Genomic DNA, 111,156 nt, shown 5'->3' with positions numbered 1-111,156 from the left:
GCCAACAAGGCCGACATCGATGCGTTGAAGAAATCGCTCGCCAAATATCAGGACTACACCGCCGCCGTCCGCGATCTCTACCTGTCGACAGTCGGCTGCGTCTATTACAGCGGAGAAAAGATACCCGGCTCCATGGATTATCCGAAGGGCGCCATGGGCATCCATTTCGTCAACGTTCCAAGTGTCGGCCAGAAACTAGATCCGATGCATCCCAATGTATTGATCTACGAACCAACGAAAAAAGGCCTGCATTTGGTTGGGGTGGAGTGGCTGGTGCCGCTGACCCCGGACGTCAAGGAGCCACCAAAGCTGTTTGGTCAAACCTTCATGGGCCCGATGGAGGGGCACTATCCGCTGATCCCGAAGGAGTTCGTCCACTACGATCTTCACGCCTGGCTCGATGACAATCCGAACGGCATGTTCAGTCCGACGAATCCGAAGGTGAAATGCGACAAGGCCGAGTTTCCGATGCTGGAGAAACCGACCAAGATGATGCCCGGGCCGATGTAACCTGGAGCGGACCAGCGTCCAATAGAATTGCTGAACCGCCCCAATGCTTCGTTTCCACGCAATTCCGGACGGAAAAGCGCTAGGCGGCTTTTCCTTGAATTGCTCTTGGCGGCAGGGCAAAAAAGGAGGCAAGCCGGGCAGCCGGCTTGCTGGCTGGAATCAGACCTTGGCGACGATGCGCATGAAGGCCGGCATGTCGTCGCCGAAGCCGACTGTGGTGTCGTTGTCTTCCTGATGGTGGCGGGCAGGGCGGTTGTTGCTGCGCTGCGGCCTGGTGTCACCACGCTCAGGTGCGCGCGGCTCATTGCGGTCGGATGATTTGCGTTCGGTGTTTTCCGAACGGATTGCATCCTTGCGCGCGCGCCGTTCGACAATATCGGCCGTCTCGGCCACATCGGGCTGCGGTTGAGCAATCGCGGTCGCGGCATCTTCCTCGCTGTGTCTGCCGCGACGCTCGCCGCCCTTCTTGCGTCCGCTCCTGTCGCTGCGGTCCTCGTCCTTGCGGCCGGCGCGGCGCGGCGCGCCTTTGCCGCGGCGCGGAGCATCATCCTCGCCTTCGCTGGCGACCACCGTCGACAGGTCGCCGTCATGCCATTCGATCTTGGTGCCGATCAGCCGTTCGATGGCGTCGATATATTTGGTATCGGACTTGGTCGCGATGGTGAAGGACTTGCCCGAGCGCCCGGCGCGGCCTGTGCGGCCGATGCGGTGGACATAGTCCTCGGCATGGATCGGCACGTCATAGTTGAAGACATGGCTGACATCGGGAATGTCGAGGCCGCGCGCGGCGACATCCGAGGCGACGAGATAGCGCAGCTTGCCGTCGCGGAAATTGGCCAGCATCTGCATGCGCGCGCGCTGGTCCATGTCGCCATGCAGCGCACCGGCGTCGAAATCATATTTCAGCAGCGAGCGGAACAGCTCCGAAACCTCGATCTTGCGATTGCAGAAGATGATCGCGTTCTTCAGCTCCGCGTCCTCGGCCTTGATCAGGTTGCGCAGTGTTTCGCGCTTGTCCCAAGGCTTCGAGCCCGATTTGACCAGCCGCTGGGTGATGTTGGTGGCCGCCGACGCGGCCTTGGAGACCTCGACGCGCACCGGCGCATGCAGGAATTTTTCCGTCAGCTTGGTGATCTCTGGCGGCATGGTCGCCGAGAAGAACAGCGTCTGCCGGGTGAACGGGATCATCTCGCAGATACGCTCGATGTCGGGAATGAAACCCATGTCGAGCATGCGGTCGGCCTCGTCTATGACCAGGATCTCGACTCCGTTGAGCAGCAGCTTGCCGCGCTCGCGGTGGTCGAGCAGACGGCCTGGCGTAGCGATCAGCACGTCGGCGCCGCGCTCCAGCTTCTTGTCCTGCTCGTCGAACGACACGCCGCCGATCAGCAGCGCGATGTTGAGCTTGTGGTTCTTGCCGTATTTGACGAAGTTCTCTTCGACCTGCGCGGCAAGCTCACGCGTCGGCTCCAGGATCAGCGTGCGCGGCATGCGGGCGCGGGCGCGGCCCTTTTCGAGCCGCGTCAGCATCGGCAGCACGAAGGAGGCGGTCTTGCCGGTGCCGGTCTGGGCAATGCCCAGCACGTCCTTGCCGAGCAATGCGTGCGGGATCGCGCCAGCCTGGATCGGGGTCGGCTGGGTGTAGCCGGCATCGGTGACTGCGGAAAGCACCTTCGGCGATAGGCCGAGGTCTGAAAAGGTCAACGCTTCTTGAGCGATCGTCGTGTCTGAGGACAAGTGTTGCTGTCTTTGGCTGGTTCGGGGAAGCGCAACGTCATTCGTCGCGGCAAGCGCCACGCGCCTGCAAGATTGGTATTGCGATTAGGCGCAAGCCCACGATTTGTCAACAGAAACGGGCAGGATTGGCGCGATTGTGAAGTTGTAACCTTAATCGCGATGCTTAATCCGGCCGCTTGTCTCTGTGCCGGCTCAGTAACGGAACTGTTCGGCCAGGATGCGTTCGTTCCAGGAGTGGTTGGGATCGAATAGCAAAGTCGCGGTGGCAGTCGGCGATTCCCGTACCGTGACCGAGGTCACCGCCTTGACCTCCGTGTGGTCGGCGGCTGCGTTCACCGGCCGCTTTTCCGACTCCAGAATGTCGAAGCGCACGGTCGCCTTGTTGGAAAGCAATGCGCCGCGCCAGCGTCGCGGACGAAACGGGCTGACCGGCGTGAGAGCCAGAAGTGGCGCGTCGAGCGGAAGGATAGGGCCGTGCGCGGAAAGATTATATGCGGTCGATCCGGCCGGCGTCGCGATCATGACGCCGTCGCAGTTTAGTTCCTCGAGCCGTATCTGGTCATCGACGCTGATGCGGATCTTGGCCGTCTGATAGGATTGACGCCACAGCGCAACTTCGTTGATCGCCAGCGCCGTGACTTGTTCGCCATCCGAGGTGGTTGCCAGCATCTCCAGCGGGCGGATCGTTTCGGCGACCGCGGCCGCGATGCGCTCGGTGAGTCCTCCGGACCGGTACTCGTTCATCAGGAAGCCGATTGTGCCACGGTTCATGCCGTAGACTTTTTTTCCCGTACCCATCGTGTCGCGCAAGGTCTGCAACAGGAAGCCGTCGCCACCCAGCGCCACCACGACAGTCGCCTCGGCGACCGAACATTGGCCATAGCGCGCCGACAGGCTCTCCAGCGCCGCCTTGGCGTCTGTTGTCTCGGACGAGACGAAAGCGATGCTGTTGGCGGCTGTGCTCATGGCTTCCCGATCGCGACCGATTGGCGCCGGCAGGTTCCGGCCGCGCCAGCGCCGGGGTAGCATGAGGCGGGCGGGTCTGCAAAGAGAGCCTCTGCCGGTTCATCAAGCGACGCGCGGCGGTGCCGCTGCACAAGGCGGTCGCGGTTGATGTCGTGGCGCGACCGAATGTGATGGTTAAGGCCAAGCTTAAGGTCTCGTAAAGCCGGACCGATCATGTTAGCCGGCATGGGTGGCGTGGGGCGCCCGCAGCATCTACCTTATCCTTCGGGACGCAAGGACGCTGCGGCACGTTAGATTTGTGCGCGTGATCCCGCGGATCCTGATGCCATGGGACATGCGCCAGCCAGACGAGGCCGACATATTGCCGGTAGCACGCCTGATCATCGTCTTTGTCATGTTGGGAAGTTTCGCGCTTGTCTTCGCCGAACTGGTGCGCCAGTCGGAACAAATGAGCGCCAGACCGGTCCCCACGGCCTCACGCTGCGGTGATGCCGCCGGAATGCCTTGCCCGCAAAGAGCGCTGTAGGCCGCCAAAATAGGCTCATCGATCCGCACCAACCAAGTCTCGCCGACGCCCGGCGGCGCTTGCCGCTCATCCGACGGCGTGAGGCAGGACAAGGTCGATCGTTGCAGCCGCGGCGTCGACAAAAGCACCGATGGAAAGGCTTCGGATCTGAAATGGATCTCGTTTCCCTTGCCCGGGAAACGAGCGCTGCGCCGCATTGACCGGCAGAGTTCTGGGTTGAGGGGGGGCGGCCGATCGCCTGGTGCACATCGAGTTTGTCTTCCTGCCGACAGAACGGCTGAAGGCTCCCGCCCGCGTTCTTCGCTTTTCACGCGAGCCGAAAGTGCCAGGGGAAGGGCAGTCCGCTAGCCGTTTCTCAGGGTGTTTCCCCGGATGGCAGCCGGCCGCTTCCGGGACAGAACAGGATATTGGTGGTGGCGACCGGGGTGTGAGGGAGCAGGCAGGAGAAATCGTCGCTTCGGTATCGTTGTCTACGAAAAATTCAGCTCTTGAGTTGAATTTGAAATCTGATACAACTTAAAAGGGTATAAAAAAGGAGAGGGGTAAATGGGGACGTTTTCCATCTGGCATTGGGCGATCGTGCTGCTGCTGATCGGCGTGCCTGTTTTCTTTGCTGTTCGATCAGCCGCGAAGCCGTCACAGAATCCTGAGGCTCTTGTGGGCTTCGGTGGTTGGCTGATGCTGCTGGCGATCGGTCAGACATTGTCACCGCTGCGCACGTTCGCCCACTTCGCCAATTCGGCCGACGGCTACCGGCAACTCATGACTCTCCCAAATGGGCCGCTGGCGGTGTATGGGGAGGTTGCCCTTAATCTCGCATTTCTGGCGCTTCAACTGGTTGTGCTGGTTTCGATGCTGCGGCGAAGCCGCCGGTTCCCGCAATTGTTTCTGCTTCAGTGCCTTGCGATCCCTGTCGTTTTTGTCCTGGATACGATCTGGACTTCGTCAATTCTGGGGGTTCCGGTGAACCAGGTGCTCGCAGGTGATGCGCTGGTGGCACCTCTGGCGTCTTTCGTGGGGGTCGGCATCTGGGCTGCTTATGTCTACAAGTCTGTGAGGGTGAGGAATACGTTCACCAGGACGAACGTGTCGGCCCAAATCGCTAGCGCCTCATAGAGAGTGGCGGCGCTCGTAGTCGCTCCACACCGGGGTTTCGGAGGACCTGCGTCTAAGGGCTTGGGTGGCCCCCGCCACCCGGAGCTCGAAGAGCGAAGGGTGGTGCCCCCGGACGGAATCGAACCGCCGACCTTCGGTTTACAAAACCGCTGCTCTACCAGCTGAGCTACAAGGGCACGGCGCTCCGGTTAGCATATTTGCTGCGCCAGTAAAGACAAAACTCTGTTTTTGGGCGTCAGCCGTGGTGGATGATGCCATGGCCCGTGCTGAAATCCGCAAACGCGCTTCCTACATGAGGATGAGGATGCAATCGCTCGGGCGAGGCTCGCATGGTCAGATTTGTCATCATTCTCCCCATCATCTTCGTCAGTTGGATGCTGCTGGTGAAGATCATCAACGATGTGAAGAAGGCCAATGTCGACTGGACGGGCGTCACCACGATCATCGGTTTCATCGCGCTTGCCTTCTGGCTGCGACACATCACCGGCATGGGCTGGTGAGAGAGTGAGTAGTCGGTAGTCGGTAGTCGGTAGTGAGCCGTCCGGCGTGGTTTCATTTCACTACTCACCACTCACTACTCACCCACCATCCACCCCCCTAAAAATCTCCGGACCTGTCGAACCTTTTGCCGGCCCGCGCCGACTGAGGTTCAGGGGCGAATGGTCGCCTCGATCAAAGGATCCAGGAGATCACTATGCTTAAGCGCAGTTTCGTTTCCGGCCTCGTCGCCATCGTCGTTGCAACCGGCGCGCTCGCCGGCACCGTCCAGTCTTCGTCGGCTCATGGCATGCATCACCACCATCATCATTTCGACGACTACCTCTACTACCAGGATTACCCGGACTACCCGGATTACTGGTGGGTCTATGGCCATCATCATCACCGTCATCACCACCACCGCATCATCATCTACTGAGCGCAGCCTGACGGCGTGATTGAAAAAACCAGTCCAGGAAAGGGCGGCTTCGGCCGCCCTTTTTGCATCGATCTGTCGCCGTCACCGCCGATGACGCGATTGGGCGCAAGGTGCCTGAAGCGCCGGAATCTGGATGATCAACGCCGGCGGGGCCGCCGCGCCTCCTGGCAGCGGATCCCAGCTTCCTCGAAAAAAATCGAACCCCGTCGAACCTTTTTCAATGCCGCGGCGACAGATGATCAAGAGGCGGATGGATCGCCTCGGTCAACGAAGCAAGGAGATCATCATGTTCAAGCGTACATTCGTTTCCGGCCTCATCGCCACCACCGTCGCCGCCACCGCTTTGGTCGGCACCGTCCAGCCATCGGCGGCTCACTCGCATCACCACGACCTCGGCATCGGCATCGCCGCCGGCGTTGGCGGTTTCGTCCTCGGCAGCCTGCTTGCCCAGCAGCAACCGCGCACGGTCTACGTCGACGAAGATGGCGGTTCCTGGCACGTCCGCCGCTGCTTCGCGCGTTACGCGAGCTACGACCCGGATTCCGACACCTATATCGGCCATGATGGCTACAGCCACTACTGCCGGCTTTAACAGGAAAGTGGAACCAACGACAGGAAAGAGGGGTTGCGAGGCAGCCCCTCTTCGTCGTTTGAAGATCGCCTTCCTAGAGGCGCGTCTTCGGGTCGAGGATCGGCAAACCGGCCGCGCGGCAGGAGCCGCCAATTTGAAGCCGGGCAGCATCCGTATCGTCGCCCATCGCGACCAGTTCAAAGCTGCTTGCGGCCTGCGGATAGACTTTGGCGATGAATGGCTTGTCGCCGCCATGGACGCCAGGCGAGGTCTCGGCGTTGACGGTACCACAGACCACGATCTCCTGGCGGCCGTCCAGCGTTCGCTCGCCGGCGAGCATGGTCCCGAATCTGGCGGAGGCCGAATCCAGCAGGCGCTGGCGGATACCGGTCGTGATGATCTCTTCCAGCGCGAGTGAGATCGGGATGGGATTGACCCGCTGGCCGCCGGTATCGGGTCGTGGCGTCGTCGCCACGCATCCGCAAAGCGAAGCGGCAAGCAGAAGCTGAACCATTGTCCTCATTCGCGCCCTGTCGCATGCATTCGGGCGCCACGGCAAGACGGCCAATTTTATTCAGCGTACGCCATGTCGGACGTGCGGCTCCCAACACTTGCCATGCGCTCGGTGATCAACTGACCGCCACGCCGCCTATCATCCTGGTCACCTCGGCCGCCGCTTCGCGCACAAGCGGGCCGATCTCGGCCAGTCGGTCGGGCGTGACCCGTACCGTCGGTCCGGAAACGGAAACGCCGCCGATCGGTTCGCCATACTCGTTGAAGATGGCGGCGGCGACACAACGCATGCCGGGGTGGCGCTCCTCGTCGTCGACCGACCACCCGCGATGCTTGGTGGCCGCCAGATCATGGGCGAGGGCGGAGATGTCGGAAAGGGTCTTGTGCGTATAGCGCTGCAGGCCCGCCTTGCGCAGGATGGCTCCGACGCGCTCCGGTTCGAGATGCGCCAGCACCGCCTTGCCGATGCCCGAGGCATGGAAGGGACTGCGCGTGCCCGGCCGGAAGAAGGCGCGGATCGCCTGGTGCGTTTCGACCTGGCTGACGAAGACCACGCAGTCGTCCTCGGCGACGCCGAGATTGGCGGTCTCGCCGGTCTTCTCCATCAGTTCCTGCATGACGATGCGGGCACGATCCACAAGCTTGCGGCGGCGCAGGAACGCCGCGCCCATGCGGTAGGTCTCGACACCGATCGACCAGAGCTGGTCTGATGTATCGAACTCGACCATGCCGTGGTTTTCGAGCGTCGTCAGCATGCGATAGGCGGTGGAGGCGGCGAGCCCGCTTTGCGCCGATATCTCGCTCAGCGACAGGCCGCTGCCGTCCGCGACAATGGCCAGAATGCGCAAGGCACGGTCGAGCGACTGCACCGAGGCAGCTTCGGCCGGACCATTGAAGGAGCGCGGGCGCCCGCGCTGACGTTTTTCGTTCGTTTCCATGGTCGGCATTCTCGGCCGTTTCTTCCAAGATGCAATGAAAAAGTTTTTCAGGAGTTGCCGAGCGCAAATCCATGGAAAAGAGAAAAGTGAATGAAATCAGTTAATAGTCGCCGTTTTCTCGAAATGAAAAAATATTCTGAAAAAATTGAAAAATCACCCGCCCGGTGACATCCTTAGCATCCAACAATCATCTCGTGGAGGCTGGAAATGGCCAGGATGCGCGCTGTCGATGCCGCTGTTCTCGTTCTCGAAAAGGAAGGCATTTCCTGTGCCTTCGGCGTGCCGGGCGCGGCGATCAACCCGCTGTACTCGGCGATGAAGGCGAGGGGCACCATTCGCCATGTCCTTGCCCGCCACGTCGAAGGCGCCTCGCATATGGCCGAAGGCTATACCCGCGCCAAGGCAGGCAATGTCGGCCTCTGCATCGGCACTTCGGGGCCGGCCGGCACCGACATGATCACCGGGCTCTATTCGGCCGCGGCCGATTCCATTCCGATCCTGTGCATCACAGGACAGGCGCCGCGCGCGCGGCTGAACAAGGAGGATTTCCAGGCTGTCGACATCGCCGCCATCGCCGCGCCCGTCGCCAAATGGGCGGTGACGGTCATGGAGCCCTATCTGGTGCCGATGGCGCTGCAGAAGGCGTTCCATCTGATGCGGTCGTCGCGGCCGGGTCCGGTGCTGATCGACCTGCCGGCCGACGTCCAATTGGCCGAGATCGAGTTCGACATCGATGCCTATGAGCCGCTGGCGCCATTCAAGCCGGCGATGACACGCGCCCAGGCCGAAAAGGCGCTGGCGATGCTCAACGCGGCCGAGAAGCCGCTGATCGTCGCCGGCGGCGGCATCATCAATGCCGACGCCTCCGACCTGCTGATCGAATTTGCCGAGATCACGGGCGTTCCGGTGATCCCGACGCTGATGGGCTGGGGCGCGATCCCCGACGACCACCGGCTGATGGCCGGTATGTGCGGTCTGCAGACCTCGCACCGCTACGGCAATGCGACGATGCTGGAGGCCGATTTCGTCTTCGGCATCGGCAACCGCTGGGCCAACCGCCACACCGGCTCGGTCGATGTTTATACAAAGGGAAAAAAGTTCATCCATGTCGACATCGAGCCCACTCAAATAGGCCGTGTCTTCGCGCCTGATCTCGGCGTCGTCTCCGATGCGGGCGCGGCGCTGAAGATGCTGCTCGACGTCGCCACCGAGTGGAAGACGGCGGGCAGGCTGCGCGACTGGTCAGGCTGGGCGAAGGAATGCCAGGACCGCAAGAAGACGATGAAGCGCAAGACGCATTTCGACCAGGTGCCGCTGAAGCCGCAGCGTGTCTACGAGGAGATGAACAGGGCGTTCGGCCGTGACGTCACCTATGTCACCACCATCGGCCTGTCGCAGATTGCCGGGGCGCAGTTCCTGCATGTCTACAAACCGCGCAACTGGATCAATTGCGGCCAGGCCGGTCCGCTCGGCTGGACGCTGCCGGCAGCACTTGGCGTGCGCGCCGCCGATCCAGACCGCACCATCGTGGCGCTGTCGGGCGACTATGATTTCCAGTTCATGATCGAGGAACTGGCGGTCGGCGCGCAGCACAAGCTGCCCTACATCCACGTCGTCGTGAACAATGCTTATCTCGGCCTGATCCGCCAGGCCCAGCGCGGCTTCTCGATGGATTATGAGGTCAGCCTCGCCTTCGAGAACATCAACCGTACAGGCGATCCCGAGGCCGGCTACGGCGTCGACCATGTCGCCGTCGCCGAGGCGATGGGCTGCAAGGCGGTCAGGGTGCGCAAGCCGGAGGAATTCGCCGGCGCTTTCAAGCAAGCGGAGCGATTGATGAAGGAGCACCAGGTTCCGGTCGTGCTCGAATTCATTCTCGAACGGGTCACCAACATCTCGATGGGCACCGAGATCGACAAGATCACCGAATTCGAGGACCTTGCCGAACGTCAGGAAGACACGCCGACCGCGATCGTGATGCTCGACTAATTTTGTTTGAACATCGGATTATCCCAAAACCGGTTTCCACTTTTGGGTCCGATGCTCCAGGGAGAAAAAGAATGCCGCGGTTTTCAGCCAATCTGTCGATGCTCTTTGGCGAGCATGATTTCCTCGACCGTTTCGATGCCGCCGCCCGCGCCGGCTTCAAGGGTGTCGAATATATCGGCCCTTATGATCACGCGCCCGATGTGGTGGCCGCACGACTGAAGAAGAACGACCTGACGCAAGTGCTGTTCAACCTGCCGGCGGGCGACTGGGCCAAGGGCGAGCGCGGCATCGCCGTGCTGCCGGATCGTGTGCCGGAATTCCGCCAGGGCATCGCCAAGGCGATCACTTATGCGCAGGCGCTTGGCTGCGGGCAGGTCAACTGCCTCGCCGGCATCGCGCCGCAGGGCATTGCACGCGATACGCTTGGAAATGTCTTTGCCGAAAATCTCGCCTTCGCGGCGGAGAAGCTGGAGCAGGCCGGCATCAAGCTGCTGATCGAACCAATCAATACGCGCGATATTCCCGGCTTCTTCCTGAACTATTCCGACCAGGCGCTGGCCCTGATCGACCGCGTCGGCTCGAAGAACCTGTACCTGCAATACGACATCTATCACATGCAGATCATGGAGGGGGATCTCGCCCGTAAAATCGAGGCAAACCTCGGCCGCATCGCGCATATCCAGCTTGCGGACAATCCCGGCCGTCACGAGCCGGGGACGGGCGAGATCAATTATCCTTTCCTCTACGACCATATCGATCGGATTGGTTATTCCGGCTGGGTGGGAGCGGAATACAAGCCGAAGGCGGGGACGGAAGCCGGACTAGGGTGGTTCAGGGAACTGACCGGGCGGGAAGCGCGACGGCGTAGCGGGAATTTCGCGCCACGCACGCTGCCCTGACAGAGACGGAGAGAAACAATGGAAATCATCGGCTTCATAGGCCTCGGCATCATGGGCGCGCCTATGGCGGGGCATCTGCTCGACGCCGGCTACAGCGTCATCGCCAGCGACCACCGCTCCAAGCCGCCGGCCGATCTTATTGCCAAGGGCCTGAAGACGGTTACCGGCCATGCCGCCGTGGCCAAGGCCGCCGAGATCATCATCACCATGGTGCCGGATACCCCACAGGTGGCCGAGGTGCTGTTCGGTCAGAACGGCGTCGCGTCCGGCCTGGCCAAGGGCAAACTCGTCATCGACATGAGTTCGATCTCGCCGATCGAGACAAAGGAATTCGCAAAAAGGATCAACGATCTCGGTTGCGCCTATCTCGATGCGCCGGTTTCGGGCGGTGAGGTCGGCGCCAAGGCGGCATCCCTCACCATCATGGTCGGCGGCGACGAAAAGATCTTCGAGCGGGCGAAACCGGTTTTCGAAAAGATGGGCAAGAACATCACGCTGGTCGGGCCGAACGGTGTCGGCCAGACCACCAAGGTCGCCAACCAGATCGTCGTCGCGCTAACCATTGAAGCCGTCGCCGAAGCACTTGTTTTTGCATCGAAAGCCGGCGCCGATCCGGCCAAAGTCAGGCAGGCGCTGATGGGCGGGCTGGCAGCGTCACGCATCCTCGAAGTGCATGGCGAGCGCATGGTCAAGCGCACCTTCGCTCCGGGTTTCCGCATCGAACTGCACCAGAAGGATCTCAACCTGGCACTGGAGGGTGCGAAGACGCTCGGTGTGTCACTGCCCAACACCTCGACCACCCAGCAGCTGTTCAATTCCTGTGCGGCCAATGGCGGCGCGAAGGAAGATCATTCCGCGCTGGTGAGGGCGCTGGAGCGGATGGCGAATTTCGAGGTCGGTGGCGAGCCAGCCGAAGTGAAAGGCAAAGCGGCATAGGTCGGGAGAGGGCGGCATAACGTTCCCAAGCCGTCACCTTTTGTCCTAACCCAGGAACGGGTTCCGGCAAGCGTCGCCGGGACCCGTTTTGATTCCTGGCGAGAGACTTGCCGCTCCCAGTCAGCCGCGCTTCAGAAATGCCCGCGCCGCATAAAGGCTGACCGCCGCTGCGTTCGACACGTTGAGCGAGCGGATAGCGCCGGGCATGTCGAGGCGGGCCAACGTCGTCACCGTCTCGCGCGTCTTCTGGCGCAGGCCCTTGCCTTCGGCGCCGAGCACCAGCGCTATCCGGTCTCCGGCAAAGCTGATTTCGAGTTCCGCCGGCCCGTCCGAATCAAGCCCGATGGTCTGGAAGCCGGACTCGTGCAACTGGCCCAGCGCATCGGCGAGGTTCTTGACCTCGATCTGATCGATATGCTCCAGCGCGCCGGAGGCGGATTTTGCCAGCACGCCGGATTCCTGCGGACTATGGCGGGCCGTGGTGATCAACGCGCCGGCGCCGAAAGCCACCGCCGAACGCAGGATGGCGCCGACATTGTGCGGATCGGTGACCTGGTCGAGCACCAGCACCAGCCTGGTGTCGCCGAGTGCGTCGAGGCGCTTGGGCTTCAGCGGCTCCGCCTCGATCAGTACGCCCTGATGCACGGCGTCCGAGCCGGTAATCTTGTCGATGTCCCTGGGTTCGACCAGTTCCGCCCTGAAGGGCAAGGCGGCGAGATCGGCTATCTCAAGGCGCTCGGCCGCATTGCGCGTCACCAGCATTTTCTTGATCCGGCGGCGCGGATTGTCGAGTGCCGCACGCACCGTATGCAGGCCGTAGAGCCGCACCAGCCCGTCGGCCGCATTTTCGCCTGGTGGCACGGGTTGCCGGGGCTTGAACGCCGGCGCGCCGCCGCTTTTCTCGTCGCGAAAGGCGCGGCGCAGCTTGGCGTAGTGGGTGTCTTTCGGGGTATTGGAATTGTTGCTCATGGCCGGCTTCTATAGCCGTCTCCTCCCGCCAAGGATATGCCCTGTCGCCGCAGCCGGCGAACAACATCGAAAAACCCTTCCTGCGCGGTTGACACCCACTGGCCTTGCCGCCATAAGGCGCTTCGCTGGTTTCGGAGAAGACACAACTCGGGTCCGAAATTGGCGCGAATGCCTCGTTGCATGGCTCCGGCGGCAAATTGGAGAGGTGCCCGAGTGGTTAAAGGGGACGGACTGTAAATCCGTTAGCTTAGCTTACGTTGGTTCGAATCCAACCCTCTCCACCACTGCCGGCCCGGAAGCCCTGAACGCGAAAAACATCGGACCGACGTCAGCTTGCCGTCTGAGCCGCTCGCACGGAACCTGCCATCGCTTGATCCTCATCTTGGACCGGATCAAAACGAAGCAGAGGATGATCGCAGGCACCGCTCCGTACGAAATCGACAATTGGCTCCTGTGTGAAAAATGCGCGATCATTGGAAAATGGCACGCAAATTGGACGACAAACTCGATTGCAAGGCTTGTGGGACGATCCAGATGGACATTCCTGACAACGCCACGGAGTCGACGCCAATTTATTGCAGCAATTGCGGTGCTTTTCTCGGCGAATGGGGTGAATTGCAGGACGATTTCTACCGCCAGGCTCGCGACGCCGAAGCATTCGACCTGCGCGACGGCAACATTATCAAGAAGTAGGATGCGATGAACGCAACCTCCGGATTGCCGCGGGGGGTGCTAGATCGCTATCGGACCGCTCGTCTGTCGGCGAGGCGCACCTGTTTGGCCAGGGGCTCAGTCCCGATTAGCTGACGTCGATGATGACCATCAACCCGCCGCCGCCCTTTTCCTCGACATTGTTGTTCGTCGTGTGATGCGGAATGTGGCAGTGGATCAGCCATTTGCCGCGCTGTCGCGCCTTCCAGACGACGTCATAGCGCTGCCCTGGCCCAAGGTTGATCGTATCGGCCAGGAAGCGCGCCGGCGGGGCAAGTGTTTCGCCATCGCGGGCAACAACCTCGAAGGGGCCGCCATGGATATGCATTGGATGGATAAAGCCATTATTGGTGCCGATGAAACGCACTTTCAGCGTCTCGCCGAGCTTCATGTGGATCGTATCGGTTGAGGGATAGGCCCTGCCGTTGATGGTGAAAAAATTCGGCATGCCGCCTTCCATCGGCATCGAGGGATAGGTCAGCCCATCGCGCACCAGCCATTCCTGTAGTTCGATCACGTAGTCATGGTCGGCCTGAACCTCATCGGCGGGATTGGCGGGGTCGATGATCAGCGCGCCATAGAGGCCGAGCGCCTGGGTGCGGTCGGGCTTGGCGTGCGGATGATAGAAATAGGTCCCATGCTGGGTGGCGGTGAATTCATAGGAATAGGATTGCCCGGGCTCGATCGGCGCCTGGGTAATCTCGGCGGGGCCGTCCATCTGGTTCGGCAGGATCATGCCGTGCCAATGCACCGTCGTTTCCTCCGGTAGGTCATTGGTGACATTGATGCGGACCCTGTCGGCCTGTCTGATGTGGATGCGCGGCCCGGGAATCTGTCCGTTATAGGCATAGGCATCGACCGCGACGTCGGGCAGTATCTGCCAACGGATGACCGACGGCCTGAGTTCGAACACCTTGATGCCGTTCTCCAGGCGAAACGGCAGTTCCTGGTCGCCTCTGGCAGCGAGATCGTAGGACGCTGTCACCCGACGCGGATCGGTTGCCGCCATGTCACGCATGGCCTCGGCCGGCGTATCGCGATCCATGATCATGCCTTGCGGCATGATCACCCCACCGACGTCACGCGCCGACAGCGTCAAATTCAGCCAGTTCGCCGGCGCGGCCATGCCGACCGCCAGCGTGATCAAGGATACCAGGCCGAGGGCCGCGATCTGCGTGGTCGTAGCGTCCGAATTCATCTGGTGGCCACTGCTTTTGCCCCGTGGGAGGTTTTGTCGTGGTGTCGCCCTTGCCGTTGGTGCGCGGACGGTTCTCGACTGCTCGTTCCGCTGGTCTGCGGGCGCAGCGTCATCAGCCCATGCTTCAATCCGCGTGCCACCAGCCAGACATTGGCGGGATAGGCGAGCGTGAAGCCGGCGATAACGCCGATCGACATCACGCCCCAGAACAGAAGTTCCGTCGGCTCCATCGCGCGCATGTCACGTCCCATCATCAAGAAGCCCATGACAGGTGCCATTCCTGCCATCATGAAATTCATCGAGATGAACTCGGGCAGGAAGCTCTTGCGCACATTCCGCCAATAGGTGCCGCCCATCATCGACTTCATGAACAGCGACTGGAAGATGAACAGGCCGAAGGCGAAGCCGGAGACATATTCGACGATGAGATCGAGCCACATCGGCAAGCCGAGCGTCGCCGTGATGACGGCGGCCAGAATGATGCCTGTCGCATCCCCGGCAACGCAGTGAATGGTCGAGCCGACGCCCTGCTTCCACAGCGGCCGTGTAAAGACCTCGTGCTCGCCCGGTCGTGGTTCCTTGTCGGCCAACACATAGAGCAGCAGGCCGATTGGGCCCATATAAAGCGTCACCAGGATGAAGCCCCACTTCATCACCACCGGTTCGGGATTGTTGCGGTACTGGTCGAAGCCGACATGGAGAGTGGAGGCAGCGGCAACAGAGAACCAGATGGCAAGGAAATAGTCGATCGGCTGGATGAGCATGGATGCATCCTGATCTTGGATCAGTGGCTTATGGAAAGGCCCTCCATTCGGTGAACGCTGTCAGTGCGTTTATGATCCGGCCAGCCGCATTTTGGTGGGGGCCGAATTCTCCGGTTTTGCGCCCTTGTCGAAGCACCGCCGCGCGATAATTCCCTTGAAGGCGTGGGCACTTCTCCCTCCACGACAGGAGCTGACCATGAAACACCAGACACTCGATCAACTGCAGGCCGTCGCCAGGATTGAACCCTCGGCGCCACATACGGAAATGACGCGAGATGAGCGCATCGCGCGCTGGGCTGAACTTCTCGATCAGAATCCCGAGCGATGCCTTGGCGCGTTTACAGGTACCGAACACATGCATCCGGAGGCACGCGCCATGGCACGCGGCGAAGGGTCGGCAATAACTGTTGCCTTCGAAGACCCGATGCTGCGCGCGTCGGGTCTAAGGGATGACACTTATGGCGAGGCCAAGCGCTTCTTCGAACTGAACGACTGGCAACTGCATGACATCGTTTGCGATTGTCACGTAGGCGCTACCATGAAAGCGCGGTGGGCTGCGGCTCGGGTCCGCGCGACAATTGGCGGCAACAGGTTTCTTACCTGGCTGAGGCAAAGGATCATGTTCTGACGCGCCGGGCGGCTTAGGTGAGGATCGTCTCCTGTTCGCAACCGCGTGCGGTGCGACCCCACCTGACCCGTCTTGTCGATCAGTCCCTGTGCTCGTGGCATTGCTGAACGGCTGCACGATCACTTCTCTGCGTTCTGCCGGCTACGGCGGCGGCAACCGCCACCCCATGCCGGTTGCGAAAGGGCACGGTTAAAGAATAAGAGCATGCGCGTCTTGATGGTTTTCACGCTCCTGCTGGTTGCAATCGCAACAGCGCTCTCGCTTGCGCATGCGTTGGAGCTACCGGGCAAAATGCGCCTGAAAGAAGCGACCTACAAAGCAGTGCAGACGATCTACTATCCCGGCTTCACGATCGGCGGTTTTGCCGAAATCGGAGGCATCCTCGCGCTCGCCATCCTGCTCTATTTGACGCCTTCTGCAAGTGCTCGTTTCTGGTGGACGCTCGCGTCGCTATTCTTCCTGGCGGCGCAACACGCGACGTATTGGTTGCTCACACACCCCGTCAATAATTTTTGGGTGCAGGACGTCGCCATGCCGAGATCGGGCGTGGCGTTTTTCTCCATGTTCGCTCGAAAGCAAGATGGTGATTGGAGAGATTTCCGGAATATGTGGGAGATGTCGCACGTCATCAGAGCCTTCCTTGCAATGACGAGCCTGACCTCAATCGCCGTGGCGGCAACGCTTTTTGCGGATGGCTGATCGGCGGGCGCCCGAGCGGCAAACCGGGCAACCAAATTCGCGGAGCCTCGTTGTCGAACATCAGCCAGAGGAGGTTTCGATGAAGAAATCCTTGTCGCTTCTGGTGTTGGCTGCTGCCCTCGCGCTCGGCGCCTGTGATGACAGCACCGAACCGACGAAAGCCAACACCGACGCCATCAACAAGAATCCGCAGGTTGACCAGGATGCCAGACCCAAGTCGACGACTGGCGGCGACCAGCCGGTAACAGCGCCGGAGAGCAAATGAACCCTGTCTCATTTTGCGATACGCCACTGTTGCGCATCGCCTATCTCGATGGTGGCCCGCAAGACGGTCCGCCGGTCGTCCTGCTGCATGGCTGGCCGGACGACGCGACCACTTACGCGCGCATTTCGCCGGTCCTTCACGAGGGCGGCTTTCGGACGTTTTCGCCGTGGCTGCGAGGTTTTGGACAGACGTCGTTCCTGTCGAAAGAAACCATGCGATCCGGCGAAATTGCCGCAATGGCGCAGGACGTGCTGGACTTTGCCGATGCGCTTGGCCTCAGCCGCTTTGCGATCGTCGGTCACGACTGGGGAGCACGGATCGCCTACCTCCTGGCCTCGATCTTTCCCGATCGCATCAGTTGCTGCGCTGCGCTATCGCTTGGCTGGCAACCCGGCAAACCGGCAACGCCGGCGCCTGAACAGGCGAAAGCGTTTTGGTATCAATGGTTCATGGCAACAGCGCGCGGCGCCGAGTTCGTGCGAAAGAACCGCAAGGAATTTGCCAGATTCCAATGGGACAGCTGGAGCCCGTTGGGCTGGTTCGACGACACAATTTTCGATGAAGTGGCTGCATCCTTCGACAACCCGGATTGGCCGGACGTGACGTTGCATTCCTATCGGGTTCGCTGGGGTGAGGCGGAGCCCGATCCGTGCTACGCGGAGCTGGCCCGCCGGCAAACATCGGTCAAGATCATCACGGTGCCGACCTTGACGCTTCATGGTGGCGACGACCGTGTTGTACTGACCCCATCGTCGGAAGGACTGGAGGAGCATTTCACGGCGCCCTACAAACGAGTGGTCCTGGACGCGGTCGGGCACTTCCCGACACGTGAGGCTCCACACGAGGTTTCGCGGCTGTTGGCGAGCTTTCTCGACAGTTTCGGTAGCCGATAATCGCTTGGCTCGGCGGTCCATTTGGCTTCACCGCACAAGCTGGAACCTGACGCATCGCCGCGCATTTCGTTTTCATTGATGGATCGAAACGCAGTCTGACGATCAAACGATAGCCAGGGAGAATTCGGATGCAAACTTCAGTCGCAATGTCAGAACACGACTTTCGTCCACTGACCATAGAGCCGTTTGCCGGAACGGTGACCGTGCGATTTTCCGATGCTGTGGTCGCAGCCACGGAGCGCGCGAAGCTAGTCAGGGAAGAGGGACAGGAGCCGACGTTCTTTATCCCTTTCGAGGACATCTATTTCGAGCTTTTCGAAAAGACCAACACCACAAGCAGCTCACCGCTCAAGGGAACCGCGAGCTATTGGCGGGTCCATGCTGTCGGTAGCTCGGCCGACGACTTCATGTGGGCATACGAGACGCCCGATACGGCAGCGCGGGCCATCGCAGGTCATGGCACCTTCGATCCGCAAAAGGCGCGCATCGATGTCGACCCTTTGGAGGACAAACGGCACACCCCGCATGTCATGGAATAGGACTATCTTCGATGTCGATGCCGGGCTTGGCATATGGTCCGTTGGGGCATCGGTGCATGCATGTCTGTGTCGATATGCAAAAGCTGTTTGCCGAGCCGTCGCAGTGGGCGACCCCCTGGATCACCCGTGTCCTTCCTCATATCGAAAGGTTGGTCGAAAGACGAGCGCCACAGACCGTCTTCACGCGCTTCCTGCCCGCGCAAAAGCCGGGGCAGGGCGTTGGTACATGGAAGCGCTATTATGAGCGCTGGGCCTCGATGGCGATCGAAAATATTGATCCCGAAATGGTCGGCCTGTTGCCGGCATTAGCCGCTTACTGCCCGCCAGCGGCCATCATCGACAAGCACATATACTCGCCTTGGTTCGAAGGTCACCTCCGGGCTTTTCTGAACGAACGCGACATCGATACGCTGGTCATCACCGGCGGCGAAACCGACGTGTGCGTTCTGGCTACGGTGCTCGGAGCGATCGATTTCGGCTATCGCGTGGTTCTCGTTACGGATGCGCTGTGCAGTTCTTCCGACGCAACGCATGACGCGCTGCTGACCGTTTATCACCAACGGTTCGCGCAGCAGGTGGAGACCGTCGAGATGGAGACGGTTCTCTCGAACTGGATCTGACGTTGCCGGTCATTCGCCACATTCAATGCCGGCGACTTGCAATAAGTGCCGAGAAAACGCAGGCGGCGGAAGTTCTGGAAGAGGTCGGCGGGGCGCGGTTATTTCGGCTGGCGCTTGTCGGGTTTTGGAGACCGCAGCAGCAAGGCGAGGGGAACAAACAGTGCCGTCGCAATGGCGCAGTAGCGAAAAACGTCGATGTAGGCGAGCAGCGAGGCCTGGCGCGCGATCAACTGCCCGAGCCAGCCGACGGCTTGCTGCTTGGCCTCAAGCATGTTCGAGCCCTGGGCGACAAAGTGATCCGTCACCTGACGCAGCAACTGCTGATAGGCCGACGACGATTGCGCGGTATGGCTGACAAGGTTCGATTGATGCAGCTGCGCGTTTTGCGCGATCACGGTGTTCGACAATGACACGCCGATGCTCCCGCCGATGTTGCGGGCGACGTTGATCAGCGCCGACGCCTGGTTGGTCTTCTGCGGAGCGAGGCCGACATAGGCCGCTGTCGAAATGGGAATGAACAGGAACGGCAGGCCGATCATCAGGAAGATGCGCGCGAAGGCAAAGAAGCGGAAGCTGGCATCCGGAGTGAGCGACGTCATGTGCCACAAGGCGACCACGACAACGGACATGCCCATCACAATCAGATATTTGGGCTGCACCAATCCGGCGGCAAATCCGGAAATCGGCATCAGGATCAGCATGGCGATGCCGCCGGGCATCATGGAAAGGCCCGACAGAGTGGCCGTATAGTCGAAGGCGGTCTGTTGCAGCTGCGGCATCAACTGCGTGGTGCTGAACAACACGGCGCCGACCGCCATCATCACCAGGAACGACGTACCGAACTGGCGGCTGAAGAGCAGGCGTATATCGACGATCGGATCGCGGTGACTAAACTCCCATGGGATGAGCAGCAGGAACGAGATCGCCGAAATCACGGCAAAAGTCGTGATGAAACCCGATGCGAACCAGTCGTTGCGCTGACCCTCATCGAGGAAGATTTCCAGGCAGCCAAGAGCGGTGGCGACCAGGATGAACCCGACCCAATCTATTCTGAGGCCGCCCTTCAGCCGCTCCTGACGTTCGCGCTCGATCACGTCCGGCTCGACAAGCAGCCACTGCACCAAGGCAAGCGACATGATGCCGAACGGCACGTTGATGAAGAATATCCAGTGCCAGGAGAAATGGTCGGTCAGCCAGCCGCCGAGGGTCGGCCCGACTGTCGGTGCGACGATGACGGCGACGCCATAAAGGGCAAAAGCCTGGGAACGCTTCTCGGGCGGAAAGGTATCGGCAAGGATGGACTGTTCGCTCGGCGCCATGCCGCCGCCGCCGAGGCCCTGCAGTATCCTGAAGAAAATGAGCATTTCCAGATTGGGTGCGAGGCCGCACAACAGCGATGCAATAGTGAACGTTGCCACGCAAAGCATGTAGTAGCGCTTCCGCCCGATCACGCTGGCCAACCAGCCGCTGACCGGGATGATTACGGAATTCGCGACCAGATAGGTAGTGATCACCCAGGTGCTCTCGTCCATCCCGGCAGCCAGGCTGCCGGCGATGTTGCGCAGCGCCACGTTGGCGATCGAGGTATCCAGCACCAGCATGAAGGTGGCGATGGAGACGACGATGGCGATCAGCCACGGGTTGCGCCCGCCGGCGGCGGACCGGCTTTCGCTTTGGTCGCCGGAGATTTCGCCAGTCATCGCACCTTGACCGTCGGCACCACCGACAGGCCCGGCCCCAGCAGCACGCCGGGCGCTTTGTCGAAGACGATCTTCACCGGCACGCGCTGCACCACCTTGACGAAGTTGCCGGTGGCGTTTTCGGCTGGCAGCAGGCTGAAGGCGGTGCCACTACCCGCCTGGATGCTGTCGACGCGGCCATGAAAAGATCTTTCCGGATAGGCGTCGATGTCGATGTCGACCGGCTGTCCCGGCCGCATCAGATCAAGCTGTGTCTCCTTGAAGTTGGCCTTCACCCAGACTTCGTCGGGAACAAACATCATCAGAACCTGGCCTGGCTGGGCATAGGTGCCGTTGGCGACCGAAATGCTGGTTGCCCGCCCGGCGACCGGTGCGGTGATGGTTGTGCGGGACAGCATCGTACTCGCCTGGTTCTGGCTGGCCTTGGCCTGATCGAGCTTGGCTTCGGCGCTCTTGGTCTGCGCCTGCAAAACAGCGACCTGGCTCTTGGCGGCATCCACATTGGCTTGGGCGCTGTCGAGAGCAGCCTGGTCCTGGCGCAGCGTGGAAGCGGCCTGCTGCGCCTGCTGTTGGGTAGCCGTGCCCTTGGCAAGAAGTTCACGGTTCCGCTGGTCCTCGGCTTTGGCAAAATCGAGGGCGGCCTGCGCTTGCGCCATCTGCTTCTGCGCTTCATCGATCTTTGCGTTTTGAGCTGCGATCTGAGCCCCTACGTCGACAATGTCGGCCTGCGCCGAGGCCACCCCGGCATCGGCCTGCTTGAGGCTGGCCTGATAGTCGCTGTCATCGATGCGCAACAGGACGTCGCCCGCCTTGACCGGCTGGTTGTCGGTCACCGCAAGGTCAGTGATCCGTCCTGATATCTCGGCGCTGACCGTTATCGTGCGGGCGTCGATAAAAGCGTCGTCGGTCGATTCATACTGGCGGGCATTCAGCCACCACATGGCCAGCCCTACCGCGGCCAGCAGCAGCACGATCAGGATTGCAATGGACGCGTATGGATGCCGCCGGGGAAAACCTAGGAGGCTGGGCTTTTGTTCATCCGCCTCCTTGCCCCGTGTTTCGCGCTCCGGAGCGATGGGCTGCGCCACATCGCCCATGCGCTTTGGCGACGCATCTGGTCCGGCCTTGCTCGAAGCGCCGCGCGCATTCCTGATTTTGTCTGGTTCTTCAGTCTCGGTTTTTGCGTCCACGGGGAGAACTTTCAAGGATGGCGCCGACCGCTTTAACGACCGACTAAACGACAGCTCTTCACAAAAGTTCCTGACGAACAGGCTGGGCGGCATTGGTCGGGAATCAGCTCCAAAGCCACTCAACGGACGGCAAATCTGATCACGGCGATGAGGATCACGATGCCGACCAGTCCTGCGATGAAGATGATCCGGCGTGTGCGGGTGCGCAGGATGATCTCACCTTGCATCGCCTGTTCAGCCGAAAAGACAGGGCCTTCGTCACCATTCCGATCGCTCCGGTCGTTGCTCATGATCACCTCCTTTCTTGACCTGTCGAGGACAACCACGGCCTCGCGGGTGAAGTTCCGCACGGCCGTCCTGGCCGTCCTGCAAAAGAAACGATCACAGCGGTGTGAGGGAGGGAACTTTGCCTCCCGCGAGCAGTTTGGTCCGCTTGAGACTCCAGCCAGCCGGAAAGCCAGCCATGTCCAATTCCACAAATCCCAGCGGCCTGAGCAGACGCACCTTCATGACGGGTTCTGTTACGGCGGCAGCCGCAGTGCCTCTCATGGCCACCTCGACAAGAGCCGCCGAGCCATCGCCCGCCAGAGCGGTCGAACCGCGCGACCTGTCGACGATCTCGCTTCGGATCAACAAGCAGGCCTACACCCTGGCACTCGACAATCGCACGAGCCTGCTTGACGCCCTGCGTGATCATGTTGGCCTGACCGGTACCAAGAAGGGTTGCGACCACGGCCAGTGCGGCGCCTGCACCGTTCTTGTCGATGGGAAGCGGGTGCTATCCTGCCTGAGCTTCGCCGTCATGAACCAGGGACGCGAGGTCACGACTGTCGAAGGCCTGACTTCGGCCGACGGCGAACTGCACCCGGTACAGCAGGCGTTCGTCGACCATGATGCCTTTCAATGTGGCTACTGCACGCCGGGCCAGATCATGTCCGCCATCGGTTGCATCGATGAAGGCCATGCCGGTTCGGAGGATGACATCCGCGAATATATGAGCGGCAATCTGTGCCGGTGCGCGGCCTATCCGAACATCGTTGCGGCGATCATCCAGGCACGCGACGAGATCAGGAGAGCCTAGGATGCGTCCCTTCCTCTATGAAAGACCAACGAGCGTCTCGGCGGCGATCGCCATGGCGTCTCATCTTGAGGCCAGGCATGTTGCGCCAACACAGGCCAACACCCAGTTCATCGCCGGCGGCACCAATCTGGCCGACTACATGAAGCTGGGTGTCGCGCAGCCGGAGCGGTTGCTCGACCTTAACGAGCTTGCCGAGCCTGCTTTGCGTCAGATCAAAACCGACGACGACACCATCCGTTTCGGTGCGCTGGTTCGCATGGGTGAGGCAGCCGATAACAATGAAGTCAGGCGCCGCTGCCCGCTTCTTGCCGACAGTCTGAAATTCGCCGCCAGCGGCCAGCTTCGCAATATGGCCAGCCTCGCCGGCAATATCCTGCAGCGAACGCGTTGCGAGTATTTTCGCGAAACCTCCTGGCCGTGCAACAAGCGGGAGCCCGGCTCCGGCTGTGCGGCGATGGAAGGGGTAAACCGCCAGCATGCCGTGCTCGGCGTCAGCGATGCCTGCATCGCTACCTATCACGGTGATTTCGCGCAGGCGCTGATCGCGCTCGACGCGGTCGTTGAAGTGGAAGGGCGGCGTGGCCAGCGCAAGATCCCGATCGCCGGGCTGCACCGGCTTCCCGGCGACACGCCCAACATCGAGACGGATCTGGCCGCCGATGAAGTCATCGTCGCCATCGATGTTCCGCTTGGCGCATGGAGCCGTCGCTCGCGCTACCTGAAGATACGCGACCGCGAATCCTACGCATTCGCGCTAGCTTCGGCGGCGGTTGCGCTGGAGATGGATGGAAACACGGTCGGGCAAGCGCGCATCGCGCTCGGCGGCGTCGCGACGGTGCCGTGGCGCGCGAGGGCGGCGGAGGATGCGCTGCGCGGCAATGCCCTCGACGACAAGACCGCGGCAGCTGCGGCCGAAGCCGCATTCGCCGATGCCAGGCCACGAGAACACAACGCATTCAAGATACCGCTGGGAAAGCGCACGCTGGTGCGAGCGCTGCTCGAAACCCGTGACATGAAGGTCTGAGCCATGAATCAAGCCGCGCCAGTTCCAAAAGAAAACCAAGGCCAACCGGTTGTCCGCATCGACGGCAGGCTGAAGGTTACCGGACAAGCCAGCTATCCGGCCGACATCGCCACGGCCAATGTCGCTTATGGCGCTCTTGCCACCAGCAGCATCGCTCGGGGCAAGGTTTCCAAACTCCATACCGATGACGCCAGGGCCGTGCCCGGAGTGCTGGACATCATCACCTATGGCGACATGGATCAGACGGACACTCCGAAATTTGGCAACACCGGTGCGAGCTCTATCGCACCCCTGCATGACAAGACGATTTTCCACGACGGCCAGATCATCGCTCTGGTCGTTGCCGAGACATTCGAGGCGGCGGAGGAAGCGTCGATGTTGATCCGCGCCGACTACGAAGACGAACCGCCCAGCGCCAGCTTCGATTCCAAAGGCGTGAAAGTGGAACCGGCGGCCGGCAAAAGCCCGATGTTGCAGGAGGATGTCAAAGCAGGCGACTTCGACGCTGCCTATGCATCCGCTGCCGTCAAGATCGACCAAAAATACTCCACGCCGACCCAGCATCACAATCCGATCGAACTGTTCTCGACCACGGCGATGTGGCAAGGCGATCAACTCACCGTCCATGAGCCAAGCCAGAATGTCACCGGCTGGAAAATCGAACTTGCCCGGCAGTTGAAGGTCGACCCTGGCAATGTGCGGATTGTCAGCCCTTATGTCGGGGGCGCCTTTGGTTCCAAGGGGCCGATGACGGCTCGCACGGCAATTGTCGCGATTGCTGCACGTCGTGTTGGGCGGCCGGTACGCTGCGTCGTCAGCCGCATGCAGGCCTTCAACACCCAGACCTATCGCGCCGAGACCAGGCATCGAATTCGCATAGGCGCCAGCAAGGACGGCCGCATCACGGCGTTCGGACATGAGGGCTGGGAGGTGACGTCACGCCCTGACCCTTATGTCGTCGGCGGCACGTCCGCCACCGGCCGCATGTACAATTACGGTTCGGTGCTCACTCATGTTTCGGTCGTCCATGCCGACCGCAACACACCGGGCTACATGCGCTCGCCGCCGGAGACGCCGTACGTCTACGCGCTCGAGAATGCCATGGACGAAATGGCTGTGGCGCTCGGCATGGATCCCGTCGAGTTTCGGCGCATCAACGAGCCTGAAAAAGAGCCTATCGGCGGCAAGCCATTCTCCAGCCGGTCACTGGTCAAATGCTACGACCAGGCTGCGGAGGCCTTCGGCTGGTCGAAGCGTGATGCCGCGGTCGGGTCGATGCGCGATGGCGACTGGCTGGTCGGCATGGGTTGCGCGACCGCAATCTATCCCACGGCAAGCGCGCCATGCGCGGCCCGTGTTCGCCTGACCGCCGATGGCCAAGTTCGCGTTCAGTGCGGCTCGCATGAGATCGGCACTGGTGTGCGCACCATCGCCGGGCAGATGGCCGCCGAACGTCTGGGGATAGGGATGGACAAGATCAGCGTCGAGATGGGCGACAGCGCCCTGCCGCCGGCGCCGGTCTCGGGCGGCTCGATTTCGACAGCGAGCGTCTGCTCGGCGGTTCTGAAGGCCTGTGACGCGGTGCGCGCCAAACTTTTCGCGGCAGCCGTCGCTGGAGACGGGCCGCTGGCCGGTTCCGGCAATGCCAAGCTGGAGATGGAGCAGGAGAAGATCGTGGCAAGCGGCGGCAAATCCGCCAAGCTGTCGGATGTCTTCAAGGCGATGCAGATCGGCGCGATAGAGGAATACGCCGAGTTTGCGCCAAAGGGTTCGACGCCGGAAGCACTGAAGAAGCTCTATGCCGGACAAGCGGAGTTCCACGGCGGCGATCAGGACAAGGACTCCGTGAAATATGCCTTTGGCGCTGAATTCGTCGAAGTGCGCGTCAACAGCTACACACGCGAAATCCGGGTGCCGCGCGTGGTCGGTGCCTTTGCGGCGGGACGCATCATGAACACGCGCACCGCGCGCAGCCAACTGATGGGCGGTATGATCTGGGGTATCGGCCAAGCCCTTCACGAGGCGACGGAAATCGACCGGCGCAACGCCCGTTACGTCAATCGTGATTTGCAGGACTATCTGGTGCCGGTCAACGCCGACATCAAACAGGTCGACGTCATCCTTGTTCCCGAGGTCGACCTGGACGTCAATCCGGCCGGCGTCAAAGGCTTGGGGGAGCTTGGCAATGTCGGGACCGCGGCGGCCGTGGCGAGCGCCGTGTACCATGCCACGGGCAAACGCATTCGAGACTTGCCGATCAGGATAGACGATTTGATAAGCTGACGACCAAGGCGCGACAGGGGGGTGGCTGACGCGCTATCGCATCCGCAAAGATCATGCGGCTGTTCAGGGTGACCCTCGTCGCGCGCATGCCTGCCGATCACAGGTATCGCGGCCTCTTGCGCGAGCATCAGAGGGTTTTGCGCAGGAAGATGCGGGCAGTGCCCTGAAGGCCGAACTCAACTCTGCCAAATTCCTCGTAGCCGTGACGAACATAGAAGCCGGGTGCCTGGAAGCTGCTGGTCTCGACCACCGCACGTTGGCAGCCGCGCTTCCTCGCTTCCGCTTCCACGGCAGCAAGCAGGCGGCTGCCATGTGATCTGCCTCGAATGCTTTCAGGCACGAAGAACATGTCGAGGAACAGCAAACCGAGTTCGGTCCTGCCCCACAGGCCGCCAAGGATGTTTCCCGAGCTGTCGCGCAATACGGCGCCGATCGGCACGCGGTCGTCAACGCCGGTTTTGGCCACATTGTAGCGATAGAGGGCGGCGCCCGCCTCCGCCTTGGCGCGCCCATTCCCCCTGACCAGATGAACGTGGACGTCTGGCATTTGGTGTTCCGTGGCCGCAGCCTCGATACCGGTGTCGGATCGGGTCCTGTTCTCTATTGAAAAATCTGGACTATTTACCGGCTCCGGTATCCGTTGCTGCTGCCAAAGCCTGGTGCCTGGCCTGCAATTTCGGCTGGGTCGCGAGAGGCTCCTTGACCTTCGGAACCTTGTCGAATAGCTAGGGCATGCGTGCGCGGGTATGGTGAAATGGTATCACATGAGCCTTCCAAGCTCTTGGTGCGGGTTCGATTCCCGCTACCCGCTCCAGGTTTCCAGCGACACCGTCGGCAAGCCGAAACACTGCGCGGCAAGCGCGCAGCGCTTCAGGCATCGGTGTGCGCCGCGCTAGCTGTTGAACGCTGACGCGACCTGGTGCTGTTGCGGCATCTGGCCGTTCGGCGTCAGCTTGTCGACGATGCCGGGCAGGGCCGCGGATAGTTGCTTGAGCAGTTCCTGCTCGTCGAGCCCTGTCCGTTGGGCGATCTCGCGAATGACCTGCGGTCCGATCGCGTTGCCCAGCTCATTGGCGTTGATCGACTGGTTCTGCCCTGTGCCGACCCAGGAGTCGGCGACATTGCCATGGCCGGCGTTCTTGAGCTTGTCGAGCAGGCCGCCCAGTCCGCCGAGCAGGCCGCCGTCACCGGACGCGGTTCCGACGGGTGTGGGATCGGCCGGCGCGGGAGCTTGAGGCTGCTCCGGCTGTTCGGCACTTCTGCCGCTCAGCATCTTTCCGACCAGCAGGGCACCGAGCGCGATCATCAGCGGTTTGGTGATGTTGCCGCCGGGAACGGCGTTGTCAAAAAGTCCCATAGTGGATCCTCCATCTGGCCAAGCCCGGCCCATCTTCAACCCGGCCCATCTTCAACAATGACGCAATCGGGCGGAATTTCAACCTGGCTTGTGGTTTTGACATTCATATGAAAATGTCCGGTTGGCGGAGGAATGGAGAGGAAAAAATGGGTATCATCAGCTGGATCATTCTCGGCGTCATCGCCGGCTTCATCGGCAGCAAGATCGTCAACAAGACCGGTCAGGGCATGATCATGGATATCGTGCTCGGCATTGTCGGTGCCATCGTCGGGGGGCTGATCTTCAGTGCCTTCGGTGCTTCGGGCGTCACCGGCCTCAACATCTACAGCCTGATCGTCGCGGTCGTGGGCGCCGTCGTGGTGTTGTGGGCCTACCATCAGTTCGCGGGCAAACGAACCATTTAGACGTAATCGGCAGATTGCCAGCTCTGCCGAATCCTGAATTGCGATAGTTCGCCGTCGGTGCTGTCTGCACTCACGGTGTTGGAACCTACAATGCCGGTGCGCCGCCGCGGATCAGGCGACCACGGCTAGCCTACGCTTGCGCTGGTCCAGCGACACGATGGTCAACCCACTGCAGACGACCAGCAGGATGCCGCAGACCGCCAGTGCATTGGGGAATTGCCCGAACACCAGCAGGCCCGAAATGACGGCCCAGACCGTGAAGCAGTAGTAGAAAGGCGCTACCGCTCCGGTCGGCCCGACGCGATAGGCCATGAAGATGAAGAAGTGGCCGAAGATCAGGAAGAAACCGGCTCCCGCCATCAGCAGCAGGTGGTGCGCCTCCGGCGCTACCCAGCGCTCGGACACCAGATGCGCGGCGCCGGCGCCGATCAGGACCACGACGACCGCCGAGATCGCCACGATCATTCCTGGCACTTCGGCGGTGATCTTGCGGCCGGCCAGATCGCGGGCGGCGGCGAATGTCGCGTTGCCGAGGGCCAGCAAGGCGTAGACCGAAATGCCTTGCATGGTCGGTTGCGCCACCATCAGCGCGCCGATGAAGCCCAGCCCGATCAGCGCCATGCGCTGGCCGCCGATGCGCTCGCCAAACAGGATCGAGGATCCGACCAGCATCAGCAGCGGCGTGATCTGCCCCAGCGCGGTGGAATCGGCGATCTGCATGTTGGCGAGCGCGACGACGTAACAGAGGATCGCCGCCAGTTCGAGCAGGTTCCTGCGCAGCACGCGCTTGTCGAAGATCAGGGGGATCTGCTTGCCGTAGCCGAGCGCAAACAGCAGCGGAAGGCCCCACAGCGTTGCCGCGGCACCACGCAGGAACAGCACTTCGTAGGACGGCAAGCCCGTAGTGGCGAGCTTCATCATCGTGTCGTTGACCAGATATGACCCGGTCGAGACGATCATGAACAGCGGGCCGCGAATGGCAGTCGGGATGAAATGCATCGGCGCAGGAAATCAGACCCGGATCGCCGCCGCAATGGGCCATGGGCCGCCGGCAGATCCGACAGCGACAGATACGCAGGCCTGCGGAATCCTCCGATTGTTCCGTCCGACCTTCGCCCATTCCCTTTTCAACGGCGGGACCCTATATCAGCGCCATATCCCGCAATCGGATCATGGGTTCTGGCCGAGTGAGATGGCGCCCGGGCAAAAGACGCTTGTGTTTTTTGGCCTTTCTCGCTAATCGCCCCGCATTCGACTGAACTGAAGGTCCAGGCCGTCCAAGGAAAGAGACTATGGCAAAAGGTAAATTCGAGCGCACTAAGCCTCATGTGAACATCGGCACGATTGGTCACGTCGACCATGGCAAGACGTCGCTGACGGCTGCGATCACCAAGTATTTTGGCGAATACAAGCGCTATGACCAGATCGACGCGGCGCCGGAAGAGAAGGCGCGCGGCATCACGATCTCGACGGCTCACGTCGAATACGAGACGGCCAACCGCCACTACGCGCATGTCGACTGCCCCGGCCACGCCGACTATGTGAAGAACATGATCACCGGTGCCGCGCAGATGGACGGCGCGATCCTGGTCGTGTCGGCCGCCGACGGCCCGATGCCGCAGACCCGCGAGCACATCCTGCTTGCCCGTCAGGTCGGCGTGCCGTCGATCGTGGTGTTCCTGAACAAGGTCGACCAGGTCGACGACGCCGAGCTGCTCGAACTGGTCGAGCTCGAGGTTCGCGAGCTTTTGTCGAAGAACGAATTCCCCGGCGACGACATTCCGATCGTCAAGGGTTCGGCGCTGGCAGCGCTTGAGGATTCGAACAAGACGATCGGCGAGGACGCGATCCGCGAGCTGATGGCTCAGGTCGACGCCTACATCCCGACGCCGGTTCGTCCGCTCGACAAGCCGTTCCTGATGCCGATCGAGGACGTGTTCTCGATCTCGGGCCGTGGCACGGTGGTGACCGGCCGCGTCGAGCGCGGCGTGGTCAAGGTCGGCGAGGAGCTGGAAATCATCGGCATCCGTCCGACGACCAAGACGACCTGCACAGGCGTCGAGATGTTCCGCAAGCTGCTCGATCAGGGCCAGGCCGGCGACAACATCGGCGCGCTGCTGCGCGGCGTCGACCGTGAAGGTGTCGAGCGCGGCCAGGTTCTGGCCAAGCCCGGCACGGTGAAGCCGCACAAGAAGTTCGTGGCCGAAGCCTACATCCTGACCAAGGACGAAGGTGGCCGTCACACGCCGTTCTTCACCAACTACCGTCCGCAGTTCTACTTCCGCACGACCGACGTGACCGGCATCGTGTCGCTGCCGGAAGGCACCGAGATGGTGATGCCCGGCGACAACATCACGGTCGATGTCGAGCTGATCGTGCCGATCGCCATGGAAGAAAAGCTGCGCTTCGCCATCCGTGAAGGCGGCCGCACCGTCGGTGCCGGCATCGTCGTCACCATCAAGGAATAATCGAGACCGGCTCTGCCGGATCGACAAGAAAAGGGCGGTCTTCGGGCCGCCCTTTTTCGTTTACTTGCGCTTGGCAGCGCAAGTATTGCCAGGGTTGGTTCAAACCTGTTGCAAGCGCCATGGCTGCAACTAGTATAGGTTGCACTGAGGGAGCTTTGCCAACAGTGGTTCCAAGGCGCTGTTTTGATGGGAAGGCATGGCGGTTGTGGGCACTGGTTTGCCTCGTCGTCGTTATGCTGCTGCCTGTTCTGACAGCGCGAGCGGAGGATGGGCCTCCCGACATCCCGTCCATGCGCTTCGTCGTCGTGCGCAGCAACGCTCCGGGATGCGAACCCAACTGTCCTGAGTGGATATCGGCGGACGGCACCATCGCCGCCGGCACGCCGGCGCTCCTCAAGCGCACGCTCAAGGCGCTCAAGGGAAGGCAATTGCCGGTGGTCGTCAATTCGCCCGGCGGTAATGTCGATGCGGCGCTGGCACTTGGCCGGATGATCCGCAAGAACAAGCTCGATGTCGCCGTCGGCGTGACGGTTTTTTCCGGTTGCCAGCCCGAAATTGAGAACTGCAAGGACAACAAGGGCAAGAGCGCCGACTATTTCGGGATAGTCCATGACGACGGAGCCATGTGCAATTCGGCCTGTCCGCTGATGTTTTCCGGCGGTGTCCGCCGCGTGATCGGAGATTTCGGCTATCTCGGCGTCCACCAGATCACCACCACATATCACCGGGAGAAACTGCTCTACCGGACCACGTACCGGATCGTGAACGGCGAGAAGAAGATCATCAGCACCAAGGTGGTCAGCCGTAAAAACGCAGGCAGCTACAAAACCTACGAGATGAGCAGGGCCGTCGAGAAGACGCTTTCGGCGTACCTGAGGGAAATGGGGATAGGCGACGGCGTGCTGGAAATCATGAAGGCTACGCCGGCCAGCGAGATTCGTCAGATTCCGCTCGACGCCATGTTGACGATGAAGCTGGTCACCAGCCGGGACGCAGTGGATCTGTTGACCACGGCAAGCCTCTGCGGGCTTGGCCAGCCGGCCACGAACTGCCGGGAAATAGCTGGACCTGCAAACAAGACGACGCCATCGGCCGCCCTCAAGCCCATGACTGCCGTACCGGTTCAACCGGACGCCGCGAAGGCCGGCGGGGACATGCGCTTTGTCGTGGTTCGCGGCAGCAATCCGCTGTGCAACCCCGATTGTCCGGAATGGATATCGGCGGAAGGTCCGATCACCGGCCAGACGCCTCAGAAGCTGCGGCAGTTGCTGGCCACGCTTGGCAATTGGCGGCTGCCTATCGTCATCAGTTCACGCGGAGGCGATCTGTCCAGCGCTCTCGCAATGGGACGACTTATCCATGAAAGAAAGCTCGACATAGCCGTTGCCCGGACAGATTTCGTCGACTGCGACCCCGGCGTGTGGAATTGCCTTGCCACCGAAGGAGCCTATGCCGGATTGAGCATCGATGCGGGGGCGGAGTGCGATTCTGCCTGTGCGCTCGTGGTTGCCGGCGGCGCCAGACGGCTTGTCGGCCCCCGGGCGCGGCTCAGCCTCTATCCGATGGGACAGAAGCTGGTGATCAAGGCGTATTTCGACGAGATGGCGATCGGTCCCGCTCTGTTCGCCGCGGTCGTGCGACGCTCGGCCGAGGAGCAACTTGACCCGGACATGATGCGCAGGGTTGGACTGACAACGGGACCGCAATCGGTCGACGCGTTGACCGGCTCCACGATTTGCAAGACCGTTGCCAAGCCCGACAATTGCCGGGGCCTGCCAGCCGCCAACGCACAGGCCGACGCACCTGCCAGGCTGTAGAGCACGGCGACGTCGAAACTGCCCATCGAGGCAGGTTGAGCCATATCCGATTTCCGCTATCGTCGCGGCCGCGGGGCCGGCGAAGGATCAAGAATGAGCCAGGACGTTCCGACACTCTACGAATGGGCCGGCGGCGCCGAGGCGCTGAACCGGCTGACGCAAACCTTCTATGACAAGGTGGCACAAGACCCGGTCGTTGGCCCGGTGTTCAAACATATGTCGCCGGATCACCCCGCCCATGTCGCCGCCTTCATCGGCGAGGTCTTCGGCGGACCGAAAGCCTACAGCCAAAACTTTGGCGGCCATCGGGAAATGGTCATGCATCATCTGGGCAAGCATTTGACCGAGGAGCAGCGCCGCCGCTGGATCAATCTTCTCGCCGACGCAGCGGATGAGGTTGGTTTGCCGGACGATCCCGAATTCCGTTCTGCCTTCATGGGCTACATCGAATGGGGATCGCGGCTGGCCAAGATGAATTCCAATCTCGGCGAGACCTGCGATCCCGAGACCGAACCGATGCCGGCCTGGGGCTGGGGCGTGCCCGGCGGGCCGTACCGGGTGCCGGACGAAAAATAGCTTCCGGTTGCCGGGGAGGTGGATGACCGGTGCCGCAGATGCTAAGGTCGTGCGCCGGCCCGAGTGGGATGGACCGGGCTTCGAACATCTTGTGCCGCGGGGGTAGGCGGGGCGGTTTCTGGCTGAGTTGCCGACTATCCCGATTTCTGGCGCAGGGTTAGGCATGTTTGCTTGCAAACCGCTCTTTACAGAGCGTGCGGAAGCTTTTAGGAAGCGCCTGCGCCGAGGCGCACGTGTACGGGCATAGCTCAGTTGGTAGAGCGGCGGTCTCCAAAACCGCAGGTCGTAGGTTCGAGCCCTGCTGCCCGTGCCATTTCTAGAGATGGCATCACAACGATTTTTGGGGGCGGCCTTTGAAAATCGGTGACCCGCTTGCCATATTAGGCTCATTGGGGCATAAAGGTGCCATAGCCGGAACGGAACGACTGGATGGTTCCGAGGCGGCGTTTGGTCATAAAGCGGACACTTGCCACTTGCGTGGATCAAGAATCGGTTTTATGTAGACGAAACAGACACGCGACGCGTGAAGCTGGGAAGCCGGCTTTACGCGTCTGATTTGCATGGGCGAAATGATTGCGCTGATTCGGCGCGAGATTGGGCTCAGGCGGCACGTCCCGGCCAGCGGGATCATCCAGGGGACCCGGCCAACGGGTCTTGAAGACAGGCGGCATATGGCTTCGAAAACCACAAATCCTTTCGTCTTTCTCCAGCAGGTGCGCGCGGAGACAGCCAAGGTGACTTGGCCGTCGCGCCGCGAGACGATGATCTCGACGATCATGGTCCTGGCCTTCGCTGTGATCGCGATGATCTTCTTCTTCACCGCCGATCAGCTCATGGGCCTCGCGGTCGAGCAGATTCTGGGCATTGGACGCTAAGTCCGGCGATTAGGAGAAGTCGTAAAAATGGCTACGCGCTGGTACATCGTCCACGCCTATTCGAACTTCGAGAAGAAGGTCGCCGAGGACATCGAGAACAAGGCCAAGCAGAAGGGTCTGTCCGCCGATATCGAGCAGATCGTGGTGCCGACCGAGAAGGTCGTCGAGGTTCGTCGCGGCCGTAAGGTCGACGCCGAGCGCAAGTTCTTCCCGGGCTACGTGCTCTTGAAGGCTAATTTGACCGACGCCGTATTCTCGCTGGTCAAGAACACGCCGAAGGTCACCGGTTTCCTCGGCGACTCCAAGCCGGTGCCGATCACCGAGGCGGAAGCGCAGCGCATCCTGAACCAGGTGCAGGAAGGCGTCGAGCGGCCGAAGCCCTCGGTCACCTTCGAGATCGGCGAGGCGATCCGCGTTTCGGATGGTCCCTTCGCGTCGTTCAACGGTTTCGTCCAGGAAGTGGACGAGGAGCGGGCGCGGCTCAAGGTGGAAGTTTCGATCTTCGGGCGCGCCGTGCCTGTCGATCTGGAATTCGGGCAGGTCGAAAAGGGCTGATCCGAAATCCCTGATGCCGGTCTGGCGATCAGGGGAGGCGGTGCGGCAACGCGCGGCCTTGAGAACGGTGGGAGGCGAAGGCGGCTTTAGCCGGCCGCAAGAACCGCACCACCAGACTGCAACCGCCGGTGTTTCCCAGATCGTGGGGCCGGCATAGACAAAGGCAGGAAAAGAGATGGCTAAGAAAATTGCAGGCCAGCTCAAGCTCCAGGTCTCCGCGGGATCGGCTACGCCGTCGCCCCCGATCGGCCCGGCGCTTGGTCAGCGCGGCATCAACATCATGGAGTTCTGCAAGGCGTTCAACGCGCAGACCCAGGAAATGGAAAAGGGATCGCCGGTTCCGGTCGTCATCACCTATTACCAGGACAAGTCGTTCACCTTCGTCATGAAGACGCCGCCGGTGAGCTACTTCCTGAAGAAGGCCGCGAACCTGAAGTCAGGCTCGAAGGAGCCGGGCAAGGTCAAGGCTGGCACCGTTTCGCGCGACAAGGTTCGCGAAATCGCGACCGCCAAGATGAAGGATCTGAACGCGAACGACGTCGAAGCGGCCATGCGTATGGTCGAGGGCTCGGCCCGCTCGATGGGTCTGGAAGTGGTGGGCTAAGATCATGGCAAAGATTGCAAAGCGTGTATCGAAGACCCGTGAAGGCATCGATCCCAACAAGGCTTACGCGCTCGGTGATGCGCTGAAGTTGCTCAAGGATCGCTCCTCGGTCAAGTTCGACGAGACCGTCGAAGTCGCCATGAACCTCGGCGTCGACCCGCGTCACGCGGACCAGATGGTCCGCGGCGTGGTCAACCTGCCGAACGGCACCGGCCGCTCGGTCCGTGTTGCCGTGTTCGCCCGTGGCGACAAGGCTGAAGAGGCCAAGGCCGCCGGTGCTGACATCGTCGGTGCCGAGGATCTGGTCGACATCGTCCAGAAGGGCACGATCGATTTCGATCGCTGCATCGCCACGCCGGACATGATGCCGCTCGTCGGCCGTCTCGGTAAGGTGCTCGGCCCGCGCGGCATGATGCCGAACCCGAAGGTCGGCACCGTCACCACCGACGTCGCCGCGGCCGTCAAGGCATCGAAGGGCGGCGCTGTCGAGTTCCGCGTCGAAAAGGCCGGCATCGTTCATGCCGGCGTCGGCAAGGTCTCGTTCGACGTCAAGGCGCTGGAAGAGAACATCCGTGCCTTCGCCGATGCGGTGACCAAGGCAAAGCCGACAGGCGCCAAGGGCAACTACGTCAAGAAGGTGTCTGTCACCTCGACGATGGGCCCGGGCCTCAAGCTCGACGTCTCGACGCTCGCCGCGTCCTGATTGGACCATTTGGATCGGCCTCTCGAAGGCCGGTCCGTGACTGAATTCCGGGCCTTGGATTGATCCTGGGCCCGGTACCGGAAGCCGGAAGGCTTCCGGACATCCTGTCCGAGATTGCGGGCGGCCCGAACCTTGATTCAAGAGGAGGGCCTTAATTCATGTGGGCCTGCATGAGACGGGTGAAAACCGGACAACGGAGCAACAAGCTCCAATGGAAGGTTCGAACCGTGTTTGCCTTTTGTCTGCGCATCGCCGGCTTGGCCGTCGATGTGGCGAAAGGGGGCAGGATCCTCGAGCGTCGTTCGGGAGATCCGTTACTGGATGGCCCGGCCGGCAAAAGGCAACCCGACGCCTGTCCTCGAAAATGGGAATGTTCCCATTAACGGGACTGGGGTCAACTGGAGATAGGCAGTGGACAGAGCGGAAAAACGCGAACTCGTCACGGGCCTGAATGATGCGTTTTCGGGCGCAGGTTCAGTCGTCGTGGCCCACTATGCCGGTATCACCGTCGCGCAAATGAACGACCTTCGGTCGAAAATGCGCGCCGCCGGTGGCACCGTTAAAGTCGCGAAGAACCGTCTCGCCAAAATCGCTCTTCAGGGCACGGACTCCGCATCGATCATCGACCTGTTCAAGGGACAGACGCTGATCGCCTATTCGGAGGATCCGATTGCGGCGCCGAAGGTCGCGTCCGATTTCGCCAAGGGGAATGACAAGCTCGTCATTCTCGGCGGCGCAATGGGCACCACCTCGCTCAACGCCGACGGTGTGAAGGCACTCGCCACACTTCCGTCGCTCGATGAGCTGCGCGCCAGGCTGGTTGGCATGATCGCCACGCCGGCAACCCGGATCGCCCAGATCGTCAATGCGCCAGCGGCCTCGGTCGCGCGCGTCATCGGCGCTTACGCCCGGAAGGACGAGGCGGCATGAGGCCGTTCCTCGCTATCAAAAACACACGTTCGAACCTAACGAAGGAATACAACAATGGCTGATCTCGCAAAGATCGTAGACGACCTTTCGAAGCTGACCGTCCTCGAGGCGGCTGAGCTGTCGAAGCTTCTGGAAGAAAAGTGGGGTGTTTCGGCTGCTGCTCCGGTCGCGGTTGCCGCTGCCGGCGGTGCTGCCGCTGCCGCTGCTCCCGTCGAGGAAAAGACGGAATTCGACGTCGTCCTCACCGACGCCGGCGCTCAGAAGATCAACGTCATCAAGGAAGTCCGCGCCATCACCGGTCTTGGCCTCAAGGAAGCCAAGGACCTGGTCGAAGCGGCTCCGAAGCCGGTCAAGGAAGCCGTTTCCAAGGCCGACGCCGACAAGTTCAAGGCCCAGCTGGAAGCAGCCGGCGCCAAGGTCGAGCTGAAGTAAGCGTATCAAGCGGCGGGCGGCCTCGCGCCGTCCGCCACTCCCTTGGGTGACCAGGGGAGGCTGCGTGACGCGAGATGTACGAAAACCTCTTTCCTGAGGGCCGAAACCGGCCTTCAGGAAACGGGTTTTCTCCCGTTTTAGCCGGTAGCCGCCAAGCAATTGGAAAGGCGGCCGGAGAACAGACAGAGAGCCGCCGGCCAGGTGGCTCAGTATGCAAGACGAACCGCGGCGAGGTTCGTCCCGAGTTTAGAGCTAAGGAGCGACGATGGCCCAGACCCAGACTTTCAATGGCCGCAGACGCGTACGCAAATTCTTCGGAAAGATCCCGGAAGTTGCGGAGATGCCGAACCTCATCGAGGTTCAGAAGGCGTCCTATGACCAGTTCCTGATGGTGGACGAGCCCAAGGGCGGACGTCCCGACGAAGGGCTGCAGGCTGTTTTCAAGTCGGTCTTCCCGATCTCTGATTTTTCCGGCTCCTCCATGCTGGAGTTCGTGAAGTACGAGTTCGAAGGACCGAAATTCGACGTTGACGAATGCCGTCAGCGCGATCTGACCTATGCCGCGCCGCTGAAGGTGACGCTGCGCCTGATCGTGTTCGATATCGACGAGGATACCGGTGCCAAGTCGATCAAGGACATCAAGGAGCAGGATGTCTACATGGGCGACATGCCGCTCATGACGCTCAACGGCACCTTCATCGTCAACGGCACCGAGCGCGTCATCGTCTCGCAGATGCACCGCTCGCCGGGCGTCTTCTTCGACCATGACAAGGGCAAGTCGCACTCGTCGGGCAAGCTACTGTTTGCCGCCCGCGTCATCCCCTACCGTGGCTCGTGGCTCGACATCGAGTTCGATTCCAAGGACGTCGTGCACGCCCGCATCGACCGCCGCCGCAAGATCCCCGTGACGTCGCTGCTGATGGCGCTCGGCATGGACGGCGAGGAGATCCTGTCGACGTTCTATAACAAGATCACCTATAAGCGCGCCGGCGACCATTGGCGCATTCCGTTCAACGTCGAGCGTTTCCGCGGCCTCAAGGCCGTCGGCGACCTGGTCGACGCCGACACCGGCGAGATCGTCGTCGAGGCGGGCAAGAAGATCACCGCCCGCCAGGCACGTCAGCTCGGCGAGAAGGGTCTCAAGGCGATCAAGGCGACCGACGAGGATCTGCTCGGCAACTACCTTGCCGAGGACATCGTCAACTACGCCACCGGCGAGATTTTCCTCGAGGCCGGCGACGAGATCGACGACAAGACGCTCAAGGTGCTGCTCGGCACCGGAGAGCAGGAGATCCAGGTCCTCGACATCGACCATGTCAATGTCGGCGCCTATATCCGCAACACGCTCGCCGTCGACAAGAACGAGAGCCGCCAGGACGCACTGTTCGACATCTACCGTGTCATGCGCCCGGGCGAGCCGCCGACGCTCGAGACCGCCGAAGCCATGTTCAACTCGCTGTTCTTCGACAGCGAGCGCTACGACCTGTCTGCCGTCGGCCGTGTCAAGATGAACATGCGTCTCGAGCTCAAGGCCGAGGACACTGTGCGCGTGCTGCGCAAGGACGACATCCTGGCCGTGGTCAGGACGCTGGTCGAACTGCGTGACGGCAAGGGCGAGATCGACGACATCGACAATCTCGGCAACCGCCGCGTGCGTTCGGTCGGCGAGCTGATGGAGAACCAGTACCGCGTCGGCCTGCTTCGCATGGAGCGCGCGATCAAGGAACGCATGTCCTCGATCGAGATCGACACGGTCATGCCGCAGGACCTGATCAACGCCAAGCCGGCGGCGGCGGCCGTGCGCGAGTTCTTCGGTTCCTCGCAGCTGTCGCAGTTCATGGACCAGACCAATCCGCTGTCGGAGATCACCCACAAGCGCCGCCTGTCGGCGCTTGGACCGGGCGGCCTGACCCGCGAGCGCGCCGGCTTCGAAGTGCGCGACGTGCACCCGACGCATTACGGCCGCATCTGCCCGATCGAGACGCCGGAAGGCCCGAATATCGGTCTGATCAACTCGCTGGCGACCTTCGCGCGCGTCAACAAGTACGGCTTCATCGAAAGCCCGTACCGCAAGATCGTCGACGGCAAGCTGACCAATGACGTCGTCTATCTCTCGGCGATGGAAGAGGCCAAGCACCATGTCGCGCAGGCCAACGCCGAGCTCGACAAGAACGGCGGCTTCGTCGACGAGTTCGTCATTTGCCGCAGCGCCGGCGAAGTGATGATGGCGCCGCGCGAAAACGTCGACCTGATGGACGTGTCGCCCAAGCAGATGGTGTCCGTTGCCGCGGCGCTCATCCCGTTCCTCGAGAACGACGACGCCAACCGCGCTCTGATGGGCTCGAACATGCAGCGTCAGGCCGTGCCGCTGGTGCGCGCCGAGGCGCCGTTCGTCGGCACCGGCATGGAGCCGATCGTCGCCCGTGACTCAGGTGCCGCCATCGGCGCCCGTCGTGGCGGCATCGTCGACCAGGTGGACGCGACGCGTATCGTTATCCGCGCCACCGAGGATCTCGACCCGGGCAAGTCCGGCGTCGACATCTACCGGCTGATGAAGTTCCAGCGTTCGAACCAGAACACCTGCATCAACCAGCGTCCGCTGGTGCGTATGGGCGACCGGGTCAACAAGGGCGACATCATCGCCGACGGTCCGTCGACCGAGCTCGGTGATCTGGCGCTCGGCCGCAACGTGCTGGTCGCGTTCATGCCGTGGAACGGCTACAACTACGAGGACTCGATCCTGCTCTCCGAGCGTATCGTGGCCGACGACGTCTTCACCTCGATCCACATCGAGGAGTTCGAGGTCATGGCCCGCGACACCAAGCTCGGTCCGGAGGAAATCACGCGCGATATTCCCAACGTCTCGGAAGAAGCGCTGAAGAACCTCGACGAAGCCGGCATCGTCTACATCGGTGCGGAAGTTCAGCCTGGCGATATCCTGGTCGGCAAGATCACGCCGAAGGGTGAAAGCCCGATGACACCGGAAGAGAAGCTTCTGCGCGCCATCTTCGGTGAAAAGGCTTCCGACGTGCGCGACACTTCGATGCGCATGCCTCCGGGCACTTTCGGCACCGTCGTCGAGGTGCGCGTGTTCAACCGCCACGGCGTGGAGAAGGACGAGCGCGCCATGGCGATCGAGCGCGAGGAGATCGAACGCCTCGCCAAGGACCGTGACGACGAGCAGGCGATCCTGGATCGCAACGTCTATGCGCGTCTTTCCGACGTTCTCGTCGGCAAGGAAGCGATCGCTGGACCGAAGGGCTTCAAGAAGGGCTCTACGCTGTCCAAGGACACGCTCGACGAGTATCCGCGTTCGCAGTGGTGGCAGTTCGCGGTGGAGAACGAAAAGCTCCAGAGCGAACTGGAAGCCCTGCGTGGCCAGTACGACGATTCCAAGAAGGCGCTTGAGCAGCGCTTCATGGACAAGGTCGAGAAGGTGCAGCGCGGCGACGAAATGCCTCCAGGCGTCATGAAGATGGTCAAGGTCTTCGTGGCGGTGAAGCGCAAGATGCAGCCCGGCGACAAGATGGCCGGCCGTCACGGCAACAAGGGTGTCGTGTCGCGCATCGTTCCGGTCGAGGACATGCCTTTCCTCGAGGACGGCACGCATGCCGATATCGTGCTCAACCCGCTGGGTGTGCCGAGCCGCATGAATGTCGGCCAGATCCTGGAAACGCATCTGGGCTGGGCTTGTGCCGGCATGGGCAGGAAGATCGGCGAGCTGATCGACACGTATAAGGCTGCCGGCGATATCAAGCCGCTGCGCAAGACGTTGGAAAGCTTCATGCCGGCCAATGACCGCAACGAGCCGGTCCGCGAGTATGACGACGAGAGCATCGTTCGCCTCAGCGAGCAAATGCGCCGCGGCGTCTCCATCGCGACCCCGGTGTTCGACGGCGCGCATGAGGCTGACATCAACATCATGCTGGAGCAGGCGGGCCTGCACACCAGCGGTCAGTCGCAGCTCTATGACGGCCGCACCGGCGAGCCGTTCGATCGCAAGGTGACGATGGGCTATATCTACATGCTCAAGCTTCACCACCTGGTGGACGACAAGATCCACGCGCGTTCGATCGGCCCGTACTCGCTCGTCACCCAGCAGCCGCTGGGCGGCAAGGCGCAGTTCGGTGGCCAGCGCTTCGGCGAAATGGAGGTCTGGGCGCTGGAGGCCTACGGCGCCGCCTACACTCTGCAGGAAATGCTGACGGTGAAGTCGGACGACGTCGCCGGCCGCACCAAGGTCTACGAGGCGATCGTGCGTGGCGACGACACGTTCGAGGCAGGCATTCCCGAGAGCTTCAACGTGCTCGTCAAGGAAATGCGGTCGCTTGGCCTCAATGTCGAGCTGGAGAACACCAAGCTCGACGAAGCTCCGGTTCGACTGCCGGACGCAGCCGAGTAACGGCTATGGCGCGTCGCGGAATGCCGCGGCGCGTCCACGAAATTCGACGGCCGGTGGGCCGACCACTCAGCGGGCATTCGGCCCGCGTTAGATGCAAGGGGTTTTCGAGGACCCCGAAAAGGAGAACGGCATGAACCAAGAGGTCATGAATCTCTTCAATCCGCAGGCGCCTGCGCAGGTGTTCGATTCCATCCGGATTTCGCTTGCCAGCCCTGAGAAGATTCTGTCCTGGTCGTTCGGCGAGATCAAGAAGCCGGAGACCATCAACTACCGCACCTTCAAGCCGGAGCGTGACGGTCTGTTCTGCGCGCGCATTTTTGGCCCGATCAAGGACTACGAATGCCTGTGCGGCAAGTACAAGCGCATGAAGTACAAGGGCGTCATCTGCGAGAAGTGCGGCGTCGAAGTCACGCTGTCGCGCGTTCGCCGCGAGCGCATGGGCCATATCGAGCTGGCGGCACCCGTCGCCCATATCTGGTTCCTGAAGTCGCTGCCCTCGCGCATCGGCACGCTGCTCGACATGACGCTGAAGGACATCGAGCGCGTCCTCTACTTCGAGAACTACATCGTCACCGAGCCTGGCCTCACCGCGCTGAAGGAGCACCAGCTGCTCAGCGAGGAAGAGTACATGATCGCCGTCGACGAGTATGGCGAGGATTCGTTCACCGCCATGATCGGCGCCGAGGCCATTCATGATCTTCTGGCCGGCATGGATCTGGAGAAGATCGCCGGCGACCTGCGTTCGGAATTGGCTTCGACCACGTCCGAGCTGAAGCAGAAGAAGTATCTGAAGCGGCTCAAGGTCGTCGAGAACTTCATGGAATCCGGCAACCGTCCGGAATGGATGATCATGAAGGTCGTTCCGGTGATCCCGCCGGACCTGCGCCCGCTGGTTCCCCTGGATGGTGGACGCTTCGCGACCTCCGACCTGAACGATCTCTATCGCCGCGTCATCAACCGCAACAACCGCCTGAAGCGGCTGATCGAGCTGCGGGCGCCGGGCATCATCGTGCGCAATGAAAAGCGCATGCTGCAGGAAGCCGTCGATGCGCTGTTCGACAACGGCCGTCGCGGCCGCGTCATCACCGGCGCCAACAAGCGTCCGCTGAAGTCGCTGTCCGACATGCTCAAGGGCAAGCAGGGCCGGTTCCGTCAGAACCTGCTCGGCAAGCGCGTCGACTATTCCGGCCGTTCGGTCATCGTCACCGGTCCGGAGCTCAAGCTGCATCAGTGCGGCCTCCCGAAGAAGATGGCGCTCGAACTGTTCAAGCCGTTCATCTACGCCCGTCTCGACGCCAAGGGTTACTCTTCGACCGTCAAGCAGGCGAAGAAGCTGGTCGAGAAGGAGCGTCCGGAAGTCTGGGATATCCTCGACGAGGTCATCCGCGAGCATCCGGTTCTCTTGAACCGCGCGCCGACGCTGCACCGCCTCGGCATCCAGGCGTTCGAGCCGATCCTGATCGAAGGCAAGGCGATCCAGCTTCACCCGCTGGTCTGCACGGCCTTCAACGCCGACTTCGACGGCGACCAGATGGCCGTTCACGTGCCGCTGTCGCTTGAAGCGCAGTTGGAAGCCCGCGTGCTGATGATGTCGACCAACAACATCCTGCACCCGGCCTCCGGCGCGCCGATCATCGTGCCGTCGCAGGACATGGTTCTGGGTCTCTACTACCTCTCGATCGTCAACCAGAACGAGCCGGGCGAGGGCATGGTGTTTGCCGATATGGGCGAACTCCAGCACGCGCTCGAGACCAAGGCCGTGACCTTGCACGCCAAGATCAAGGGCCGCTTCCGCACGGTCGACGCAGAAGGCAAGGTCGTGTCGAAGATCCATGACACCACGCCTGGCCGCATGATCATCGGCGAGCTTTTGCCGAAGAACGTCAATGTGCCTTACGAGACCGCCAACCAGGAGATGACCAAGAAGAACATCTCCAAGATGATCGACACCGTCTACCGCCATTGCGGTCAGAAGGAGACGGTCATTTTCTGCGATCGCATCATGGCGCTCGGCTTTGCTCATGCGTGCCGTGCCGGCATCTCGTTCGGCAAGGACGACATGCTGATCCCGGACACCAAGATCAAGCTGGTGTCGGACACCGAGGCCTTGGCCAAGGAGTACGAGCAGCAGTACAATGACGGCCTGATCACGCAGGGCGAAAAGTACAACAAGGTCGTCGACGCCTGGGCCAAGTGCTCGGAAAAGGTCGCCGACGAAATGATGGCCCGCATCAAGGCGGTCGAGTTCGAAGACAATGGCCGTCAGAAGCCGATGAACTCGATCTACATGATGTCGCACTCCGGGGCGCGTGGCTCGCCCACCCAGATGCGCCAGCTTGCCGGCATGCGCGGCCTGATGGCCAAGCCGTCGGGTGAAATCATCGAGACGCCGATCATCTCGAACTTCAAGGAAGGCCTGACCGTGCTCGAGTACTTCAACTCGACCCACGGCGCCCGCAAGGGTCTGGCCGACACCGCCTTGAAGACGGCGAACTCGGGTTACCTCACCCGTCGTCTGGTCGACGTGGCGCAGGACTGCATCGTCAACTCCGTGGATTGCGGCACCGACAAGGGCCTCACCATGCAGCCGATCGTCGATGCCGGTCAGGTTGTCGCTTCGGTCGGCCAGCGCGTGCTGGGCCGTACATCGCTCGACGATATCACCCATCCGGTGTCGGGCGAGGTTCTGGTCAAGGCCGGAACGCTCATGGACGAGCGTGACGTCGAGCAGATCGAAAAGGCCGGCGTGCAGTCGGTCCGCATCCGCTCGGCCCTGACCTGTGAAGTCAGGATCGGCGTCTGCGCGGTCTGCTACGGACGCGATCTGGCCCGCGGCACCCCGGTCAACCAGGGCGAAGCCGTCGGCGTCATCGCGGCGCAGTCGATCGGCGAGCCGGGCACGCAGCTCACCATGCGCACCTTCCACATGGGCGGTACCGCGCAGGTGGTGGACAGCTCGTTCCTTGAAGCCTCCTATGAGGGCAAGGTCGAGATCCGCAACCGCAACGTGGTGCGCAACTCGGACGGCCAGCAGATGGTCATGGGCCGCAACATGGCGGTGCTGATCCTCGACGAAGCTGGCAAGGAGCGCGCGACGCACCGTGTCACCTATGGTTCACGCATCTTCGTGGACGATGGCGACAAGGTGAAGCGCGGTCAGCGTATCGCCGAGTGGGATCCCTATACCCGTCCTGTCCTTACTGAAATCGAGGGCAAGGTGTCGTATGAGGATCTGGTCGACGGCATTTCCGTTCAGGAAACGGCCGACGAGTCGACCGGCATCACCAAGCGTGAGGTCATCGACTGGCGGTCGACGCCGCGCGGCAACGACCTCAAGCCTGCGATTGCCATCCTGGACTCCAAGGGCAAGGTCGGCAAGCTGTCGAAGGGTGGCGATGCCCGCTTCCTGCTCTCGGTCGAGGCCATTCTCTCGGTCGAGCCGGGTTCCCAGGTTCGCCCCGGCGACGTCCTGGCGCGTATCCCGATGGAAAGTGCCAAGACCAAGGACATCACCGGCGGTCTGCCGCGTGTCGCCGAACTGTTCGAGGCACGTCGTCCGAAGGATCACGCCATCATCGCCGAGATCGATGGCACGATCCGCTTCGGCCGTGACTACAAGAACAAGCGCCGCATCATCATCGAGCCGCACGACTCGACGCTTGAGCCGGTCGAGTACCTGATTCCGAAGGGCAAGCCGTTCCATCTCCAGGACGGCGACGTCATCGAGAAGGGCGACTACATCCTCGACGGCAATCCGGCGCCGCACGACATCCTGGCGATCAAGGGCGTGGAGGCACTTGCTTCCTACCTCGTCAACGAGATCCAGGAAGTCTACCGCCTGCAGGGTGTGTCGATCAACGACAAGCACATCGAGGTGATCGTTCGCCAGATGCTGCAGAAGGTCGAGATCACGGTGCAGGGCGACTCGACCTACATCCCGGGCGATCATGTCGACGTGATCGAACTGGAAGAGGTCAACGAGCGTCTGGTCGAGGACGGCAAGAAGCCGGCCGAGGGCCAGCCGGTGCTGCTCGGCATCACCAAGGCATCGCTGCAGACGCCGTCCTTCATCTCGGCCGCCTCCTTCCAGGAGACGACCAGGGTGCTGACGGAAGCCGCGGTTGCCGGCAAGACCGACATGCTGCAGGGCTTGAAGGAAAACGTCATCGTCGGCCGGCTGATCCCGGCCGGTACCGGCGGCACGATGAGCCAGATCCGGCGCATCGCCACCTCGCGCGACGAACTCATCATCGACGAGCGCCGCAAGGCCTCCGGTGTGGAAGTCGCCGAGCCGATGCTGGCGGACATGACAACCGCCGCGCAGTAAGCGAGGCGGCAAAAATCTCAGGCAACAGAAGCCGTTGGGGCAACCTGGCGGCTTTTGCACTTCTATAATCGGAGGAAAACAGTTGAGCACGAAGATCTGGACGGCTGTCGATAACTACATCGTCTCCTCGCTCTTCGAGGCGGATCCCGTTCTCGACGCGGTTCTGGCGGCCAACCGCGACAATGGCCTGCCGACGATCGACGTCTCGGCGGCGCAAGGAAAGCTGCTCTCGCTGCTGGTGCGCATCAGCGGCGCGAAAAAGGTGCTCGAGATCGGCACGCTGGGCGGCTATTCGACCATCTGGATGGCGCGGGGATTGCCCGCCGACGGCAAGGTCGTGACGCTCGAACTCGATCCGCACCATGCCAGCGTCGCGCGTTCGAATTTCAAGCGGGCCGATGTCGCGGACCGCGTGGAATTGCGCGTCGGCCCGGCGCTCCAGTCGCTTGCAGCACTGGGTGGCGAGAACGCCGGTCCGTTCGATCTCATCTTCATCGATGCCGACAAGCCGAACAATCCGAACTATCTGTCCTGGGCCTTGCGGCTGTCGCGCCCTGGAACGGTCATCATCTGTGACAACGTCATCCGTGACGGCGCCGTGCTGGATGAGGATGGTCGCGACGCTAATGTCGAAGGCGCACGCGCGGCGTTTTCCTTCATCGGCGGCGACAGACCGCTGGACGGCACCGCCATCCAGACGGTGGGCGCCAAGGGCTATGACGGCTTTGCCATCGCGATCGTCGACTGAATTGACGGCTGAGGCTGCGTCGCCAAAACCATACGACTGGCAAGAGGTCCGTCGACTGAAACGGGCCACATATCGGTGGGGCAGGTGATGGAAATGATCGAAAAGGCCGACACCAGCCCGATCGCCCGGCAAACGCTCGTCGCTTACGTCGCAGGGGTCGGTGAAACCGCTGGCGCGATCGTCGACATGATCGGCGATGACGGCTCGCGCACCGTCTCCTGCCGGAAATCTTTCACTCTGGACACGGGGTCGCGCCGCGCTTGAAGCGGGTGCGCCCCGTCAGACCAGTTGGTCGCGGACGCCGGCGACGCCACTGATCGTCGCCGGTATGGTCAAGCGTGCCGGCTGCCGGGCCAAGGACTGATCCACCGGATATCGTCGCGCGGTCATGTGACCGCGCGACGTTCGGGGTGCCACGATCAGCTCAGTCGAAAAACGCTTCCACTACATTGCGCTTGCCCAGCATGAACGCGTCGGCCACGTGCTGGAGCGGCGCCAGGTCCACGTCCGATACGCCGGCGTGCACGATCTCGGCAAAACGCCGGTAGAGCATCGGATATTCCGCTTCCGGCTCCTGGTGTACGACACTGCCGTCGACCGCGAGCTTCGAGCCGCCACCCGAGAGCACCATCTGTCCAGCATCCGTGTCGGCCAGGATGTCCCAGCTCTGCGGTCCGGTCTGCAACCAGTCGAGATCCATCGTCACATCAGATCCGTTCGCCGCGCGGAAGGCGACCTGGGCCGCGATCGGTGCATCACGGTTCTCCGGAAAATCGAGCACGGCCGAAGTGATGTACATGGCCGGCAGGATGTAGGTTGCGATCGACAGCGCGTTGATGCCGGGATCGAAGACACCGAAGCCGCCAGGCTGCCAGATCCAGTCCTGATTCGGATGCCAGCGCCGTACATCTTCCTTCCAGACGATCGCCGCCGATTTGATTTTCGTCGAAGCCAGGAATGTCCGTGCGGCCTCCACCGCCGGCGCGTATCGCGAGTGCCAGCTGGCGAACAAAGAGACGCCTTGTTTCGTCGCGAACGCCTTCAGGTCCTCGACTTCGCTGACCGTGGCACCCGGGGGCTTTTCCAGGAAGACGTGCTTTCCGGCCTCGAGCGCCTTGCGCGCGGCGTCATAGCGGAACTGGGGCGGCATGCACAGCGACACGGCGTCGAGTTCGGGAACCGCGCCAAGCATCGTCTCAATATCAGGGAAATTCGCGATGCCGTCGACCTTGCCGTGCCGGCTGGCCGCCGCGATCAGCTGGTAGTCCCGATCCTTGGCCAGTGCCGGAAGGTGTTGGTCGCGGACGATCTTGCCGACGCCGACTATGCCGATTCTTATGGGCGAGATGGATGAGGACATGAGGCTCCGCCGGGTTTGGACGACTGCGCGTCTCTTAGCAGATCGGACATGACGGGCAAGCACCGGCCAGGCCTCGTCTCAACGAATCGGCACTGCGCCGCAGGGCAGGTGAGGGGCATCACGCTTGCGATCAGATCGGAACGTCGAAGGTCACGATCGACACTTCGCCTTCGAGCGCGCCCTGAAAGGCCGAAAGATGCGGCTCATCGTCGGGCTCGCCCTCCATGTCGCCGATCTGGTCGAGTTCGGCTTCGGCATAGCCTTCCGCCGCGAGCGATTCGAGCGCGAGGCGCACCGCCGAATCGTCATCGGGCGCCACCAGCATGACATGCACGCCTTCCGGCTTGCCGCCTTTCTTCTTCCACACCCGGCCGGTGATGATGGTGACCGGGCGTTCTTCATTGTCGTTCACGGGCCGATTCCTCCGCGGCGAGGGATTGTCAGTGTTCATGCGGCCTTTTTCGCATGAAGCAAGGCCCCGCAACAGCCAAAGGCCGGGCACTTTCTTCCTCGCCCTTGCAAAACGGCGAAAGAAAATTACTTGCGGTTTTCGCATGGCTGCCAAGCCCCGCCTTCAATGCAATATTTGCCACTGCGGGCTTGACGGTTCGCGGGCTTACGAGTAGAAGCCGCCCAGTCAGAACCGATGTGAGGCTCTTGCTTCCGAAGCGACACGCTTTGGAGTTTGCCTCAAACAGGGTTCGTTTTACGAGCGAAAAGACATCTCCGGCGTGCACGAAGCGGTTTCCGCTTCCTCTGCGATTTGTTCGGGCAAGACCGCAAGGCGCGGTTTGTGGCCCGAATTTGCGTATGGAAATGACGCTTTGAGCGAGCCTTGACCGGCACGAGACACGGAATTGAGAGACAAGAGGGTTTAATGCCTACCGTCAACCAGCTGATCCGCAAGCCGCGCATTGCGCCGGTGAAGCGCAACAAGGTCCCGGCCATGCAGCAGAACCCGCAGAAGCGGGGCGTCTGCACGCGCGTCTATACGACGACGCCGAAGAAGCCGAACTCGGCGCTGCGCAAGGTGGCCAAGATCCGCCTGACCAATGGTTTTGAAGTGATCGGTTACATCCCCGGCGAAGGTCACAACCTTCAGGAGCACTCCGTGGTCATGATCCGCGGCGGCCGCGTCAAGGATCTTCCGGGCGTGCGCTATCACATCATCCGCGGCGTGCTCGACACGCAGGGCGTGAAGAACCGCAAGCAGCGCCGTTCGAAGTACGGCGCCAAGCGTCCGAAGTAAGGGGCGTCCGAAGTAGGATTTTCCGGCCTTGTCGCTTTCCGGCGCAAGGCTACGAGATTGAGAGACAAAAGCCATGTCGCGTCGTCACAGTGCAGAAAAGCGTGAGATCAACCCGGATCCCAAGTTCGGCGATCTGATCGTCACCAAGTTCATGAACGCCGTCATGTATGACGGCAAGAAGTCGGTCGCCGAGACCATCGTCTACGGCGCGCTGGACCAGGTCCAGTCGAAGACCAAGCAGGAGCCGGTCACCGTCTTCCACCAGGCGCTCGACAATGTCGCGCCGCATGTGGAAGTGCGTTCGCGTCGCGTCGGCGGCGCCACCTACCAGGTTCCGGTCGATGTGCGCCCCGAGCGCCGCCAGGCGCTGGCGATCCGCTGGCTGATTGCCGCGGCCCGCAACCGCAACGAGACCACCATGGTCGACCGCCTCTCCGGCGAGCTGATGGACGCGGCCAACAACCGCGGCACTGCCGTGAAGAAGCGTGAAGACACCCACAAGATGGCTGAAGCCAACCGCGCTTTCGCACACTACCGCTGGTAAAGCGCGAACAGGACTGAGAGGCAGCTACGATGGCCCGCGAATACAAAATCGAAGACTACCGCAATTTCGGTATCATGGCGCATATTGACGCCGGCAAGACGACGACTACCGAGCGCGTCCTCTATTACACGGGCAAGTCGCACAAGATTGGCGAAGTGCACGACGGCGCTGCCACCATGGACTGGATGGAGCAGGAGCAGGAGCGCGGCATCACCATCACGTCCGCTGCGACCACGACCTTCTGGAAGGCTCGTGACGGCAAGATGCACCGCTTCAACATCATCGACACCCCTGGACACGTCGACTTCACCATCGAGGTCGAGCGTTCGCTGCGTGTGCTCGACGGCGCCATTGCGTTGCTCGATGCCAATGCCGGTGTCGAGCCGCAGACGGAAACCGTCTGGCGTCAGGCCGATAAGTACCGCGTGCCGCGCATGATCTTCTGCAACAAGATGGACAAGATCGGCGCGGACTTCTACCGCTCGGTCGAGATGATCGGCTCGCGCCTCGGTGCGCAGGCTGTCGTCATGCAGCTGCCGATCGGCGCCGAGACCGAATTCAAGGGCGTCGTCGACCTCGTTGAGATGAACGCGCTCGTCTGGCGCGACGAAACCCTGGGCGCTGCCTGGGACGTCGTCGAGATCCCGGCCGACCTCAAGGCGCGTGCCGAGGAATATCGCGAGAAGATGATCGAAGCCGCCGTCGAAATGGACGAGACGGCGCTCGAGAACTACCTCGAAGGCAAGATGCCGTCGAATGACGAGATCCGTTCGCTAATCCGCAAGGGCACGATCGCGGTCAAGTTCTACCCGATGTTCTGCGGCTCGGCCTTCAAGAACAAGGGTGTGCAGCCGCTGCTCGACGCTGTTGTCGAATACCTGCCGTCGCCGGCCGACGTTCCGGCCATCAAGGGTGTCGATGCCAAGACCGACGCCGAGATCGAGCGTCATGCGGACGACAACGAGCCGCTGTCGATGCTCGCCTTCAAGATCATGAACGACCCGTTCGTCGGTTCGCTGACCTTTGCCCGCATCTATTCGGGCAAGCTCACCAAGGGCGTCTCTGTCGACAACACCGTGAAGGGCAAGAAGGAGCGCATCGGCCGCATGCTGCAGATGCATGCGAATTCGCGCGCCGATGTCGAAGAGGCTTTTGCCGGCGATATCGTCGCCCTGGCCGGCCTCAAGGACACCACCACCGGCGACACGCTGTGCGATCCGCTGCACCCGGTAATCCTCGAGCGCATGGAATTCCCCGATCCGGTTATCCAGATCGCCATCGAGCCGAAGACCAAGAACGACCAGGAAAAGATGGGCCTCGCCCTTCACCGCCTGGCTGCCGAGGACCCGTCCTTCCGCGTCAAGACCGACGAGGAAAGCGGCCAGACCATCATCTCCGGCATGGGCGAACTGCACCTCGACATCATCGTCGACCGCATGCGTCGCGAGTTTAAGGTCGAAGCCAATGTCGGCGCACCGCAGGTGGCTTATCGCGAGACGATCACCCGCAAGCACGAGCAGGACTACACGCACAAGAAGCAGACCGGCGGTACCGGCCAGTTCGCGCGCGTCAAGGTTGTGTTCGAGCCGAATTCCGAGAGCGAGGACTTCGTATTCGAGTCCAAGATCGTTGGCGGCGCGGTGCCGAAGGAATACATTCCGGGCGTTGAAAAGGGCATCCAGAGCGTCATGGGCGCTGGTCCGTTCGCCGGCTTCCCGATGATCGGCGTCAGGGCAACGCTCATCGACGGCGCCTACCACGATGTCGACTCCTCGGTTCTTGCCTTCGAAATCGCGTCCCGTGCTTGCTTCCGTGAAGCTGCTCCCAAGCTTGGCGTGCAGTTGCTCGAGCCGATCATGAAGGTCGAGGTGGTGACGCCGGAAGATTACGTCGGCAGCGTCATCGGTGACCTGAACGGCCGTCGCGGCCAGATCCAGGGCCAGGAAGCGCGCGGCGTGGCCGTCGTCATCAACGCGATGGTGCCGCTCGCCAACATGTTCAAGTACGTCGACAACCTGCGCTCGATGAGCCAGGGCCGCGCGGCCTACACGATGCAGTTCGATCACTATGAGCCGGTCCCGACCGCGGTCGCTCAGGAAGTCCAGAAGAAATACGCGTAACTCGAAAGAGCTGCCGCGGTAACGCAATTCAAAGCCCGCATGGGCGAGCAGGAAATGGAGACATCACATGGCAAAAGGTAAATTCGAGCGCACTAAGCCTCATGTGAACATCGGCACGATTGGTCACGTCGACCATGGCAAAACGTCGCTGACGGCTGCGATCACCAAGTATTTTGGCGAATACAAGCGCTATGACCAGATCGACGCGGCGCCGGAAGAGAAGGCGCGCGGCATCACGATCTCGACGGCTCACGTCGAATACGAGACGGCCAACCGCCACTACGCGCATGTCGACTGCCCCGGCCACGCCGACTATGTGAAGAACATGATCACCGGTGCCGCGCAGATGGACGGCGCGATCCTGGTCGTGTCGGCCGCCGACGGCCCGATGCCGCAGACCCGCGAGCACATCCTGCTTGCCCGTCAGGTCGGCGTGCCGTCGATCGTGGTGTTCCTGAACAAGGTCGACCAGGTCGACGACGCCGAGCTGCTCGAACTGGTCGAGCTCGAGGTTCGCGAGCTTTTGTCGAAGAACGAATTCCCCGGCGACGACATTCCGATCGTCAAGGGTTCGGCGCTGGCAGCGCTTGAGGATTCGAACAAGACGATCGGCGAGGACGCGATCCGCGAGCTGATGGCTCAGGTCGACGCCTACATCCCGACGCCGGTTCGTCCGCTCGACAAGCCGTTCCTGATGCCGATCGAGGACGTGTTCTCGATCTCGGGCCGTGGCACGGTGGTGACCGGCCGCGTCGAGCGCGGCGTGGTCAAGGTCGGCGAGGAGCTGGAAATCATCGGCATCCGTCCGACGACCAAGACGACCTGCACAGGCGTCGAGATGTTCCGCAAGCTGCTCGATCAGGGCCAGGCCGGCGACAACATCGGCGCGCTGCTGCGCGGCGTCGACCGTGAAGGTGTCGAGCGCGGCCAGGTTCTGGCCAAGCCCGGCACGGTGAAGCCGCACAAGAAGTTCGTGGCCGAAGCCTACATCCTGACCAAGGACGAAGGTGGCCGTCACACGCCGTTCTTCACCAACTACCGTCCGCAGTTCTACTTCCGCACGACCGACGTGACCGGCATCGTATCGCTGCCGGAAGGCACCGAGATGGTGATGCCCGGCGACAACATCACGGTCGATGTCGAGCTGATCGTGCCGATCGCCATGGAAGAGAAGCTGCGCTTCGCCATCCGTGAAGGCGGCCGCACCGTCGGTGCCGGCATCGTCGTCACCATCAAAGAGTAATTTGGACTTAAACCGATCTGTCGCGGGCGCCGCAGTTGCCCGCGCCGCGCCAGAACAAGGAAGTGACGCATGAACGGACAGAATATCCGCATCCGCCTGAAGGCGTTTGACCACCGCGTGCTCGACGCCTCGACGAAGGAAATCGTGTCGACGGCCAAGCGCACTGGTGCAAACGTCCGCGGCCCCATTCCGCTGCCGACGCGGATCGAAAAGTTCACGGTCAACCGGTCGCCTCACGTCGACAAGAAGAGCCGCGAGCAGTTCGAGATGCGCACGCACAAGCGTCTGCTCGACATCGTCGATCCGACCCCGCAGACCGTCGATGCTTTGATGAAGCTCGATCTGGCCGCCGGCGTCGACGTCGAGATCAAGCTCTAAGGGAATGAGAGCGCGGTAGGGGGCGGTGTCCCTGGCCCGGAACTCTAAAGGAATTGAACCGATGCGTTCAGGTGTGATTGCAAAGAAGGTGGGAATGACCCGCATCTATAATGATGCCGGGGAACATGTTCCCGTCACCGTTCTCCAGATGGAGAACTGCCAGGTCGTGGCACAGCGCACGCAGGAGAAGAATGGCTACACCGCCGTTCAGCTCGGCGTTGGCCTCGCCAAGGTGAAGAACACGTCGAAGGCGATGCGCGGCCATTTCGCGACCGCTTCCGTCGAGCCGAAGGCGAAGGTTGCCGAGTTCCGCGTCTCCGCCGACAACATGATCGATGTTGGCGCCGAGATCACCGTCGAGCACTTTGTCGCCGGCCAGAAGGTCGATGTGACGGGCACGACGATCGGCAAGGGTTTCCAGGGCGTCATCAAGCGCCACCACATGGGTGGTGGCCGTGCGACGCACGGTAACTCGGTCTCGCACCGTACTCACGGTTCGACTGGCCAGCGCCAGGACCCGGGCAAGGTGTTCAAGGGCAAGCATATGGCTGGCCACATGGGCGACACCCGCGTCACCACGCAGAATGTCGAGATCGTCTCGACCGACGCCGACCGCGGCCTGATCCTGATCCGCGGTGCGGTTCCCGGATCGAAGGGCGCCTGGATCCTGGTCCGCGACGCGGCCAAGGTGGCGCTGCCGGCCAATGCGCCGAAGCCCGCCGCGATCCGCGCTGTTGCGGCAGCTGCGAAGAACGAGGCTCCGGCCACAGAGGGAGCGGAATAATGGATCTCAAGATCACAACGCTCGGCGGTAAAGACGCCGGCAAGGTGGAACTTTCCGACGGAATTTTCGGCCTTGATCCGCGCGAAGACATCCTGCAGCGCGTCGTGCGCTGGCAGCTTGCCAAGAAGCAGCAGGGCACGCACAAGGCAAAGGGCCGCGCCGAAATCGCGCGCACCGGCGCCAAGATGTACAAGCAGAAGGGTACGGGCCGCGCCCGTCACCACTCGGCACGCGCTCCGCAGTTCCGCGGCGGCGGCAAGGCCCACGGCCCGGTCGTTCGCAGCCACGAGCATGAACTGCCCAAGAAGGTTCGTGCGCTTGGCCTCAAGCATGCTCTCTCGGCCAAGGCCAAGAGCGCGTCGATCATCATCATCGACGAGCTGAAGCTGACCGAGGCCAAGACGAAGGCGCTGATCGCGAATTTCGCGACGCTGGGCCTGACCAACGCCCTGGTGATTGGCGGTGCCGAGCTTGACAAGAACTTCAAGCTGGCAGCCACCAACATCCCCAACATCGACGTGCTGCCCATCCAGGGCATCAACGTCTACGACATTCTGCGCCGCGGCACGCTGGTCCTTTCGAAGGCCGCCGTCGAGGCTCTCGAGGAGCGCTTTAAATGACCGACCTTCGTCACTACGACGTGATCGTCTCGCCGGCGATCACCGAAAAGTCGACCATGGCCTCCGAGCAGAACCAGGTCGTCTTCAACGTCGCCAAGAAGGCGTCGAAGCCGGAAATCAAGGCCGCCGTCGAAGCGCTGTTCGGCGTCAAGGTGATGGCCGTGAACACGCTTGTCCGCAAGGGCAAGATCAAGCGCTTCCGCGGCACGATCGGCCGCCAGAGCGACGTCAAGAAGGCGATCGTGACGCTGGCCGACGGCCAGTCGATCGACGTCGCGACGGGTCTCTGAGCAAGGCCGCGAGGACAGGACAATGGCACTTAAGAAATTCAACCCGATAACGCCGAGCACCCGCCAGCTGGTCATCGTCGACCGCTCGGGCCTCTACAAGGGCAAGCCCGTCAAGGGCCTGACCGAAGGCCTGACCAAATCGGGCGGCCGCAACAATCACGGCCGCATCACGGCCCGCTTCATCGGCGGCGGTCACAAGCGTTCGTACCGCATCATCGACTTCAAGCGTCGCAAGTTCGACGTTGTCGGCACGGTCGAGCGCATCGAATATGATCCGAACCGCACCGCCTTCATCGCGCTGATCAAGTATGATGATGGTGAGCTGTCCTACATCATCGCTCCGCAGCGTCTGGCTCCCGGCGACAAGATCGTGGCAGGCGAAGCGGTCGACGTGAAGCCGGGCAATGCGATGCCGCTGGCCTCGATGCCGGTCGGCACCATCGTCCACAACATCGAGCTGAAGCCGGGCAAGGGCGCCCAGGTCGCCCGTTCGGCAGGTGGTTACGGCCAGCTGGTCGGCCGCGACCAGGGTATGGCGATCCTGCGCCTCAACTCGGGCGAGCAGCGTGTCGTTCACGGCTCCTGCATGGCCACCGTCGGTGCCGTGTCCAATCCGGACCACGGCAACATCAACGATGGCAAGGCCGGCCGCACGGTTTGGCGTGGCAAGCGTCCGCACAATCGCGGCGTGACCATGAACCCGGTCGACCATCCGCACGGCGGCGGCGAAGGCCGCACCTCCGGTGGCCGCCATCCGGTCAGCCCGTGGGGCAAGCCGACCAAAGGCAAGAAGACGCGGTCCAACAAGGCGACCGACAAGTTCATCCTGCGCTCGCGCCATCAGCGCAAGAGCTAAGAAGAGGTAACGCCAAGTGACTCGTTCTATTTGGAAAGGCCCCTTCATCGACGGCTACCTTCTCAAGAAGGTGGACAAGGTTCGTGAAGGTGGTCGCAATGAGGTGATCAAGATGTGGAGCCGTCGCTCCACCATCCTGCCGCAGTTCGTCGGCTTCACCTTCGGTGTCTACAACGGCCAGAAGCACGTTCCCGTCTCGGTGAACGAGGACATGGTCGGTCACAAGTTCGGTGAATTCGCTCCGACGCGGACCTATTACGGTCACGGCGCGGATAAGAAGGCGAAGAGGAAATAATCATGGGCAAGGCCAAAGCTCCGCGCAGGCTTGCTGACAACGAAGCGCGCGCCGTGTTGCGCACGATCCGTATCAGCCCGCAGAAGCTGAACCTGGTTGCCGCGCTGATCCGCGGCAAGAAGGTCGCGACAGCGCTTTCCGATCTCGAATTCTCGGCCAAGCGGATTTCCGGCACGGTCAAGAAGACGCTGGAATCGGCAATCGCCAACGCGGAAAACAACCACGACCTCGACGTCGATGCGCTGATCGTGGCGGAAGCCTATGTCGGCAAGTCAATCGTCATGAAGCGGTTCCACGCTCGTGGCCGTGGTCGCGCCAGCCGTATCGAGAAGCCGTTCTCGCACCTCACGATCGTCCTTCGTGAAGTCGAAGAAAAAGGGGAGGCCGCATAATGGGCCAGAAAGTCAATCCGATCGGTCTTCGCCTCGGAATCAACCGCACCTGGGATTCGCGCTGGTTCGCGAACACCGGCGAGTACGGCAAGCTGCTGCATGAGGACATCAAGATCCGCAAGTATCTTGAGAAGGAACTCAAGCAGGCCGCGATCTCGAAGGTCGTGATCGAGCGTCCGCACAAGAAATGCCGCGTCACCATCCATGCCGCGCGCCCGGGTCTGATCATCGGCAAGAAGGGCGCCGACATCGAGAAGCTTCGCAAGAAGCTGATGGAAATGACGAAGTCCGAGACGCACCTCAACATCGTCGAAGTGCGCAAGCCGGAAATCGACGCGACCCTGGTCGCCCAGTCGATCGCCCAGCAACTCGAGCGTCGCATCGCGTTCCGCCGCGCCATGAAGCGTGCCGTGCAGTCGGCCATGCGCCTCGGTGCCGAAGGCATCCGCATCAACTGCGCCGGCCGCCTTGGCGGCGCCGAGATCGCGCGCATGGAATGGTACCGTGAAGGTCGCGTGCCGCTGCATACGCTGCGCGCCGATGTCGACTACGGCACGGCCGAGGCGAACACGGCCTACGGCATTTGCGGCGTCAAGGTCTGGGTATTCAAGGGCGAGATCCTCGAGCACGATCCGATGGCTTCGGAGCGTCGTGCGACCGAGGGTGATGCTGCGCATGGCGGTGGTGGTGATCGCGAACGCGGTCGTCGTCGCGAAAACGCCTGAGACATTTAGGAATTTGGAGTTAGAACGATGCTGCAGCCAAAGCGCACAAAGTTCCGCAAGCAGTTCAAGGGCCGTATCCATGGTACCGCAAAGGGCGGCACCAACCTGGATTTCGGTGGTTTCGGGCTGAAGGCGCTTGAGCCGAACCGCGTCACCGCGCGTGAGATCGAGGCGGCCCGCCGCGCGATCACTCGCGAAATGAAGCGCGCCGGCCGCGTGTGGATCCGTATTTTCCCGGATGTGCCGGTCACGTCGAAGCCGACCGAAGTCCGCATGGGCAAGGGCAAGGGCGCGGTCGACTATTGGGCGGCGCGCGTCAAGCCGGGCCGCATCATGTTCGAGATCGACGGCGTCAATGAAGAAACCGCCCGTGAGGCGCTGCGTCTCGGCGCGGCCAAGCTCTCGGTCAGGACGCGCTTCGTACAGCGCATCGCAGAATAAGGACGGGCTGATCATGAAAGCCGAAGACATCCGGACCAAGACCCAGGACCAGCTGACCGACGACCTGGCCAGCCTGAAGAAGGAGCAGTTCAACCTGCGCTTCCAGAAGGCCACCGGCCAGCTCGAGAAGACCGCGCGCGTGAGGCAGGTTCGCAAGGACATTGCGCGTATCAAGACCATCGCTGCGGAAAAGTCCGCGGCCAAGAAGGCTTAAGGACGAAAACCATGCCAAAGCGCATTCTGCAGGGCACCGTCGTCAGCGACAAGAACGAGAAGACGGTTGTCGTCAAGGTCGAACGGCGCTTCACGCATCCCGTGATGAAGAAGACCGTGCGCATGACCAAGAAGTACAAGGCGCACGACGAGAACAACGCCCACAAGGTCGGCGATCAGGTGTTCATCCAGGAATCGAAGCCGATTTCCAAGGACAAGCGCTGGATCGTCGTGTCCTCGGACCAAGCCTGACCTCCGGGCGTAAACAACGAATTTTGGACAGACCGGGGAGGGGCTTCGAGCCCGTCCCGTTAGAAAAGAAGAAGGCGGCCAGTCATGATTCAGATGCAAACAAACCTCGACGTGGCGGATAATTCCGGCGCGCGTCGTGTCATGTGCATCAAGGTGCTGGGCGGCTCGAAGCGGAAATACGCTTCCGTGGGCGACATCATCGTGGTGTCGATCAAGGAAGCCATTCCGCGCGGCCGCGTTAAGAAGGGCGATGTGATGAAGGCGGTCGTGGTTCGCACGGCCAAGGACATCCGCCGCCCGGACGGCAGCGTGATCCGTTTCGACAAGAACGCGGCCGTTCTCGTCGACAACAAGAAAGAGCCGATCGGCACGCGTATCTTCGGACCGGTTCCGCGCGAACTCCGCGCCAAGAACCACATGAAGATCATCTCGCTCGCGCCTGAAGTGCTGTAAGGAGCCGGACCAATGCAAAAGATTAGAAAAGGCGACAAGGTCGTCGTGCTGGCCGGCAAGGACAAGGGCCGTTCGGGCGAAGTCCTCTCGGTTCAGCCGAAGGATGACACCGCGCTGGTGCGCGGCGTCAACATGATCCGTCGTCACCAGAAGCAGTCCCAGTCCCAAGAGGGCGGGATCATCACCAAGGAAGCGCCGATCCAGCTGTCGAACATCGCGCTGGCCGACCCGAAGGATGGCAAGCCGACCCGCGTCGGTTTCATCTTCCAGAAGGACGGCAAGAAGGTGCGCGTCGCCAAGCGCTCGGGAGAAGTCATCAATGGCTAAGGCTCAAACCAAGCAGGCGACTGCCAACAACACGCCGCGCCTCAAGCAGGTCTACAACGAGACCATCCGCAAGGCGCTGCAGGAGCAATTCGGCTACGACAACGAGATGCAGGTTCCGCGCATCGACAAGATCGTGCTGAACATGGGTGTGGGCGAAGCGACCGCCGATTCGAAGAAGCCTTCGGTCGCGGCCGAGGACCTGGCGATGATCGCCGGCCAGAAGGCCGTCGTGACCCGCGCCCGCAATTCGATCGCGGGCTTCAAGGTTCGCGAGAAGATGCCGATCGGCGCCAAGGTCACGCTGCGCAAGGAACGCATGTACGAGTTCCTCGATCGCCTCGTGAACATCGCGCTGCCGCGCGTCCGCGACTTCCGCGGATTGAATCCGAAGAGCTTCGATGGCCGTGGCAACTACGCCATGGGCATCAAGGAACACATCGTGTTCCCGGAGATCAACTACGACAAGGTTGATCAGATCTGGGGCATGGACGTCATCGTTTGTACGACTGCGAAGACGGACGACGAAGCCAGGGCTTTGCTCAAGGCTTTCAACTTCCCCTTCCGCCAGTAACGGCAGCGAGAAAAGGAAAAATCTGAAATGGCAAAGACCAGCTCAGTCGAGAAGAACAACAGGCGCCGCAAGCTTGCCGACCAGTACGGTCCCAAGCGCGCCGCGCTGAAGGCGATCATCATGGATCAGTCCAAGCCGATGGAAGAGCGCTTCCGCGCTCAGCTGAAGCTTGCTGCCCTGCCGCGCAACTCGGCCAAGATCCGCATCCGCAACCGCTGCGAAGTCACCGGCCGTCCGCGTGCCTACTATCGCAAGCTCAAAGTATCGCGCATCGCGCTTCGGGATCTCGGCAATAACGGCCAGATCCCGGGCCTGGTCAAGTCGAGCTGGTAAGGAGGACATAACATGTCATTGAGCGATCCTCTCGGCGATATGCTGACCCGCATCCGCAACGCCTATGGCCGCAAGAAGTCGAGTGTCTCGACGCCGGCCTCGCGTCTGCGCACCCGCGTCCTCGACGTGCTGAAGGCTGAAGGCTATATCCGCGATTACAGCCAGACCGACTTCGACAACGGCAAGTCCGAGATCGAAATCGAGCTGAAGTATTTCGACGGTGCTCCGGTCGTGCGCGAAATCGCCCGCGTTTCGAAGCCCGGCCGCCGCGTTTACGTTTCGGCCAAGTCGATCCCGCACGTCGCCAACGGCCTCGGCATCGCCATCCTTTCGACGCCGAAGGGCGTGATGGCCGACCACGAAGCACGCGAGCAGAACGTCGGCGGCGAGATCCTCTGCCAGATCTTCTGATCTGGCAGCTCACCGCAAATTGGAATCCGGTCTTCGGATCGTTCCGAAGACAGAGACCTGAAACAAGAGAAGTGACGAGGACAACAAAATGTCTCGTATTGGAAAGAAACCCGTTTCGCTGCCGCAGGGCGTGACCGCGACCGTCAACGGCCAGACCGTGACGGCGAAGGGCCCCAAGGGCGAGCTTAAGTTCGTGGTGAACGACGAAGTGCTGGTCAAGATGGAAGGCAGCGAGATCGCTGTCCAGCCGCGCGACCAGACCAAGACAGCTCGCTCCAAGTGGGGCATGTCGCGCACGCAGATCGTCAACATCCTGCAGGGTGTCAAGGACGGCTTCGAGAAGAAGCTCGAGATCACCGGCGTCGGCTATCGCGCTGCCTTGCAGGGTAAGAACCTGCAGCTGGCTCTTGGCTTCAGCCATGATGTCGTCTACGAGACGCCGGCCGGCATCACGATCACCGTGCCGAAGCCGACCGAAATCACCGTGGCCGGCATCGACAAGCAGCAGGTCGGCCAGGTTGCCGCGGAGATCCGCGAATACCGCGGTCCCGAGCCTTACAAGGGCAAGGGTGTCCGTTACGCCGGCGAGAAGATCGTCCGCAAGGAAGGCAAGAAGAAGTAGTCTGCTTGGCCCTGAAAAGTTGCAGACTTTTCGGACAGGGCCAGGCCACGGAAATGTAACGCCGCGGGGAGCGGTCGCGGGAGGCGCTTCGCCTGCCGCATATGGCGGCCCCCGTTTTTTGAAGGCAAGGAAGACATCATGGGTACCAAGGAAGCCATCCAGCGCCGTGCGCAACGCGTCCGCCGCCAGATCAAGAAAGTCGCCGGCGAGCGTCCGCGCCTTTCTGTGCACCGCACATCGAAGAACATCTACGTCCAGGTGATCGACGACGCCAAGGGGCACACTATCGCTGCCGCCTCGACGCTCGAGAAGGACCTCAAGGGTTCGCTCAAGACCGGCGCCGACACCGCCGCCGCCGCCGCGATCGGCAAGCTGATCGCCGAGCGCGCCACCAAGGCCGGCATCAAGGAAGTCGTCTTCGACCGTGGCCCGTACATCTATCACGGCCGCGTCAAGGCGCTGGCCGAGGCTGCCCGCGAAGGCGGTCTCAGCTTCTAATGCATGATCCCGAAAAGTTGCAGACTTTTCGGACAAGATCATGCAAAGGAGAAGTTCACCGCTGATGACCCAAAAGCGGCATCAGCAATCAGCAACCCGTGCTTCCGGAAAAGAACAAGGAACAGGATATGGCACAGGAACGTAGGGAAGGCGGCCGCGGCCGCGAGCGTGAAGAGCGCGATGACGGCATGGTGGACAAGCTCGTCCACATCAATCGCGTCGCCAAGGTCGTCAAGGGTGGCCGCCGCTTCGGCTTCGCCGCACTCGTCGTCGTCGGCGACCAGAAGGGCCGTGTCGGCTTTGGTCACGGCAAGGCGCGCGAAGTGCCGGAAGCCATCCGCAAGGCAACCGAATCCGCCAAGCGCGACATGATCTTCGTGCCGCTGCGCTCGGGCCGCACGCTGCATCATGACGTCGAGGGACGCTGGGGTGCGGGCCGCGTGCTGCTGCGCGCCGCCAAGCAGGGTACCGGCATCATCGCTGGCGGCCCGATGCGCGCCGTCTTCGAGACGCTCGGCATGCACGACGTGGTCGCCAAGTCGATGGGTTCGTCGAACCCCTACAACATGGTTCGCGCCACCTTCGACGCGCTGAAGAGCCAGATGCATCCCAAGGATGTGGCTGCGGCGCGCGGCATCAAGTATTCGACCCTTCAGGCCCGCCGCGGCACCGCCGTTGCGGCTGAAGAATAGTCGACCTGACCAGGGATTTTGACCATGGCCAAGAAAGCAACCAAGACCATCACCGTTGAGCAGATCGGCTCGCCGATCCGCCGTCCGAAGGAACAGCGCGCGACGCTGGTCGGCCTCGGCCTCAACAAGATGCACAAGCAGCGCACGCTGGAGGATACGCCCTCCGTGCGCGGCATGATCGCTGCCGTCCAGCATCTCGTCCGCGTCGTGGACGAGGGCTGAGCCAAAGCGCAGGAGAAGCAAGATGAAACTCAACGATCTGCGTGACAAGGACGGCGCGACGCACTCCAAGAAGCGTCTCGGCCGTGGCATCGGCTCAGGTTCCGGCAAGACCGCCGGTCGCGGCGTCAAGGGCCAGAAGGCGCGCTCCGGCGTTGCCGTCAACGGCTTCGAGGGTGGCCAGATGCCGCTCTACCGGCGCCTGCCGAAGCGTGGCTTCAACAACATCTTCGCCAAGAGCTTCGTTGTCGTGTCGCTGGCCCGTATCCAGGAAGCCGTCGATGCCAAGAAGCTTGACGTCAAGGCAACCGTGACGGCCGAAACGCTTGTCGCCGCTGGCGTCATCCGTCGCGTCAAGGATGGCGTGCGCGTGCTGTCCGACGGCGAGCTCAAGGCCAAGCTTGCCTTCGACGTCGCCGGCGCCTCCAAGGCCGCGATCGAGAAGATCGAAAAGGCCGGTGGTTCGGTCAAGCTGCCGGAAAAGACAGCTGCCGAGTAACGGCAATTTGAAGCGCGGTCGGCAAGAGTGGCATTCGTTTTTGCTTTCGATCGCGCTTTGATCTGCTCAATTTAGCGGCCGCGTCAACGCGGCCGCTTGCATGTTTACAGCCCGGAGCTTATCTCGTGAGCTTCGGTGAAACGCACCGCCTGACCCCACGGGCCATCAAGCGTTACCAAGCGGAGAATCAGGCATGGCTTCGGCTGCTGAACAACTAGCCTCGAATCTGAATTTCTCGGCCTTCGCCAAGGCGGAGGACCTGAAGAAGCGCATCTGGTTCACAATCGGCGCGTTGCTTGTCTATCGCCTCGGCACCTACATCCCGCTTCCGGGCATCAATCCCGACGCCTTCGCCCAGGCTTTCTCCTCGCAGAGCAAGGGCGTGCTCGGCATGTTCAACATGTTCGCCGGCGGTGCCGTGCAGCGCATGGCGATCTTCGCGCTCGGCATCATGCCCTATATCTCCGCCTCCATCATCATGCAGCTGATGACCTCGGTCATTCCCTCGCTGGAAGGGCTTAAGAAGGAAGGCGAGCAGGGCCGCAAGGTCATCAACCAATACACGCGCTACGGCACCGTGCTCCTGGCGCTGGTGCAGGCCTATGGTATTTCGGTCGGGCTGGAGAACGGTAACGGCATCGTCAATGATCCCGGCATGTTCTTCCGTCTCTCGACCGTCGTTACGCTGGTCGGCGGCACCATGTTCCTGATGTGGCTTGGCGAACAGATCACCGCGCGCGGCATCGGCAACGGCATTTCACTGATCATCTTCTCCGGCATCGTCGCCGGCCTGCCGCGTGCCATTTCCGGCACGCTGGAACTTGGCCGCACCGGCGCGCTGTCGACCGGCCTGATCCTGGCGATCATCGTGCTCGCCATTGTCGTCATCGCGCTCATCGTCTTCTTCGAGCGCGCGCAGCGCCGCCTGCTGATCCAGTATCCGAAGCGCCAGGTCGGCAACCGCATGTTCCAGGGCGATACCTCGCACCTGCCGCTCAAGCTCAACACGTCGGGCGTCATCCCGCCGATCTTCGCGTCGTCGCTGCTCCTGCTGCCGGCCACCGTCGCCGGCTTCTCGCAGACGACCAACATGCCGGCCTGGGCGAGCACCATCCTGGCCTCGCTCGGCCACGGCCAGCCGCTCTACATGGCATTCTACGCGGCGATGATCGTGTTCTTCGCCTTCTTCTACACTGCGATTGTCTTCAATCCGAAGGACACCGCCGACCAGCTCAAGAAGCATTCGGGCTTCATCCCGGGCTACCGCCCGGGCGAGCGCACCGCCGACTACATCGATTACGTTCTCACCCGCATCACCGTCGTCGGCGCCATCTACCTGGTGCTGGTGTGCCTGCTGCCGGAGTTCCTGATCTCGGCGACTGGCGTACCATTCTACCTTGGTGGCACATCGCTTCTGATCGTGGTCAGTGTCACGCTCGACACGGTTGCGCAGATTCAGGGTCACCTGATCGCGCACCAGTATGAAGGGCTGATCAAGAAGTCGAAGCTGCGCGGGGGGAAGAAAGCCAGATGAGGTTGATTTTGCTTGGGCCGCCGGGGGCGGGCAAGGGGACACAAGCACAAAGACTGGTAGAAAAACACGGCATACCCCAGCTCTCGACGGGTGACATGCTGCGTGCCGCCGTCCAGGCGGGTACCGAGGTCGGCAAGCGCGCCAAGGCGGTGATGGATGCCGGCGAGCTGGTCTCGGACACCATCGTCAACGCCATCGTCGCTGAGCGTATCGATCAGGCCGACTGCGCCAGAGGTTTCATCCTCGATGGTTATCCGCGTACGCTGGTGCAGGCCGATGCGGTTGAATCGATGCTCTTGGAGCGCGGCATTGGTCTCGATACGGTCATCGAACTTGTCGTCGACGACAGGGCCCTGGTCGGTCGGATCGTCAAGCGCGCCGATGATGCCAAGGCGGCTGGCCAGCCCGTGCGCAAGGACGACAATCCCGCTGTGTTCGAAGAGCGCCTGCGGGAGTACTACAAGAAAACCGCTCCGCTGACCGGCTACTATTACGCCAAGGGCAAGCTCAAGACCGTGGACGGCATGGCCAGTATCGACGCGGTGACCGCAGAGATCGAAGCCGTGGTCGTGGCGGCCGCGAAGGCGCGGTAAGGGAATTTAAAGATTAAGCTTGACGGAGGCGGCTCGCTGCGGTATGGCGGCCCGTCTTCCTATCAGGTGCGCACTTTGCTTGTCCGCAAGGGCAAGGCAGTCGCTTTGAACTGGAAACTCCCGCAAGGGCCGGCCTCCACCGGACGCGGGGCAATGTGGATAGCGCCGGATCTGCCTTTTTGAGGGTTGACCGGCCCATATGGAGAAGAGAAGAACATGGCTCGTATAGCCGGCGTCAACATTCCGACCAACAAGCGCGTCGTCATCGCGCTTCAGTACATTCACGGCATTGGCAAGAAGTTCGCCCAGGAAATCGTCGACAAGGTCGGCATCCCGGCCGAGCGCCGCGTCAACCAGCTGACCGACGCGGAAGTGCTGCAGATCCGCGAGACCATCGACCGCGATTACCAGGTCGAAGGCGACCTGCGCCGCGAAGTGTCGATGAACATCAAGCGTCTGATGGATCTCGGCTGCTACCGCGGCCTGCGTCACCGCCGCTCGCTGCCGGTTCGCGGTCAGCGCACGCACACCAATGCACGTACCCGCAAGGGCCCGGCCAAGTCGATCGCCGGCAAGAAGAAGTAATTGGGAGTGAGTAGCTGTTAGTGAGTAGTGAGAACCGGCGTTAACGCCTGCACCTCGTCACTACTCACCAATTCACTATTCACTTTTCCAGGTGGAGCCGCTGGCATTACGGCGGTGTAGAGATCAACTGAAAGGACTACCATGGCCAAGGAAGCCGCACGTGTTCGCCGCCGCGAACGCAAGAACATCTCGTCGGGCGTTGCCCACGTCAATTCGACCTTCAACAACACGATGATCACCATCACCGACGCGCAGGGCAATTCGATCGCCTGGTCGTCGGCTGGTGCCCAGGGCTTCAAGGGTTCGCGCAAGTCGACCCCGTTCGCCGCCCAGATGGCTGCCGAGGACGTTGCCAAGAAGGCCCAGGAACACGGCATGCGCATGCTCGAAGTCGAGGTCTGCGGACCGGGCTCCGGTCGTGAATCGGCGCTGCGGGCCCTGCAGGCGGCCGGCTTCACCATCACCTCGATCCGTGATGTGACGCCGATCCCGCACAATGGCTGCCGCCCGCGCAAGAAGCGCCGCGTCTAAGCAATTTATCGAACGCCGCGTGAGCGCCCAGGGCGCTCCTCCGCGGTATTCCAGGTCGCCCGCCACGATTGGATGGTGGCGGGTCAACGGAAGGAAAGCATCATGATCCAGAAAAATTGGCAGGAACTGATCAAGCCGAACAAGATCGAGTTCTCGTCGAAGAAGAAGACGCTGACCACGCTGGTCGCCGAGCCGCTCGAGCGCGGCTTTGGCCTGACGCTCGGCAACGCGCTGCGCCGCGTGCTCCTGTCTTCGCTGCGCGGTGCGGCTGTCACCGCCGTGCAGATCGACGGTGTTCTGCATGAATTCTCGTCCATCGCCGGCGTGCGCGAGGACGTGACCGACATCGTCTTGAATATCAAGGAAATCGCCATCCGCATGGAAGGCGATGGCCCCAAGCGCATGGTCGTGCGCAAGCAGGGCCCGGGCGCGGTTCTGGCCGGCGACATCCAGACGGTTGGCGATGTCGAGATACTCAACCCCGACCACGTCATCTGCACGCTGGACGAAGGCGCTGAAATCCGCATGGAATTCACCGTCGACACGGGCAAGGGCTATGTGCCTGCGGAGCGCAACCGCGCCGAAGACGCGCCGATCGGCCTGATCCCGGTCGATAGCTTGTATTCGCCGGTCAAGAAGGTCTCCTACAAGGTCGAGAACACCCGCGAGGGCCAGGTTCTCGACTATGACAAGCTGACCATGACCATCGAGACCGACGGTTCGATCTCGGGCGAGGATGCGGTGGCTTTCGCCGCCCGCATCCTGCAGGACCAGCTTGGCCTGTTCGTCAACTTCGACGAGCCGCAGAAGGAAGTCGCCGCGGAAGCCGTCACCGAGCTCGCCTTCAATCCGGCGCTGCTCAAGAAGGTCGACGAACTCGAGCTTTCGGTGCGTTCGGCCAATTGCCTGAAGAACGACAATATCGTCTACATCGGCGATCTCATCCAGAAGACCGAAGCCGAGATGCTGCGCACCCCGAACTTCGGCCGCAAGTCGCTGAACGAGATCAAGGAAGTTCTGGCGGCGATGGGCCTGCACCTCGGTATGGAAGTGCCGGACTGGCCGCCGGAAAACATCGAAGACCTCGCAAAGCGTTACGAAGACCAATATTGAGCATGAACTCCAAGGATCGGCGGCGTGAGCCGCTCGATCCGACGGTCGTGCGGAAAACCATCAGAGGCCGTGGCCTCTTGAACAACTGAAGAAGGAAAAGAGCCATGCGCCACGGTTTCAAAGGCCGCCGCTTCGCCCGCAGCATAAGCCACCGCAAGTCGATGTTCGCCAACCTGGCGGTATCGCTGCTCGAGCACGAGCAGATCGTCACCACCTTGCCGAAGGCGAAGGACCTGCGTCCCATCGTCGAGAAGCTGGTGACGCTCGGCAAGCGCGGCGACCTGCACGCCCGCCGCCAGGTGATCGCGCAGATCGGCAATGAAGGCGTCGTCAAGCGCCTGTTCGATACCATCGCCCCGCGCTACGCCACCCGCAACGGCGGCTATTTGCGTATCATGAAGGCCGGCTTCCGTCACGGCGACAATGCCGCGATGGCGGTCATCGAGTTCGTCGACCGCGACACCTCGGCCAAGGGCGCCGGCGACCGCGCCCGCATCGAAGCCGAAGGCACGGACGAAGCCGCAGCCGCATAAGGTTTCGTCTTTCCAGATTGATTTAAAGGGGCCTGCGGGCCCCTTTTTCATATTCCGCGCGCAAAGGCGTACCCAAAAATATTGATTGCCGCGAAAATAATCGGATTTCAGCGGCTTAGCCTTTCATTTTGCACATTCGTCGGGACAATGCGCCCGAACTCGCTTGGAGGATTCGCAATGCGCGCCAAAAAACTGTCCCTTGTTCTGCTCTGCGCCTTCATGGTGTTCGCAGCCGCACCGGCAGTCCGGCAGGCGCTGGCCGAGGACGCCGCCAAGCCAGCCGATCCGGGGCTCTCCGATGTACTGACCGACTTGTTGCATGGCGTCGAAGGCGAGAATGCCACTTCCGGCCCGGACAAGCGCGTGCCGTTCGGCCGCGAGGAGGTCCAGCTTTCCTTCGCGCCGCTGGTCAAGCAGACGGCGCCGGCGGTGGTCAATGTCTATGCCTCGCAGACGGCCAAGGTGACCTCGCCTTTCGAAGGCGATCCCTTCTTCGAGGAGTTTTTCGGCCGCGCCCAGCCGCGTGCGCAGTCTTCGCTGGGCTCGGGCGTGCTGGTCGATCCGAGCGGTGTCATCGTCACCAACTTCCATGTCATCAAGGACGCCGACGAGGTCAAGGTGGCGACCGCCGACGGCCGCGAATTCACCAGCAAGGTGATGCTCAAGGACGAAACGCTCGATCTGGCCGTGCTCAAGATCGAGTCCGACAAGCCGTTTCCGGTCATCGCCATCGGCGATTCCGACGCGCTCGAGGTCGGCGACCTGGTGCTGGCCATCGGCAATCCCTTCGGCGTCGGCCAGACCACCACCAGCGGTATCGTTTCCGCCCTTGCGCGCAGCCATATCGGCGTTTCGGACTCCGGCTATTTCATCCAGACCGATGCCGCCATCAATCCGGGCAATTCCGGCGGTGCGCTGATCAATATGGGCGGCCAGCTTGTCGGCATCAACACCGCCATCTACAGCCGCAGCGGCGGCTCGATCGGTATCGGGTTTGCCATCCCCGCCAATATGGTGCGGGCTTTCGCCGATGCCGCCAAGGCCGGCCTCGATTTCTTCGAACGGCCCTATATCGGCGCCGAATTCGAAGCGGTGACGCCGCAGATCGCCGAATCGCTCGGCATGGAAAAGCCAATCGGGGCGCTGGTCTCCTCGGTCGACGCGACGGGTCCCGCCGGCAAGGCAGGGCTGAAGCCGGGCGATGTCGTGCTGCAGATCAACGGCAAGCCGGTCGAGAGCATCGAGGCGCTGGACTATCGCATGGCGACGCTGTCGATCGGCACCAAGGCGAATTTCGCGATCCTGACCAAGGGCCAGCAGGCGGCGATGGACATCGCGCTGGAGCGCGCGCCGGAGGGTGCAAAAGCCTCGGAAGTGACGCTGCATGGCCGCAGCCCGTTCTCGGGCGCCAAGGTCTCGGAACTGTCGCCGCGGCTTGCCCAGAAGCTCGGCCTGCGCACCGATCTCAAGGGCGTGACCGTGATCGACATCAACCGTGATTCGCCGGCCGCCGATTTCGGTTTCCAGCCGGGCGACATCGTGCGCGAGGTCAACGGCACCAGCATCGACACCGCCGCAATGTTGGCGCAGGTAGCCCAGCAGGATACGCGCTGGTGGCGCTTTACCGTCGAGCGCGGTGGGCAGATACTGCGCCAGGTGTTGCGTTACTGAGTTCGACCCCTGATGGGATCGCGCTCCAAACTTAAAGCAGATCGGCGTTTTGCCGAAACGCCGATCCGCTCTATCTCCTTGTTTTGACGCAATTCCGGACGGAAAAGGCTTCACGCTTTTCCCGGAATTGCTCTGAGGAAGTGCATGGCCGATCTGTTCAGCGTCGACGAACCGGATAAGGTGCCGCCCGGGCGGCCGCTGGCCGACAGGTTGCGTCCGAAGAACCTTGGCGAGGTCGTCGGCCAGGAGCATTTGACGGGCCCCGATGGCGCGCTGACCCGGCTGATCGGCTCCGGTTCGCTGGGCTCGATGATCTTCTGGGGGCCGCCCGGCACCGGCAAGACCACGGTGGCGAGGCTGCTCGCCGGCGAGACCAGCCTTGCCTTCGAGCAGATATCGGCCGTCTTTTCCGGCGTCGCCGATCTGAAGAAAGTGTTCGAGGCGGCCAAGTTGCGCCGCGCCAACGGCCGCCAAACCCTGCTTTTCGTTGACGAGATCCACCGCTTCAACCGTGCCCAGCAGGATTCTTTTCTCCCCGTCATGGAGGATGGGACGGTCGTCCTGGTCGGCGCCACAACCGAAAACCCGTCCTTCGAACTCAACGCGGCCTTGTTATCGCGCGCGCGGGTCATGGTCTTCCATTCGCTCGGCGAAGACAGTATCGCCAAGCTGATGACGCGGGCGGAGGAGACAGAGGGCAGGGCACTGCCGCTCGATGACGAGGCGCGGGCGATGCTCATCCGCATGAGCGATGGCGACGGGCGCGCATCGCTGACGCTGGCCGAGGAAGTCTGGCGTGCCGCCAAGCCTGGCGAGATATTCGATCCCGAAGGGCTGCAGCGCATCGTCCAGCGCCGTGCGCCGATCTACGACAAGGGCCAGGATGGCCATTACAACCTGATCTCGGCGCTGCACAAGTCGGTGCGCGGCTCGGATCCGGATGCCGCACTCTACTATCTCGCGCGCATGTTCGATGCCGGCGAGGATCCGCTCTATCTCGGCCGCCGGCTGGTGCGCATGGCGATGGAAGACATCGGGCTTGCCGATCCGCAGGCACTGGTCATCGCCAATGCCGCCAAGGATGCCTATGACTATCTCGGTTCTCCGGAGGGCGAACTCGCTTTCGCCGAGGCCACCGTTTATCTCGCCACCGCGCCCAAATCCAACGCCGTCTATACGGCCTTCAAGGCAGCCACGCGGGCCGCGAAGGAACATGGCTCACTGCTGCCGCCCAAGCATATCCTCAACGCACCGACCAAGCTGATGAAAGAGGAGGACTACGGCGCCGGCTACCGTTACGACCATGATGAGCCGGACGCCTTTTCAGGCCAGGACTATTTTCCCGAAAAGATGGGTCGACAGACCTTTTACGATCCGCCCGAGCGTGGTTTCGAGCGCGATATTAGAAAGCGGCTCGACTACTGGGCAAAGCTGCGCAAAGAGCGGGAATAGCCGGTTTGCGTCGCCCGGTGGTCGTCACGCTTCGGGACGAGGCTTCGCCCTGGGGCATTTCAACTTCGGTCGTCCTCCATACACTGTTCGCCGCGACACTGGCATTGATGCCGTTGCCGAAGCGGCCGAACCGGCTGGAGGAAGAGCGGGTGTCGGTCGACATCCTGGCGCCTGAACAGTTCGAGGCATCGGCGAGACCGCCGCCGGCCTCCGCCGCTGCGGCGGTGCCGGAGGCGAGGGCGGCAGAGCCACCGCCTGCTTCGAACCCGCCCAAAACTCAACCGCCCGCCGCGCCTGCCATGATTCGCCCGACGCGGATGCTGTCGGCCAAGACCCTGGCCGATCCGCGCAGCAGGCAGGCGCGCGCCGATCTCAAGGTCTTAGCATCCGACGAGGGGATGGTACAGCTTTGCAATCTGGAGGCCATGGATCAGATCCGCCAATGGCATGCGGGTTTCCAGCCGGAGCGGGTGGTGCCCTACGCAACCGCCGAGGAAAAGATCACCGGCACGACGATCGCCGCTGATGGTGCGGCTTTTCGCAGCCGCAAAAACTGGTACAGTCTGAAGTTCAAATGTCAGCTCGCACAGGACGGCGAAAGCGTCATTGGCTTTGAGTTCCTGGTCGGCGATCCCGTGGCCAGGGACAAATGGGACGAGCTTGGCTTGCCGGCGGTGCATTGACAGCCCGGCAGGCTCCACCAGGCAGCCAGCCCGGCCGGATACCATGGCCGTTGTGCGGTGACCCAAAAAACCTTATCAAGGCGCACGGTCGGGCGGTGGCCGTTGCCATGATTTGGGCACCTCATTCGCAACAGGATCGCGCATCGCGCGTGGAAAAATGACAAAAACCCTTCGCAAATCGCTTCGCAAATTCGCTATTGCCATCCCGATTCTTGCCCTTGGCTTCTATTTCATACCGATCCTGACGACGATCTTCATCGTCTGTGGTCTGATCGATGTGCTGCGCAACGACAGGAAGGATCTGGCGCTGTTCAGCGGCTACTTCCTTGGCAACGGGCTTTTCACCTGGTTGCTCTCACCCTTCAACCTGCTGGTCGATCTTCTGTGCTACAGAAATCCGGGCGTGTGGAAGCTGGAGCAGTTTCCCGCCGACTATCAGCGTGAGGTCAACGAGGTCCTTAATGTGTTCAAGGCGCGCAAGGATGAGATCATCGCCGATATCGACGCCAATTTCGGCGCCGGCCGGCGCGGCATGTATGTCTACCAGTGGTACGGCAAGCACAGGATAGACAATGTCGAGGAATTCAACAAGGATTTCAAATACATCAAGACGATCGCCGTTTCCGTCTTCAGCAAGCGCGAATCGACCTCCTGGCATTTCGGGCCGCTGCGGCTCAGCCTGCGCATCCTCTACAATCTGATCCCGGTGAAAGCTGAGATTTTCGTCGAATGCGGCAACGTCAAGAACTACTGGTACGACAATCCGCAGTTCATTTTCGACGACACGCTGCTGCATCGCTCGGTCAACGAATATGACGGCCGCCGCTACTGCGTGTTCATGGATATTATCAGGCCGTCCCCGGTGCCTCGCCTGATCGCCGGCATGCTCGCCATCGTCTCGGTGAGCGTCGAGCGCATCAATTCGATGTTCTACAAGAACTGGAAGATGATCGGTTCGACCAAGACCAAGAAGGCTGGAACTGCCTGACGACTTCCTAGTGACCGGCAAGAGGGATCGCGATGTATCTATTGCTTGTTTGTCTCGGCGGCACGCTCGGCGGAATGGCCCGCTTTTTCCTGTCCGGCTTCGTCGCCCGCCGGGTCGGCGAGACTTTTCCCTGGGGGACGATGGTCGTCAACGTCTCGGGAGCCTTTGCGATCGGCGTCATCGCGCATGCGGTGGCGCGCGATGCGATGCCTGCTATTTGGGCCTTTGCCGTTACCGGCTGCCTCGGCTGCTATACCACGGTTTCGTCCTTCAGCCTGCAGACGCTGGCGCTGGCGCGCGAGGGCGAATGGCTACGCGCCGGTGGCAATATGGTGCTTTCGGTCTTTCTGAGCCTTGGCGGCGTGGCGCTGGGCTTTGCCGCGGCAAGTCTTTTGATCGGTGGCGGGACGCTGTGAGCGGTCGGCAGAAGCTCGGCTCCGGCGGGTCGGATCTCGCTGCGGCAAGGTTAGCCGCGCGCCGTATTGGCTGGCGCAAAACGAGTGAAACGGTTCGTACCTATGCGACCGTGGCTGCCGGCAGCATGATCGGCGGCGTGTTGCGGGCGCTTGCCTCATTGGCGAGTACCGCGCTGTGGGGCAATGGATTTCCCTTCGGCACGCTCCTCGTGAATATTGTCGGCTCCTTCCTCATCGGTTTCTACGCGACGCTGACAGGCCCCGACGGCCGCGTCTTTGCCAGCCCGCTGCAGCGCCAGTTCTTCATGGTCGGCTTCTGCGGAGGCCTGACGACCTTTTCGGCGTTCAGCCTTGAAACCCTCACCCTGGTGCAGAATGGAAGGTTTGTGGCGGCGGGGCTCAACATCGCTATCTCCGTGATAGCGTGGCTTGCCGCCGTCTGGCTTGGCCACATCTTTGCAATGCGCCTCAACCGACTGAGAGGATCCGGGCAATGAAGATACCAAGGCAGGCGCAATTGCTGCGCATATTCATCGGCGAGAACGACAGGGCGGATGGCCACCCGCTGTATGAAGCAATCGTGCTCAAGGCCCGCGAAATGCAGATTGCCGGTGCGACCGTCCTGCGCGGCGCGATGGGGTTCGGCCATTCCAGCCGACTCCACACCACGAAAATCCTCCGTCTGTCGGAGGATCTCCCGCTAGTGATCGAGATCGTCGACGGCGAGGAAAAGATAGCTGCTTTCCTGCCCGCGCTTGAAACAATCATGACAAGCGGCCTGATCACACTGGAGAAAGTTCAGGTTCTGCAATATGGAACCGAGAACGAGTGACCTGCAATGGATCCGGACGACGGGTCCAGTGTCTCTAGCGTGTAAGGTTGCGGACGCGGCGAATACGGTTGCATCCGGCGAAACGGCGATTGGAACTATGGCAGGCGTTGAACAGATCACGGTGGAGGCCGGCGAGGCGGGCATGCGGCTCGATCGCTGGTTCAAGACGCATTTCCCGGGACTTGGCTTCGGCCATCTGCAGAAGCTGCTGCGCTCCGGCCAGATCCGCGTCGATGGCGGCCGGGTCAAGGCCGACACCCGCGTCGAGCCGGGCCAGATGGTGCGTGTGCCGCCGCTCGAGGTGGACAAGAAGGGCGAGAGCGCGCTCACGGGCCACTCGATCCGCAACCAGGGCGACGCGGATGTGCTCGCCAAGATGCTGCTCCATGAGGACCCGAAAGTCTTCGTCTTCAACAAGCCGGCGGGCCTCGCGGTTCAGGGCGGCTCCGGCGTCACGCGCAATGTCGACGACATGCTGGAAGCCTGGCGCAGCCAGAAGGGCGAGAAGCCGCGGCTGGTGCATCGGCTCGACCGCGATACGTCGGGCGTACTGGTTGTCGCCCGTACCAGGCTTGCCGCCATGAAGCTCTCCGAGGCGTTCCGGGCGCGAGAAACCAAGAAGACCTACTGGGCGTTGGTCAAAGGCGTGCCGCCCAAGCGCGAGGACAAGATCTCGACCTGGCTGATCAAGGAGCCGACAGAGGATGGCGACCGCGTGCGCGTGGCCGCGCATGGTGAAAAGGGCGCCGACCATGCCGTGTCCTACTACCGCATCATCGAGCAGGCGGCGCAGACCATGACCTGGCTGGAGATGGAGCCCTATACGGGCCGCACCCACCAGCTCCGCGTCCATGCCGCCTATATCGGCTGCCCGATCATCGGCGACCCGAAATACTTCGAAGCCGACACCAACTGGGATTTTCCCGGCGGCATTCAAAACCGCCTGCACCTGCACGCGCGCCGCATCATTATCCCGCACCCGGACAAGGGCGTCATCGACGTCACCGCGCCGATGCCGCCGCACATGCGCCAGAGCTGGAACCTGATCGGCTTCGACGACGCCAGCGCGGAGGATTGACCGTGAGCGGCGCCACCGACGCGCTCGATCGGCGCGATACGGTCGATATGGCCGCCGCCGCCATCATGGTCGGGCTGACCTTCTCCTGGGGCCTGAACTACGTCGCCGCCAAGATCTCCTACGCCGGCTACGACCCCGTCTTCCTGTCAATCGCACGCTCGGTCATCGGCGGCTTCTGCGTCTTCCTCTGGTGCCGCTGGCGCGGCATTGCGCTGTTCACCAGGGATGGGACATTGCTGGCCGGCATCGCGGTCGGCGTGCTTTTCGGCGTCGAGTTCCTTTGCCTCTATGTCGGGCTGGAGCACACCACCGTTGCCCGCAACACGCTGCTGGTCAACTCAATGCCGTTCTGGATGCTGATCGGCGGCCACTTTCTGCTCGGCGAACAGATCACCACGCGCAAGTTTCTTGGCCTGCTGTTGGCTTTCGCGGGTCTCGCCACCGTTTTTTCCGACAAGCTCGGCGGTAGCGGAGACATGCTGTTCGGCGATCTCCTGAGCCTTGGTTCCGGGTTTTTCTGGGCCCTGACCAACATCCTCATCAAACGATCGAAACTGGTCGAGGCAAGCGCGGAGAAGCTGCTGCTCTATCAACTCGCCGGCGCGGCGATCGTTGGCGTGTTGGTATTGCCTCTCGCGGGCCCACCCGTTCGCGATCCAGCCTTGCTGCCGACATTGGCGCTGCTTTTCCAGGCAATCTATATCGTCGCCTTTACATACGTGCTGTGGTTCTGGCTGCTGCGCCGCTATCCGGCCTCCGGCCTGTCGAGCTTCACCTTCCTGTCGCCGGTCTTCGGTGTTTTATGCGGTGCGATCATCTTGAACGAGCCGCTGACCATTCGCATTTTTCTGGCACTTGGCTTGATTGCGGCGGGGCTGATCATCGTCAACCGGCCGGCACGCAAGCTGACACCGGTGTGAGAAAGAGACTTCATGCGTGACATCCTCAACGACCTTGAAGCGGGCAAGTATCTTTCCGATCCGGATCCGGTACGTCGCGCCCAGATCCAGATGAAGACGCCGCTGCCCAAGCGCTTCTACAAGGAGGTCTCGGTCGTGCCGGTGGAAGCTGGTTTTGCCGTGCAACTCGACGGCAGGCCGGTGCGCACGCCCGGCAAGGCGCTGCTGGTGCTGCCGACTGAAGCGGCCGCGGCGCTGGTTGCCGGCGAGTTCGCGGAACAGGGCGAGACGATCAATCCGGTGACAATGCCGGTGATGCGGCTGGTCAACACCGCCATCGATGGCGTGGCCAGCGATCCGCAGGCGGTGCTGGAAGACATTCTGCGTTTTGCCTCGTCGGATCTGCTCTGTTACCGCGCCGATGCCCCGCAAGGGCTGGTCGAGCGGCAGAACGAACAGTGGGATCCCGTCATCGACTGGGCACGCGCCGCGCTTGGGGTTCGCTTCAACCTTGCCGAGGGTATCATCCATGTCGAGCAGCCGCGCGAAACCATTGCCGTGCTGGGCAGCCACCTGGCGCAGCGCACCGAGCCGCTGCGCCTGGCCGCCATTCATGTCATGACATCGCTGACCGGCTCGGCATTGCTGGCGTTGGCGGTCGATTTCGGCGAGCTCGACGGCGAGGAGGCCTGGGCCGCCGGCCATGTCGACGAGGACTGGCAGATCGCGCATTGGGGACAGGACGCCGAAGCAGTCGGGCGTCGTGCCGCCCGCAAACGAGACATGATGGCCGCTGTCAGCTTGCTCGAAGCGCTGCGGGCATGAGCGCTTTGCTCCGCCTTCGCATTGCACCTAATACGAAAGTCATAATCCCATCGTCGCGGTGCCTTTCCCCGGTGCTTTCTGCCATTTTTCATGTGCTGGCTGCGCTTTTGAGTCCGCGTTCGGAGGAGAACGCGGACGTTGGCGCACAGCATCTAGGACTGGGTCTCACGGGAGGATAACTCAATGGCAATGGCATCGACCGCCGGCGGAAGGAGCCGGGGCATGACGCGGGAGGAGAAGAAAGTCATCTTCGCTTCCTCGCTCGGCACCGTTTTCGAATGGTATGATTTCTATCTCTACGGCTCGCTGGCGGCTTTCATTGGCTCGACCTTTTTCAGTCCGACGATTCCCGAGGCAACGCGCAACATCTTCGCGCTGCTGGCCTTTGCCGCAGGTTTCCTGGTGCGCCCGTTCGGCGCGCTGCTGTTCGGTCGCATCGGCGACCTCGTCGGCCGCAAATACACATTCCTGGTCACCATGACGATCATGGGCCTGTCGACCTTCCTGGTCGGCCTGTTGCCCGGCTATGCAACCCTGGGCATCGCTGCTCCGGTGATCCTGATTGTCCTGCGCATGCTGCAGGGTTTGGCGCTGGGCGGCGAATATGGTGGTGCGGCGACCTATGTCGCCGAGCACGCGCCCGATGACCGCCGCGGCTTTTACACCTCTTGGATCCAGACGACAGCGACGCTCGGCCTGTTCCTGTCGCTGATCGTCATCCTGATTGTGCAGGGATCGCTGAGCAAGGAGAGCTACGCCGCCTGGGGTTGGCGCATTCCTTTCATCGTCTCTTTCCTGCTGCTCGCCATTTCGATCTGGATCCGGTTGTCTCTCTCGGAGTCCCCGACCTTCCAGAAGATGAAGGACGAGGGCAAGGGCTCCAAGGCGCCGCTCTCGGAAGCCTTTGGTCAGTGGAAAAACGCGAAGATCGCTCTCCTGGCGCTGCTCGGCCTCACCGCCGGTCAGGCCGTCGTCTGGTACAATGGCCAGTTCTACGCGCTGTTCTTCCTGCAAAACGTGCTGAAGGTCGACGCGCAGTCGGTCAACATCATGATCGCCGTCGCGCTGGCGCTCGGCTCGATCTTCTTCGTCGTGTTCGGCTGGCTCTCCGACAAGATCGGCCGCAAGCCGATCATCATGGCTGGCCTGGCGCTTGCCATAGTCTGCACCTTCCCGCTGTTCAAGGCATTGACCTGGGCCGCCAATCCGGCGCTCGCCAAGGCACAGCAGAGCACTCGGGCAACTGTGACGGCGGCACCCGGCGACTGCAGGTTCCAGTTCAATCCGGTCGGAACCGCGAAATTCACGACGTCCTGCGACATCGCGACTTCGTTCCTGACCAAGAACTCAGTTCCGTACGATGTGGTGTCTACGGCCGCGCCCGGGACGGCCGCGTCAGTCAAGATTGGTACAGAGACGGTGGCGTCCTACGACGCGGTCGCCGCCGGCGATCAGGCCAAGGCCAAGGACGCGGCCTTCGCCAAGGCTGTCAACATGTCCCTGCGGGACGGCGGTTATCCGCTGAAGCGTGCGGCGATCAAGGTTGCGGACCAGAAACTCGATGCGTTTGTTGCCGCCAACCCGGAACTGAAGCTGGACGCCGCCGCGATCCGTGCCGGTGAGAAGGCGACTGTGCCGATTGATCAGGCGGTCAAGGACAAGCTCTTGACTACCGAGGAGGCAGCGGGCGCACCCGAGGTCACCGTCTACAACATACCGGGCGGCGGCGCCTTCGCCATGTTCGCCGATCCGGCGGCGGTGAATTGGCCGATGACAATCGGTATCCTGTTCATCCTGGTGCTGTTCGTGACCATGGTCTACGGGCCGATCGCGGCGATCCTTGTCGAGATGTTCCCGACTCGCATTCGCTACACTGGCATGTCATTGCCCTACCACATCGGCAATGGCTGGTTCGGCGGCCTGCTGCCGGCGACGGTGTTCGCGCTCAGCGCCTACAAGGGCGATATCTACTATGGCCTCTGGTATCCGGTGGTAATCGCGGCAATGACGCTGATCATCGGCATGATCTTCGTCAAGGATACGCTCGGTACCGACCTGCACGCCAAGGAGTAGCCGATCGGCCGATACGAACGAAAAGCCCGGCGCGAGCGATCGCGCCGGGCTTTTTCATGTGAGATCGACGTGGAGGGCTTCAGCTCTTCCGTTGCGGGTTTTCTTCCTCGACGGCGGCCTCGTGATACCAGCCATCGGAATCGGCGTGCTCGCCGCGAAGCGCGGCAAGCTCTGCCGCGAATTTGGCCTTGGCGCCTAAATTTAAGGCAGACTTGCGCGGTGCCAGCGGGAACATCAGGATTTTTGCCGACGGACGCGATTGCGTGACTTGCATTGCCGGTCTCCCTGCTTTTTCAGAAGCTTGCCGATTCAGTTCTCATCAAAATAGGTTCTGCGATTCATTTAGGCAATATGCTCAGGAAAAGATCATGATTTGCCTATGATTTAAGCAGTATTGCCGTTTGGCCGATCTTGACGCATTGCTGAGACGGCTCAGCAAAATCAAAGCCTTGGCATGACCATTTTGCCGCACCCGTCGGAGGCCGAGTGGCATACGAATTGCTTTTTAACCATCGGCAGGCCGGCCTGTTTCGGCCATGCATCGACATCGCCTGCTTGCGGTGTCCAAGCAACGAGAGGCTCTAGAATGACCAAATACAAGCTCGAGTATATCTGGCTCGATGGATACACCCCGGTCCCCAATCTTCGCGGCAAGACGCAGATCAAGGAATTCGCCGAGTTCCCGACGCTCGATCAGCTGCCGCTGTGGGGTTTTGACGGGTCCTCGACGCAGCAGGCCGAGGGGCATAGCTCCGATTGCGTGCTGAAGCCGGTCGCCGTCTATCCCGATCCGGCCCGCACCAACGGCGTGCTCGTCATGTGCGAAGTCATGATGCCCGACGGCGTTACGCCGCATGCATCCAACAAGCGCGCCACCATCCTCGACGACGAAGGCGCCTGGTTCGGCTTCGAGCAGGAGTATTTCTTCTACAAGGATGGCCGTCCGCTCGGCTTCCCCGAAAGCGGCTATCCGGCGCCGCAGGGCCCGTACTACACCGGCGTCGGCTATTCGAATGTCGGCTCCGTTGCGCGCCAGATCGTCGAGGAACATCTTGATCTCTGCCTCGCGGCCGGCATCAACCACGAAGGCATCAATGCCGAAGTGGCCAAGGGCCAATGGGAATTCCAGATTTTCGGCAAGGGCTCCAAGAAGGCCGCTGACCAGATGTGGATGGCCCGCTATCTGATGCAGCGCCTGACCGAGAAGTACGGCATCGACATCGAATACCACTGCAAGCCGCTCGGCGACACCGACTGGAACGGCTCGGGCATGCATGCCAATTTCTCGACGTCTTATATGCGTGAAGTCGGCGGCAAGGCCTATTTCGAAGCGCTGATGGCGGCCTTCGACAAGAACCTGACGGACCACATCGCCGTCTACGGCCCGGACAACGACAAACGTTTGACCGGCAAGCACGAGACAGCGCCGTGGAACAGGTTCAGCTATGGCATCGCCGATCGCGGCGCCTCGATCCGCGTCCCGCATTCGTTCGTCAAGAACGACTACAAGGGCTATCTGGAAGACCGCCGTCCGAATTCTCAGGGCGACCCCTACCAGATCGCCTCGCAGATCCTGAAGACGATCGCTTCGGTGCCGGCGAGCGCAGAGGTTTCGGCCGCTGCCTGATTCTCTTTGCGGCGTGGTCAGCTCCGCGCTGCACGGGGATGGTCATTGTGGAAAAGGCCCGGGCGGAAACGCCCGGGCCTTTTTGCCGGAACGGCGAATTCCCCCAAAAAAAGTCAGGTTGAAAAGGGACGGGCAATTTTAGCCGAACGAGAGGCTTTGGTTGACGCCCCTTGCCGCCACTCGTCTCGTGCATTTCCGAGTTTCATTGAAAAAGCCCGGAAAACAGCCTGTTTCAGCTCGTCCGTACACCACCGATCCTTTATATAAGCCACTGTTCATGCATCGAAATCGGCGATTTGTGCCTCCGGCAGGCGGCGTTGACAGGCCACGCCGCGGCATGCGTATTCGTCGCCTTGGGGGTTACGCCAAAGCGATGCTGTTCGAACGGGGCGGGGTTTCGTGAACGACGGCATTGGCGGGGCGCCGGACGAGCGGGTATTGCAGCCTGAGGCAGTGCGCCGCTCGCTCCTGGCGTTCGATTGCGTCCCGAAAGGCCATCCGCCAACGTGCTCGAACGGGTTTTTTGCCACCCAATCCGAGGTCTTCTGCGGCGGCCAAGAGGGCCGGCTGCCCGAGCTGAGATGCGTCCTCCTTGGATCAGCAAAAAAGCCCTTGAAGGGGGAAATCCTTCAAGGGCTTCGAAACACTATCCGAACGGAATCTTAGACCGAATAGTACATGTCGTATTCGACCGGATGCGGGGTCATTTCGAAGCGCATCACTTCGGCCATCTTGAGCTCGATATAGCTGTCGATCTGGTCGTCGTCGAAGACGCCGCCGGCCTTCAGGAAGCCGCGATCCTTGTCGAGGCTCTGGAGCGCTTCGCGCAGCGAACCGCAGACGGTCGGGATCTTCTTCAGCTCCTTCGGCGGCAGGTCGTAGAGATCCTTGTCCATCGGCTGTCCCGGGTGGATCTTGTTCTTGATGCCGTCGAGGCCGGCCATCAGCATGGCGGCGAAAGCGAGATAGGGGTTCGCGCCCGGATCCGGGAAGCGGACTTCGACGCGCTTGGCTTTCGGTGAACTGCCGAACGGGATGCGGCAGGACGCCGAACGGTTGCGCGCCGAATAGGCGAGCAGCACCGGCGCCTCGTAGCCCGGCACCAGTCGCTTGTAGGAGTTGGTCAGCGGGTTGGTGAAGGCATTGATCGCCTTGGCATGCTTGATGATGCCGCCGATGTAGAACAGGCAGCTCTCCGAAAGACCGGCATACTCATTGCCGGCGAAAGTTGGCTTGCCGCCCTTCCAGATCGACTGATGAACGTGCATGCCCGAGCCGTTGTCGCCGAAGATCGGCTTCGGCATGAACGTGGCCGTCTTGCCATAGGCGTTGGCGACCTGGTGCACGACGTACTTGTAGATCAGCATCTTGTCGGCGTTGCGGACCAGCGTGTCGAACTTGATGCCGAGTTCGTGCTGGGCGGCGGCCACCTCATGGTGATGCTTTTCGACGCGCACGCCCATTTCGGCGAGCACCGTCAGCATTTCGGAGCGCATGTCCTGTGCCGAATCGATCGGCGGCACCGGGAAATAGCCGCCCTTGATGCGCGGGCGGTGACCGAGATTGCCGGTCTCGTAATCGGTGTCGTCGTTCGAGGGCAGTTCGGTCGAATCCAGCTTGAAGCCGGTGTTATAGGGATCGGCCTTGTACTTGACGTCGTCGAACACGAAGAACTCGGCTTCCGGGCCGACATAGATGGTGTCGCCGATGCCTTCCGACTTCATGTAGGCCTCGGCCTTCTTGGCCGTGCCGCGCGGATCGCGGTTGTAGGATTCGCCCGAGACCGGATCGAGGATGTCGCACAGGATGACCATGGTCGACTGCGCGAAGAACGGATCCATGTGGACCGTGTCCGGATCGGGCATCAGCACCATATCGGACTCATTGATGGCCTTCCAGCCGGCGATCGAGGAGCCGTCGAACATGACACCGTCGGCAAACATGTCTTCCTCGACCTCGACAACATCCATCGTCACGTGCTGCAGCTTGCCCTTCGGGTCGGTGAAGCGCAGGTCGACGAATTTCACGTCGTTGTCCTTGATCTGCTTCATGATGTCTTTGGCTGTCGTCATGTCATGTATCCCTGTGTGCTGACGTTTTTTGATGGATGACGTTTCTTAGAGGATGGCCGGTCTTAGAGGATGGCCGGCTCGGATCAAACCGCGTCCATTCCGGTTTCGCCGGTGCGGATGCGCACGACTTCCTCGATGTTGGAGACGAAGATCTTGCCGTCGCCGATGCGGCCGGTCTGGGCCGCCTTGCGGATGGCCTCGATCGCGCCTTCCACGGCATCGTCGCCGAGCACGACCTCGATCTTCACCTTGGGCAGGAAGTCGACGACATATTCGGCGCCGCGGTAGAGTTCCGTGTGACCCTTCTGGCGCCCGAACCCCTTGGCCTCGGTTACGGTGATGCCTTGCAGTCCGGCCTCCTGAAGCGCTTCCTTCACTTCGTCCAGCTTGAATGGCTTGATGATCGCTTCGATCTTTTTCATGTAAAAAGTGGCCTCCACTGCCAAAAAAACGGGTTGTGAGCCCCCGCTTGCGCCTCAATCAAGCACGAACTGTGCCAGTCGGAGGGAACAGAAGCGGTGTCATACGATTTCAAAGCTATGTCACCCCCAGATGCAAATTCGCGTCATGCGCTGCATTGGAAGCGGCATGAATGGCTGTAGCCTATCCGGCACTCCTGTGCATGTCTGCCCAATATCTGGGCAAATTGCTCATCTGGTGCGCAGCTTGGTGCCTGCGATCCTTGCGCCGATCGACATGGTCATGACAGCGCCAGCTCCTCCCCGTTTGCGTCGAGCCGAAAACTGGACAATGCTTGATCGAATGCGGATCGGCAATCCATGAGCCACGAACTTCTTACTTCCGCCGAGATGGGCGAGGCGGATCGGCTGACAATTGCAGCAGGTCCAACCGGCGGCATTGGATTGATGCGACGTGCCGGGCAAGCCGTCGCGGCCGAAGTGCTCAGGCGCTATCCCGCGGCGGCGCACGTCCATGTGTTGTGCGGCCCGGGCAACAATGGTGGCGACGGTTATGTCGTTGCCCTAATCCTTGCCGGCAGTGGCGTCGCCACCACGGTCTGGGCGTCTGCCCCGCCGAAGCCGCATAGCGATGCGGCACTCGCCGCCGCCGAATGCCCAATCAAGCCCCGGCCGCTATCGGACTTTGATGCCGGTTCCGGCTCGATCGTGGTCGATGCGCTTTACGGGGCAGGGCTGTCCAAGCCGCTGTCCGGCGAGGCCGCCAGGACGGTCGATCTGGTCACAGACCTGCATCTGCCGGTTGTCGCGGTCGACCTGCCTTCCGGCATTTCCGGCGACAGCGGCAAGGTGCTCGGCACGTCGTTTTCAGCCGAGCTCACAGTGACCTTTGCGCGCAAGAAGCCCGGCCATCTGCTCCTGCCCGGCCGGGAGCGATGCGGCGAGATCGTGCTTGCCGATATCGGCATCGGGGCGGAGATCATTGCAACGCTCCAGCCCCGGACGTTCGAGAACGGACCAGCGCTTTGGTTGCGCGATTTGCCGGTGACGGCCGTCGACGCGCACAAATACAAGCGCGGCCATGTCGGCGTCTTTTCCGGTGGCCCCAATGCCACCGGCGCGGCGCGGCTCTCTGCACTTGGCGCTGCCCGAAGCGGGGCAGGGGCGGTGACGGTCCTGTCGCCGGGCAACGCCATGCAGGTCAATGCCGCGCACCTGACCTCGATCATGCTGCGCAGGGCCGACGACGCTGCCGACATTAAGGCATTTGTCGAGGAGCGCCGGCCATCGGCCTTTGTTCTCGGGCCAGGCTTCGGCGTCGGTGAAAAAACCCAGGCGTTCGCGCTTGCGCTACTCGCGTCGGGCAAGCCAGCGGCCGCGTCCACTGGAATTGCCGGGCTGGTCTTCGACGCCGACGCGATCACTTCGTTTCGTGAGGCGCCGGATGTCTTGTTCGAAGCCGCCCGCGGGCCGGACGCGCCCGCGCTGGTGATGACACCGCATGAAGGGGAGTTCGCCAGGCTGTTTCCTGGCATCGCCGATGACAATGCCTCATCGAAGCTTGACAAGGCACGCGCGGCGGCAGCGCGCGCCAATGCCGTCATCGCCTACAAGGGCGCCGATACGGTGATCGCCGCTCCGGACGGCAGGGCAGCGATCAATTCCAATGGCGCGGCCTGGCTTGCCACCGCAGGGTCGGGCGATGTGTTGTCCGGCATCACGGCCGGACTGCTTGCCCAAGGCATGCCGGCCTTCGAAGCGGCCTGCGCGGCGGTCTGGATCCATGCCGAGACCGGCAGTCGGTTCGGGCCGGGGCTGATCGCCGAGGATTTGCCGCTGGCAATGGTGCCGGTGCTGCGCGAACTGGTGGCTGCCGGAGGCGGGCGCTGATCAACCGCGATGCCCGTACACCAGCTCACAGCGGAATGTTGTCGTGCTTCTTCCAGGGGTTCTGCATATCCTTGTTGCGCAGCATGCGAAGCGCCCGGGCGATACGGCGGCGGGTCGAGTGCGGCATGATCACCTCGTCGACATAGCCGCGCTCGGCGGCTACGAACGGCGACAGGAAGCGGTCCTCGTAAGCCTTTGTATGGGCAGCGATTTTCTCGGCATCGCCGATGTCCTTGCGGTAGATGATCTCGACCGCGCCTCTCGCCCCCATAACGGCGATCTGCGCCGTCGGCCAGGCATAGTTCATGTCGCCGCGCAGATGCTTCGACGCCATGACGTCGTAGGCGCCGCCATAGGCCTTGCGGGTGATGACGGTGATCTTCGGCACGGTCGCCTCGGCATAGGCGAAAAGCAGCTTGGCGCCATGCTTGATCAGGCCGCCATACTCCTGCGCCGTGCCGGGCAGAAAACCGGGAACATCGACGAAGGTGACGATGGGGATTGAAAAGCAGTCGCAGAAACGTACGAAGCGCGCCGCCTTGCGGCTGGCGTCGGAATCGAGCACGCCCGCCAGCACCATTGGCTGGTTGGCGACAAAGCCGACCGTGCGGCCCTCGACCCGGCCAAAACCGGTGACGATGTTCTTCGCAAAACTCTGCTGGATCTCGAAGAAATCACCCTCATCGGCGACCTTCAGGATCAGCTCCTTGATGTCGTAAGGCTTGTTGGCATTGTCGGGGATCAGCCGGTCGAGCGACATGTCATGGTCGCTGACCGACTGGTAGCATTCGATCTCGGGGAGCTCCGACGTGTTGGAAGCTGGCAACAGGTCGACCAGCCGGCGCATCTGCAAGAGTGCTTCGACGTCATTGTCATAGGCGCCGTCGGCGATCGAGGATTTCGTCGTGTGGACGGAAGCGCCGCCGAGGCTCTCGGCGGTCACCGTCTCGTTGGTCACGGTCTTCACCACATCCGGCCCGGTGACAAACATGTAGGAGGTATCGCGCACCATGAAGATGAAATCGGTCATGGCGGGCGAATAGACGTCACCGCCGGCACAAGGGCCCATGATGACGGAGATCTGCGGAATGACACCCGAAGCGAGCACATTGCGCTGGAATATCTCGGCGTAGCCGCCGAGTGCGGCGACGCCTTCCTGGATGCGCGCGCCTCCGGCATCGTAGAGGCCGATGATCGGCGCGCGATTGCGCAGCGCCATCTCCTGCACCTTGATGACCTTTTCGGCATGGGCTTCCGACAGCGAACCGCCGAACACGGTGAAATCCTTGGCGAAGAGATAGACCGGACGGCCGTTGACCGTGCCCCAACCCGTGACGACGCCATCGCCGGCGATCTTGGTCTTCTCCATGCCGAAGTCGGTCGAGCGGTGCTCGACATACATGTCGAACTCCTCGAAAGAACTCTCATCGAGGAACACCTCGATGCGTTCGCGCGCTGTGAGCTTGCCCTTCTTGTGCTGGGCGTCGATGCGGGCCTGGCCGCCACCCATGCGGGCGATGTCACGCCGCCGCTCGAGTTCCTTCAGCACGTCTTTCATCGCTCGGTCCCCAGAAAACGGAAGCTGCGTTTGTGGTAATGATGCCCGTCGAGGAGCGCAAGCGTCGGCTTTTGGCTGGTTTTTGCTGCACCGCAACATCGCGCCTCTTGCATTCCGGGGCGAACTCAGCCATATGCAACCCATAGGCGCTTGGGCCGGGAGATTTCGGCCTTCTCGACAAATGAGACTGGTTGCGTCTGTTTTCCCTCTTTCCGGTATATCGGCCCCTCTTTCCGGTACATCACAAAGTGGCGAAAAAGCCCCGTGGCATGATGCCTGCGGGCACGACAGCGCAGCCGAGTGGACGCACACGTCCGCCCGCCTTGTCGTTTCATATCAAATTTTCGAAGGCAGGTTGCGCCCTGCCGCGATTGACGTTTGCGGCCAGAGGCCGCGTGAAAGAAGATTATTTTGACCAACGAAAACACTTTGCCCGGCAACGATACAGCGGAACTTTCCGGTTTCGCGGCGCTGGGAATTACGGGTGCGCTGCTCAAGGCCACCCACAATGCCGGCTTCGCCGAACCGAAGCCGATCCAGATGCAGGCCATCCCGCCGCAGCTGGAAGGCCGTGACATTTTCGGCATCGCGCAGACCGGCTCCGGCAAAACCGCGGCCTTTGCGCTGCCGATCCTATCGAAGATCATCGCGCTCGGCACCAAGCGGCGCGCCAAGACGACCCGCGCGCTGATCCTGGCGCCGACCCGCGAACTCGCGGTGCAGATCGAGGACACCATCAAGATCCTCGCCAAGGGCGCGCATGTCTCGACGGCGCTCGTGCTGGGCGGCGTCTCGCGCTTCAGCCAGGTGAAGAAGGTTGCTCCCGGCGTCGATATCCTCATCGCCACGCCCGGTCGCTTGACCGACCTCGTGCGCGAGGGCGACCTCATCCTCTCCGACACCAAATGGCTGGTGCTGGACGAGGGCGATCGCATGCTCGACATGGGCTTCATCAACGACGTCAAGCGCATTGCCAAGGCGACCGCGCCCGATCGCCAGACGGCGCTCTTCTCGGCCACCATGCCGGACGAGATCGCTGAACTCGCCAAGGGCCTCCTGAAGAACCCTGTCCGTGTCGAAGTCTCGCCGCAAAGCACCGCGGCCGCCGAAATCGTCCAGGGCGTCGTCTTCGCCCGCACCAAGCAGAAGCGCCAGGTGTTGTCGACGATGCTCGCCGATGAGGCGATGAAGTCCGTCATCATCTTTTCGCGTACCAAACATGGTGCGGACCGGGTGACCAAGGACCTCGAGCGCGACGGCTTCAAGGCCGCCGTTATCCACGGCAACAAGTCGCAGAATGCCCGTCAGAAGGCGCTGAATGATTTCCGCGACGGTTCGGTGCGCATCCTGGTCGCGACCGACATCGCCGCGCGCGGCATCGACGTGCCCGGCATCAGCCATGTCGTGAATTTCGACCTGCCGGACGAGGCTGAAAGCTACGTCCACCGCATCGGCCGCACCGGTCGCAACGGGATGGATGGCATCGCGATCACGCTTTGCGATCCTTCGGAGAACAGCAAGCTGCGCCAGGTCGAGCGGATCATCCGCACCAAGCTGCCTGTTGTTGCCGACCATCTCGGCAGCCCCGATCCGGCACGCAATCCGGCGGAAAAGAACGAGCGCTTCGAACCCGCCAATGATCGCAGCGACCGCAATGGGCGTCGCGACGGCCGGCGACCGGGCGGCGAGAAGAAGCAGAACAACGGCTTCGGCAACAAGCGTTTCGGCGACAAGCCAGCCTTTGCCGGCGAACGCAAGCCCGAAGGCGCCAAGCCCTTCAAGGGCAACAACAAGCGCCGCTTCGGCGGCAAGCGTCCGGCGGCGCGAGCTGCTTAATACGCCTTATGCAGTTGGCCAACCCTTGGTGGTTGGCTGGTGACTGACCAACAAAGAAAAGGGCTGATGAAGCAATGCTTCATCAGCCCTTTTCGTCTCCGAACCTTACTTCGCCACCGCCTCGACCCAGACAGCAATCCGTTGCGCCAGGAAAGCCGTGGTGGATGGCGACAGCGCGTCGCCGGCGATGACATGATTGTCGGGATCGCCACTGCTTTCGATGGGGACCAGCTCATGCGGGCCACCCCAGCGCGCGGCGATTTCGCGGGTACGGTCGGCCCGCACCACTCTGTCCAAATCCGAGAAGACGAACAAAGCCGGGATGGTCGCCTTCTCCACGGGCGCGCCATAGGCTAGCTCCGTCAGGGCCTGCATCGGCATTGTCGCTGCGATCGGATATCTGGTGGTCCAGAATTTCTCATGCAGCGCGTTGCGCGGCGCGAAGCTGCGTTCCCTGCCGGCGACGAGTTCGGCGATCTGCTTTCCCCATGGCATGGTCAGGACCTCGGCGCCGGATGCCTTCACGCCGAAATTGGGCGAGATGAATGCAATGGCCGCCACGCCCTCGGATGCACCGGCCCGCGTCGCCGCCCAGGCCGCCAGCGAGCCGCCGGTCGACGTTGAGATGACGATCACCTTGTCGCCGATCGCCCGGCCGATGGCGAGCGCCTCCTCATAGTCGTTGATCCAGGCATTGACACTGCCTTGCGTCATCGCCGCGCCGTCCTGCCCGTGACCGGTGAGGCGGGTGTAGAACAGGTTGGCGTCGAGCTGGTCGGCAACGTCGTCGGGCAAGGGCCGGACCTCGCCCTTCGATGCGGAAAAGCCATGGATATAGACGATCGACAGCGGCGTCTTGGCGTGCACCATCGGGTTCGCCCAGACGATCTCCTTCTCCAGCCCGTCGCGAATACCGGGCATGGCGGCTTCAACCTTTGCCACATAGGCCTGTGGGTCGTCACCGATGACGGAAGGATCGAAACGGATCGTGGTGTCGACGGGTACGCGTGGACCCAATACGGAGGCCAGTGCGAGGACGGCGATCAGGCCCAGCACAGCAAACACGATCCGTCGCCCCATCGCAGACTCCACGCAACAACATTCAAGCTATGGTGCTGGCCATGCACAGGCAACGGCCGTTCAGGCAGCCAAGCCACCAATCCTGTGGGCATCTACTTGTTGGGCGGTTTGCGCTCATAATACAGCGGCCGTGCCTTCCAGCTGGTCGTCAGGTTGATCACCCATCTGCATAAAGGCCTTGGCAGCATGCCAAGAATTTTCAGCGGCCAGCTCGTTCTATACGGGAAGGTGACTTCGAAGCCGCCGGACTTGATTCCCTTCACCATGCGGCGCGTCGCACGGCCAACCGGCATCAGGCCCGGCATCGGCAGCATGTTCTTTTCGGTCAGTGGCGTGTCGACGAAACCGGGGTTTACCACCTGGACGCGGATGTTCATCTTGTCGAAATCATATTTCAGCGACTCGGCCAGGATGTTGATCGCCGCCTTGGTGCCACCATAGGCCGCCGTGGTCGGCCAGCCGAAATAGGCGGTCACCGAGCCGACCAGAACGACATGGCCACGCGCGCGCACCCGCATATACTCGACCACAGGCACCAGCCCATTGATGATGCCGAAATAGTTGACCTCGAAGGAGCGGCGGAAGTCCTTGACGACGAGCGACTCTCCAGGTGTCGCGATGTAGTGTCCGGCATTGAAGATGGCGAGCACGATCGGCCCGAGGTCCTTCTCGATCGCCGCCACCGTCTTTGCCATGCGCGGCTCGTCGGTGACGTCGCAGGGAAAGGACACGACCTTGCCCGGCATCTGTGCGGTCTCGACGATGAGCGTGTCGATCGGATCGTCGTCCAGCGCTGTCACCGCCACCGCATACCCTTGTGACGCCAGATCCCTGGCCAGCGAGCGGCCGATGCCGCTGCTGCCGCCCGTGACCCATGCGACGCCGTGTTTCGGATCGGCCCGATAGAGTGTCATGCTTGCGCCCCCGCCGAGTTATTGGTGTCTTGCTCTAGCGGTGGAGAAATCGAATGAAAAGGGTGCTTCTCGACGCCAGGTGCAAATGGTCCCCAGCGCCATCCATGCACCGCAGCGCCGGAAATGCGACTGGACCAGACGAATTCTTGCCTTGAAACCGAAGCGTTGGGTTTCTAGGGTTTCGGCGCACGTACACAAGGAATCCTGAATGCCCAGTTCTGTGATCGACGCGATCGGCAACACGCCTCTGATCCGCCTCAATAAAGCTTCCGAAGAGACCGGCTGCGAGATCCTGGGCAAGGCCGAGTTCATGAATCCGGGCCAGTCGGTCAAGGATCGCGCCGGGCTGTTCATCATCCGCGATGCCGAACAACGTGGCCTGTTGAAGCCGGGCGGTGTCATCGTCGAGGGGACGGCCGGCAACACCGGCATCGGGTTGACGCTCGTCGCCAAGGCGCTCGGCTATCGCACGGTCATCGTCATCCCGGATACGCAGAGCCAGGAAAAGAAGGACACGATCAGGCTGCTCGGCGCCGAACTGATCGAAGTGCCCGCCGTGCCTTACAAGAACCCCAACAATTATGTGAAGCTGTCGGGGCGGCTGGCCGAGCAGATGGCGAGAACTGAGCCGAACGGCGCCATCTGGGCCAATCAGTTCGACAATGTCGCCAACCGCGATGGTCATATCCGTACCACGGCCGAGGAAATCTGGGCCCAGACCGGCGGCAAGGTCGACGGTTTCGTCTCGGCGGTGGGTTCGGGCGGAACGCTGGCCGGTGTAGGGCTCGGTTTGAGGGCCAAGAGCAAGAACGTCAAGATTGCGCTCGCCGATCCTCTCGGCGCCGCCCTCTACAGTTTCTACACCAGCGGCGAATTAAAGTCCGAGGGCAGTTCGATCACCGAAGGCATCGGGCAGGGGCGCATCACCGCCAATCTCGAAGGCTTCACGCCTGACTTCTCCTACCAGATCAAGGATGAGGACGCGCTGCCGATCGTCTTCGACCTGATCCAGGAGGAAGGCCTGTGCGTCGGCGGCTCGACCGGCATCAACATTGCCGGCGCGATGCGGCTGGCCAGGGAATTGGGCCCGGGCCACACCATCGTGACGATCCTCTGCGACTACGGCACGCGCTATCAGTCGAAGCTGTTCAACCCGGAATTCCTGCGCGAGAAGAAGCTGCCTGTGCCGGGCTGGATGGAACTGCAGAGCAAGATCTCGGTGCCGTTCGAAAAGGTCGCGTGATGGCGCACAAGACAGAAGCGCTGTTTCGCGACGATGCCTATCTCAGGACGGCTGACGCCACGGTCGTCGCCATCAATGAGCGCGGCGGCATCATCCTCGACCGGACGATCTTTTATGCCACTTCTGGCGGCCAGCCGGGCGATAGCGGCACGTTGGAGTGTGCCGACGGCAGCCGCATCGAGATCGCCGCCACGATTACAGGCGAAACCAAGGACGAGATCATCCATGTGCCGGCGCCAGAGCAGGCGGCACCGGCCGTTGGCGAGCGGGTGAAGCTGGCAATCTTGTGGGAGCGTCGGCATCTGTTGATGCGCATGCACGCTGCCTGCCACCTTCTCACCGTCGTCTGTCCATTCCCGATCACCGGTGCGGCGGTTTCCGAGGACGACAGCCGTGTCGATTTCGACATTCCGGACGCCAGCTTCACCAAGGAAGATGTGACTGCCGGCATGATGGACCTGGTGAGGGCTGATCATCCCATCTTCACCAGGTTGATCAGCGACGAGGAATTGGCCGCCAATTCCGGCCTGGTGAAATCCAAGAATGTCCGACCGCCCGTTGGCACGGGCAATATCCGCCTCGTCTGCATCGGCGAAAGCGCCTCGGTGGACAGCCAGCCCTGCGGTGGCACGCATGTGAAGAGCACCGGCGAAATCGGCGAGATCCACATCGGCAAGATCGAGAAGAAAGGCCGGGAGAACAGGCGCTTCCGCATCCGCTTCGGCCCCATGCCGGCGAACTGAACAGACAGACACCGTCTAAAGGCGGTAGGAGAGAAAATGGCCGAAGACAGTCCTTTCACCGTCGACGCCGACTGGCTGCAGGAGCGCTTGGGCCAGCCGGGCCTAACGATCATAGATGCCTCCTGGTATCTGCCGGCGCAAAAACGCGGCGCGCGCGCCGAGTATGATGCTGCCCATATTCCAGGCGCCCGTTTCCTGGACCAGGATGCCGTTTCGGATCCCGACGCCGCCACGCCGCATACGCTGGCATCGCCGCAGCATTTCGCCCAGTATGTCGGCTCAATGGGCGTTTCGGCCGATGACACCATCGTCGTTTATGATGGCCCGGGTTTCTTCTCGGCGCCCCGGGCATGGTGGATGTTCCGCATCATGGGCGTCTTCCAGACCTATATTCTGGACGGCGGTTTCGACAGATGGAAGGCATCCGGCCGGCCGGTAACGGCCGAGCCGACCAAGATCGCGCCAAGCGTCTTTCATGCTGATTTCGATGCTGGTCGCGTCGTCGGTTTGGCCGATATGCGCCGGATCGTCGAAACGAAAGCAAGCCAGATTGCCGACGCCCGGGGACCGGGCCGCTTTACCGGCGCCGAGCCCGAGCCCCGCGCTGGCATCCGTTCCGGCCATATGCCGGGCGCACGCAACATCCCTTATTCGGCGCTTTCCGAAAACGGCAAGCTGCTGCCGAAAGACCGTTTGCGCAAGGTGATAGAGGACGCCGGTATCGACCTGTCCAAACCAGTGGTCACATCCTGCGGCTCCGGCATCACCGCCGCGGTGGTCACGCTGGCTCTGGAGACGCTTGGCCATACCGACAACAGGCTTTATGACGGCTCATGGACCGAGTGGGGCGGGCTGTCCGATACGCCGGTCGTGACCGGCCCAGCGACGACCGGCAAGGAATGAATTGATGGAAAACGGCGTGCTGCAGGATATTGAAGTCACGGTGACTTTTCTGGAGATGCATGCCCCACAGGCCGCCTCGCCACCGGTGCCCTACAACCGTCAGGTCGCACTGCTGAAGACCAGGGATATTCCCTTGCATTTCTATCGCTACCTGATGGACCGGGTGGGGCGCAAATGGCACTGGGTGAATGTTCTAAGGCTGAATGACGACGAGCTGTCGGCCGGAATCCACCGCGAGGATCGCGACATCAGGGTGCTCTATCTCGACGGTTCGCCGGCAGGCTTCTTCGACCTCAAGCCGCATCTGCCCGAGGAAGTCGAACTCGCCTATTTCGGCATGATGGAACACGCCACCGGGCAAGGCATCGGCCGCTGGTTCCTTGGCTCGGCGATTGCGGCGGCGTGGTCGTATGGGCCGAAACGGGTGACGGTGCAGACCTGCACGCTCGACCACCCCGCAGCGCTGCCGCTCTACCAGAAGCTCGGTTTCAAGCCGGTCGCTCAGAAGAAAGAGGTCGTGCATCCCCTACCTTTCGCCGAGCGCTCGGCCAGCGTCATGCGGCCGTAACTCCAGCCGGAGTCTGAACCGCCGCTTCGACGATTTCATCAAGTGATTTGTCGCACTGATTAGCCGGCTTATGTCTGAAGATGCCGGTGATCCCATCGAAGGTCGACGGGGACCGATCCTCACATCGGATCGGTTCCCGGATGCTTGGCGGGAATCGGGTGGGAAGCCCTGTCGCGAGCGGGTAGTTTCCGGTCGATAGCACCGGAGATCTTGCCATGACCATCCAGTTCACAGCTCTGCCGACCGAAGATGTAAGGGCCCTGCAGCGCGGCGGCCCCGATGCCTATGGCCAGACGCCCGAGCGGAAAATCTCCGACGGTGATGGCATGCCTTGCCGGCATTGCCTTAGGAATATCGCCGCCGGGGATGTCTACCTAATCCTCGCCTACCGGCCATTTCCGAACCCTCAGCCCTACGCTGAAACAGGGCCGATCTTCCTGCATGCCCAGGAGTGCGAGCGTGCCGCCGGGGCAGGGCTGCCGCCGGAGATTCTCGATAGCCCGGACTATATCGTGCGCGGCTATGGCAGCGATGATCGTATCGTCTACGGTAGCGGTGGCGTCATCCCGACCCAAGCAATTGCCGCACGAGCCGAGACCTTGTTCGAGCGTGAAGACATTGCCTATGTGCATGTCCGCTCGGCGCGCAACAATTGCTACCAGTGCCGTATCGAGCGCGCATGAGATGCAACGATTGCCGATAGAAAGCTTCTGTCGCACTGCTGTCGCATGGACGCGCTAGAAAGCCGTTGTCGATCGATTGGCCGACCGCGGATGAACCGGCGGCAAATCTCGATATCGAGGAAGCGGGGCTTTGGCTCCGCTTTTTTGTTGCCTGCACCGATCGCTCAAGAAAAAAACCGCCGGTTTGAGCCGGCGGGGACTGAAGGAAGCTTCGGGTGTATTAAGCCGCCAGCACTGCCTTCGGCTCGACCAGTTCATAGCCGAGCGCTTCGGCGACCGCGCGGTTGGTGATCTTGCCCTTGTGGACGTTGAGGCCGTTGCGCAGGTGATGGTCGTCGACCAGGGCCTTCAGGCCCTTGTCGGCGAGCTGCAGGCCATAGTGCAGCGTTGCGTTATTCAGCGCATGGGCCGAAGTGACCGGCACCGCACCAGGCATGTTGGCGACGCAGTAGTGGATGACACCGTCGACCTCGTAGGTGGGTTCGGCATGGGTGGTCGCGTGCGAGGTCTCGAAGCAGCCGCCTTGGTCGATGGCGACATCGACCAGTACCGAGCCCTTTTTCATGCCGGACAGCATTTCGCGGGTGACGAGCTTCGGCGCGGCAGCGCCCGGGATGAGCACGGCGCCGACGACGATGTCGGCCGAGAAGCATTCTTCCTCGAGCGCCTCGACGGTCGAGTAACGGGTGTGGACCCGGCCGGCGAAGAGGTCGTCGAGCTGGCGCAGACGCGGGATCGAGCGGTCGATGATGGTGACATCTGCGCCAAGGCCGGCGGCCATGCGGGCCGCGTGGAGGCCAACAACGCCGCCGCCGAGCACGGTGACCTTGCCGGGCAGCACGCCGGGCACGCCGCCGAGCAGCACGCCGCGGCCGCCATTGGCCTTTTGCAGCGCCGTGGCGCCGGCCTGGATCGACAGGCGGCCAGCGACTTCCGACATCGGCGCCAGAAGCGGCAGCCCGCCACGATCGTCGGTCACGGTTTCATAGGCAATCGCGGTGACGCCCGAAGCGAGCAGGCCCTTGGTCTGTTCCGGATCCGGGGCCAAGTGGAGATAGGTGTAGAGGATCTGGCCTTCGCGCAGCTGTACCCACTCATTGGGCTGCGGCTCCTTGACCTTGACGATCATGTCCGACTTGGCGAACACGTCGGCGGCCGTCTTGGCGATGGTGGCGCCGGCGGCGCGATAGGCATTGTCATCGGCGCCGATGCCGGCACCCGCGCCGGCCTCGACCAGAACTTCATGGCCATGGGCGACATATTCGCGGACCGAGCCAGGCGTGAGGCCGACACGGTATTCGTGGTTCTTGATTTCCTTGGGGCAGCCGACGCGCATTTTTCTTCTCCTGATCAGGGCCCTTTTGGGCTCACTCCCTGTATGGAGGCAGTGAACCACGAATCGGCGCGCAGGTGTTTGCGAATGCGCTTGCAGCAGCGCGCGTCCTTCGATAATCGTTGCGAAAAATGTACCGATATTCGCAGGAATCACGAAGAATGCCGCTCGACAGGATTGATATCGCCATTCTGGAGACATTGCAGAAGGATGGCCGGATGCCGAACGCGGCCCTTGCCGAGAAGGTCGGCCTGTCGCAGTCGGCCTGTTCGCGCCGGCTCGACAATCTGGAAAAATCCGGAACCATTCGCGGTTATCACGCCCGGCTGTCCAATGCAGCCCTTGGCCACCAGATGACGGCGATCGTCCACATATCGCTCTCCGGCCAGTTCGAGAAGACGCTGTCGGACTTCGAAGCGGCGATCAAACGCTGTCCGAACGTACTGTCGTGCCACCTGATGTCGGGCGAGTACGATTATATCCTGAGGATCGCGGCGAAGGATCTCGTCGACTACGAGCGCATCCACAAGGAATGGTTGTCGGCGATGCCGCACGTAACGAAGATCAATTCGTCCTTCGCCTTGCGTGAAATCGTCGACCGAACGGCCATGGGGTTGAAGCCGGAAATGGCTTAGAGCCCGACCGAAACCTCGTTCCTATGGCCATCTGAAGGCGTTTTTCTGCGCTTCCGGTGCTCATGGACCCAAATGTCCGCTGCGCTCCGGTTCTCGAAACACCTCCATATGACTCACATGAACAAGCTTCGAAACGGGCTCTAACTTACGCCGTGGCAGCCTCCGTCACGATCCGGTCCATCGGGATGTCGTGCCACTGCGGATAGATGGTGGCGATGCGCTGCAATTCGTAGCCGACGCCGATGACCAGTGGCTTGAACGACATGGCGGCCAGCGTGCGGTCGAAGAAGCCGCCGCCATAGCCCAGCCGATAGCTTGCCGGATCAATGCCGACAATGGGCGAGATGACGATGTCCGGCAGCACCGGATCGCCTTCGGCCGGGATCGGGATGTTCCACACACCTTTCTCCAGCCGGTCGCCCGGTTTGTAGGCGCGAAAGATCAACGGCTGACCCTTTTCGACGACGATGGGCAACGCGGTGCGGCCGCCGTGCGCGTTGATCGACGCCATCCATGGCCGCAAATCCGGCTCGCCGCGAAACGGCCAGTAGAGGCTGACCATCCGGCCTGCTATGCCACCGATCACGGCGTCGAGGCCTTCCGCGATGCGTTGCGACATTGCCGTTCGCGCATCGGCCGAAACGGCAAGGCGCGCCGCGATCAGGCGTTCACGCTCTGCCTTGCGCCAGCGCCTGACGTCGGTCCAGTCGCTGAGCGGTGGCTGGAACGCTGGATCGAGCTCATGCATGAAGCAGGGCGGCGAGGCATACTGTGCCGGCCCTTGTTCGTCATGATCTTTAGCCATGCTTCACCTCATCTCGCGTTCGATGACGCTATACCTCGCGATACGATACAACATGTGCATTCACGACATGGCACGACGAGTCTCGGGCACTCTCCTGCCATTGTTGCATTGCAAAAAAATACCTGCATCTAGGCAGGCAATCTTGCCCATCAAGGGTGAATGAAATGAGCGATGCCAGACACCATGTCGTCGTCGTCGGCGCCGGGTTCGGTGGCCTTGAATTCACCCGCGCGCTGGCCCGTGTGCCAGTGCGCATCACCATGATCGACAAGCGCAACCATCATCTGTTCCAGCCGCTGCTCTATCAGGTGGCAACCACGGCGCTGGCGACCTCGGAGGTTGCCTGGCCGATCCGCCATCTCCTGCGCAAGCGCAAGGATGTGACCACGCTGCTGGCCAATGTCACGGGAGTCGACCGGGCCGGCAAACGTGTTTTGCTCGACGATGGCAGCACCGTCGCCTACGACACGCTGGTGCTCGCCACCGGCGCGCGCCACGCCTATTTCGGCCATGACGAATGGGAGCCTTTCGCACCGGGCCTGAAGACATTGGAGGACGCCACCACCATTCGGCGCCGCATTCTTCTGGCCTTCGAGCAGGCGGAGCGGGAACCCGACCCCGCCAGGCGCCAGGCGCTGCTGACCATTGCCATCGTCGGCGGCGGGCCGACCGGCGTCGAACTTGCCGGAACCATTGCCGAACTGGCGCATGACACGCTGCGCGGCGAATTCCGCAACATCGATACGCGCCAGACGCGCGTGGTGCTGATCGAGGCCGGCGACCGCATTCTGGCCAATTTCGCGCCGACGCTCTCCAACTATGCCGGGAAGGCGCTGGAACGGCTTGGTGTTGTGGTCGAGCTTGGCCGGGCCGTCACGCGCTGCGATGCCGAAGGCGTGGTTTTTGGCGACACGGTTCTGCCGGCCCGCACGATCCTGTGGGCAGCCGGCGTTGCCGCTTCGCCCGCCGCCGAATGGCTGGGAGCGAAGGCGGACCGAGCCGGCAGGGTATTGGTCGAGCCTGATCTCAGTGTGCCCGGCAGCCCGGAAATTTTTGTCATCGGCGACGCAGCACTTGTGCTGCGGCCCGACGGACGGCCGGTGCCCGGCGTGGCACCTTCCGCCAAGCAGGAGGGACGGCATGTTGCCGCGACCGTCAAGGCCAGGCTTGCCGGCGACACGAGCCCGCGGCCTTTCCATTACAAGCATGCCGGTGATCTGGCGACGATCGGCAAGCGCGCGGCCGCGATCGATTTCGGCTGGATCAAGCTGACCGGCTGGCTCGCCTGGTGGCTCTGGGGCATCGCCCATATCTATTTCCTGATCGGTTTCCGCAACCGGCTTGCGGTTTCGCTGAGCTGGCTATGGATCTACGTCACAGGCCAGCGCAGCGCCCGGCTGATCACCCAGGGCGACGACGACAAGAGCTGACTTTCTTCACCGCGCTTTTCATCCGGCCGTCATCTGTAGCTGATGGATTGGCGTGCCGATGCGCGCGACTTCTTGAGTGGACTTGAGCCGGTTTCAGCGCGAAGTTCGCTTCGGGGCAGGGCTTGTCAGGTCGTCGAAGTAAGGAGAAAACATGTCGCAACTGCTCCACCCCGTCTCTCGCCGTGGTCTCCTTGCGGGGGCCGCTGCCACAGGGGCGCTGATCATGCTTCATCCCTTCTCCGCCCGTGCGCAGGCCAACCAGGCGCATCTGAGAATCATGGAAACCACCGATATCCATGTGAACGTGCTGCCCTATGATTACTACGCCGACAAAGCCAATGACACGATGGGCCTGTCGCGCACGGCGTCCCTGATCGACGCCGTGCGCAAGGAAGCCGCCAATTCGATGCTGATCGACAATGGCGACCTCTTGCAGGGCAATCCGATGGGCGACTACATCGCCTATGAGAAGGGCCTGAAGGAGGGCGATCTCCATCCGATCATGAAAGGCATGAACCTGCTCGGCTATGAGTGTTCGACACTTGGCAACCACGAATTCAACTACGGCCTGTCCTTTCTGGACAAGGTCCTGGCCGGCGCCAATTTCCCGTTCGTCTGCGCCAATCTGATCCGGGGGACCGAGCTTGCCGCCAACCCGCGCGACGACAAGCTCTACCTCAAGCCCTACATAATCCTGGACCGGAAGATCAAGGACGGTTCAGGCGCGGAGCAACCGATCAGGATCGGCATCATCGGCTTCGTGCCGCCGCAGATCATGGTCTGGGATCTCAAGAATCTCGAAGGCAACGTCAAGACGCGCGACATCGTCGAGGCGGCGAAGGCCTGGGTGCCGCAGATGAAGGAGGAGGGGGCCGATATCGTCATCGCGCTCTCGCATTCCGGCATCGACGTCAAACAGGGTGACATGATGGAGAACGCCTCGTTCTTCGTCGCCGGCGTCGAAGGCATCGACGCGGTCTTCACCGGCCACCAGCACCTGGTCTTCCCCGGCAAGAAGGATTTCCAGGCGCTTGAGGGCGTTGACGCACAGAAGGGGACGCTGCAAGGCAAACCCGCCGTCATGGGCGGTTTCTGGGGCTCGCATATGGGCCTGATCGACCTGATGCTGGAACGCGACGGGTCGAAGTGGAAAGTGGTCTCGGCGACATCGGAGGCGCGGCCGATCTTCGAGCGTGTCGACAACAAGAACAAGCCGATCGTCCCGGACGACAAGCGCATCATTGCCGCTCTCGAGCAGGACCACGAGGCGACGCTCGCCTATGTGCGCCGCCCTGTCGGCAAGACCTCGGCTCCGCTCTATTCCTATTTCGCGCTGGTGGCCGATGATCCGTCGGTGCAAATCGTCAACCAGGCGCAAAGCTGGTATCTCAAAGATATCCTGAAGAGCACCCAGTGGAAGGACGTGCCGATGTTGTCGGCGGCGGCGCCCTTCAAGGCTGGCGGGCGCAGCGGCGCCGACTACTACACCGACGTGCCGGTGGGCGACATCGCAATCAAGAACGTCGCCGACCTCTATCTCTATCCGAACACGGTTCGCGCGGTTGAGATCACGGGTGCGCAGGTGAAGGAATGGCTGGAGATGTCGGCCGGCATCTTCAAAAAGATCCAGGCAGGGAAGGCTGACCAGCCGCTGATCGACCCTGAATTCCCCTCCTACAATTTCGATGTCATCGATGGCGTCAGCTACAGGATAGACCTGTCGCAGCCGCCGAAATACGATTCGAAGGGCGGCGTCGCCAATGCCGGTTCCAATCGCATTGTCGACCTGAAGTTCGACGGCAAGCCTATTGATCCAGCAGCGAAATTCATCGTTGCGACCAACAACTATCGTGCCGGCGGCGGTGGCAACTTTCCCGACATCAATGCCTCGAAGATCATCTACGAGGCGCCTGACACCAACCGCGACGTCATCGTGCGCTACGTCATCAGCCAAGGCACCATCAACCCGACGGCGGATGGCAACTGGTCGTTCGCGCCGTTGCCGGGAGCCAGCGTCGTCTTCGAGACAGGCGTCAAGGCAAAGGACTTCATTGCCGATGTGAAGTCGCTGAGGATCGAGCCTGCCGGCGAGGGCGAAGCTGGTGCCAGATATCGAATTCTTCTCTGATAAGGCCGTCAAAGCCGGATGCGGTCAGTCCTGGCCGCATCCCCAAGGCCTCCAGTCAGCTCTTTGGAGGGGTGGGCGGCGCGGATCGCCCTTGATCACCGGCATGACAAGATCCAGCGCATCCGAGGAAAAGCCGCTGTCAGCCTGGCCAGCCCTACGCCTTGTAGACCACCTGGCGCACGTCGATATAGCTGGTGCGGAAACCGGCCTCGCAATAATGCAGGTAGAATTCCCAGAGCTTCTTGAAACGATCGTCGAAGCCGAGCGGCACGATCTTTTCCCACGATCCCCGGAAACGCTGGCGCCATTCGGCAAGCGTGCGGGCATAGTCCTCGGGGAAAACGCGTTCGCGTAGATGGGCAAGTCCGTGCGTCGCGCCAAGCGACTTCAAGATGGACGGCGTCGGCAGCATGCCGCCCGGGAAGACGTAGCGCTGGATGAAATCCGGCCTGGCGCGGTAGGTGTCGTAGGCGGCTTCGTTGATGGTGATGATCTGCAGCCCCGCGGTGCCGTCGGGCTTCAGGCAAGCCTTCATCTTGGAGAAGAATACCGGCCAGTATTTCTCGCCGACAGCCTCGAACATCTCAATCGAGGCGATGCGATCGTAAGTGCCGGTTTCATCGCGGTAATCTTGCAGCTTGATGTCGACCTTGTCGGCAAGCCCGGCCTTGGCGATGCGCGCCTTGGCGAAATCGTGCTGCTCGCGGCTGATGGTCAATCCGGTAACCCGGCAGCCGATTTCGCGCGCCGCGAATTCGGCAAAGCCGCCCCAGCCGCAGCCGATCTCCAGCACATGATCCTTACCACTTATGCCCGTATCCCTGGCCAGCTCCCGGTATTTGGCGGCTTGGGCGCTCTCGAGATCGTTGGCGCCATTGGCATAAAGCGCCGAGGAATAAGTCATGCTCGGGTCGAGCCATTCCTTGTAGAAGGCGTTGCCGAGATCGTAATGCGCCGAGATATTGCGCTTCGACCCCGTGCGGGTGTTCTCGTTGAACCAGTGGCGGATGCGCTGGACCGTGTTGATGAGCCAGCTGGCGCCGCCCGCGACGCGTTCGCCGATCGCCGAGTTGACCACGAACAGTTCGAGGAAGCTGGTGACGTCAGGGCTTTCCCAATCGCCGTCCATATAGGATTCGGCAACGCCGATCGTGCCGCCGGAAAAGGCGCGGCCTGGCAGACGCCAGTTCTTGAGCACGAGTTCGGCGTCGGGACCCGGCGCCTTGCCGCCGACGAGAACGGCGCGGCCGTCCGGCATCCTGACCTTCAGCGATCCGCGCGGCAGGCTCATGGCCGCCGACAGCACCATGCGCGCCTTGGCCGGCAGGCCCGTGACGATCTCGGCGAAATTGAATTCATCGAGCCTGACCGCTTCGCTCGGCACTGCGCCGTGATGTTCCCCGTGTCCCATTCCATGCCCCTGGATCTCCGTGGCGTCGGCGCAATTGCCGAGCTACGGTTCCCTTGGATTATCCGCCGGGTTCGAACGCCCTTGCCTCGACCGGTAGCTTGCGGATCCGGCGACAGGCGGGCTCGAACGAAAGCGCGCCCCTTAGCCAGAGCTTCAGCGCTTCCAGTGAATGCCTGCCACAATCTTCCACGTCATGAGGGGGAACTTCAAGAGGCATGCCGAAAGCTGGACCGTGCCACGCGGCGCCCGGCATCTGACGCCTTGCGTAAGGTCGCTGCAGCCCAATCAAAAACGCCTATGGCAGCAGCAGCGCTAGTGCGATAGCTTTAGCCATGCGTTATGTAATTGTCATTGCCGCCATCGCGTTCTTCCTGATCTGGGACGGCCTCTACAATCAGGGCCGGTATCTCGACGTCACGGTCAGGGAGGTTTCCCATGCGGTGCGCTACGTCACCGGCAAGACCTAGACATCCCCTTCAAATTGGCAGCTGAGGTCCAGCACCGATCGAGGCGCGTCGCAAGGACGTGTGGCGCCATGACCGGTTGACGCGAAGGGACCGCCGTCACAAAAGACCCCGACATTCAGATCGAGGAGGCGGGATTGATCCGGCATATCGTTTTCTTCAGCGCACGGCGCAAGGAAGATGTGGAAGCAGTTCGCACCGGGCTGCTGGCGCTCGGCGATATTCCTCATTCCAGCCTTTTCGAGGTCACGTTGAACACCAAGGTCGACCCGCTGTCGGATGAAGTTGATGTTGTCGTCTACGCGGAATTCGCCGATGACGCGGCGCTGGCCGCCTACAAGGCGCACCCGCTCTATGCGCAGACCACCAGCAACGTCAAACCAATGCGCGAACTGCGCTATTCCGCTGATGTCGTGGCCGGAAGCTGATCCGGCGCTTGCTCCAGAAGGTGCCGTTCGCGGCGCCCCATGAAATAACCGGGCAGCACGTGAAGGCCGCCGGGAAGGTTGATGGCCTTCCGCCAGGCCCGCAATTCGTCCAGCGCGACGTGCCGCCGCCGGCGATCAAGGTCTTGAACCGATCTTCCGAATGATGCACATCGCGCTTCCATGACCTCATCAGGCATTCATCCGCTCGATCATCTGGTTTTGCCGACACAGAGCCTCGATGCCGCGCGCGCCCGGCTCGACGCGCTTGGCTTCGTCGTCGCTCCGACCGGCATCCATCCCTTTGGCACGGAAAACTGCTGCGTTTTCCTTGCCGACGGCACCTATCTGGAGCCGCTTGCGATTGGCAGTGAACAGGCTGCGACAGAGGCGGCTGCCGAGGGCAATGTCTTCGTTGCGCGCGACCGCCTTTATCGCGAAAGCCATGGCAACGAGGGATTTTCCGCGGTGGTTCTTGGCACGGACAATGCCGATGGCGACCATGAACGCTATGTCAAAGCCGGCCTGTCGGCGGGAGACACGCTGAGCTTCTCGCGAACCTTCACCGACGCGGCGGGCAAAAGCGATACGGCCTCGTTCAAGCTCGCCTTTGCTGCGGCTCACGGCCAAACGGACGCATTTCTTTTTACCTGCCAGCGCATCAATGCGCCGAAAGTGGACCGCGCAGCATTGCAGGCTCACCCCAACGGCGTCGACGGAATTGTCGAGGTGATTGCAATCAGCGGCGGCGCCCCAGCCGAGCAGCACCGGCTGATTTCAGTGGCGGTCAACGACCCGTCCGCCGATATGCAAGGCGGCGCTTTTCATCTGCCGAACGCGATCTTGACCGTCCTGGACGCCGCCTCTTTCACGGCGCGCTTTGGAATGCCGGCCGGGGCGCCATCAGAATTGCGCTTCGCCGCCGTGGTTTTTTCGATCCGCGACATTGACGCCGCCGCAAGCCTGCTTGCGGCCAATGCCATCGAACACGATATGTCGGGCAATGACATCATCGTGCGGCCGGCACCCGGGCAGGGCGCGGCTTTCATCTTTCGGGAGATCCAATGAGCAACCCCCTGGCGCCCAATTCGTCGGTAACCGTCGGCAATGTCGTCTTCGACAATGCGGGGCCCCTGGCGCTGATCGCCGGCCCGTGCCAGTTCGAATCGCGCCAGCATGCCTTCGATATGGGCGGTGCGCTGAAGGAACTGACCGGCAGGCTCGGCATCGGCCTCGTCTACAAGACGAGCTATGACAAGGCCAACCGAACCTCGCTGTCGGCAACGCGTGGTGCCGGCATGGACGCCGCGCTTCCCGTCTTCGACGAATTGCGCAAGGAATTCTCGCTTCCCGTGCTGACCGATGTCCACACCGAGGAGCAGTGCGCGATTGTTGCTCCGCATGTCGATGTGCTGCAGATACCGGCTTTCCTGTCGCGCCAGACCGATATGCTGGTCGCCGCCGCAAGGACGGGCAAGGTCATCAATGTCAAGAAGGGGCAATTCCTCGCGCCTTGGGACATGAAGAACGTGGTCGCCAAGATCACCGGTTCCGGCAATGCCAATGTGCTGACCACCGAGCGTGGCGCTTCTTTCGGCTACAACACCCTGGTGTCGGATATGCGCGCTCTGCCTGTCATGGCCGAGATCGGCGCCCCGGTGATCTTCGACGCCACCCATTCGGTGCAGCAGCCGGGCGGGCAGGGCGGGTCGTCTGGCGGGGAGCGCCGCTTTGTCGAGACGCTGGCCCGCGCGGCCGTTGCCGTCGGCGTTGCGGGCGTCTTTATCGAGACCCATCAGGACCCCGACAATTCGACCTCTTCCGATGGTCCCAACATGGTGCCGCTGAAAGACATGCCGGCACTGCTGGAAAGGCTGATGGCCTTCGACAGGATCGCAAAGGGCTGAAAAGCCACCGCCTTGTAGCGAACAAGCCCCGGTTATACGCTTTGTCCTGCAAATGAGCGTTTTGGCAGGAGGAAGCCAATATCTGTCGCCCGCGTCACCGAAATCACCTCGTCGTCCAGCAAGAGCTTTCAGGACGCCATCGAGCAGGGAATTGCGCGCGCCTCGAAGACCCTGAAGAACGTCGAGGGCGCCTGGATCCAGGACCAGAAGATCGTTGTCGAGGACGGCAAGATCACGGCCTATCGCGTCAACATGAAGGTGACTTTCATCCTCGCTGAGTGATCAGGCAGCCATCAAAAAGTCGGGAACTTTCGCCCGCGCCCCTCATTGTCAGGCAGAGATCAACGACAACGAGGAGTACGATAATGACAACCCAGACAGGCCACACCGAAGCCATTGCCGCTTCGCGAGTCATCGGCACTACCGTCTACAACACCCAAGGCGACAGCATCGGCAGCATCGAGGATGTCATGCTCGACAAGACGTCGAATGGCATCATGTTCGCGGTGATCGGTTTCGGTGGCTTTCTCGGCATTAGCGAGAAGTACCACGCCATTCCTTGGGCAAGCCTCGACTATGATGAGGCAAGAGGCGGCTATGTCGTACCCTTCACCAAGGAACAGCTGAAGGCAGCGCCTGCCCATTCGATCAACGAACTGGCCGGCGCGGATGGCGAGAGCGCGCGCGACGAGTCCTATCAGTATTACAAAGTCAGGCCCTATTGGCATTGAAGCCACAATCGAAAAAGGGGGTCGTTTCGACGGCCCCCTTTTCGATTCAAGGCAACGCTACTCGCTGATGTGCGAAGCCGCCAAAGGCGCAAAGGCTTTTGGCGGTGACTGCTGATTGTCGCATGACGTCAGGAACGCCGCGGCGATCAGGAACAGACTGACGATACCGCTCAACTCAGACATGGCGAAACTCCTCCTGTTTCGCCCCGCGCGACAACATCCATAACCTGGAATGCGCGTGTGGTGGCATGACTTATGATGACAGAAACTTGCGCTTCGTGAATCGAGCGAACGGCAATATTCGGCCAGGGCCCGATTGCCTTTTGCGTCGCTTTGGCTAAGACGGGCGCGACCCCTTTCTCCAGATTAATCGAGGACATCGCAATGACCGCCATCATCGATATTGTCGGGCGTGAAATCCTGGACAGCCGTGGAAATCCGACCGTCGAGGTCGATGTCGTTCTCGAAGACGGTTCGATGGGCCGCGCCGCTGTGCCGTCGGGCGCCTCGACCGGCGCCCACGAAGCCGTCGAACTTCGCGACGGCGGCGCCCGCTATCTCGGCAAGGGCGTGCTGAAGGCCGTCGAGGCGGTCAACGGCGAACTGTTCGAGGCGATCGGCGGCATGGAAGCCGAAAACCAGATCCATATCGATCAGACGATGATCGAGCTTGACGGCACGCCCAACAAGAGCCGGCTCGGCGCCAACGCCATTCTGGGCGTTTCGCTGGCCGTCGCGAAAGCCGCGGCCGATGCCGCCGGCCTGCCGCTCTATCGCTATGTCGGCGGCACCAAGGCGCATGTCCTGCCGGTGCCGATGATGAACATCATCAATGGCGGCGCGCATGCCGACAATCCGATCGACTTCCAGGAATTCATGATCCTGCCAGTCGGCGCGCCGACGCTGCGCGAAGGCGTGCGCTGGGGTTCGGAAATCTTCCACACACTGCGCAAGAAGCTGAAAGATGCCGGCCACAACACCAATGTCGGTGACGAGGGCGGCTTCGCGCCGAACCTGAAGAGCGCGCCGGTGGCGCTCGACTTCATCATGGAATCGATCGAGAAGGCCGGATTCAAGCCGGGCGAAGAGATCGCGCTCGGCCTCGATTGCGCCGCGACCGAGTTCTTCAAGGACGGCAACTATGTCTATGAGGGCGAGAAGAAGACGCGCGACCCCAAGGCGCAGGCCAAGTACCTCGCCAAGCTCGCCGCCGATTACCCGATCATCTCGATCGAGGACGGCCTCGCCGAGGATGACTGGGAAGGCTGGAAATACCTGACCGACCTGATCGGCAAGAAGACGCAGCTTGTCGGCGACGATCTCTTCGTCACCAACACGGCGCGCCTGCGCGATGGCATCCGCATGGGTGTCGCCAACTCGATACTGGTCAAGGTCAACCAGATCGGCTCGCTGACCGAGACACTCGACGCGGTCGAGACCGCGCACAAGGCAGCCTACACGGCCGTCATGTCGCACCGTTCGGGCGAGACCGAGGATTCGACCATCGCCGATCTTGCCGTCGCCACCAATTGCGGACAGATCAAGACTGGCTCGCTGTCGCGCTCCGACCGCATGGCCAAATACAACCAGTTGATCCGCATCGAGGAAGAACTCGGCAAGCAGGCGCGTTACGCCGGCAAGTCGGTGATCAAGAGCTGATCCGGCCGCACATTGTCGATATGGAGAGGGCGGGACATCCCGCCCTTTTTCATTTCAGGCCGACCGGGCGGCCTCCCGTAACCGTCCGTTAAGCACAATCAGGCGAAAAAGGTTTCGAGCCGTCTGAGTTCGCGGCCACGGGGAATCGGTCATGTGGACGCGTCAGCACAAGCAGAGAAACACCGGCCGGCTGATCATTCCTTCGCTCTGCGTGGCGTTCCTGGCCTATTTCGGCTTTCATGCCTATCATGGTGAATTCGGCATCAATTCCAAATACAAGCTGGAGGCCGAGACGGTCGCGCTGCAGGGTCAGCTCGTTACGATCAAGGCGCGCAGGACGGAGCTCGAACGGCGTGTCAAGCTCATGCATGATGGCACGCTGGAGAAGGACATGCTCGACGAGCAGGCGCGCAAAGCGCTCAATCTATCCCAACCTGATGAGATCACCATCATGCTGCCGGTTTCGGCGAAGTAACCAATTTTCGGTTAATCAGCAATATCTTCAATGATTTTAACCGCTTAGGCGCATGCCAGCTATGCAATTTCGACATGGCGGAACGCCTTTCTACGTGTTAGCCTCCCATAAATCGAAGGGGAGGGCGATCTCCCCGGAGCAGGTTGACCTTGCTCCAGTGTCCGCAAAGAGACGCCAACAGGGAGTGATGCATGGCCAACGCAGCCAGAAAAGCGCCTGCCAAATCGAAATCCGACGGCAAATCCGGTCTGTCGGTACCCAAGCCTGCTGACTTCACCAAGGACGAAGAGCTTGCCGCCTACCGGCACATGCTGCTCATTCGCCGCTTCGAGGAAAAGGCCGGCCAGCTCTACGGCATGGGCTTCATTGGCGGCTTCTGCCATCTCTATATCGGCCAGGAAGCCGTGGTCACCGGCATGAAGATGGCGCTGATCGACGGCGACCAGATGATCACAGCCTATCGCGACCACGGCCACATGCTGGCGATGGAGCTGTCGCCGCGGGGCGTGATGGCCGAGCTGACCGGACGCCGCGGCGGCCTGTCCAGGGGCAAGGGCGGCTCCATGCACATGTTCTCCAAGGAAAAGCATTTCTATGGCGGTCACGGCATTGTCGGCGCGCAGGTGTCGCTCGGCACCGGCCTGGCGTTCGCCAACCGCTACCGCGACAACAACAATGTCTCGCTGACCTATTTCGGCGACGGCGCCGCCAACCAAGGTCAGGTCTATGAGAGCTTCAACATGGCCTCGCTGTGGAAGTTGCCGGTGATCTACATCATCGAGAACAACCGCTACGCCATGGGCACCTCGGTTTCGCGCTCGTCGGCGGAAACCAATTTTTCGCATCGCGGCGCGTCGTTCAAGATTCCGGGCATCCAGGTCGACGGCATGGATGTGCGTGCGGTGAAGGCGGCCGGCGATTTGGCTACCGAGTGGTGCCGTGCCGGCAACGGACCCATCATTCTCGAAATGCAGACCTACCGCTATCGCGGTCACTCGATGTCCGACCCGGCCAAATACCGCTCCAAGGAAGAAGTCCAGAAGATGCGCTCCGACCATGATCCGATCGAGCAGGTCAAGGCGCGCCTGATCGAGAAGAAATGGGCAACCGAGGATGAACTCAAGACCGTCGACAAGGAGGTTCGCGACATCGTCGCCGACGCCGCCGAATTTGCCCAGCACGACGCCGAGCCGGATCCGTCCGAGCTCTGGACCGATATCGTATTGTAAGGGAGGGCCAGGACATGCCGATCGAAATTCTCATGCCCGCGCTCTCGCCGACCATGGAAGAGGGCAATCTTTCCAAATGGTTGAAGAACGAAGGCGACAAGGTCGTCGCCGGTGACGTGCTCGCCGAAATCGAAACCGACAAGGCGACGATGGAAGTCGAAGCCGTCGATGAAGGCACGTTGGGCAAGATCCTGATCGCCGCCGGCACCGAAGGCGTCAAGGTCAACACGCCGATCGCCGTTCTGCTGCAGGACGGCGAGAGCGCGGCCGATGTCGGCAAGTCCGCGGCTTCCGCCAAGGCGGAAGCACCGGCAATGGCGGAAGCGCCGGCCGAGGACAAGGCGGAGGTGGCAAAGCCAGCCGCCGCACCTGTCGCGGCCGCACCGAAAACGGAAATCGCCGCCGATCCGGATATTCCTGCCGGCACCGAGATGGTGTCGACCACGGTGCGCGAGGCGTTGCGCGATGCCATGGCCGAGGAAATGCGCCGCGACGGCGATGTCTTCGTGATGGGCGAGGAAGTCGCGGAATACCAGGGCGCTTACAAGATCACGCAAGGCCTGTTGCAGGAATTCGGTCCGCGTCGCGTCGTCGACACGCCGATCACCGAACATGGTTTTGCCGGCGTTGGCGTCGGTGCGGCGATGGCGGGCCTGAAGCCGATCGTCGAGTTCATGACCTTCAACTTCGCCATGCAGGCGATCGACCAGATCATCAATTCGGCCGCCAAGACGCTCTATATGTCGGGCGGCCAGATGGGCGCTCCAATCGTGTTCCGTGGGCCGAACGGCGCCGCCGCCCGTGTCGCAGCACAGCACTCGCAGTGCTATGCCGCCTGGTACAGCCACATTCCGGGCTTGAAGGTCGTGATGCCATATACGGCGGCCGACGCCAAGGGCTTGCTCAAGGCGGCGATCCGCGATCCGAACCCGATTATCTTCCTGGAGAACGAGATCCTCTACGGCCAGTCTTTCGACGTGCCGAAGCTGGATGACTTCGTGCTGCCGATCGGCAAGGCGCGCATCCACAAGGCAGGCAAGGATGTTACCATCGTCTCCTTCGGCATCGGCATGACCTATGCGGTCAAGGCTGAAGCCGAGCTGCGCGGCATGGGCATCGATGCCGAGATCATCGACCTCAGGACCATCCGTCCGCTCGATTTCGACACCATCATCGCCTCGGTCAAGAAGACCAACCGGCTGGTCGTGGTCGAAGAAGGCTACCCGCAGAATTCGGTCGGCGACCATATCGCCAACCAGGTCTCGCAACGCGCCTTCGATTTCCTCGACGCGCCGGTCATCACCATTGCCGGCAAGGACGTGCCGATGCCCTATGCGGCCAACCTCGAAAAGCTGGCATTGCCGAATGTCGGAGAGGTCATCGAGGCGGTTAAGGCAGTCACATATCGCTAGGGAGCAATGCGGATGCTGTCTTTCTGGACGTTGGCAGCCATCATTGGTCCCACTGTCGTGGTCGCATTTTTCGTGCGATCGATGACCGGGAAGTTCGATGCGGTTTTGTTGATGCTCAGCGGCGCCGCGTCGCTGGTTCTTGCCATTGTGGCAACTGCTTCCGCAAAGGTCGACCAGACCGGCAGCATGATGGTGCTCGAGATGGGCAAGGGCAGCTACCATTTCGGTGTCTTGCCACCCGTGTTCATTGTCGCCACGCTGACCGTCATGCGCGGCCTTTTCAAATTCATCCAGGAGTGAGCGATGCCTATCAACATCACCATGCCGGCCCTGTCGCCCACGATGGAAGAAGGCAATCTGTCAAAATGGCTGGTCAAGGAAGGCGACAAGGTTTCGCCGGGCGATGTCATCGCCGAGATCGAGACCGACAAGGCGACGATGGAGGTCGAAGCCGTCGATGAGGGTACGGTTGCCAAGCTCGTCGTGCCGGCCGGAACCGAAGGCGTCAAGGTTAACGCGCTGATCGCCGTGCTTGCCGCCGAAGGCGAGGATGCGGGCGCTGCCAAAAGTGGTGGCGATGCCGCACCGGCGAAGGCCGAAGCGCCGAAGGCTGAAGCCGCCAAGGCTGAAGCGCCGCAGCCCGAGGCATCAAAGGCCGAGACACCAAAGACCGGGGCGTCGAAGCCCGAGCCTGCCGCGGCAGTTCCAGCCACTGCCAATGGTCATGCGGCTGGCGACCGCACCTTTGCATCGCCGCTCGCACGCCGCATCGCCAAGGAGGCGGGGGTCGACGTGTCGACCGTGACCGGCACCGGCCCGCATGGCCGGGTGGTGAAAGCAGACGTGGATGCCGCGATCGCCGGCGGTGGTGCCAAGGCAGCGGCCGCCGCCAAGGCTCCGGCTGGCGCACCAGCCGCCGCGCCGGCGGTGAAACCAATGTCGGACGACCAGGTGCTGAAGCTGTTCGAGGAAGGCTCCTACGAACTCATTCCGCATGACAACAT

General features: G+C 61.8%; 121 protein-coding genes, 4 tRNA genes and 1 pseudogene (1 of these 126 only partly in view). 101 read left to right on the top strand and 25 right to left on the bottom strand.

The features are described 5' to 3' along the window. Window positions 1-510: the 3' portion of a hypothetical protein gene (locus tag O7A60_RS16700; protein WP_337107194.1), read on the top strand. 96 nt of this gene lie to the left of the window's left edge; 510 of the gene's 606 nt are visible here — the last part of the coding sequence; its start codon lies off the left edge, out of view; its stop codon occupies window positions 508-510. A 159-nt stretch (window positions 511-669) separates the two neighbouring features. Here the strand turns inward: O7A60_RS16700 and O7A60_RS16695 are convergent, their stop codons facing one another. Continuing rightward, entirely contained in the window at window positions 670-2,247 is a 1,578-nt protein-coding gene (locus O7A60_RS16695; RefSeq protein ID WP_337107193.1) for a DEAD/DEAH box helicase, read from the bottom strand. A 192-nt stretch (window positions 2,248-2,439) separates the two neighbouring features. Next, window positions 2,440-3,213 (bottom strand): NAD kinase, encoded by a 774-nt coding sequence (locus O7A60_RS16690; protein ID WP_027146866.1) that lies wholly within the window; start codon window positions 3,211-3,213, stop codon window positions 2,440-2,442. Window positions 3,214-3,517: 304 nt separating this feature from the next. Between O7A60_RS16690 and O7A60_RS16685 the strand changes: the two genes are divergently transcribed. Continuing rightward, a complete protein-coding gene (locus O7A60_RS16685) occupies window positions 3,518-3,739 on the top strand; it encodes a hypothetical protein (RefSeq protein WP_337107192.1) in 222 nt (73 codons plus the stop codon). A gap of 546 nt (window positions 3,740-4,285) precedes the next feature. Then, entirely contained in the window at window positions 4,286-4,855 is a 570-nt protein-coding gene (locus O7A60_RS16680; RefSeq protein WP_337107191.1) for a DUF2569 family protein, read from the top strand. A gap of 100 nt (window positions 4,856-4,955) precedes the next feature. Here the strand turns inward: O7A60_RS16680 and O7A60_RS16675 are convergent. Then, window positions 4,956-5,031, bottom strand: a tRNA-Thr gene (locus tag O7A60_RS16675). A 153-nt stretch (window positions 5,032-5,184) separates the two neighbouring features. Here O7A60_RS16675 and O7A60_RS16670 point away from each other — a divergent pair. From O7A60_RS16670 to O7A60_RS16660, 3 genes are all read left to right on the top strand, one after another. After that, window positions 5,185-5,355 carry a hypothetical protein gene (locus tag O7A60_RS16670; RefSeq protein WP_337107190.1) on the top strand — a complete coding sequence of 57 codons (171 nt, stop codon included), beginning with the start codon at window positions 5,185-5,187 and terminating at the stop codon, window positions 5,353-5,355. Window positions 5,356-5,549: 194 nt separating this feature from the next. Next, window positions 5,550-5,771, top strand: a complete 222-nt coding sequence (locus O7A60_RS16665) for a hypothetical protein (protein WP_337107189.1) — start codon at window positions 5,550-5,552, stop codon at window positions 5,769-5,771. 286 nt (window positions 5,772-6,057) lie between these two features. Beyond that, window positions 6,058-6,363 carry a BA14K family protein gene (locus O7A60_RS16660; RefSeq protein ID WP_337107188.1) on the top strand — a complete coding sequence of 102 codons (306 nt, stop codon included), beginning with the start codon at window positions 6,058-6,060 and terminating at the stop codon, window positions 6,361-6,363. A gap of 73 nt (window positions 6,364-6,436) precedes the next feature. Here the strand turns inward: O7A60_RS16660 and O7A60_RS16655 are convergent, their stop codons facing one another. Together O7A60_RS16655 and bhcR are read right to left on the bottom strand one after the other, a co-directional pair. Then, window positions 6,437-6,856: a hypothetical protein gene (locus O7A60_RS16655; RefSeq protein ID WP_337107187.1), complete on the bottom strand. Its 420-nt coding sequence runs from the start codon at window positions 6,854-6,856 to the stop codon at window positions 6,437-6,439. A gap of 115 nt (window positions 6,857-6,971) precedes the next feature. Beyond that, window positions 6,972-7,793: an HTH-type transcriptional regulator BhcR gene (gene bhcR, locus O7A60_RS16650; protein WP_337107186.1), complete on the bottom strand. Its 822-nt coding sequence runs from the start codon at window positions 7,791-7,793 to the stop codon at window positions 6,972-6,974. Between the two features lie 207 nt (window positions 7,794-8,000). On the opposite strand from bhcR, the gene gcl reads away from it, so the two are divergent. From gcl to O7A60_RS16635, 3 genes are all read left to right on the top strand, one after another. Further along, window positions 8,001-9,782, top strand: coding sequence for a glyoxylate carboligase (gcl, locus tag O7A60_RS16645; protein WP_337107185.1), 1,782 nt, complete (start codon window positions 8,001-8,003; stop codon window positions 9,780-9,782). Between the two features lie 71 nt (window positions 9,783-9,853). Beyond that, window positions 9,854-10,681, top strand: a complete 828-nt coding sequence (gene otnI, locus O7A60_RS16640) for a 2-oxo-tetronate isomerase (RefSeq protein ID WP_337107184.1) — start codon at window positions 9,854-9,856, stop codon at window positions 10,679-10,681. 18 nt (window positions 10,682-10,699) lie between these two features. Further along, complete coding sequence (locus O7A60_RS16635) at window positions 10,700-11,617, top strand: 2-hydroxy-3-oxopropionate reductase (protein WP_337107183.1); 918 nt, start codon at window positions 10,700-10,702, stop codon at window positions 11,615-11,617. A 120-nt stretch (window positions 11,618-11,737) separates the two neighbouring features. Here the strand turns inward: O7A60_RS16635 and O7A60_RS16630 are convergent, their stop codons facing one another. Next, window positions 11,738-12,586 (bottom strand): TrmH family RNA methyltransferase, encoded by an 849-nt coding sequence (locus O7A60_RS16630; RefSeq protein WP_337107182.1) that lies wholly within the window; start codon window positions 12,584-12,586, stop codon window positions 11,738-11,740. A 199-nt stretch (window positions 12,587-12,785) separates the two neighbouring features. On the opposite strand from O7A60_RS16630, the gene O7A60_RS16625 reads away from it, so the two are divergent. Together O7A60_RS16625 and O7A60_RS16620 are read left to right on the top strand one after the other, a co-directional pair. Continuing rightward, window positions 12,786-12,870 (top strand) — tRNA-Tyr (locus tag O7A60_RS16625). Between the two features lie 208 nt (window positions 12,871-13,078). Then, window positions 13,079-13,279, top strand: a complete 201-nt coding sequence (locus O7A60_RS16620; protein WP_337107181.1) for a hypothetical protein — start codon at window positions 13,079-13,081, stop codon at window positions 13,277-13,279. Between the two features lie 106 nt (window positions 13,280-13,385). Here the strand turns inward: O7A60_RS16620 and O7A60_RS31965 are convergent. After that, window positions 13,386-15,259: pseudogene (locus O7A60_RS31965) on the bottom strand (DUF4396 domain-containing protein). 196 nt (window positions 15,260-15,455) lie between these two features. Here O7A60_RS31965 and O7A60_RS16605 point away from each other — a divergent pair. The 6 genes from O7A60_RS16605 (at window position 15,456) to O7A60_RS16580 (ending at window position 18,903) form a co-directional block, all read left to right on the top strand. Then, the gene (locus O7A60_RS16605) at window positions 15,456-15,887 is read left to right on the top strand and encodes a hypothetical protein (RefSeq protein ID WP_140711492.1); all 432 of its coding nucleotides are present in this window, start codon (window positions 15,456-15,458) and stop codon (window positions 15,885-15,887) included. Between the two features lie 204 nt (window positions 15,888-16,091). Then, window positions 16,092-16,586: a DUF1772 domain-containing protein gene (locus tag O7A60_RS16600; protein WP_337107178.1), complete on the top strand. Its 495-nt coding sequence runs from the start codon at window positions 16,092-16,094 to the stop codon at window positions 16,584-16,586. A gap of 79 nt (window positions 16,587-16,665) precedes the next feature. After that, on the top strand, window positions 16,666-16,851 hold the full coding sequence (locus O7A60_RS16595; RefSeq protein WP_027146879.1) for a hypothetical protein: 186 nt from the start codon (window positions 16,666-16,668) through the stop codon (window positions 16,849-16,851). Further along, a complete protein-coding gene (locus O7A60_RS16590; protein WP_337107177.1) occupies window positions 16,848-17,744 on the top strand; it encodes an alpha/beta fold hydrolase in 897 nt (298 codons plus the stop codon). The genes O7A60_RS16595 and O7A60_RS16590 overlap by 4 nt, the downstream gene beginning before the upstream one ends. Before the next feature lie 128 nt (window positions 17,745-17,872). Beyond that, on the top strand, window positions 17,873-18,283 hold the full coding sequence (locus tag O7A60_RS16585) for a DUF427 domain-containing protein (RefSeq protein ID WP_027146881.1): 411 nt from the start codon (window positions 17,873-17,875) through the stop codon (window positions 18,281-18,283). An 11-nt stretch (window positions 18,284-18,294) separates the two neighbouring features. Beyond that, window positions 18,295-18,903, top strand: a complete 609-nt coding sequence (locus tag O7A60_RS16580) for a cysteine hydrolase family protein (RefSeq protein WP_337107176.1) — start codon at window positions 18,295-18,297, stop codon at window positions 18,901-18,903. 98 nt (window positions 18,904-19,001) lie between these two features. Here O7A60_RS16580 and O7A60_RS16575 read toward each other — a convergent pair whose 3' ends face one another. From O7A60_RS16575 to O7A60_RS16565, 3 genes are read right to left on the bottom strand one after another with little or no spacing between them, the layout of a single operon-like run. After that, window positions 19,002-20,603: a DHA2 family efflux MFS transporter permease subunit gene (locus O7A60_RS16575; RefSeq protein ID WP_337107175.1), complete on the bottom strand. Its 1,602-nt coding sequence runs from the start codon at window positions 20,601-20,603 to the stop codon at window positions 19,002-19,004. Continuing rightward, entirely contained in the window at window positions 20,600-21,886 is a 1,287-nt protein-coding gene (locus tag O7A60_RS16570) for an HlyD family secretion protein (RefSeq protein WP_337107174.1), read from the bottom strand. Before O7A60_RS16570 ends, O7A60_RS16575 begins: the two co-directional genes overlap by 4 nt. A 26-nt stretch (window positions 21,887-21,912) precedes the next feature. Then, the gene (locus O7A60_RS16565) at window positions 21,913-22,083 is read right to left on the bottom strand and encodes a hypothetical protein (protein WP_337107173.1); all 171 of its coding nucleotides are present in this window, start codon (window positions 22,081-22,083) and stop codon (window positions 21,913-21,915) included. A gap of 173 nt (window positions 22,084-22,256) precedes the next feature. Here O7A60_RS16565 and O7A60_RS16560 point away from each other — a divergent pair, with 173 nt between their 5' ends. The 3 genes from O7A60_RS16560 to O7A60_RS16550 are packed head-to-tail and all read left to right on the top strand — an operon-like array spanning window position 22,257 to window position 26,181. Beyond that, window positions 22,257-22,874, top strand: a complete 618-nt coding sequence (locus O7A60_RS16560; protein WP_337107172.1) for a (2Fe-2S)-binding protein — start codon at window positions 22,257-22,259, stop codon at window positions 22,872-22,874. 1 nt (window position 22,875) lies between these two features. Beyond that, window positions 22,876-23,898, top strand: coding sequence for an FAD binding domain-containing protein (locus O7A60_RS16555; RefSeq protein ID WP_337107171.1), 1,023 nt, complete (start codon window positions 22,876-22,878; stop codon window positions 23,896-23,898). Between the two features lie 3 nt (window positions 23,899-23,901). Further along, a complete protein-coding gene (locus O7A60_RS16550) occupies window positions 23,902-26,181 on the top strand; it encodes a xanthine dehydrogenase family protein molybdopterin-binding subunit (RefSeq protein ID WP_337107170.1) in 2,280 nt (759 codons plus the stop codon). A gap of 127 nt (window positions 26,182-26,308) precedes the next feature. Here the strand turns inward: O7A60_RS16550 and O7A60_RS16545 are convergent, their stop codons facing one another. Then, the gene (locus O7A60_RS16545; protein ID WP_337107169.1) at window positions 26,309-26,728 is read right to left on the bottom strand and encodes a GNAT family N-acetyltransferase; all 420 of its coding nucleotides are present in this window, start codon (window positions 26,726-26,728) and stop codon (window positions 26,309-26,311) included. 193 nt (window positions 26,729-26,921) lie between these two features. Here O7A60_RS16545 and O7A60_RS16540 point away from each other — a divergent pair. After that, window positions 26,922-26,995, top strand: a tRNA-Gly gene (locus tag O7A60_RS16540). A 78-nt stretch (window positions 26,996-27,073) separates the two neighbouring features. On the opposite strand, the gene O7A60_RS16535 is transcribed toward O7A60_RS16540, so the two are convergent. Further along, window positions 27,074-27,538: a YidB family protein gene (locus O7A60_RS16535; protein ID WP_027146890.1), complete on the bottom strand. Its 465-nt coding sequence runs from the start codon at window positions 27,536-27,538 to the stop codon at window positions 27,074-27,076. A gap of 146 nt (window positions 27,539-27,684) precedes the next feature. Here O7A60_RS16535 and O7A60_RS16530 point away from each other — a divergent pair, with 146 nt between their 5' ends. Further along, on the top strand, window positions 27,685-27,942 hold the full coding sequence (locus tag O7A60_RS16530) for a GlsB/YeaQ/YmgE family stress response membrane protein (protein WP_015318000.1): 258 nt from the start codon (window positions 27,685-27,687) through the stop codon (window positions 27,940-27,942). Window positions 27,943-28,053: 111 nt separating this feature from the next. Here the strand turns inward: O7A60_RS16530 and O7A60_RS16525 are convergent, their stop codons facing one another. After that, entirely contained in the window at window positions 28,054-28,941 is an 888-nt protein-coding gene (locus O7A60_RS16525) for a DMT family transporter (protein WP_337107168.1), read from the bottom strand. A gap of 293 nt (window positions 28,942-29,234) precedes the next feature. Here O7A60_RS16525 and tuf (O7A60_RS16520) point away from each other — a divergent pair, with 293 nt between their 5' ends. From tuf (O7A60_RS16520) to O7A60_RS16455, 14 genes are all read left to right on the top strand, one after another. After that, on the top strand, window positions 29,235-30,410 hold the full coding sequence (gene tuf / locus O7A60_RS16520; RefSeq protein ID WP_013895701.1) for an elongation factor Tu: 1,176 nt from the start codon (window positions 29,235-29,237) through the stop codon (window positions 30,408-30,410). A 164-nt stretch (window positions 30,411-30,574) separates the two neighbouring features. Next, window positions 30,575-32,227, top strand: coding sequence for a COG3904 family protein (locus tag O7A60_RS16515; RefSeq protein WP_337107167.1), 1,653 nt, complete (start codon window positions 30,575-30,577; stop codon window positions 32,225-32,227). 93 nt (window positions 32,228-32,320) lie between these two features. Further along, window positions 32,321-32,803, top strand: coding sequence for a group II truncated hemoglobin (locus O7A60_RS16510; RefSeq protein WP_337107166.1), 483 nt, complete (start codon window positions 32,321-32,323; stop codon window positions 32,801-32,803). Window positions 32,804-33,040: 237 nt separating this feature from the next. Next, window positions 33,041-33,116, top strand: a tRNA-Trp gene (locus O7A60_RS16505). A 358-nt stretch (window positions 33,117-33,474) separates the two neighbouring features. Beyond that, on the top strand, window positions 33,475-33,678 hold the full coding sequence (secE, locus tag O7A60_RS16500; RefSeq protein WP_027146633.1) for a preprotein translocase subunit SecE: 204 nt from the start codon (window positions 33,475-33,477) through the stop codon (window positions 33,676-33,678). Window positions 33,679-33,705: 27 nt separating this feature from the next. Next, entirely contained in the window at window positions 33,706-34,233 is a 528-nt protein-coding gene (gene nusG / locus O7A60_RS16495; RefSeq protein ID WP_015317996.1) for a transcription termination/antitermination protein NusG, read from the top strand. A gap of 175 nt (window positions 34,234-34,408) precedes the next feature. Next, window positions 34,409-34,837 carry a 50S ribosomal protein L11 gene (gene rplK, locus O7A60_RS16490; protein ID WP_010909262.1) on the top strand — a complete coding sequence of 143 codons (429 nt, stop codon included), beginning with the start codon at window positions 34,409-34,411 and terminating at the stop codon, window positions 34,835-34,837. A 4-nt stretch (window positions 34,838-34,841) separates the two neighbouring features. Continuing rightward, window positions 34,842-35,540 (top strand): 50S ribosomal protein L1, encoded by a 699-nt coding sequence (rplA, locus tag O7A60_RS16485; RefSeq protein ID WP_027146632.1) that lies wholly within the window; start codon window positions 34,842-34,844, stop codon window positions 35,538-35,540. Between the two features lie 411 nt (window positions 35,541-35,951). Then, entirely contained in the window at window positions 35,952-36,470 is a 519-nt protein-coding gene (gene rplJ, locus O7A60_RS16480; protein ID WP_027146631.1) for a 50S ribosomal protein L10, read from the top strand. 54 nt (window positions 36,471-36,524) lie between these two features. Then, window positions 36,525-36,902 (top strand): 50S ribosomal protein L7/L12, encoded by a 378-nt coding sequence (gene rplL / locus O7A60_RS16475; protein ID WP_027146630.1) that lies wholly within the window; start codon window positions 36,525-36,527, stop codon window positions 36,900-36,902. A 265-nt stretch (window positions 36,903-37,167) separates the two neighbouring features. After that, window positions 37,168-41,304 (top strand): DNA-directed RNA polymerase subunit beta, encoded by a 4,137-nt coding sequence (gene rpoB / locus O7A60_RS16470; RefSeq protein WP_027146629.1) that lies wholly within the window; start codon window positions 37,168-37,170, stop codon window positions 41,302-41,304. Window positions 41,305-41,434: 130 nt separating this feature from the next. Continuing rightward, window positions 41,435-45,631: a DNA-directed RNA polymerase subunit beta' gene (gene rpoC, locus O7A60_RS16465; protein WP_027146628.1), complete on the top strand. Its 4,197-nt coding sequence runs from the start codon at window positions 41,435-41,437 to the stop codon at window positions 45,629-45,631. Window positions 45,632-45,713: 82 nt separating this feature from the next. Further along, window positions 45,714-46,379, top strand: coding sequence for an O-methyltransferase (locus tag O7A60_RS16460; protein WP_337107165.1), 666 nt, complete (start codon window positions 45,714-45,716; stop codon window positions 46,377-46,379). Between the two features lie 93 nt (window positions 46,380-46,472). Then, the gene (locus O7A60_RS16455) at window positions 46,473-46,643 is read left to right on the top strand and encodes a hypothetical protein (protein WP_337107164.1); all 171 of its coding nucleotides are present in this window, start codon (window positions 46,473-46,475) and stop codon (window positions 46,641-46,643) included. Window positions 46,644-46,803: 160 nt separating this feature from the next. On the opposite strand, the gene O7A60_RS16450 is transcribed toward O7A60_RS16455, so the two are convergent. Together O7A60_RS16450 and O7A60_RS16445 are read right to left on the bottom strand one after the other, a co-directional pair. Further along, a complete protein-coding gene (locus O7A60_RS16450) occupies window positions 46,804-47,727 on the bottom strand; it encodes a Gfo/Idh/MocA family protein (RefSeq protein ID WP_027146625.1) in 924 nt (307 codons plus the stop codon). Between the two features lie 142 nt (window positions 47,728-47,869). Beyond that, window positions 47,870-48,151 carry a transcriptional regulator gene (locus tag O7A60_RS16445; protein ID WP_337107163.1) on the bottom strand — a complete coding sequence of 94 codons (282 nt, stop codon included), beginning with the start codon at window positions 48,149-48,151 and terminating at the stop codon, window positions 47,870-47,872. Window positions 48,152-48,616: 465 nt separating this feature from the next. Between O7A60_RS16445 and rpsL the strand changes: the two genes are divergently transcribed. The 42 genes from rpsL (at window position 48,617) to O7A60_RS16235 (ending at window position 78,572) form a co-directional block, all read left to right on the top strand. Next, window positions 48,617-48,988, top strand: a complete 372-nt coding sequence (gene rpsL, locus O7A60_RS16440) for a 30S ribosomal protein S12 (protein ID WP_006333356.1) — start codon at window positions 48,617-48,619, stop codon at window positions 48,986-48,988. Between the two features lie 73 nt (window positions 48,989-49,061). Beyond that, on the top strand, window positions 49,062-49,532 hold the full coding sequence (gene rpsG, locus O7A60_RS16435; RefSeq protein ID WP_008875664.1) for a 30S ribosomal protein S7: 471 nt from the start codon (window positions 49,062-49,064) through the stop codon (window positions 49,530-49,532). A 29-nt stretch (window positions 49,533-49,561) separates the two neighbouring features. Beyond that, window positions 49,562-51,652 carry an elongation factor G gene (gene fusA, locus O7A60_RS16430; protein WP_027146624.1) on the top strand — a complete coding sequence of 697 codons (2,091 nt, stop codon included), beginning with the start codon at window positions 49,562-49,564 and terminating at the stop codon, window positions 51,650-51,652. 67 nt (window positions 51,653-51,719) lie between these two features. Continuing rightward, window positions 51,720-52,895, top strand: a complete 1,176-nt coding sequence (tuf, locus tag O7A60_RS16425; protein ID WP_013895701.1) for an elongation factor Tu — start codon at window positions 51,720-51,722, stop codon at window positions 52,893-52,895. A gap of 69 nt (window positions 52,896-52,964) precedes the next feature. Next, a complete protein-coding gene (gene rpsJ, locus O7A60_RS16420; protein WP_010909272.1) occupies window positions 52,965-53,273 on the top strand; it encodes a 30S ribosomal protein S10 in 309 nt (102 codons plus the stop codon). A gap of 61 nt (window positions 53,274-53,334) precedes the next feature. Beyond that, window positions 53,335-54,057 (top strand): 50S ribosomal protein L3, encoded by a 723-nt coding sequence (rplC, locus tag O7A60_RS16415; RefSeq protein ID WP_023757978.1) that lies wholly within the window; start codon window positions 53,335-53,337, stop codon window positions 54,055-54,057. Further along, a complete protein-coding gene (rplD, locus tag O7A60_RS16410; RefSeq protein ID WP_015317984.1) occupies window positions 54,057-54,677 on the top strand; it encodes a 50S ribosomal protein L4 in 621 nt (206 codons plus the stop codon). The genes rplC and rplD overlap by 1 nt, the downstream gene beginning before the upstream one ends. Beyond that, complete coding sequence (locus O7A60_RS16405; protein ID WP_010909275.1) at window positions 54,674-54,967, top strand: 50S ribosomal protein L23; 294 nt, start codon at window positions 54,674-54,676, stop codon at window positions 54,965-54,967. The genes rplD and O7A60_RS16405 overlap by 4 nt, the downstream gene beginning before the upstream one ends. 22 nt (window positions 54,968-54,989) lie before the next feature. Next, window positions 54,990-55,823 carry a 50S ribosomal protein L2 gene (gene rplB / locus O7A60_RS16400; RefSeq protein WP_027145574.1) on the top strand — a complete coding sequence of 278 codons (834 nt, stop codon included), beginning with the start codon at window positions 54,990-54,992 and terminating at the stop codon, window positions 55,821-55,823. A gap of 16 nt (window positions 55,824-55,839) precedes the next feature. Continuing rightward, window positions 55,840-56,118, top strand: coding sequence for a 30S ribosomal protein S19 (gene rpsS, locus O7A60_RS16395; RefSeq protein WP_006205463.1), 279 nt, complete (start codon window positions 55,840-55,842; stop codon window positions 56,116-56,118). A gap of 2 nt (window positions 56,119-56,120) precedes the next feature. Continuing rightward, window positions 56,121-56,510, top strand: coding sequence for a 50S ribosomal protein L22 (gene rplV / locus O7A60_RS16390; protein ID WP_337107161.1), 390 nt, complete (start codon window positions 56,121-56,123; stop codon window positions 56,508-56,510). Further along, window positions 56,510-57,235: a 30S ribosomal protein S3 gene (rpsC, locus tag O7A60_RS16385; protein WP_013895697.1), complete on the top strand. Its 726-nt coding sequence runs from the start codon at window positions 56,510-56,512 to the stop codon at window positions 57,233-57,235. The genes rplV and rpsC overlap by 1 nt, the downstream gene beginning before the upstream one ends. A 27-nt stretch (window positions 57,236-57,262) precedes the next feature. Then, window positions 57,263-57,676, top strand: a complete 414-nt coding sequence (gene rplP / locus O7A60_RS16380) for a 50S ribosomal protein L16 (RefSeq protein ID WP_006205460.1) — start codon at window positions 57,263-57,265, stop codon at window positions 57,674-57,676. A gap of 13 nt (window positions 57,677-57,689) precedes the next feature. Then, window positions 57,690-57,890, top strand: a complete 201-nt coding sequence (rpmC, locus tag O7A60_RS16375) for a 50S ribosomal protein L29 (RefSeq protein ID WP_006205459.1) — start codon at window positions 57,690-57,692, stop codon at window positions 57,888-57,890. A gap of 11 nt (window positions 57,891-57,901) precedes the next feature. Next, window positions 57,902-58,141 (top strand): 30S ribosomal protein S17, encoded by a 240-nt coding sequence (rpsQ, locus tag O7A60_RS16370; RefSeq protein ID WP_010909280.1) that lies wholly within the window; start codon window positions 57,902-57,904, stop codon window positions 58,139-58,141. Window positions 58,142-58,225: 84 nt separating this feature from the next. Beyond that, window positions 58,226-58,594: a 50S ribosomal protein L14 gene (gene rplN, locus O7A60_RS16365; RefSeq protein WP_006205457.1), complete on the top strand. Its 369-nt coding sequence runs from the start codon at window positions 58,226-58,228 to the stop codon at window positions 58,592-58,594. Window positions 58,595-58,606: 12 nt separating this feature from the next. Continuing rightward, window positions 58,607-58,921 (top strand): 50S ribosomal protein L24, encoded by a 315-nt coding sequence (gene rplX / locus O7A60_RS16360; protein ID WP_006205456.1) that lies wholly within the window; start codon window positions 58,607-58,609, stop codon window positions 58,919-58,921. Further along, the gene (gene rplE, locus O7A60_RS16355) at window positions 58,914-59,492 is read left to right on the top strand and encodes a 50S ribosomal protein L5 (protein WP_032935916.1); all 579 of its coding nucleotides are present in this window, start codon (window positions 58,914-58,916) and stop codon (window positions 59,490-59,492) included. The genes rplX and rplE overlap by 8 nt, the downstream gene beginning before the upstream one ends. Before the next feature lie 27 nt (window positions 59,493-59,519). After that, entirely contained in the window at window positions 59,520-59,825 is a 306-nt protein-coding gene (gene rpsN, locus O7A60_RS16350) for a 30S ribosomal protein S14 (RefSeq protein ID WP_010909282.1), read from the top strand. A 12-nt stretch (window positions 59,826-59,837) separates the two neighbouring features. Further along, window positions 59,838-60,236 (top strand): 30S ribosomal protein S8, encoded by a 399-nt coding sequence (rpsH, locus tag O7A60_RS16345; RefSeq protein WP_006205453.1) that lies wholly within the window; start codon window positions 59,838-59,840, stop codon window positions 60,234-60,236. 88 nt (window positions 60,237-60,324) lie between these two features. Then, window positions 60,325-60,858: a 50S ribosomal protein L6 gene (gene rplF, locus O7A60_RS16340; RefSeq protein WP_013895694.1), complete on the top strand. Its 534-nt coding sequence runs from the start codon at window positions 60,325-60,327 to the stop codon at window positions 60,856-60,858. 138 nt (window positions 60,859-60,996) lie between these two features. Continuing rightward, a complete protein-coding gene (rplR, locus tag O7A60_RS16335) occupies window positions 60,997-61,356 on the top strand; it encodes a 50S ribosomal protein L18 (RefSeq protein ID WP_027145576.1) in 360 nt (119 codons plus the stop codon). 128 nt (window positions 61,357-61,484) lie between these two features. Then, the gene (gene rpsE / locus O7A60_RS16330; protein WP_032933400.1) at window positions 61,485-62,048 is read left to right on the top strand and encodes a 30S ribosomal protein S5; all 564 of its coding nucleotides are present in this window, start codon (window positions 61,485-61,487) and stop codon (window positions 62,046-62,048) included. 24 nt (window positions 62,049-62,072) lie between these two features. After that, a complete protein-coding gene (gene rpmD / locus O7A60_RS16325) occupies window positions 62,073-62,270 on the top strand; it encodes a 50S ribosomal protein L30 (protein ID WP_006205449.1) in 198 nt (65 codons plus the stop codon). A 22-nt stretch (window positions 62,271-62,292) separates the two neighbouring features. Beyond that, window positions 62,293-62,766, top strand: coding sequence for a 50S ribosomal protein L15 (gene rplO, locus O7A60_RS16320; protein ID WP_337107160.1), 474 nt, complete (start codon window positions 62,293-62,295; stop codon window positions 62,764-62,766). Between the two features lie 193 nt (window positions 62,767-62,959). Then, entirely contained in the window at window positions 62,960-64,300 is a 1,341-nt protein-coding gene (gene secY, locus O7A60_RS16315) for a preprotein translocase subunit SecY (RefSeq protein ID WP_027145578.1), read from the top strand. Beyond that, entirely contained in the window at window positions 64,297-64,893 is a 597-nt protein-coding gene (locus O7A60_RS16310; protein WP_027145579.1) for an adenylate kinase, read from the top strand. The genes secY and O7A60_RS16310 overlap by 4 nt, the downstream gene beginning before the upstream one ends. 216 nt (window positions 64,894-65,109) lie before the next feature. Next, a complete protein-coding gene (gene rpsM, locus O7A60_RS16305) occupies window positions 65,110-65,478 on the top strand; it encodes a 30S ribosomal protein S13 (protein WP_006205445.1) in 369 nt (122 codons plus the stop codon). Window positions 65,479-65,619: 141 nt separating this feature from the next. Further along, complete coding sequence (gene rpsK, locus O7A60_RS16300; RefSeq protein ID WP_006205444.1) at window positions 65,620-66,009, top strand: 30S ribosomal protein S11; 390 nt, start codon at window positions 65,620-65,622, stop codon at window positions 66,007-66,009. A 102-nt stretch (window positions 66,010-66,111) separates the two neighbouring features. Then, window positions 66,112-67,122, top strand: a complete 1,011-nt coding sequence (locus O7A60_RS16295; RefSeq protein WP_006205443.1) for a DNA-directed RNA polymerase subunit alpha — start codon at window positions 66,112-66,114, stop codon at window positions 67,120-67,122. A gap of 104 nt (window positions 67,123-67,226) precedes the next feature. Further along, the gene (gene rplQ / locus O7A60_RS16290; protein ID WP_027145580.1) at window positions 67,227-67,655 is read left to right on the top strand and encodes a 50S ribosomal protein L17; all 429 of its coding nucleotides are present in this window, start codon (window positions 67,227-67,229) and stop codon (window positions 67,653-67,655) included. 177 nt (window positions 67,656-67,832) lie between these two features. After that, entirely contained in the window at window positions 67,833-69,326 is a 1,494-nt protein-coding gene (locus O7A60_RS16285) for a DegQ family serine endoprotease (protein ID WP_337107159.1), read from the top strand. Window positions 69,327-69,470: 144 nt separating this feature from the next. Then, on the top strand, window positions 69,471-70,778 hold the full coding sequence (locus O7A60_RS16280) for a replication-associated recombination protein A (protein ID WP_140752473.1): 1,308 nt from the start codon (window positions 69,471-69,473) through the stop codon (window positions 70,776-70,778). Window positions 70,779-70,927: 149 nt separating this feature from the next. Next, complete coding sequence (locus O7A60_RS16275) at window positions 70,928-71,461, top strand: DUF930 domain-containing protein (protein WP_337107158.1); 534 nt, start codon at window positions 70,928-70,930, stop codon at window positions 71,459-71,461. 157 nt (window positions 71,462-71,618) lie between these two features. Continuing rightward, window positions 71,619-72,449, top strand: a complete 831-nt coding sequence (locus O7A60_RS16270) for an aspartyl/asparaginyl beta-hydroxylase domain-containing protein (RefSeq protein ID WP_337107157.1) — start codon at window positions 71,619-71,621, stop codon at window positions 72,447-72,449. Window positions 72,450-72,481: 32 nt separating this feature from the next. Continuing rightward, window positions 72,482-72,865, top strand: coding sequence for a fluoride efflux transporter CrcB (gene crcB / locus O7A60_RS16265; protein ID WP_337107156.1), 384 nt, complete (start codon window positions 72,482-72,484; stop codon window positions 72,863-72,865). Between the two features lie 125 nt (window positions 72,866-72,990). After that, a complete protein-coding gene (gene crcB, locus O7A60_RS16260) occupies window positions 72,991-73,362 on the top strand; it encodes a fluoride efflux transporter CrcB (protein WP_415926826.1) in 372 nt (123 codons plus the stop codon). Further along, the gene (locus O7A60_RS16255; protein ID WP_337107155.1) at window positions 73,359-73,697 is read left to right on the top strand and encodes a DUF190 domain-containing protein; all 339 of its coding nucleotides are present in this window, start codon (window positions 73,359-73,361) and stop codon (window positions 73,695-73,697) included. The genes crcB (O7A60_RS16260) and O7A60_RS16255 overlap by 4 nt, the downstream gene beginning before the upstream one ends. 97 nt (window positions 73,698-73,794) lie before the next feature. Further along, window positions 73,795-74,775 (top strand): RluA family pseudouridine synthase, encoded by a 981-nt coding sequence (locus O7A60_RS16250; protein ID WP_140505223.1) that lies wholly within the window; start codon window positions 73,795-73,797, stop codon window positions 74,773-74,775. Between the two features lie 47 nt (window positions 74,776-74,822). Further along, window positions 74,823-75,695: a DMT family transporter gene (locus tag O7A60_RS16245; RefSeq protein WP_337107255.1), complete on the top strand. Its 873-nt coding sequence runs from the start codon at window positions 74,823-74,825 to the stop codon at window positions 75,693-75,695. Between the two features lie 12 nt (window positions 75,696-75,707). Then, a complete protein-coding gene (locus tag O7A60_RS16240) occupies window positions 75,708-76,499 on the top strand; it encodes an ATP12 family chaperone protein (protein ID WP_337107154.1) in 792 nt (263 codons plus the stop codon). A gap of 183 nt (window positions 76,500-76,682) precedes the next feature. Continuing rightward, window positions 76,683-78,572, top strand: coding sequence for an MFS transporter (locus O7A60_RS16235; protein WP_337107153.1), 1,890 nt, complete (start codon window positions 76,683-76,685; stop codon window positions 78,570-78,572). Between the two features lie 79 nt (window positions 78,573-78,651). Here the strand turns inward: O7A60_RS16235 and O7A60_RS16230 are convergent, their stop codons facing one another. Then, on the bottom strand, window positions 78,652-78,846 hold the full coding sequence (locus O7A60_RS16230) for a DUF2735 domain-containing protein (RefSeq protein WP_337107152.1): 195 nt from the start codon (window positions 78,844-78,846) through the stop codon (window positions 78,652-78,654). A 312-nt stretch (window positions 78,847-79,158) separates the two neighbouring features. Here O7A60_RS16230 and O7A60_RS16225 point away from each other — a divergent pair, with 312 nt between their 5' ends. Continuing rightward, window positions 79,159-80,199: a glutamine synthetase beta-grasp domain-containing protein gene (locus O7A60_RS16225; protein WP_337107151.1), complete on the top strand. Its 1,041-nt coding sequence runs from the start codon at window positions 79,159-79,161 to the stop codon at window positions 80,197-80,199. 662 nt (window positions 80,200-80,861) lie between these two features. On the opposite strand, the gene glnA is transcribed toward O7A60_RS16225, so the two are convergent. Together glnA and O7A60_RS16215 are read right to left on the bottom strand one after the other, a co-directional pair. After that, window positions 80,862-82,271, bottom strand: a complete 1,410-nt coding sequence (gene glnA, locus O7A60_RS16220) for a type I glutamate--ammonia ligase (protein ID WP_015317961.1) — start codon at window positions 82,269-82,271, stop codon at window positions 80,862-80,864. Window positions 82,272-82,354: 83 nt separating this feature from the next. Next, complete coding sequence (locus O7A60_RS16215; protein ID WP_006205430.1) at window positions 82,355-82,693, bottom strand: P-II family nitrogen regulator; 339 nt, start codon at window positions 82,691-82,693, stop codon at window positions 82,355-82,357. A 357-nt stretch (window positions 82,694-83,050) separates the two neighbouring features. On the opposite strand from O7A60_RS16215, the gene O7A60_RS16210 reads away from it, so the two are divergent. Continuing rightward, window positions 83,051-84,580: an NAD(P)H-hydrate dehydratase gene (locus O7A60_RS16210; protein ID WP_337107150.1), complete on the top strand. Its 1,530-nt coding sequence runs from the start codon at window positions 83,051-83,053 to the stop codon at window positions 84,578-84,580. A 25-nt stretch (window positions 84,581-84,605) separates the two neighbouring features. On the opposite strand, the gene O7A60_RS16205 is transcribed toward O7A60_RS16210, so the two are convergent. Next, a complete protein-coding gene (locus O7A60_RS16205) occupies window positions 84,606-86,138 on the bottom strand; it encodes an acyl-CoA carboxylase subunit beta (protein WP_337107149.1) in 1,533 nt (510 codons plus the stop codon). Window positions 86,139-86,549: 411 nt separating this feature from the next. Here O7A60_RS16205 and O7A60_RS16200 point away from each other — a divergent pair, with 411 nt between their 5' ends. Continuing rightward, the gene (locus O7A60_RS16200) at window positions 86,550-87,974 is read left to right on the top strand and encodes a DEAD/DEAH box helicase (RefSeq protein WP_140505234.1); all 1,425 of its coding nucleotides are present in this window, start codon (window positions 86,550-86,552) and stop codon (window positions 87,972-87,974) included. A 105-nt stretch (window positions 87,975-88,079) separates the two neighbouring features. Here O7A60_RS16200 and O7A60_RS16195 read toward each other — a convergent pair whose 3' ends face one another. Together O7A60_RS16195 and O7A60_RS16190 are read right to left on the bottom strand one after the other, a co-directional pair. Continuing rightward, window positions 88,080-89,054 (bottom strand): alpha/beta hydrolase, encoded by a 975-nt coding sequence (locus O7A60_RS16195; protein WP_337107148.1) that lies wholly within the window; start codon window positions 89,052-89,054, stop codon window positions 88,080-88,082. A gap of 92 nt (window positions 89,055-89,146) precedes the next feature. After that, window positions 89,147-89,968, bottom strand: a complete 822-nt coding sequence (locus tag O7A60_RS16190) for an SDR family oxidoreductase (RefSeq protein WP_140711514.1) — start codon at window positions 89,966-89,968, stop codon at window positions 89,147-89,149. 208 nt (window positions 89,969-90,176) lie between these two features. On the opposite strand from O7A60_RS16190, the gene O7A60_RS16185 reads away from it, so the two are divergent. The 5 genes from O7A60_RS16185 to O7A60_RS16165 all read left to right on the top strand — a co-directional run bounded on the left by O7A60_RS16185 (window position 90,177) and on the right by O7A60_RS16165 (window position 94,108). After that, the gene (locus O7A60_RS16185) at window positions 90,177-91,211 is read left to right on the top strand and encodes a cysteine synthase A (RefSeq protein ID WP_337107147.1); all 1,035 of its coding nucleotides are present in this window, start codon (window positions 90,177-90,179) and stop codon (window positions 91,209-91,211) included. Next, window positions 91,211-91,954: an alanyl-tRNA editing protein gene (locus O7A60_RS16180; protein WP_337107146.1), complete on the top strand. Its 744-nt coding sequence runs from the start codon at window positions 91,211-91,213 to the stop codon at window positions 91,952-91,954. The genes O7A60_RS16185 and O7A60_RS16180 overlap by 1 nt, the downstream gene beginning before the upstream one ends. A gap of 36 nt (window positions 91,955-91,990) precedes the next feature. Next, entirely contained in the window at window positions 91,991-92,857 is an 867-nt protein-coding gene (sseA, locus tag O7A60_RS16175) for a 3-mercaptopyruvate sulfurtransferase (protein ID WP_337107145.1), read from the top strand. 4 nt (window positions 92,858-92,861) lie between these two features. Beyond that, a complete protein-coding gene (locus tag O7A60_RS16170; RefSeq protein WP_027145601.1) occupies window positions 92,862-93,425 on the top strand; it encodes a GNAT family N-acetyltransferase in 564 nt (187 codons plus the stop codon). 215 nt (window positions 93,426-93,640) lie between these two features. Continuing rightward, window positions 93,641-94,108 carry a DUF1203 domain-containing protein gene (locus O7A60_RS16165; protein WP_027145602.1) on the top strand — a complete coding sequence of 156 codons (468 nt, stop codon included), beginning with the start codon at window positions 93,641-93,643 and terminating at the stop codon, window positions 94,106-94,108. A gap of 220 nt (window positions 94,109-94,328) precedes the next feature. Here O7A60_RS16165 and ald read toward each other — a convergent pair whose 3' ends face one another. Further along, window positions 94,329-95,444, bottom strand: a complete 1,116-nt coding sequence (gene ald / locus O7A60_RS16160) for an alanine dehydrogenase (protein WP_019858003.1) — start codon at window positions 95,442-95,444, stop codon at window positions 94,329-94,331. 158 nt (window positions 95,445-95,602) lie between these two features. On the opposite strand from ald, the gene O7A60_RS16155 reads away from it, so the two are divergent. After that, window positions 95,603-96,076: an Lrp/AsnC family transcriptional regulator gene (locus O7A60_RS16155; protein WP_015317948.1), complete on the top strand. Its 474-nt coding sequence runs from the start codon at window positions 95,603-95,605 to the stop codon at window positions 96,074-96,076. 145 nt (window positions 96,077-96,221) lie between these two features. Here O7A60_RS16155 and O7A60_RS16150 read toward each other — a convergent pair whose 3' ends face one another. Continuing rightward, on the bottom strand, window positions 96,222-96,881 hold the full coding sequence (locus O7A60_RS16150) for a 5-formyltetrahydrofolate cyclo-ligase (protein ID WP_337107144.1): 660 nt from the start codon (window positions 96,879-96,881) through the stop codon (window positions 96,222-96,224). A 164-nt stretch (window positions 96,882-97,045) separates the two neighbouring features. On the opposite strand from O7A60_RS16150, the gene O7A60_RS16145 reads away from it, so the two are divergent. Further along, window positions 97,046-98,311, top strand: a complete 1,266-nt coding sequence (locus tag O7A60_RS16145; RefSeq protein ID WP_337107143.1) for an NAD(P)/FAD-dependent oxidoreductase — start codon at window positions 97,046-97,048, stop codon at window positions 98,309-98,311. A 151-nt stretch (window positions 98,312-98,462) separates the two neighbouring features. After that, window positions 98,463-100,439: a bifunctional 2',3'-cyclic-nucleotide 2'-phosphodiesterase/3'-nucleotidase gene (locus O7A60_RS16140; RefSeq protein ID WP_337107142.1), complete on the top strand. Its 1,977-nt coding sequence runs from the start codon at window positions 98,463-98,465 to the stop codon at window positions 100,437-100,439. A gap of 154 nt (window positions 100,440-100,593) precedes the next feature. Here the strand turns inward: O7A60_RS16140 and O7A60_RS16135 are convergent, their stop codons facing one another. Next, window positions 100,594-101,850: a cyclopropane-fatty-acyl-phospholipid synthase family protein gene (locus tag O7A60_RS16135; protein WP_337107141.1), complete on the bottom strand. Its 1,257-nt coding sequence runs from the start codon at window positions 101,848-101,850 to the stop codon at window positions 100,594-100,596. Between the two features lie 332 nt (window positions 101,851-102,182). Between O7A60_RS16135 and O7A60_RS16130 the strand changes: the two genes are divergently transcribed. The 6 genes from O7A60_RS16130 to O7A60_RS16105 all read left to right on the top strand — a co-directional run bounded on the left by O7A60_RS16130 (window position 102,183) and on the right by O7A60_RS16105 (window position 105,377). Beyond that, window positions 102,183-102,317 carry a hypothetical protein gene (locus O7A60_RS16130; protein WP_263489212.1) on the top strand — a complete coding sequence of 45 codons (135 nt, stop codon included), beginning with the start codon at window positions 102,183-102,185 and terminating at the stop codon, window positions 102,315-102,317. Window positions 102,318-102,451: 134 nt separating this feature from the next. Beyond that, window positions 102,452-102,742, top strand: coding sequence for a Dabb family protein (locus O7A60_RS16125; protein ID WP_027145608.1), 291 nt, complete (start codon window positions 102,452-102,454; stop codon window positions 102,740-102,742). A 180-nt stretch (window positions 102,743-102,922) separates the two neighbouring features. Next, entirely contained in the window at window positions 102,923-103,807 is an 885-nt protein-coding gene (locus O7A60_RS16120) for a VOC family protein (protein ID WP_337107140.1), read from the top strand. After that, a complete protein-coding gene (gene kdsA / locus O7A60_RS16115) occupies window positions 103,804-104,646 on the top strand; it encodes a 3-deoxy-8-phosphooctulonate synthase (protein ID WP_337107139.1) in 843 nt (280 codons plus the stop codon). Before O7A60_RS16120 ends, kdsA begins: the two co-directional genes overlap by 4 nt. 78 nt (window positions 104,647-104,724) lie before the next feature. Beyond that, the gene (locus O7A60_RS16110; RefSeq protein ID WP_027145611.1) at window positions 104,725-104,928 is read left to right on the top strand and encodes a dodecin family protein; all 204 of its coding nucleotides are present in this window, start codon (window positions 104,725-104,727) and stop codon (window positions 104,926-104,928) included. Between the two features lie 83 nt (window positions 104,929-105,011). Then, window positions 105,012-105,377, top strand: a complete 366-nt coding sequence (locus O7A60_RS16105) for a PRC-barrel domain-containing protein (protein WP_027145612.1) — start codon at window positions 105,012-105,014, stop codon at window positions 105,375-105,377. 57 nt (window positions 105,378-105,434) lie between these two features. On the opposite strand, the gene O7A60_RS16100 is transcribed toward O7A60_RS16105, so the two are convergent. Next, window positions 105,435-105,560, bottom strand: coding sequence for a hypothetical protein (locus O7A60_RS16100; RefSeq protein ID WP_084636826.1), 126 nt, complete (start codon window positions 105,558-105,560; stop codon window positions 105,435-105,437). Window positions 105,561-105,761: 201 nt separating this feature from the next. On the opposite strand from O7A60_RS16100, the gene eno reads away from it, so the two are divergent. The 6 genes from eno to O7A60_RS16070 all read left to right on the top strand — a co-directional run. After that, window positions 105,762-107,036, top strand: a complete 1,275-nt coding sequence (gene eno, locus O7A60_RS16095; protein WP_337107138.1) for a phosphopyruvate hydratase — start codon at window positions 105,762-105,764, stop codon at window positions 107,034-107,036. 151 nt (window positions 107,037-107,187) lie between these two features. Continuing rightward, on the top strand, window positions 107,188-107,511 hold the full coding sequence (locus O7A60_RS16090; protein ID WP_337107137.1) for an FtsB family cell division protein: 324 nt from the start codon (window positions 107,188-107,190) through the stop codon (window positions 107,509-107,511). 191 nt (window positions 107,512-107,702) lie between these two features. Next, window positions 107,703-108,740, top strand: a complete 1,038-nt coding sequence (gene pdhA, locus O7A60_RS16085) for a pyruvate dehydrogenase (acetyl-transferring) E1 component subunit alpha (protein ID WP_337107136.1) — start codon at window positions 107,703-107,705, stop codon at window positions 108,738-108,740. Window positions 108,741-108,754: 14 nt separating this feature from the next. Continuing rightward, complete coding sequence (locus O7A60_RS16080; RefSeq protein WP_337107135.1) at window positions 108,755-110,152, top strand: pyruvate dehydrogenase complex E1 component subunit beta; 1,398 nt, start codon at window positions 108,755-108,757, stop codon at window positions 110,150-110,152. Between the two features lie 12 nt (window positions 110,153-110,164). Next, window positions 110,165-110,452 carry a hypothetical protein gene (locus O7A60_RS16075; RefSeq protein WP_337107134.1) on the top strand — a complete coding sequence of 96 codons (288 nt, stop codon included), beginning with the start codon at window positions 110,165-110,167 and terminating at the stop codon, window positions 110,450-110,452. A 3-nt stretch (window positions 110,453-110,455) separates the two neighbouring features. Beyond that, window positions 110,456-111,156, top strand: a 701-nt coding sequence (locus O7A60_RS16070; RefSeq protein WP_337107133.1) for a biotin/lipoyl-containing protein, incomplete at its 3' end; no start/stop codon positions are given.

Origin of the sequence: Mesorhizobium salmacidum (SeqCode) (assembly GCF_037179605.1) — a bacterium.
Classification (GTDB): Bacteria; Pseudomonadota; Alphaproteobacteria; order Rhizobiales; family Rhizobiaceae; genus Mesorhizobium; species Mesorhizobium salmacidum.
Note: the sequence above shows the minus strand (reverse complement) of the source record. Positions and strands in the feature narration are given on the sequence as shown.

Coding starts and splice junctions, on each gene's coding strand:
- O7A60_RS16690 (WP_027146866.1), bottom strand. CDS start 3,213: ATGAGCACAGCCGCCAACAGCATCGCTTTCGTCTCGTCCGAGACAACA.
- O7A60_RS16680 (WP_337107191.1), top strand. CDS start 4,286: ATGGGGACGTTTTCCATCTGGCATTGGGCGATCGTGCTGCTGCTGATC.
- O7A60_RS16670 (WP_337107190.1), top strand. CDS start 5,185: ATGGTCAGATTTGTCATCATTCTCCCCATCATCTTCGTCAGTTGGATG.
- O7A60_RS16665 (WP_337107189.1), top strand. CDS start 5,550: ATGCTTAAGCGCAGTTTCGTTTCCGGCCTCGTCGCCATCGTCGTTGCA.
- O7A60_RS16660 (WP_337107188.1), top strand. CDS start 6,058: ATGTTCAAGCGTACATTCGTTTCCGGCCTCATCGCCACCACCGTCGCC.
- O7A60_RS16655 (WP_337107187.1), bottom strand. CDS start 6,856: ATGGTTCAGCTTCTGCTTGCCGCTTCGCTTTGCGGATGCGTGGCGACG.
- bhcR (WP_337107186.1), bottom strand. CDS start 7,793: ATGGAAACGAACGAAAAACGTCAGCGCGGGCGCCCGCGCTCCTTCAAT.
- gcl (WP_337107185.1), top strand. CDS start 8,001: ATGGCCAGGATGCGCGCTGTCGATGCCGCTGTTCTCGTTCTCGAAAAG.
- otnI (WP_337107184.1), top strand. CDS start 9,854: ATGCCGCGGTTTTCAGCCAATCTGTCGATGCTCTTTGGCGAGCATGAT.
- O7A60_RS16635 (WP_337107183.1), top strand. CDS start 10,700: ATGGAAATCATCGGCTTCATAGGCCTCGGCATCATGGGCGCGCCTATG.
- O7A60_RS16630 (WP_337107182.1), bottom strand. CDS start 12,586: ATGAGCAACAATTCCAATACCCCGAAAGACACCCACTACGCCAAGCTG.
- O7A60_RS16605 (WP_140711492.1), top strand. CDS start 15,456: ATGAAACACCAGACACTCGATCAACTGCAGGCCGTCGCCAGGATTGAA.
- O7A60_RS16600 (WP_337107178.1), top strand. CDS start 16,092: ATGCGCGTCTTGATGGTTTTCACGCTCCTGCTGGTTGCAATCGCAACA.
- O7A60_RS16595 (WP_027146879.1), top strand. CDS start 16,666: ATGAAGAAATCCTTGTCGCTTCTGGTGTTGGCTGCTGCCCTCGCGCTC.
- O7A60_RS16590 (WP_337107177.1), top strand. CDS start 16,848: ATGAACCCTGTCTCATTTTGCGATACGCCACTGTTGCGCATCGCCTAT.
- O7A60_RS16585 (WP_027146881.1), top strand. CDS start 17,873: ATGCAAACTTCAGTCGCAATGTCAGAACACGACTTTCGTCCACTGACC.
- O7A60_RS16580 (WP_337107176.1), top strand. CDS start 18,295: ATGTCGATGCCGGGCTTGGCATATGGTCCGTTGGGGCATCGGTGCATG.
- O7A60_RS16575 (WP_337107175.1), bottom strand. CDS start 20,603: ATGACTGGCGAAATCTCCGGCGACCAAAGCGAAAGCCGGTCCGCCGCC.
- O7A60_RS16570 (WP_337107174.1), bottom strand. CDS start 21,886: ATGCCGCCCAGCCTGTTCGTCAGGAACTTTTGTGAAGAGCTGTCGTTT.
- O7A60_RS16565 (WP_337107173.1), bottom strand. CDS start 22,083: ATGAGCAACGACCGGAGCGATCGGAATGGTGACGAAGGCCCTGTCTTT.
- O7A60_RS16560 (WP_337107172.1), top strand. CDS start 22,257: ATGTCCAATTCCACAAATCCCAGCGGCCTGAGCAGACGCACCTTCATG.
- O7A60_RS16555 (WP_337107171.1), top strand. CDS start 22,876: ATGCGTCCCTTCCTCTATGAAAGACCAACGAGCGTCTCGGCGGCGATC.
- O7A60_RS16550 (WP_337107170.1), top strand. CDS start 23,902: ATGAATCAAGCCGCGCCAGTTCCAAAAGAAAACCAAGGCCAACCGGTT.
- O7A60_RS16545 (WP_337107169.1), bottom strand. CDS start 26,728: ATGCCAGACGTCCACGTTCATCTGGTCAGGGGGAATGGGCGCGCCAAG.
- O7A60_RS16535 (WP_027146890.1), bottom strand. CDS start 27,538: ATGGGACTTTTTGACAACGCCGTTCCCGGCGGCAACATCACCAAACCG.
- O7A60_RS16530 (WP_015318000.1), top strand. CDS start 27,685: ATGGGTATCATCAGCTGGATCATTCTCGGCGTCATCGCCGGCTTCATC.
- O7A60_RS16525 (WP_337107168.1), bottom strand. CDS start 28,941: ATGCATTTCATCCCGACTGCCATTCGCGGCCCGCTGTTCATGATCGTC.
- tuf (WP_013895701.1), top strand. CDS start 29,235: ATGGCAAAAGGTAAATTCGAGCGCACTAAGCCTCATGTGAACATCGGC.
- O7A60_RS16510 (WP_337107166.1), top strand. CDS start 32,321: ATGAGCCAGGACGTTCCGACACTCTACGAATGGGCCGGCGGCGCCGAG.
- secE (WP_027146633.1), top strand. CDS start 33,475: ATGGCTTCGAAAACCACAAATCCTTTCGTCTTTCTCCAGCAGGTGCGC.
- nusG (WP_015317996.1), top strand. CDS start 33,706: ATGGCTACGCGCTGGTACATCGTCCACGCCTATTCGAACTTCGAGAAG.
- rplK (WP_010909262.1), top strand. CDS start 34,409: ATGGCTAAGAAAATTGCAGGCCAGCTCAAGCTCCAGGTCTCCGCGGGA.
- rplA (WP_027146632.1), top strand. CDS start 34,842: ATGGCAAAGATTGCAAAGCGTGTATCGAAGACCCGTGAAGGCATCGAT.
- rplL (WP_027146630.1), top strand. CDS start 36,525: ATGGCTGATCTCGCAAAGATCGTAGACGACCTTTCGAAGCTGACCGTC.
- rpoB (WP_027146629.1), top strand. CDS start 37,168: ATGGCCCAGACCCAGACTTTCAATGGCCGCAGACGCGTACGCAAATTC.
- rpoC (WP_027146628.1), top strand. CDS start 41,435: ATGAACCAAGAGGTCATGAATCTCTTCAATCCGCAGGCGCCTGCGCAG.
- O7A60_RS16455 (WP_337107164.1), top strand. CDS start 46,473: ATGATCGAAAAGGCCGACACCAGCCCGATCGCCCGGCAAACGCTCGTC.
- rpsL (WP_006333356.1), top strand. CDS start 48,617: ATGCCTACCGTCAACCAGCTGATCCGCAAGCCGCGCATTGCGCCGGTG.
- rpsG (WP_008875664.1), top strand. CDS start 49,062: ATGTCGCGTCGTCACAGTGCAGAAAAGCGTGAGATCAACCCGGATCCC.
- fusA (WP_027146624.1), top strand. CDS start 49,562: ATGGCCCGCGAATACAAAATCGAAGACTACCGCAATTTCGGTATCATG.
- tuf (WP_013895701.1), top strand. CDS start 51,720: ATGGCAAAAGGTAAATTCGAGCGCACTAAGCCTCATGTGAACATCGGC.
- rpsJ (WP_010909272.1), top strand. CDS start 52,965: ATGAACGGACAGAATATCCGCATCCGCCTGAAGGCGTTTGACCACCGC.
- rplC (WP_023757978.1), top strand. CDS start 53,335: ATGCGTTCAGGTGTGATTGCAAAGAAGGTGGGAATGACCCGCATCTAT.
- rplD (WP_015317984.1), top strand. CDS start 54,057: ATGGATCTCAAGATCACAACGCTCGGCGGTAAAGACGCCGGCAAGGTG.
- O7A60_RS16405 (WP_010909275.1), top strand. CDS start 54,674: ATGACCGACCTTCGTCACTACGACGTGATCGTCTCGCCGGCGATCACC.
- rplB (WP_027145574.1), top strand. CDS start 54,990: ATGGCACTTAAGAAATTCAACCCGATAACGCCGAGCACCCGCCAGCTG.
- rplV (WP_337107161.1), top strand. CDS start 56,121: ATGGGCAAGGCCAAAGCTCCGCGCAGGCTTGCTGACAACGAAGCGCGC.
- rpsC (WP_013895697.1), top strand. CDS start 56,510: ATGGGCCAGAAAGTCAATCCGATCGGTCTTCGCCTCGGAATCAACCGC.
- rplP (WP_006205460.1), top strand. CDS start 57,263: ATGCTGCAGCCAAAGCGCACAAAGTTCCGCAAGCAGTTCAAGGGCCGT.
- rpmC (WP_006205459.1), top strand. CDS start 57,690: ATGAAAGCCGAAGACATCCGGACCAAGACCCAGGACCAGCTGACCGAC.
- rpsQ (WP_010909280.1), top strand. CDS start 57,902: ATGCCAAAGCGCATTCTGCAGGGCACCGTCGTCAGCGACAAGAACGAG.
- rplN (WP_006205457.1), top strand. CDS start 58,226: ATGATTCAGATGCAAACAAACCTCGACGTGGCGGATAATTCCGGCGCG.
- rplX (WP_006205456.1), top strand. CDS start 58,607: ATGCAAAAGATTAGAAAAGGCGACAAGGTCGTCGTGCTGGCCGGCAAG.
- rplE (WP_032935916.1), top strand. CDS start 58,914: ATGGCTAAGGCTCAAACCAAGCAGGCGACTGCCAACAACACGCCGCGC.
- rpsN (WP_010909282.1), top strand. CDS start 59,520: ATGGCAAAGACCAGCTCAGTCGAGAAGAACAACAGGCGCCGCAAGCTT.
- rpsH (WP_006205453.1), top strand. CDS start 59,838: ATGTCATTGAGCGATCCTCTCGGCGATATGCTGACCCGCATCCGCAAC.
- rplF (WP_013895694.1), top strand. CDS start 60,325: ATGTCTCGTATTGGAAAGAAACCCGTTTCGCTGCCGCAGGGCGTGACC.
- rplR (WP_027145576.1), top strand. CDS start 60,997: ATGGGTACCAAGGAAGCCATCCAGCGCCGTGCGCAACGCGTCCGCCGC.
- rpsE (WP_032933400.1), top strand. CDS start 61,485: ATGGCACAGGAACGTAGGGAAGGCGGCCGCGGCCGCGAGCGTGAAGAG.
- rpmD (WP_006205449.1), top strand. CDS start 62,073: ATGGCCAAGAAAGCAACCAAGACCATCACCGTTGAGCAGATCGGCTCG.
- rplO (WP_337107160.1), top strand. CDS start 62,293: ATGAAACTCAACGATCTGCGTGACAAGGACGGCGCGACGCACTCCAAG.
- secY (WP_027145578.1), top strand. CDS start 62,960: ATGGCTTCGGCTGCTGAACAACTAGCCTCGAATCTGAATTTCTCGGCC.
- O7A60_RS16310 (WP_027145579.1), top strand. CDS start 64,297: ATGAGGTTGATTTTGCTTGGGCCGCCGGGGGCGGGCAAGGGGACACAA.
- rpsM (WP_006205445.1), top strand. CDS start 65,110: ATGGCTCGTATAGCCGGCGTCAACATTCCGACCAACAAGCGCGTCGTC.
- rpsK (WP_006205444.1), top strand. CDS start 65,620: ATGGCCAAGGAAGCCGCACGTGTTCGCCGCCGCGAACGCAAGAACATC.
- O7A60_RS16295 (WP_006205443.1), top strand. CDS start 66,112: ATGATCCAGAAAAATTGGCAGGAACTGATCAAGCCGAACAAGATCGAG.
- rplQ (WP_027145580.1), top strand. CDS start 67,227: ATGCGCCACGGTTTCAAAGGCCGCCGCTTCGCCCGCAGCATAAGCCAC.
- O7A60_RS16285 (WP_337107159.1), top strand. CDS start 67,833: ATGCGCGCCAAAAAACTGTCCCTTGTTCTGCTCTGCGCCTTCATGGTG.
- O7A60_RS16280 (WP_140752473.1), top strand. CDS start 69,471: ATGGCCGATCTGTTCAGCGTCGACGAACCGGATAAGGTGCCGCCCGGG.
- O7A60_RS16270 (WP_337107157.1), top strand. CDS start 71,619: ATGACAAAAACCCTTCGCAAATCGCTTCGCAAATTCGCTATTGCCATC.
- crcB (WP_337107156.1), top strand. CDS start 72,482: ATGTATCTATTGCTTGTTTGTCTCGGCGGCACGCTCGGCGGAATGGCC.
- crcB (WP_415926826.1), top strand. CDS start 72,991: ATGATCGGCGGCGTGTTGCGGGCGCTTGCCTCATTGGCGAGTACCGCG.
- O7A60_RS16255 (WP_337107155.1), top strand. CDS start 73,359: ATGAAGATACCAAGGCAGGCGCAATTGCTGCGCATATTCATCGGCGAG.
- O7A60_RS16250 (WP_140505223.1), top strand. CDS start 73,795: ATGGCAGGCGTTGAACAGATCACGGTGGAGGCCGGCGAGGCGGGCATG.
- O7A60_RS16245 (WP_337107255.1), top strand. CDS start 74,823: ATGGCCGCCGCCGCCATCATGGTCGGGCTGACCTTCTCCTGGGGCCTG.
- O7A60_RS16240 (WP_337107154.1), top strand. CDS start 75,708: ATGCGTGACATCCTCAACGACCTTGAAGCGGGCAAGTATCTTTCCGAT.
- O7A60_RS16235 (WP_337107153.1), top strand. CDS start 76,683: ATGGCAATGGCATCGACCGCCGGCGGAAGGAGCCGGGGCATGACGCGG.
- O7A60_RS16230 (WP_337107152.1), bottom strand. CDS start 78,846: ATGCAAGTCACGCAATCGCGTCCGTCGGCAAAAATCCTGATGTTCCCG.
- O7A60_RS16225 (WP_337107151.1), top strand. CDS start 79,159: ATGACCAAATACAAGCTCGAGTATATCTGGCTCGATGGATACACCCCG.
- glnA (WP_015317961.1), bottom strand. CDS start 82,271: ATGACGACAGCCAAAGACATCATGAAGCAGATCAAGGACAACGACGTG.
- O7A60_RS16215 (WP_006205430.1), bottom strand. CDS start 82,693: ATGAAAAAGATCGAAGCGATCATCAAGCCATTCAAGCTGGACGAAGTG.
- O7A60_RS16210 (WP_337107150.1), top strand. CDS start 83,051: ATGAGCCACGAACTTCTTACTTCCGCCGAGATGGGCGAGGCGGATCGG.
- O7A60_RS16205 (WP_337107149.1), bottom strand. CDS start 86,138: ATGAAAGACGTGCTGAAGGAACTCGAGCGGCGGCGTGACATCGCCCGC.
- O7A60_RS16195 (WP_337107148.1), bottom strand. CDS start 89,054: ATGGGGCGACGGATCGTGTTTGCTGTGCTGGGCCTGATCGCCGTCCTC.
- O7A60_RS16190 (WP_140711514.1), bottom strand. CDS start 89,968: ATGACACTCTATCGGGCCGATCCGAAACACGGCGTCGCATGGGTCACG.
- O7A60_RS16185 (WP_337107147.1), top strand. CDS start 90,177: ATGCCCAGTTCTGTGATCGACGCGATCGGCAACACGCCTCTGATCCGC.
- O7A60_RS16180 (WP_337107146.1), top strand. CDS start 91,211: ATGGCGCACAAGACAGAAGCGCTGTTTCGCGACGATGCCTATCTCAGG.
- sseA (WP_337107145.1), top strand. CDS start 91,991: ATGGCCGAAGACAGTCCTTTCACCGTCGACGCCGACTGGCTGCAGGAG.
- O7A60_RS16170 (WP_027145601.1), top strand. CDS start 92,862: ATGGAAAACGGCGTGCTGCAGGATATTGAAGTCACGGTGACTTTTCTG.
- O7A60_RS16165 (WP_027145602.1), top strand. CDS start 93,641: ATGACCATCCAGTTCACAGCTCTGCCGACCGAAGATGTAAGGGCCCTG.
- ald (WP_019858003.1), bottom strand. CDS start 95,444: ATGCGCGTCGGCTGCCCCAAGGAAATCAAGAACCACGAATACCGTGTC.
- O7A60_RS16155 (WP_015317948.1), top strand. CDS start 95,603: ATGCCGCTCGACAGGATTGATATCGCCATTCTGGAGACATTGCAGAAG.
- O7A60_RS16150 (WP_337107144.1), bottom strand. CDS start 96,881: ATGGCTAAAGATCATGACGAACAAGGGCCGGCACAGTATGCCTCGCCG.
- O7A60_RS16145 (WP_337107143.1), top strand. CDS start 97,046: ATGAGCGATGCCAGACACCATGTCGTCGTCGTCGGCGCCGGGTTCGGT.
- O7A60_RS16140 (WP_337107142.1), top strand. CDS start 98,463: ATGTCGCAACTGCTCCACCCCGTCTCTCGCCGTGGTCTCCTTGCGGGG.
- O7A60_RS16135 (WP_337107141.1), bottom strand. CDS start 101,850: ATGGGACACGGGGAACATCACGGCGCAGTGCCGAGCGAAGCGGTCAGG.
- O7A60_RS16130 (WP_263489212.1), top strand. CDS start 102,183: ATGCGTTATGTAATTGTCATTGCCGCCATCGCGTTCTTCCTGATCTGG.
- O7A60_RS16120 (WP_337107140.1), top strand. CDS start 102,923: ATGACCTCATCAGGCATTCATCCGCTCGATCATCTGGTTTTGCCGACA.
- kdsA (WP_337107139.1), top strand. CDS start 103,804: ATGAGCAACCCCCTGGCGCCCAATTCGTCGGTAACCGTCGGCAATGTC.
- O7A60_RS16105 (WP_027145612.1), top strand. CDS start 105,012: ATGACAACCCAGACAGGCCACACCGAAGCCATTGCCGCTTCGCGAGTC.
- O7A60_RS16100 (WP_084636826.1), bottom strand. CDS start 105,560: ATGTCTGAGTTGAGCGGTATCGTCAGTCTGTTCCTGATCGCCGCGGCG.
- eno (WP_337107138.1), top strand. CDS start 105,762: ATGACCGCCATCATCGATATTGTCGGGCGTGAAATCCTGGACAGCCGT.
- O7A60_RS16090 (WP_337107137.1), top strand. CDS start 107,188: ATGTGGACGCGTCAGCACAAGCAGAGAAACACCGGCCGGCTGATCATT.
- pdhA (WP_337107136.1), top strand. CDS start 107,703: ATGGCCAACGCAGCCAGAAAAGCGCCTGCCAAATCGAAATCCGACGGC.
- O7A60_RS16080 (WP_337107135.1), top strand. CDS start 108,755: ATGCCGATCGAAATTCTCATGCCCGCGCTCTCGCCGACCATGGAAGAG.
- O7A60_RS16075 (WP_337107134.1), top strand. CDS start 110,165: ATGCTGTCTTTCTGGACGTTGGCAGCCATCATTGGTCCCACTGTCGTG.